The sequence below is a fragment of the Xanthomonas sp. 3793 genome (assembly GCF_024806835.1).
GTDB classification, from domain to species: Bacteria; Pseudomonadota; Gammaproteobacteria; order Xanthomonadales; family Xanthomonadaceae; genus Xanthomonas; species Xanthomonas arboricola_F.
This window is the reverse complement of record NZ_JANTYU010000004.1, coordinates 573435-686732: the sequence shown is the minus strand read 5'-3', so window position 1 is coordinate 686732 and position 113298 is coordinate 573435. Positions and strand designations below refer to the sequence as shown.

Annotated in this window: 103 protein-coding genes, 1 tRNA gene, 1 other RNA gene and 1 pseudogene (2 of these 106 running past the window's edge); 64 read left to right on the top strand and 42 right to left on the bottom strand. The window is 65.6% G+C overall.

Annotation, left to right across the window (positions count from 1 at the left end; genetic code table 11):
- Together FHY18_RS16515 and FHY18_RS16510 are read right to left on the bottom strand one after the other, a co-directional pair.
- Positions 1-900, bottom strand: the 5' portion of a protein-coding gene (locus FHY18_RS16515; protein ID WP_259156896.1) for a dipeptide epimerase. It extends 198 nt beyond the left edge of the window; only the first 900 of its 1098 coding nucleotides appear in the window; it begins with the start codon at positions 898-900; its stop codon lies beyond the left edge, outside the window.
- Positions 897-2303, bottom strand: coding sequence for an SH3 domain-containing protein (locus tag FHY18_RS16510; protein ID WP_259156895.1), 1407 nt, complete (start codon positions 2301-2303; stop codon positions 897-899). Before FHY18_RS16510 ends, FHY18_RS16515 begins: the two co-directional genes overlap by 4 nt.
- Before the next feature lie 484 nt (positions 2304-2787).
- Here FHY18_RS16510 and FHY18_RS16505 point away from each other — a divergent pair, with 484 nt between their 5' ends.
- From FHY18_RS16505 to FHY18_RS16445, 13 genes are all read left to right on the top strand, one after another.
- The gene (locus FHY18_RS16505; RefSeq protein WP_259156894.1) at positions 2788-3588 is read left to right on the top strand and encodes an N-acetylmuramoyl-L-alanine amidase; all 801 of its coding nucleotides are present in this window, start codon (positions 2788-2790) and stop codon (positions 3586-3588) included.
- A 186-nt stretch (positions 3589-3774) separates the two neighbouring features.
- Positions 3775-4692 carry a hypothetical protein gene (locus FHY18_RS16500; protein ID WP_259156893.1) on the top strand — a complete coding sequence of 306 codons (918 nt, stop codon included), beginning with the start codon at positions 3775-3777 and terminating at the stop codon, positions 4690-4692.
- Positions 4693-4800: 108 nt separating this feature from the next.
- Positions 4801-5349 (top strand): lysozyme inhibitor LprI family protein, encoded by a 549-nt coding sequence (locus FHY18_RS16495; protein ID WP_259156892.1) that lies wholly within the window; start codon positions 4801-4803, stop codon positions 5347-5349.
- Positions 5350-5405: 56 nt separating this feature from the next.
- Positions 5406-6761 (top strand): peptidoglycan-binding domain-containing protein, encoded by a 1356-nt coding sequence (locus tag FHY18_RS16490; protein ID WP_259156891.1) that lies wholly within the window; start codon positions 5406-5408, stop codon positions 6759-6761.
- A 571-nt stretch (positions 6762-7332) separates the two neighbouring features.
- Positions 7333-8022, top strand: a complete 690-nt coding sequence (locus FHY18_RS16485) for a M15 family metallopeptidase (protein WP_259157000.1) — start codon at positions 7333-7335, stop codon at positions 8020-8022.
- A 133-nt stretch (positions 8023-8155) separates the two neighbouring features.
- On the top strand, positions 8156-8350 hold the full coding sequence (locus tag FHY18_RS16480) for a CPXCG motif-containing cysteine-rich protein (RefSeq protein WP_259156890.1): 195 nt from the start codon (positions 8156-8158) through the stop codon (positions 8348-8350).
- A 190-nt stretch (positions 8351-8540) separates the two neighbouring features.
- A complete protein-coding gene (locus tag FHY18_RS16475; RefSeq protein ID WP_259156889.1) occupies positions 8541-8918 on the top strand; it encodes a hypothetical protein in 378 nt (125 codons plus the stop codon).
- Positions 8919-9142: 224 nt separating this feature from the next.
- Positions 9143-9502, top strand: coding sequence for an EF-hand domain-containing protein (locus tag FHY18_RS16470; protein WP_259156888.1), 360 nt, complete (start codon positions 9143-9145; stop codon positions 9500-9502).
- A gap of 201 nt (positions 9503-9703) precedes the next feature.
- Positions 9704-10141, top strand: a complete 438-nt coding sequence (locus tag FHY18_RS16465) for an EF-hand domain-containing protein (RefSeq protein WP_259156887.1) — start codon at positions 9704-9706, stop codon at positions 10139-10141.
- A gap of 36 nt (positions 10142-10177) precedes the next feature.
- A complete protein-coding gene (locus FHY18_RS16460) occupies positions 10178-10936 on the top strand; it encodes an HAD family hydrolase (RefSeq protein WP_259156886.1) in 759 nt (252 codons plus the stop codon).
- 253 nt (positions 10937-11189) lie between these two features.
- A complete protein-coding gene (locus FHY18_RS16455) occupies positions 11190-11765 on the top strand; it encodes a hypothetical protein (protein ID WP_259156885.1) in 576 nt (191 codons plus the stop codon).
- Between the two features lie 29 nt (positions 11766-11794).
- Positions 11795-12412, top strand: a complete 618-nt coding sequence (locus tag FHY18_RS16450; RefSeq protein WP_259156884.1) for a hypothetical protein — start codon at positions 11795-11797, stop codon at positions 12410-12412.
- A 151-nt stretch (positions 12413-12563) separates the two neighbouring features.
- On the top strand, positions 12564-13931 hold the full coding sequence (locus FHY18_RS16445; RefSeq protein ID WP_259156999.1) for a VOC family protein: 1368 nt from the start codon (positions 12564-12566) through the stop codon (positions 13929-13931).
- 667 nt (positions 13932-14598) lie between these two features.
- Here the strand turns inward: FHY18_RS16445 and FHY18_RS16440 are convergent.
- The 3 genes from FHY18_RS16440 to FHY18_RS16430 all read right to left on the bottom strand — a co-directional run bounded on the left by FHY18_RS16440 (position 14599) and on the right by FHY18_RS16430 (position 22451).
- Positions 14599-17739, bottom strand: a complete 3141-nt coding sequence (locus tag FHY18_RS16440) for an efflux RND transporter permease subunit (RefSeq protein WP_259156883.1) — start codon at positions 17737-17739, stop codon at positions 14599-14601.
- Positions 17740-17869: 130 nt separating this feature from the next.
- Positions 17870-21118, bottom strand: coding sequence for an efflux RND transporter permease subunit (locus FHY18_RS16435; protein WP_259156882.1), 3249 nt, complete (start codon positions 21116-21118; stop codon positions 17870-17872).
- A 94-nt stretch (positions 21119-21212) separates the two neighbouring features.
- On the bottom strand, positions 21213-22451 hold the full coding sequence (locus FHY18_RS16430) for an efflux RND transporter periplasmic adaptor subunit (protein WP_259156881.1): 1239 nt from the start codon (positions 22449-22451) through the stop codon (positions 21213-21215).
- A gap of 257 nt (positions 22452-22708) precedes the next feature.
- On the opposite strand from FHY18_RS16430, the gene FHY18_RS16425 reads away from it, so the two are divergent.
- The 5 genes from FHY18_RS16425 (at position 22709) to FHY18_RS16405 (ending at position 28726) form a co-directional block, all read left to right on the top strand.
- Complete coding sequence (locus FHY18_RS16425) at positions 22709-24025, top strand: M20 family metallopeptidase (protein ID WP_259156880.1); 1317 nt, start codon at positions 22709-22711, stop codon at positions 24023-24025.
- Positions 24026-24240: 215 nt separating this feature from the next.
- On the top strand, positions 24241-25056 hold the full coding sequence (queF, locus tag FHY18_RS16420; protein ID WP_259156879.1) for an NADPH-dependent 7-cyano-7-deazaguanine reductase QueF: 816 nt from the start codon (positions 24241-24243) through the stop codon (positions 25054-25056).
- Between the two features lie 103 nt (positions 25057-25159).
- Positions 25160-25453, top strand: a complete 294-nt coding sequence (locus tag FHY18_RS16415) for a LysM peptidoglycan-binding domain-containing protein (protein WP_259156878.1) — start codon at positions 25160-25162, stop codon at positions 25451-25453.
- Positions 25454-25571: 118 nt separating this feature from the next.
- A complete protein-coding gene (locus FHY18_RS16410; protein WP_259156877.1) occupies positions 25572-26126 on the top strand; it encodes a hypothetical protein in 555 nt (184 codons plus the stop codon).
- A 368-nt stretch (positions 26127-26494) separates the two neighbouring features.
- On the top strand, positions 26495-28726 hold the full coding sequence (locus FHY18_RS16405; protein WP_259156876.1) for an NADP-dependent isocitrate dehydrogenase: 2232 nt from the start codon (positions 26495-26497) through the stop codon (positions 28724-28726).
- 79 nt (positions 28727-28805) lie between these two features.
- On the opposite strand, the gene FHY18_RS16400 is transcribed toward FHY18_RS16405, so the two are convergent.
- Positions 28806-29054, bottom strand: coding sequence for a hypothetical protein (locus tag FHY18_RS16400; protein ID WP_259156875.1), 249 nt, complete (start codon positions 29052-29054; stop codon positions 28806-28808).
- Between the two features lie 102 nt (positions 29055-29156).
- On the opposite strand from FHY18_RS16400, the gene FHY18_RS16395 reads away from it, so the two are divergent.
- Genes FHY18_RS16395 through FHY18_RS16385 form a run of 3 tightly spaced genes read left to right on the top strand, consistent with a single transcriptional unit; the run spans position 29157 to position 32787 of the window.
- Positions 29157-30119 (top strand): LysR substrate-binding domain-containing protein, encoded by a 963-nt coding sequence (locus FHY18_RS16395; protein ID WP_259156874.1) that lies wholly within the window; start codon positions 29157-29159, stop codon positions 30117-30119.
- A complete protein-coding gene (aceK, locus tag FHY18_RS16390; protein WP_259156873.1) occupies positions 30116-31855 on the top strand; it encodes a bifunctional isocitrate dehydrogenase kinase/phosphatase in 1740 nt (579 codons plus the stop codon). Before FHY18_RS16395 ends, aceK begins: the two co-directional genes overlap by 4 nt.
- A gap of 59 nt (positions 31856-31914) precedes the next feature.
- On the top strand, positions 31915-32787 hold the full coding sequence (locus FHY18_RS16385) for an energy transducer TonB (RefSeq protein WP_259156872.1): 873 nt from the start codon (positions 31915-31917) through the stop codon (positions 32785-32787).
- A 241-nt stretch (positions 32788-33028) separates the two neighbouring features.
- Here the strand turns inward: FHY18_RS16385 and rho are convergent, their stop codons facing one another.
- Together rho and trxA are read right to left on the bottom strand one after the other, a co-directional pair.
- Positions 33029-34894: a transcription termination factor Rho gene (gene rho, locus FHY18_RS16380; protein ID WP_259156871.1), complete on the bottom strand. Its 1866-nt coding sequence runs from the start codon at positions 34892-34894 to the stop codon at positions 33029-33031.
- Positions 34895-35111: 217 nt separating this feature from the next.
- Positions 35112-35453 carry a thioredoxin TrxA gene (gene trxA, locus FHY18_RS16375; protein WP_046964286.1) on the bottom strand — a complete coding sequence of 114 codons (342 nt, stop codon included), beginning with the start codon at positions 35451-35453 and terminating at the stop codon, positions 35112-35114.
- 197 nt (positions 35454-35650) lie between these two features.
- Here trxA and rhlB point away from each other — a divergent pair, with 197 nt between their 5' ends.
- The 6 genes from rhlB (at position 35651) to rpoH (ending at position 41723) form a co-directional block, all read left to right on the top strand.
- On the top strand, positions 35651-37366 hold the full coding sequence (gene rhlB, locus FHY18_RS16370) for an ATP-dependent RNA helicase RhlB (RefSeq protein WP_259156870.1): 1716 nt from the start codon (positions 35651-35653) through the stop codon (positions 37364-37366).
- Between the two features lie 75 nt (positions 37367-37441).
- Positions 37442-38128 (top strand): cell division ATP-binding protein FtsE, encoded by a 687-nt coding sequence (gene ftsE / locus FHY18_RS16365; RefSeq protein WP_016903688.1) that lies wholly within the window; start codon positions 37442-37444, stop codon positions 38126-38128.
- Positions 38125-39075, top strand: a complete 951-nt coding sequence (ftsX, locus tag FHY18_RS16360; protein WP_259156869.1) for a permease-like cell division protein FtsX — start codon at positions 38125-38127, stop codon at positions 39073-39075. Before ftsE ends, ftsX begins: the two co-directional genes overlap by 4 nt.
- An 8-nt stretch (positions 39076-39083) precedes the next feature.
- Complete coding sequence (locus FHY18_RS16355; RefSeq protein WP_259156868.1) at positions 39084-39926, top strand: response regulator; 843 nt, start codon at positions 39084-39086, stop codon at positions 39924-39926.
- Complete coding sequence (gene ung, locus FHY18_RS16350) at positions 39923-40648, top strand: uracil-DNA glycosylase (RefSeq protein ID WP_259156867.1); 726 nt, start codon at positions 39923-39925, stop codon at positions 40646-40648. Before FHY18_RS16355 ends, ung begins: the two co-directional genes overlap by 4 nt.
- Positions 40649-40847: 199 nt before the next feature.
- Positions 40848-41723, top strand: a complete 876-nt coding sequence (gene rpoH, locus FHY18_RS16345; RefSeq protein WP_259156866.1) for an RNA polymerase sigma factor RpoH — start codon at positions 40848-40850, stop codon at positions 41721-41723.
- A 106-nt stretch (positions 41724-41829) separates the two neighbouring features.
- Here the strand turns inward: rpoH and FHY18_RS16340 are convergent, their stop codons facing one another.
- On the bottom strand, positions 41830-42444 hold the full coding sequence (locus FHY18_RS16340) for a trimeric intracellular cation channel family protein (protein ID WP_259156865.1): 615 nt from the start codon (positions 42442-42444) through the stop codon (positions 41830-41832).
- Positions 42445-42496: 52 nt separating this feature from the next.
- Complete coding sequence (locus tag FHY18_RS16335) at positions 42497-43789, bottom strand: NAD(P)/FAD-dependent oxidoreductase (RefSeq protein ID WP_259156864.1); 1293 nt, start codon at positions 43787-43789, stop codon at positions 42497-42499.
- A 119-nt stretch (positions 43790-43908) separates the two neighbouring features.
- Between FHY18_RS16335 and FHY18_RS16330 the strand changes: the two genes are divergently transcribed.
- The 3 genes from FHY18_RS16330 to FHY18_RS16320 are packed head-to-tail and all read left to right on the top strand — an operon-like array spanning position 43909 to position 45988.
- Complete coding sequence (locus FHY18_RS16330; RefSeq protein WP_259156863.1) at positions 43909-44505, top strand: hypothetical protein; 597 nt, start codon at positions 43909-43911, stop codon at positions 44503-44505.
- On the top strand, positions 44502-45335 hold the full coding sequence (locus tag FHY18_RS16325; protein WP_259156862.1) for an NYN domain-containing protein: 834 nt from the start codon (positions 44502-44504) through the stop codon (positions 45333-45335). Before FHY18_RS16330 ends, FHY18_RS16325 begins: the two co-directional genes overlap by 4 nt.
- Before the next feature lie 2 nt (positions 45336-45337).
- A complete protein-coding gene (locus FHY18_RS16320) occupies positions 45338-45988 on the top strand; it encodes a glutathione S-transferase (protein WP_259156861.1) in 651 nt (216 codons plus the stop codon).
- A 456-nt stretch (positions 45989-46444) separates the two neighbouring features.
- Here FHY18_RS16320 and FHY18_RS16315 read toward each other — a convergent pair whose 3' ends face one another.
- Positions 46445-48667: a primosomal protein N' gene (locus FHY18_RS16315; protein WP_259156860.1), complete on the bottom strand. Its 2223-nt coding sequence runs from the start codon at positions 48665-48667 to the stop codon at positions 46445-46447.
- Positions 48668-49126: 459 nt separating this feature from the next.
- Here FHY18_RS16315 and FHY18_RS16310 point away from each other — a divergent pair, with 459 nt between their 5' ends.
- Together FHY18_RS16310 and FHY18_RS16305 are read left to right on the top strand one after the other, a co-directional pair.
- On the top strand, positions 49127-50158 hold the full coding sequence (locus FHY18_RS16310) for a hypothetical protein (RefSeq protein ID WP_259156859.1): 1032 nt from the start codon (positions 49127-49129) through the stop codon (positions 50156-50158).
- Positions 50145-50735: a DUF3106 domain-containing protein gene (locus tag FHY18_RS16305; RefSeq protein ID WP_259156858.1), complete on the top strand. Its 591-nt coding sequence runs from the start codon at positions 50145-50147 to the stop codon at positions 50733-50735. Before FHY18_RS16310 ends, FHY18_RS16305 begins: the two co-directional genes overlap by 14 nt.
- A 124-nt stretch (positions 50736-50859) precedes the next feature.
- Here FHY18_RS16305 and FHY18_RS16300 read toward each other — a convergent pair whose 3' ends face one another.
- A complete protein-coding gene (locus tag FHY18_RS16300; protein ID WP_259156857.1) occupies positions 50860-52023 on the bottom strand; it encodes a DUF3667 domain-containing protein in 1164 nt (387 codons plus the stop codon).
- A 272-nt stretch (positions 52024-52295) separates the two neighbouring features.
- On the opposite strand from FHY18_RS16300, the gene FHY18_RS16295 reads away from it, so the two are divergent.
- Complete coding sequence (locus FHY18_RS16295) at positions 52296-53672, top strand: MATE family efflux transporter (protein ID WP_259156856.1); 1377 nt, start codon at positions 52296-52298, stop codon at positions 53670-53672.
- Positions 53673-53766: 94 nt separating this feature from the next.
- Positions 53767-55668: a signal peptide peptidase SppA gene (sppA, locus tag FHY18_RS16290; RefSeq protein ID WP_259156855.1), complete on the top strand. Its 1902-nt coding sequence runs from the start codon at positions 53767-53769 to the stop codon at positions 55666-55668.
- 277 nt (positions 55669-55945) lie between these two features.
- Here the strand turns inward: sppA and FHY18_RS16285 are convergent, their stop codons facing one another.
- A complete protein-coding gene (locus FHY18_RS16285; RefSeq protein ID WP_259156854.1) occupies positions 55946-56161 on the bottom strand; it encodes a hypothetical protein in 216 nt (71 codons plus the stop codon).
- A gap of 107 nt (positions 56162-56268) precedes the next feature.
- On the opposite strand from FHY18_RS16285, the gene FHY18_RS16280 reads away from it, so the two are divergent.
- On the top strand, positions 56269-57045 hold the full coding sequence (locus FHY18_RS16280; protein WP_259156853.1) for an SDR family oxidoreductase: 777 nt from the start codon (positions 56269-56271) through the stop codon (positions 57043-57045).
- A 213-nt stretch (positions 57046-57258) separates the two neighbouring features.
- On the opposite strand, the gene FHY18_RS16275 is transcribed toward FHY18_RS16280, so the two are convergent.
- The 9 genes from FHY18_RS16275 to FHY18_RS16235 form a co-directional block, all read right to left on the bottom strand.
- Complete coding sequence (locus FHY18_RS16275; RefSeq protein ID WP_259156852.1) at positions 57259-57906, bottom strand: DUF4124 domain-containing protein; 648 nt, start codon at positions 57904-57906, stop codon at positions 57259-57261.
- Complete coding sequence (locus FHY18_RS16270; protein ID WP_259156851.1) at positions 57903-58661, bottom strand: DUF4124 domain-containing protein; 759 nt, start codon at positions 58659-58661, stop codon at positions 57903-57905. Before FHY18_RS16270 ends, FHY18_RS16275 begins: the two co-directional genes overlap by 4 nt.
- 411 nt (positions 58662-59072) lie before the next feature.
- Positions 59073-59636: a Sua5/YciO/YrdC/YwlC family protein gene (locus tag FHY18_RS16265; protein WP_259156850.1), complete on the bottom strand. Its 564-nt coding sequence runs from the start codon at positions 59634-59636 to the stop codon at positions 59073-59075.
- An 8-nt stretch (positions 59637-59644) separates the two neighbouring features.
- A complete protein-coding gene (locus FHY18_RS16260; protein ID WP_259156849.1) occupies positions 59645-62158 on the bottom strand; it encodes a DNA topoisomerase I in 2514 nt (837 codons plus the stop codon).
- Between the two features lie 181 nt (positions 62159-62339).
- Positions 62340-63560, bottom strand: a complete 1221-nt coding sequence (locus FHY18_RS16255) for an RDD family protein (protein ID WP_259156848.1) — start codon at positions 63558-63560, stop codon at positions 62340-62342.
- 40 nt (positions 63561-63600) lie between these two features.
- On the bottom strand, positions 63601-64320 hold the full coding sequence (locus FHY18_RS16250; protein WP_259156847.1) for a pilin: 720 nt from the start codon (positions 64318-64320) through the stop codon (positions 63601-63603).
- A 40-nt stretch (positions 64321-64360) separates the two neighbouring features.
- A complete protein-coding gene (locus tag FHY18_RS16245) occupies positions 64361-64834 on the bottom strand; it encodes a DUF494 family protein (protein ID WP_003484452.1) in 474 nt (157 codons plus the stop codon).
- 43 nt (positions 64835-64877) lie between these two features.
- Positions 64878-66014, bottom strand: coding sequence for a DNA-processing protein DprA (gene dprA, locus FHY18_RS16240; protein ID WP_259156846.1), 1137 nt, complete (start codon positions 66012-66014; stop codon positions 64878-64880).
- A gap of 71 nt (positions 66015-66085) precedes the next feature.
- Positions 66086-67222 (bottom strand): LysM peptidoglycan-binding domain-containing protein, encoded by a 1137-nt coding sequence (locus FHY18_RS16235; RefSeq protein WP_259156845.1) that lies wholly within the window; start codon positions 67220-67222, stop codon positions 66086-66088.
- A gap of 131 nt (positions 67223-67353) precedes the next feature.
- On the opposite strand from FHY18_RS16235, the gene def reads away from it, so the two are divergent.
- From def to FHY18_RS16210, 5 genes are all read left to right on the top strand, one after another.
- Entirely contained in the window at positions 67354-67866 is a 513-nt protein-coding gene (gene def / locus FHY18_RS16230; protein ID WP_259156844.1) for a peptide deformylase, read from the top strand.
- Between the two features lie 395 nt (positions 67867-68261).
- Complete coding sequence (gene fmt, locus FHY18_RS16225; RefSeq protein WP_259156843.1) at positions 68262-69185, top strand: methionyl-tRNA formyltransferase; 924 nt, start codon at positions 68262-68264, stop codon at positions 69183-69185.
- Positions 69185-70495, top strand: a complete 1311-nt coding sequence (rsmB, locus tag FHY18_RS16220; RefSeq protein WP_259156842.1) for a 16S rRNA (cytosine(967)-C(5))-methyltransferase RsmB — start codon at positions 69185-69187, stop codon at positions 70493-70495. Before fmt ends, rsmB begins: the two co-directional genes overlap by 1 nt.
- Before the next feature lie 47 nt (positions 70496-70542).
- Positions 70543-72264, top strand: a complete 1722-nt coding sequence (locus tag FHY18_RS16215) for a glycosyltransferase family 39 protein (RefSeq protein ID WP_259156841.1) — start codon at positions 70543-70545, stop codon at positions 72262-72264.
- 152 nt (positions 72265-72416) lie between these two features.
- Positions 72417-73697, top strand: a complete 1281-nt coding sequence (locus FHY18_RS16210) for an O-antigen ligase (RefSeq protein ID WP_259156840.1) — start codon at positions 72417-72419, stop codon at positions 73695-73697.
- A 172-nt stretch (positions 73698-73869) separates the two neighbouring features.
- Here FHY18_RS16210 and FHY18_RS16205 read toward each other — a convergent pair whose 3' ends face one another.
- Positions 73870-74700 (bottom strand): glycosyltransferase family 2 protein, encoded by an 831-nt coding sequence (locus tag FHY18_RS16205; protein WP_259156839.1) that lies wholly within the window; start codon positions 74698-74700, stop codon positions 73870-73872.
- Here FHY18_RS16205 and FHY18_RS16200 point away from each other — a divergent pair, their 5' ends adjacent.
- Positions 74701-75759 carry a CDP-glycerol glycerophosphotransferase family protein gene (locus FHY18_RS16200; RefSeq protein ID WP_259156838.1) on the top strand — a complete coding sequence of 353 codons (1059 nt, stop codon included), beginning with the start codon at positions 74701-74703 and terminating at the stop codon, positions 75757-75759.
- A 68-nt stretch (positions 75760-75827) separates the two neighbouring features.
- Here FHY18_RS16200 and FHY18_RS16195 read toward each other — a convergent pair whose 3' ends face one another.
- From FHY18_RS16195 to ribA, 3 genes are all read right to left on the bottom strand, one after another.
- Complete coding sequence (locus FHY18_RS16195) at positions 75828-77330, bottom strand: PH domain-containing protein (protein WP_259156837.1); 1503 nt, start codon at positions 77328-77330, stop codon at positions 75828-75830.
- The gene (locus tag FHY18_RS16190; RefSeq protein ID WP_259156836.1) at positions 77327-77926 is read right to left on the bottom strand and encodes a PH domain-containing protein; all 600 of its coding nucleotides are present in this window, start codon (positions 77924-77926) and stop codon (positions 77327-77329) included. The genes FHY18_RS16195 and FHY18_RS16190 overlap by 4 nt, the downstream gene beginning before the upstream one ends.
- Positions 77927-78226: 300 nt before the next feature.
- Entirely contained in the window at positions 78227-79360 is a 1134-nt protein-coding gene (gene ribA / locus FHY18_RS16185) for a GTP cyclohydrolase II RibA (protein WP_259156835.1), read from the bottom strand.
- A 241-nt stretch (positions 79361-79601) separates the two neighbouring features.
- Here ribA and FHY18_RS16180 point away from each other — a divergent pair, with 241 nt between their 5' ends.
- Positions 79602-80123 (top strand): GNAT family N-acetyltransferase, encoded by a 522-nt coding sequence (locus FHY18_RS16180; RefSeq protein ID WP_259156834.1) that lies wholly within the window; start codon positions 79602-79604, stop codon positions 80121-80123.
- Between the two features lie 48 nt (positions 80124-80171).
- On the opposite strand, the gene FHY18_RS16175 is transcribed toward FHY18_RS16180, so the two are convergent.
- Entirely contained in the window at positions 80172-81086 is a 915-nt protein-coding gene (locus FHY18_RS16175; RefSeq protein ID WP_326521215.1) for a lauroyl acyltransferase, read from the bottom strand.
- Between the two features lie 100 nt (positions 81087-81186).
- Between FHY18_RS16175 and dtd the strand changes: the two genes are divergently transcribed.
- The 5 genes from dtd to FHY18_RS16150 all read left to right on the top strand — a co-directional run bounded on the left by dtd (position 81187) and on the right by FHY18_RS16150 (position 84682).
- Positions 81187-81627 carry a D-aminoacyl-tRNA deacylase gene (dtd, locus tag FHY18_RS16170; protein ID WP_259156832.1) on the top strand — a complete coding sequence of 147 codons (441 nt, stop codon included), beginning with the start codon at positions 81187-81189 and terminating at the stop codon, positions 81625-81627.
- A 108-nt stretch (positions 81628-81735) separates the two neighbouring features.
- Positions 81736-83610, top strand: coding sequence for an RNA polymerase sigma factor RpoD (gene rpoD, locus FHY18_RS16165; RefSeq protein ID WP_016902493.1), 1875 nt, complete (start codon positions 81736-81738; stop codon positions 83608-83610).
- A gap of 175 nt (positions 83611-83785) precedes the next feature.
- Positions 83786-84109 carry a DUF6566 family protein gene (locus tag FHY18_RS16160; RefSeq protein ID WP_259156830.1) on the top strand — a complete coding sequence of 108 codons (324 nt, stop codon included), beginning with the start codon at positions 83786-83788 and terminating at the stop codon, positions 84107-84109.
- A gap of 114 nt (positions 84110-84223) precedes the next feature.
- Positions 84224-84299: transfer RNA gene (locus tag FHY18_RS16155), tRNA-Ile, on the top strand.
- Between the two features lie 95 nt (positions 84300-84394).
- Complete coding sequence (locus tag FHY18_RS16150; protein ID WP_259156829.1) at positions 84395-84682, top strand: site-specific DNA-methyltransferase; 288 nt, start codon at positions 84395-84397, stop codon at positions 84680-84682.
- A gap of 26 nt (positions 84683-84708) precedes the next feature.
- Here FHY18_RS16150 and FHY18_RS16145 read toward each other — a convergent pair whose 3' ends face one another.
- From FHY18_RS16145 to FHY18_RS16125, 5 genes are all read right to left on the bottom strand, one after another.
- Positions 84709-85335 (bottom strand): hypothetical protein, encoded by a 627-nt coding sequence (locus FHY18_RS16145; protein WP_259156828.1) that lies wholly within the window; start codon positions 85333-85335, stop codon positions 84709-84711.
- Positions 85336-85406: 71 nt separating this feature from the next.
- On the bottom strand, positions 85407-86129 hold the full coding sequence (locus FHY18_RS16140; protein WP_259156998.1) for a hypothetical protein: 723 nt from the start codon (positions 86127-86129) through the stop codon (positions 85407-85409).
- A complete protein-coding gene (locus tag FHY18_RS16135; protein ID WP_326521214.1) occupies positions 86083-90051 on the bottom strand; it encodes an AHH domain-containing protein in 3969 nt (1322 codons plus the stop codon). Before FHY18_RS16135 ends, FHY18_RS16140 begins: the two co-directional genes overlap by 47 nt.
- Positions 90052-90084: 33 nt before the next feature.
- On the bottom strand, positions 90085-90741 hold the full coding sequence (locus FHY18_RS16130) for a DUF1629 domain-containing protein (RefSeq protein WP_259156827.1): 657 nt from the start codon (positions 90739-90741) through the stop codon (positions 90085-90087).
- Between the two features lie 912 nt (positions 90742-91653).
- On the bottom strand, positions 91654-91812 hold the full coding sequence (locus FHY18_RS16125) for a DUF4113 domain-containing protein (RefSeq protein WP_259156826.1): 159 nt from the start codon (positions 91810-91812) through the stop codon (positions 91654-91656).
- A 13-nt stretch (positions 91813-91825) separates the two neighbouring features.
- On the opposite strand from FHY18_RS16125, the pseudogene FHY18_RS16120 reads away from it, so the two are divergent.
- A pseudogene (locus FHY18_RS16120) lies at positions 91826-92137 on the top strand (integrase core domain-containing protein); the annotation flags it as partial.
- Positions 92138-92501: 364 nt separating this feature from the next.
- On the opposite strand, the gene FHY18_RS16115 reads toward FHY18_RS16120, so the two are convergent.
- The gene (locus FHY18_RS16115; RefSeq protein WP_259156825.1) at positions 92502-96278 is read right to left on the bottom strand and encodes a hypothetical protein; all 3777 of its coding nucleotides are present in this window, start codon (positions 96276-96278) and stop codon (positions 92502-92504) included.
- Positions 96279-96569: 291 nt separating this feature from the next.
- Here FHY18_RS16115 and FHY18_RS16110 point away from each other — a divergent pair, with 291 nt between their 5' ends.
- On the top strand, positions 96570-96824 hold the full coding sequence (locus FHY18_RS16110; RefSeq protein ID WP_259156824.1) for a hypothetical protein: 255 nt from the start codon (positions 96570-96572) through the stop codon (positions 96822-96824).
- Between the two features lie 27 nt (positions 96825-96851).
- On the opposite strand, the gene FHY18_RS16105 is transcribed toward FHY18_RS16110, so the two are convergent.
- From FHY18_RS16105 to FHY18_RS16090, 4 genes are all read right to left on the bottom strand, one after another.
- The gene (locus FHY18_RS16105) at positions 96852-97697 is read right to left on the bottom strand and encodes a DUF3883 domain-containing protein (protein ID WP_259156823.1); all 846 of its coding nucleotides are present in this window, start codon (positions 97695-97697) and stop codon (positions 96852-96854) included.
- Positions 97698-97984: 287 nt separating this feature from the next.
- Entirely contained in the window at positions 97985-98263 is a 279-nt protein-coding gene (locus tag FHY18_RS16100; RefSeq protein WP_259156822.1) for a hypothetical protein, read from the bottom strand.
- Complete coding sequence (locus FHY18_RS16095; RefSeq protein WP_259156821.1) at positions 98260-98478, bottom strand: hypothetical protein; 219 nt, start codon at positions 98476-98478, stop codon at positions 98260-98262. Before FHY18_RS16095 ends, FHY18_RS16100 begins: the two co-directional genes overlap by 4 nt.
- 366 nt (positions 98479-98844) lie before the next feature.
- Positions 98845-99738 (bottom strand): NAD(P)/FAD-dependent oxidoreductase, encoded by an 894-nt coding sequence (locus FHY18_RS16090; protein ID WP_259156820.1) that lies wholly within the window; start codon positions 99736-99738, stop codon positions 98845-98847.
- A gap of 144 nt (positions 99739-99882) precedes the next feature.
- Here FHY18_RS16090 and FHY18_RS16085 point away from each other — a divergent pair, with 144 nt between their 5' ends.
- Together FHY18_RS16085 and FHY18_RS16080 are read left to right on the top strand one after the other, a co-directional pair.
- Positions 99883-100530: a TetR/AcrR family transcriptional regulator gene (locus FHY18_RS16085; protein ID WP_259156819.1), complete on the top strand. Its 648-nt coding sequence runs from the start codon at positions 99883-99885 to the stop codon at positions 100528-100530.
- A 205-nt stretch (positions 100531-100735) separates the two neighbouring features.
- Entirely contained in the window at positions 100736-101071 is a 336-nt protein-coding gene (locus FHY18_RS16080; RefSeq protein WP_259156818.1) for a LysR substrate-binding domain-containing protein, read from the top strand.
- Here FHY18_RS16080 and FHY18_RS16075 read toward each other — a convergent pair.
- Positions 101034-101921, bottom strand: coding sequence for an NmrA family NAD(P)-binding protein (locus FHY18_RS16075; RefSeq protein ID WP_259156817.1), 888 nt, complete (start codon positions 101919-101921; stop codon positions 101034-101036). The genes FHY18_RS16080 and FHY18_RS16075 overlap by 38 nt on opposite strands.
- 119 nt (positions 101922-102040) lie before the next feature.
- Here FHY18_RS16075 and FHY18_RS16070 point away from each other — a divergent pair, with 119 nt between their 5' ends.
- The 6 genes from FHY18_RS16070 to FHY18_RS16045 all read left to right on the top strand — a co-directional run bounded on the left by FHY18_RS16070 (position 102041) and on the right by FHY18_RS16045 (position 105931).
- A complete protein-coding gene (locus tag FHY18_RS16070; protein WP_259156816.1) occupies positions 102041-103033 on the top strand; it encodes a GlxA family transcriptional regulator in 993 nt (330 codons plus the stop codon).
- A gap of 149 nt (positions 103034-103182) precedes the next feature.
- Positions 103183-103728: a cysteine hydrolase family protein gene (locus FHY18_RS16065; RefSeq protein ID WP_259156815.1), complete on the top strand. Its 546-nt coding sequence runs from the start codon at positions 103183-103185 to the stop codon at positions 103726-103728.
- Positions 103729-103773: 45 nt separating this feature from the next.
- Positions 103774-104361 carry a DUF2946 family protein gene (locus FHY18_RS16060; RefSeq protein WP_259156814.1) on the top strand — a complete coding sequence of 196 codons (588 nt, stop codon included), beginning with the start codon at positions 103774-103776 and terminating at the stop codon, positions 104359-104361.
- Between the two features lie 62 nt (positions 104362-104423).
- Positions 104424-104639 (top strand): hypothetical protein, encoded by a 216-nt coding sequence (locus FHY18_RS16055; RefSeq protein WP_259156813.1) that lies wholly within the window; start codon positions 104424-104426, stop codon positions 104637-104639.
- 44 nt (positions 104640-104683) lie between these two features.
- Positions 104684-105286: an SCO family protein gene (locus FHY18_RS16050; RefSeq protein WP_259156812.1), complete on the top strand. Its 603-nt coding sequence runs from the start codon at positions 104684-104686 to the stop codon at positions 105284-105286.
- A 99-nt stretch (positions 105287-105385) separates the two neighbouring features.
- The gene (locus tag FHY18_RS16045; protein ID WP_259156811.1) at positions 105386-105931 is read left to right on the top strand and encodes a copper chaperone PCu(A)C; all 546 of its coding nucleotides are present in this window, start codon (positions 105386-105388) and stop codon (positions 105929-105931) included.
- Between the two features lie 4 nt (positions 105932-105935).
- Here the strand turns inward: FHY18_RS16045 and FHY18_RS16040 are convergent.
- Positions 105936-106011, bottom strand: a non-coding RNA gene (locus tag FHY18_RS16040) — sX9 sRNA.
- A gap of 147 nt (positions 106012-106158) precedes the next feature.
- On the opposite strand from FHY18_RS16040, the gene FHY18_RS16035 reads away from it, so the two are divergent.
- From FHY18_RS16035 to map, 3 genes are all read left to right on the top strand, one after another.
- The gene (locus FHY18_RS16035) at positions 106159-106557 is read left to right on the top strand and encodes a helix-turn-helix domain-containing protein (protein ID WP_259156810.1); all 399 of its coding nucleotides are present in this window, start codon (positions 106159-106161) and stop codon (positions 106555-106557) included.
- Between the two features lie 254 nt (positions 106558-106811).
- On the top strand, positions 106812-107039 hold the full coding sequence (locus tag FHY18_RS16030) for a ParD-like family protein (protein ID WP_259156809.1): 228 nt from the start codon (positions 106812-106814) through the stop codon (positions 107037-107039).
- Positions 107036-107812 carry a type I methionyl aminopeptidase gene (gene map / locus FHY18_RS16025; RefSeq protein ID WP_259156807.1) on the top strand — a complete coding sequence of 259 codons (777 nt, stop codon included), beginning with the start codon at positions 107036-107038 and terminating at the stop codon, positions 107810-107812. The genes FHY18_RS16030 and map overlap by 4 nt, the downstream gene beginning before the upstream one ends.
- 30 nt (positions 107813-107842) lie before the next feature.
- Here map and FHY18_RS16020 read toward each other — a convergent pair whose 3' ends face one another.
- Positions 107843-108391 carry a hypothetical protein gene (locus FHY18_RS16020; protein ID WP_259156806.1) on the bottom strand — a complete coding sequence of 183 codons (549 nt, stop codon included), beginning with the start codon at positions 108389-108391 and terminating at the stop codon, positions 107843-107845.
- 239 nt (positions 108392-108630) lie between these two features.
- Between FHY18_RS16020 and FHY18_RS16015 the strand changes: the two genes are divergently transcribed.
- The gene (locus FHY18_RS16015; RefSeq protein WP_259156805.1) at positions 108631-110430 is read left to right on the top strand and encodes a chloride channel protein; all 1800 of its coding nucleotides are present in this window, start codon (positions 108631-108633) and stop codon (positions 110428-110430) included.
- Positions 110431-111053: 623 nt separating this feature from the next.
- Here the strand turns inward: FHY18_RS16015 and FHY18_RS16010 are convergent.
- Positions 111054-111278, bottom strand: coding sequence for a hypothetical protein (locus tag FHY18_RS16010; protein WP_259156804.1), 225 nt, complete (start codon positions 111276-111278; stop codon positions 111054-111056).
- Positions 111279-111586: 308 nt separating this feature from the next.
- Between FHY18_RS16010 and FHY18_RS16005 the strand changes: the two genes are divergently transcribed.
- The 3 genes from FHY18_RS16005 (at position 111587) to FHY18_RS15995 (ending at position 112655) form a co-directional block, all read left to right on the top strand.
- On the top strand, positions 111587-111751 hold the full coding sequence (locus FHY18_RS16005; protein WP_259156803.1) for a hypothetical protein: 165 nt from the start codon (positions 111587-111589) through the stop codon (positions 111749-111751).
- 290 nt (positions 111752-112041) lie between these two features.
- Positions 112042-112272, top strand: a complete 231-nt coding sequence (locus FHY18_RS16000) for a DUF1653 domain-containing protein (protein ID WP_259156801.1) — start codon at positions 112042-112044, stop codon at positions 112270-112272.
- A 47-nt stretch (positions 112273-112319) separates the two neighbouring features.
- On the top strand, positions 112320-112655 hold the full coding sequence (locus FHY18_RS15995; protein WP_259156799.1) for a hypothetical protein: 336 nt from the start codon (positions 112320-112322) through the stop codon (positions 112653-112655).
- A 210-nt stretch (positions 112656-112865) separates the two neighbouring features.
- Here FHY18_RS15995 and FHY18_RS15990 read toward each other — a convergent pair whose 3' ends face one another.
- On the bottom strand, positions 112866-113298 hold the 3' portion of the coding sequence (locus FHY18_RS15990; RefSeq protein ID WP_259156798.1) for a DNA/RNA non-specific endonuclease. 305 nt of this gene lie beyond the right edge of the window; only the last 433 of its 738 coding nucleotides appear in the window; the start codon falls outside the window, past its right edge; the stop codon is at positions 112866-112868.

Sequence of the window (113298 nt, the reverse complement as noted above, 5' to 3'; positions counted from 1 at the left end):
GCTGGATTCGATCATGCACCCGATCATGCACGGTACGCCGTACAGCGCTGCGATATCGGCGATGCGGATGGCATTGGACAGGCCGCCGGTCTTCATCAGCTTGATGTTGACGATGTCGGCCGCGCGGCGCTGAATGATGTCGATCACCTGTATTGGCGAGAACACGCTTTCGTCGGCCATCACCGGGGTGTCGATGCGCGCGGTGACGAAGGCCAGGCCATCGATATCGGCGGCCTTGACCGGCTGTTCGAGCAATTCCAGCACGATGCCGGCGTCTTCCAGCATGCGCATGCTGCGCACGGCCTGTTTGGGTGTCCAGCCCTGGTTGGCATCCAGGCGCAGCGATGCACGCCCATCGACGGCTGCGTGGATCGCCTTGACGCGTTCGACATCCGACGCGCTGTCCTTACCCACTTTGATCTTCAGCGACCGATAGCCGCGCCCCAATGCCGACTGCGCCTGCGCCACCATGATGTCGATGGTATCGGCACTGATGGTGAGGTCAGTGGTGATGCGCGGGGTGCCGCCCCCAAGCAGCTGATAGAGCGGCGCGCCGAAGGTCTGCGCCCACAGATCGTAGAGTGCGATCTCCACTGCGGCCTTGGCGCTGGTATTGCGTTCCAGCGCATGTTGCACCAGCCCGCACAGTCGATTGAGGTCAGCCACGTCCTGGCCGATCAACCGCGGTGCGATGCAGTGACCGATCGCGGCGATGATGCTGCCGTGCGTATCGCCGGTGATCGGCGCGGTGGCCGGCGCGGCGCCATAACCGATATGGCCGCTATCGGTTTGCAGCAGCACCACCACGTCCTCGATCGCCTGCACGGTGCGTACCGCGGTCTTGAACGGAGTTTTCAACGGCACGCGCAGCATGCCAAGGCGGAAGCCGGTGATCTTCATGGGGAGCCAATTGGCGCGATGCGCTGGATGCGGGTGATGCGATCGACGAAGGGCGTGCCATCGGTGGTCAGCAACGGCAACAGCGGCGTCACCGAGACGCCGTTCAGGCGCGCACGCTGCACGCTGCCATCGGCAGCGCGATAGTTGGCGCCGGCGACATCGTGGATCACCCAGGGCGCGCCACGCTCATGCCCGATCACCAGCATCACGTGGCCAGGGATATAGATCAGGTCGCCGATACGCAGCTGCGCCAGCTGCTGCAGACGTTGCGGCTGCGGTGCGCGTGCATCGAACGCAACCGTGCGCAAAGCCGGGCTGCGTGCCTGATCGCCGGTATTGCGTGGCAGCGCAATCCCCAGGCTGCGGTAGATATCCAGCACAAAACCGCTGCAATCGCGTGCATCGTAATCGTTGCCCCAGCCATAGCGTTCGCCGAGGAACTTGAAGGCCTGCCGCAGCAACGCGGCATCGGTTGCCGGCAAGGGACCGGCGTGCACATCCGCGCCGCGCGGGACCAGGGCCGGCACCAGCTGCAAGCGACCATCGACATCGCGTAGCGGCAGTTGCACCACGTGGGCAGCCAGTGGAAGTTGTCCGTTGACCGGCTGCTGCGATGGCCAGTCGACATCCAGGGGCAGGCTGGTGCCCATGTCCAGCGACAGTGCCGAGACGGCGGGTAGCTCCGGGGTGTATGCAGTCTGCACGCGGGCACCGGTCACCAGCATGCGTGGACCGCGTTGTGCGTACCGCAACACCTGCTCGCGGCTGCCTTCAGCGATCCGGTCGGCAGCGATCCACGCTGCATAATTGGCTGCAAGCACGAACCGCCAAGCACCATCGGCACTGGTGTGCAGCACCGCGACCGGCGTGCCTGGGTACAGGGCCGACTCCTGAAAGCGGTCGATATCGAGATCGTCGGGACTGGTGAATACGCGCTGGGTGGTGGGGAAGGTGCGCAATGCCGCACGCTGGACCACCAGCGCAAACTGCACTGCCACCGTTGCGGGGAGCGCATCCAATGCCAGCGTGCGGCGCAACTCCGACAGGCGCACTGGGTCGATGACATGTCCATCGGCGCCGTAGAGCGCACGCGTCGGCGGCGCCGACAGTGCTTGAATTCGCGCACGTACCGCGTCGCCGGGCATGACCTCGGGCAGCTGCGACAGATCGTGCATGGACGCATCGTCGCGCAACAGGCGGGCATTGAAGGCGGCGATCTGTGCCGCGTTCAAACGCGGCAACCGTGCATTGCCGCTGCGCTGGATCCAGTAGTCCGCTGTCAGTTGCGCCTGGCTGACCGCAAAGGGGGCCACAGGTGAAGCTGAAGTGCTGCCGGGCGCTGCGCTACCGGGCAGCGCAAGTGCCATCAACAGCAACGTCAGCAGGCGGCGCGACAAGGGCATGAACATCTCGGAGTGAGTGCATGTGGGTCTGCAATGCAGCGTGGAGGGAAGCACGGCGCGCCGACCTTCACCTCCTTGCCGCTGCAAGCGTGATGATGAGTGTACGCGGGACGCCTCGGGGTGCGCAGACCGCAAGCGGTGATCGCTCCTCCGCAGGCATGCGATTTGCGGTGGTCTGATGACGTGCTGCCGCCATGGGGTGCTTCGATCGATGGGGCGTTGCTGCGGAGATCGCGTTGGGGCCAAGGTGGGAGCGTCGCTTTGCCATCCGCATGGTCTGCAGCCAGGCAGACTCGCCGGAGCCCGTTCACGCGGCGAACCACCTGCGACCGGTCACAAGCCACCGCAGTTACCGTCAGCGGCCGTGGCCGTGACCCGGTGTCGGCGTCTGCTCTCGTACACTGCAGCCGTCAGCATCCGCATCGCGCTGGCGTCGATTCGCCAGATGGAGTCAGCCGCTCTGAGTGCCTTCAAAAGAAATCCGATGCCGCCTACTCCCCATCCGTGTTCATTGGCCTGGCTGCGGGCCATGGTCTGCATGGCCGCGCTGTCGCTGGGTGCCTGCGCGCACGCGCCGCAACGCAACCCGCTTGCGCAGTGGGTGCCGTCGCCCAATTACGACGCGCGGCGGCCGATCCTGATCGTGCTGCACTTCACCGACCAGAACTCGGTGCAGCAGAGCCTGAGCACGTTGCGTGGGCGCAACAGCGGCGGCCGCGTCAGTGCGCATTACCTGATCGGCGAGGATGGGCAGCGCTACCAGTTGGTCAGCGATGCGCAGCGCGCCTGGCATGGCGGTGCCGGCCGCTGGGGCACCATCACCGATATCAATTCAGCCTCGATCGGCATTGAGCTGGACAACGACGGCAGCGAACCGTTCGCACCAGCGCAGATCGACAGCCTGCTGGTATTGCTGGAAGACCTGTGCACGCGCTTGCGCATCCCGCGCACCCAGATCGTCGGTCATGAAGACGTCGCTCCTGCACGCAAGAACGACCCGGGGCCGCTATTCCCGTGGAAACGCCTGGCCGATGCTGGCTTCGGCCGCTGGCCCGTACCCGATACGCCACCCGCACCGGCGGATTTCGATCCCTGGCAGGCGCTGGCCCTGCTGGGCTACAGCCTCGACGACCCCGCCGCCACGCTGCAGGCCTTCCATCACCACTATCGCGGCAACAGCGCCACTACGCTGGATGCCGAGGATCTGCGGATATTGCATGCGTTGACACGACCACCGAATTCGCCGGCTGTGCCGCTTACTCCGGGCGCGCTCCGAGCCAAGTGACACGGTGCATCGCGTTGAGCGGGTTCAATCGGCGGCAGTGCGGGCCGCGTTCTGTGTGGGAGGGGGGGGCGCTGCCTTCCTGGACTGAGGTGCTTTCGGTCAATCCACTGGACCTGCATCGCATTCTTGATAGGATTTTCTCCTGACAAGAATGGAAGGCTGTCAAGAATGGAAGGCTGTCGCGTGATGAATCTCGGGAAGACAGCGCTGTGGGCGGCAGCGATGCTAGTCCTTGCTGGTTGCTCGGATAAGGCCATCGACACCGGGCAGGCCGGCGCGCCGCCGGCGCCCACCGAGACGACACCCGCAACGCCGGCGGCACCGCCCGCGGCGCAGCCCCGGCAGATCGTCGCCGACGTACCGGCCCCGGGGCAGGTGCTGAATGACATTTATGGAATGAAGGGCGATGGGTCAGCGTCCTATACCGTCGATAACGGTGCGCTGGCCGCCTTCTGGTATGGCTATCGCTTCGACTTGGGCGGCAAGCACTATTACACCGGCTTCGCCAATGCCGGGCCGGGAACGTATGGCAAGGCAGAGGAACGCGACGGCCCAGACCCCGGCGTTGGCGTCGCCATCAGCCAGGCGACGTATGTGCTCGACGACGTTGCTGGCAAGTCGGCATGGACACTGTTTCACGCGCAGCAGTGGGCTGGCGATTTCGGCGCAAGTGAAAACGCCGATCCGCTCGATGAAAAGCGCGAGCCGCAAAGTACGGAAACCAAGGACGGTCACCTGCTTCTGGCGGTGCCCACCAAACGGTTTGCACCCGGCGTCAGCAGCCTGGGCTTTGCCATCTTCAGCTTCGATCCGAACAAAAACGACCTGGGCGATTACAAGGGCTGGGTTTACCTGGGTACCGTTGTGACCGGTGGCGACAACAGCGCAGCGTGCGACGACAGCGGGACGATGAAATGCGCCTCCAGCGCTGGAACGCTGAGCTTTGAGCCGGGCAAGACCGGTTCGATGCCGACACTGCGGGTTGTCATGAAAGGCACCGCCGTCTCCGGTCCAGGCAAGGTCCGTGTCCTGGACGCCTCCGATACGGTGACCTACACCTTCGATGCTTCCAGGCAGCAGTACACCCCGCCGCTGGATCAGTGAGCACTATTCGAGCACCTTCGTGCTTTTTTACTCATTTCCCGTTGCGTGGCGCTAGGCGTTCAAGTGCTTTGCGTCAGTCTCCATCCCTCTCAAGGAACAGTCTCAACGATGCCAGCTCTCAAAACTCTGCCCCTTTTGTCTGTGATGACGCTGTGCGTGCTGACCGCTGCCTGTGGCGGGCAATCGCAGTCGGCCGATCAATCCCTCGACTCCGCTGCCGCGACCACTGATGCGTCGGAGACCTCAGCGGACGGCATGGAGTCCAGGGCTACCTCAGAACAACCAACATCCAGCTCGTCCGCTGGCCAAGCTCAGAAGTCCACACCCTCACCATCAACAGGAGATTCCCCCGTGCTACGCCCTTCTTATGATGACTGTATTACTGCTGCTGCAGGTGCGACTCCCGCAATGCAGGACTGTATTGCGGCCGAACATGCGTACCAGGATGAAAAACTCAACAAGGTCTATAAGGCCTTGATCGAGCGGCTTGGTGATGAGGACAAGAGCAAGCTGCGCGACCAGCAGCGTCAGTGGATCGCAGATCGCGACGAGAAATGTTTATACGATCCCGATAGCGGACAGGCGGGCATCGTGGATGCAGCGCAGTGCCGCCTTGAAATGACAGCGGAACGGGCTGCGCAGCTGGAGTCGCGCTGAGCCGTGAAGTTGCCGGTCAATTCTATTGGTAATTTCCATGTCAGGGAGATAAGGCGATGAGCGGCAAGGATTGGGAATTAGGGCAAACTTCGAAGCACTATGAAACAGGCGGCCGGGGCGCGAGTACCGTGTCGTCAGGTATCGACGATCCTGGTGGCGTCTCCTATGGTTCGTATCAGATGACCTCTCAGGTCAAGACCAAGGAAGGGGCGGTGATCGTTGGCGGAACCGTTGCGGCCTTTGTGAAAAGCAGTAAGTATGCAGACGATTTCGCCGGGCTGACCCCCGGCTCTGCCGACTTCAGTGCCAAGTGGAAAGAATTGGCAAAGACCGACACATCTTTCGCACAAGAGCAGCACGACTACATCAAGCGCACCCATTACGACAAGCTTGTGGATCGACTGGAAGGCAAGGGGCTGGATTTGACGAGTCGCGGTCCGGCTGTACAGGACGCGCTCTGGAGCACTGCCGTCCAGTATGGTCCCGGCAGCGATAAGCGGCCGGGCGGATCTGGCGTCTTCCTTAAAGGACTCGAAGAAAAATTCGGTAAGGGCTACGACGTTTCCAAGCTTTCGGACAAGGAGATTGTCAGTGCCGTCCAGGACTACAAGGCGGCGCACGTCAAGGAACTCTTCCCGCGGGTGGAAAAGCAGAAGACGCTGGATTCATTGAAAAACCGCGCAGAAAACGAAAAGGCGGATTTGGTCAAGTTGGCTGACCTGGACAAGACGGTGACGCAGTCAGAGGCTACACCGTCCAGTCGGGATAAAGCGCCAGCCGATAAGGCTCCGTCCGATTTGCATGCCCAAGATGGCGGGATATTGAAGCGGCATGAGCACGGTCCAGCGGTGAAAGAACTTCAAGACAAGCTTGCGTCGCTTGGCTATATGGAAGCCAAGGACGCCATTGGTACCTATGGGCCCAAGACAGAGGCCGCAGTCGAGAAGTACCAGAGGGATAGCGGATTGAAAAGTGTCGATGGCAAAGCCGGTTCAGAGACGCTTGCATCGATCAATGGAGCAGTGCAACGTCAACAAGGCGTCGATCAGCTTCGCCGTGCCGATCCGTTGTTTGACCAGGCGGTGACCCAGCTGGAGAAGCACGGCCCCAACGGTGGCTTCAAGAATCGCGATGAGATGCAGCGGGCGGCCGGCCAGGTGGCGTTCGAAGCCAAGGTCAGCGGCATGTCGCGAATCGATGACCTGGTGGCAAGCACCGACGGCAAGGGTCTGATTGCGGTACAGCGCAATCCGAACAATCCCCTGGACGTCAATCGTGCATACGTGGACAGGCATCAGGCCGCAACCGTGCCGCTGCAGCAAAGCCAGCAGCAACTGGCGTCCGAGACGCAGCGGCAAAGTCAGGATGAGCAGCGGACCCAGGCGGCAACGCAAGCTGCCCCGTCGCGGTAAACGCCGGGATACCGGCCGTGCTTCACCGGGCGCGGCCGGTATCTGTGAGCCGTTGCAGATTGCACTGCTGCACGCGCGATCGCGTCAGGCTATGGCTGTCGTGCAAATGCGGCGGTGCCCCTTGCAGTTGCAGTGTGCGAAGCGTTGTTTGATGCATGCGTCTCTGCGACATGGCCATTGTCAGAAATGCTAGTGACGCATTCGAGCAATGCGAGATATCCGACTCGAGCTCAGCATCGGGAATTCCCAATTCCAATTCCCAATTCCCAATTCCCAATTCCCAATTCCCAATCCCCAATCCCCAATCCCCAATCCCCAATCCCCAATCCCCAATCCCCAATCCCCAATCCCGGCGCAGCAAGGCCCAGCTCGGACCATCCAGGCGAAGATGCCACATCCCAGACATGAGTCCCGTGGTCCAGCTGGCAATTACCTGCATAGAGCGCCTCGGCAAAGGATTGATCTGGCGTTTCTTGCTGCGCCGATCGCCTATGCTTTGCAGATGACGGATCCACGCCCAGCCCACATTCCCGCAGTGCCTTCGGGCCGCCAGAAGCCTACGCTGCCCTGGCTGTTACTTGCAGCGGCGTTTGCAAGCACATGCTTTGTTGCCACCGCAGCGCCGGTCATTTCGCCGGCGACCACTGCTGCCGACGTGGGTCTGATCGACGTGGGCACGCTCGCGCCGGAGATCGCCGTCGACATGCGCTATGCAGGCAGCAATAACTTCACCGGGCGCGTGGTGCCCGGGTATCTCGCATCACGGTGTTATCTGTTGCGGCCGGCAGCCGAGGCATTGACACGGGTGGCGCGTACGCTCAACGCAGCAGGCTATCGCCTGCAGGTGTTCGATTGTTACCGGCCGGTGCGGGCGGTGCATGCATTTGTGGCGTGGGCGGCGGACCTGCAGGATCAGGTGACCAAGCCGCAGTACTACCCGCGTGTGGACAAGCAGGCATTGTTGGGCGACTACATCGCCGAGACCTCGGGACATAGCCGCGGCGCCACCCTGGACCTGGGATTGCTGGATTGCCGTCACGGTGCATGCCGCGCGGTTGATATGGGTACCGACTTCGATTTCTTCGATCCGCGTGCGCATACCGATGCAGCCGATCTCAGCGGTGCGCAGCGTGCGAATCGTCAGCACCTGTTGCGCGCCATGGCGGCCGAAGGCTTTGCCAACTACCCGATGGAGTGGTGGCATTTCACCTTCCGCCCCGAGCCCACGCCACAGACCGCTTACGATGTGCCGGTGGAGTGAGCGCGGCCATGTGCAAGCTGCGCTGGTTTTAGGCGTGCAGTGGCTGGAACGCTCGTACACTGCACCCCTTGGCGTCGCGCTTGCCGCTTCGCCGGCTATTGGCCACGCTGCGGCCGCTGCCTGAGGAATCGTCATGTCCGACCCGGAACGTTTTTTGGATATCGCCTGCCCGTACTGCGGGGAGTGGATCACGCTGACGCTGGATCTCACCGGTGGCGATCAGCAGTACATCGAAGATTGCCAGGTGTGCTGCAAGCCGATCTCGGTCAGCGTGCAATGGGACGAGGATGGCGAGGCGCAGGTGACCGCGCGCGGTCAGGACGATTGAGGCGGACTTGCGGACACGGTCTTTGCGCAGCGCTGCAGCAGGCCGCGCAACATGCCGGACCCAGTCAGGCGCGCGCCTGACTCGCCATCGCCGCTGCCGTGTTCGCGTGCTCGTCCACCGATTCGGCGACGCCTGCGGATCCCTTGCCCTTAGCCGCTAGACTGGCACGCCTGCTGCCTGGATTGTCACGATGAATCTGCCCCTGCACTTCGGCCTGCTCGGTTCGCTGGAGGCAGGCCTGATTGCGCTGGTGCTAGGGGTGCTGTTGTTTGCCGCTGTCGAGTACATCGGCCGACGTCTGCAGTTCACCCACGGCCACACCCTGGGAATCGCCTGCCTGCTCGCGGTGGCCATCGGTGCCGGCTACGACATCTGGAACCTCGTCTACACCAGCATCGTGCGGCTGGAGTCGCCGCTGTATGCGCGGCTGGCCCTGGCAAAGATTCACGACCCCAACGAATTAGGTTCGCGCGTCATCCTGCAAGTGGCCGGTGCACTTGCGGGCGTCGTCCTAGGTTGGAAACTGTTCAGCTCCGGAAGCTGGGATGACGAGGCCCCGGGCCCGTAAACGACGGTGGAAAAACGCGGTCTGGTTCTCAAAAACCGCGCTGTTGAATGCGCTGCTTCTGTTTGGCTCACCAGCCGCTAACAGGCGGCTAAACACAACGTTCCGCGCGATGGTTAAGAGGACGTTTTGCGCGAAATTACGCCGGGTTGGGCGTTCATTTGCGATGGGTAGGGTGGTGCCATGTGCGGCGACACCGCGCATTCCCAAGCCAAGGAGACCACCCAATGAAGAATCGCAACCGCACCTCGCTGCTTGCCGCCACCGCCGCTCTTGCCGCCGCTCTTGCGCTGCCGGCCATGGCGCAAAGCACCTCCCAGGATGCTGCAGCGCAGTCGGGAAGTTCGGCCACCGGTGCCCAGAGCGGTAGCTCCAGTTCCAGTGGCGGCGGGCAGACCTGGGCCAGTGTCGATACCGATAGCGACGGCGCAATCAGCAAGCCCGAAGCCCAGGTCAACGCCGGGCTGGCGCAGATCTTCGACCAGGCCGACGGCGATCACGACGGCAAGCTGACCCCGGATGAGTACAAAGCCTTTGTCGCCACCCAGCAGAGCGGCGGCGGTGCCAGCGGCTCGCAGGGGAACTGACCGGTATCGTGCCGCGATCACCAGCCCGTACGGCTACAGACAGCCTTCAATGATCGAAGAGGAGCTTTTGTAGGTAGGCAAGCCGACCACGCCTTGCGCGTTGGGTCGGGATGGATACACGGGGGCGGCCTGCCAAGGCCGCTCCCGTTTTCTTTACGTCGGGCACGTTACGGTGAAGTGCTACAACTCCGGCCTTCTTCCATGGTGCAGCTGCGCATTATCATACTGGCGGGTCTATCTGGCCCGCTGCTGGCGTTTGCCGCGCCCCCGGAGCTGCCACCGGCGTCTACGCAGCAACCGCTTGCGCCGCCTGGCTCCAGTGCCCCGGCCATGTCGCCTCTGCCGATCGAGCCGCCACCACCTGCAACGACGCCACTGCTTCCCACCGATCCCGCCGGCCCGGTCCGCCCCAGGAGCGGCGCCGACTCCTCGGTGGCCGCGCCGGCCGGGACGCTGGTACCGCGCAGCTTCCGCAGTCTGGATAGCGATGCAGACGGCTCGCTGACGCGGGAAGAAGCCGGGGCCGATCCGATCCTGCGCGAGAACTTCGCCGACTTCGACAGCAACGGCGATGGGCGCCTGTCGCGCGACGAATTCGCCAGCTACCAGCCCGGCCCGGGCGACGCTGCGGGCGACTGACGCAGCAGCGCATCCACGCGCTGCTAGACTTGCGCGATGACAGCTCTGACACAGCGCGACGGCCAGGCGATCCAACTGGTTGGCTTCGATGGCGACGATACCCTCTGGAAAAGCGAGGACTATTACCGCAGCGCCGAAGCGGATTTCGAAGCGATCCTGGCCGGTTATCTGGACCTGGGCGACAGCCGCATGCAGCGGCATCTGCTGGCGGTGGAACGGCGCAACCTCAAGGTGTTCGGCTACGGCGCCAAGGGCATGACCTTGTCGATGATCGAGACGGCCATCGAACTGACCGACGCCCGCATCGACGCCCGCGACATCCAGCGCATCGTCGAGATTGGGCGGGCCACGCTGCAACATCCGGTGGAAGTGATTGCCGGAGTGCGTGAGGCCGTCAGCGCTATCGCCGCCGACTATGCGGTGGTGTTGATCACCAAGGGCGATCTGTTCCATCAGGAGCAGAAGATCGCCCAGTCCGGCCTGACCGACCTGTTCCCGCGGGTCGAGGTGGTGTCCGAGAAAGATCCCGATACCTACGCGCGCGTCCTCGGCGAATTCGACCTGCCGGCGCAGCGCTTCGTCATGATCGGCAACTCGTTGCGCTCGGACGTGGAGCCGGTGCTGGCGATCGGCGGCTGGGGCATCCATACCCCCTACGCGGTGACCTGGGCGCACGAACAGGACCACGGTGTCGCCGCCGACGAACCGCGCATGCGCGAAGTGCCCGATGCCGCAGGCTGGCCGGCCGCCGTGCATGCGCTGGATGCACTGGCCAGGCAGCACGCGCTAAGCTGAGCGCCGTGGCACGCGTCCGCCGGCCGGCAGGGGAGCGGCTGCGGCCGCTTGGGATGTTCGTTCCGTGCCGACGCGCCTTCAATGGTTGCACCGCCGTGGTCATGGCGGGATCTTCCATCGCGGGAGCCAGGGCGGTCGCTACCTGGCGCCGCTTCGCGGATGCAACGAAAATCAACATGCGGGCGCATCGCAGCGCCCGCCAACAGGACGTTCCGGCCCGCACGCGTGCATGCCGACCTTGGAGGGATTACCCATGAACATGTTGTCCATCACCCATCGTGCAGCGCTGGTCATCGCACTTGGGCTGCTCGTCGGCACCACACCGCTTGCGGCTGCCGAGTTGGAAGAGGAAATCATCAACCCCAGCGAGGTGATCTTTCGCGACGGGCAGCCGTACTACGACGATGCGGGCGACTACGTGCGTCTGCGCACGCGCAAGGTGGGTGGGGAGATCGTGTATTTCCGCACCGTCCGCTTCGACCGTGAGCAAGGCTATGTGGATGCGCACGGCGAGAGCATCGCAAAATTGCAGTCCCGCCCGACTGCAAGCGATCGCGGTTCTGCGTTTTCGCCCGATCGATATTCCGACGTTCGCTACGGCGGTGCCTATGGCGGCTATGGCTACGGCCGCGAACTGCGGTTGGGTGCATCGCGCAATCGTCCGTATGGGCAGATCTACTACGGCAACGGCCTGTATGGGCCGGACCCGTACAGCAGCCCGCACAACCGCGATGCGCGCCAGCGTTACATCGGTCCCGGCTACGTGGGCTCCTGCGATCTGAGCGGCTGCCGCGAAGTGCATTCGATCGGCTTTTACGATCTGCGTTGACACGCGTGTGGCCTGACACCGGCGCGGGCATGCGGCATCATCGGGGCATGCCCGTCTTACGCTCACCTCGGTTGCGATCGCTGCCATTGCTGGTTGCCGTGCTGGTTCCGGTACTGGCGGTGGCGCAGGGCGTGCCTGCGCCGGCTGCCGGCACCCGGACGCAGGAAGCCGCACCGGCGGTGACGCCCGGCACTGGCGATGCGTGGGTGGACCAGCATCTGGCCGACATGGGCAGCTATGCGCAGCGCTACCCCGACAGTTTCATCGATGAGGTTGCCCGTTATACCGAAACCCCGCGCGGCTACGTGCAGGCGCTGCTGCAGGTGCATGGCTGGCATGCCGGCGACATCTACTTCGCCTGCGCGTGGGCGCACACGGTGCAGCTGTCGTGCCGCGACAGCGTGCGCGCCTACACGCGCGATCATCGCGATGGATGGGAGGGCGTGATCACGCGGCTGCCGGTGGCGCCGGACAACGCGCATCTGCGCGCGCTGCGGCACGCCATCGTCGCCAGCTACGACCGCTGGGAACGGCCGATCACCCTCGATGCGCTGCTGCGCCGCCAGCTTGGCGATCACGCGCAGCGGCTGGAGGCCGCGCGCGAGGCCAGCGAAGCGGCCGACGCTGCAGCCCAGGCGGGGTTGTAACGCGCAAGGCATGTCGCAGGTCCGCAGCCGCAGCCGGCTGTCTGCGCGCCAACGCGCGGGCGCGATGCTGCCGTGCAGCTGGTCGCTAAGGGGCGTGGTCGGCGAGAATGCGGTAACGCTGGCATCGGCCGGCCTCTGCCAAGACCACGCCATGCGCGATACCGTGTTTGTTTCTTCCGACCACATCCGCAGCCTGTTTGCGCAGGCGATGTCGGACATGTATCGCGCCGAGGTGCCGTTGTACGGCGACCTGATGACGCTGGTGGCGCAGGTCAATGCGCAGACGCTGGAAGCCGATCCGGCATTGGCAGCGCGGCTGCAGCGCAACGACGAGCGCGCACGACTGGATCTGGAGCGGCACGGCGCAATCCGGGTCGGCACGGCGGCGGAACTGGCCACCTTGGGGCGCCTGTTTGCGGTGATGGGCATGCACCCGGTGGGTTATTACGATCTCTCGGTGGCGGGGGTGCCGGTGCATTCCACCGCGTTCCGCCCGATCGACGAGGCAGCGCTGTCGGCCAATCCGTTCCGCGTGTTCACCTCGTTGCTGCGGCTGGAACTGATCGAGGATGCCGCGCTACGTGCGCAGGCTGCGCAGATCCTGGAGCAGCGGCAGATCTTCACCGATGCTGTCGTGGAGTTGATCGAACACTACGAGCGTGTCGGCGGGCTCGATGCCGGGCAGGCGCAGCGCTTCGTGGCCGAAGCGCTGGAAACCTTCCGCTGGCATGGCGATGCAACGGTGTCGCTGCCCACTTACCGCGCGCTGAGCGATGCGCACAAGTTGATCGCCGATGTGGTGAGCTTCCACGGCCCGCATATCAACCATCTGACCCCGCGCACGCTGGATATCGACGCGGCGCAGGCGCAGATGCAGCGCGCCGGCATCGATGCGAAGGCGGTGATCGAAGGGCCGCCGCGTCGGCGCGTGCCGATCCTGCTGCGCCAGACCAGTTTCAAGGCGCTGGAAGAGCCGGTGCGCTTTGTCGGCGACGGCGGGCAGCCCGAACACGGCACGCATACCGCGCGCTTCGGCGAGATCGAACAGCGCGGGCTCGCACTGACGCCCAAGGGCCGCGCGCTGTACGACGCACTGCTGGCGCAGGCGCGCGACGCCGATGGCGCCGGCAGCACCGGCACCGATTACGCCACGCGGCTGCAGACCGCGTTCGTGGCCTTTCCAGACGACGAGGCGCTGCTGCGTCAGGAAGGGCTGGGCTACTTCCGCTATGCGTTGACCGATGCCGGCCGCGCCGATCCGGCGCAGGTGGCCGCACTGCCGGCAGAAACGGCGATCGCGCTTGGCCTGCTCAGTGCCGATCCGATCATCTACGAAGACTTCCTGCCGGTCAGCGCGGCCGGCATCTTCCAGTCCAACCTCGGCGGCGCCGAGCAACGCGCCTACGCCGCACATTCGAGCAAGCGCAGTTTCGAGCAGGCGTTGGGCGCGCAGGTGCACGACGAGTTCGCATTGTATGCGCAGCTGGAGCGGGAGTCGCTGCAGGCGTTGCTGGTGTAGCAGTCACAGCGCGGCGTGCGCGTTTGCAGGCCTGCTGTCTGCCGGCTTTGTCGCGCATGGCGTGTCGTGATCGCGCAGTGCACATTGCCAGAATGTGCGCCGCTGCGGAGTTGGATGGCGCGTACCTTGAAGCATCGGAACAAAGAAGCAATCGAGGTTTTGGCTAGTCTCGGCATCTGGACGCGGTCGGGCGCTTTGGCTTAGGTCAAAAGCCCAGTGGGTCGAGCGCGCGGTGCCCTCACCGCTTGCGGGACACGCCGTTAACCCGTCCCTGGGGGCTCGGTGGGGGCATCCATGCCGCCACACGGTCCCGCAACCGGTGAGGGCACCGCACCAGACAGTGTGCTGGTTGCTTTGTCGAAAAAGCATGCGCACCGACCATCTCGACCGGGCCCTGAAGCCCTGCAGCCCTGCAGCCAGGCCGCAGGTCCGTCGCTCCGCACATGATCTACCCGGCACCGTCCAAGCGCGCCAAGGCAACCGAGATTCCGGCTTGGCAGACCCATGTATCTGCAGCCTGGCCAGCGTGCCGGGTTTATGCGTTGCCAGCAGAGATGCCCCGGCGTCACGTCGGCAATCGACAGGTGACTGCCGAGCGGCGCTGACCAACCAACATGCCGGCCGGCATGCGTCGGTCTAAGCAGGCCGGCGCGTGTGCGGCGTCGCCTCAGTGCGCCGACGCCGCCGGGCGCCGTGCCGCCGCGCGCTCTGCCCGGCGTGCACGCACACGTGCGCGCCGCGCCTTCCAGCGCTCGCTCAGGCAGGAGAAGATCACATACAGCGCGGGGGTGCTGAGCAGGGTCAGGCTCTGCGAGAACACCAGCCCGCCGATCATCGCGATACCCAGCGGGCGGCGCAGCTCAGAGCCTTCGCCCAGGCCGACGGCCAGCGGCACCGCCGCCAGGATCGCCACCATCGTGGTCATCATGATCGGGCGGAAGCGCACGATCGAGGCCTCGCGCGCGGCCGCACGTGCATCCATGCCGTGCACGCGCTGCGCCACCAGCGCGAAGTCGATCATCATGATCGCGTTCTTCTTGACGATGCCGATCAGCAGCACCAACGCGATCATCGAGATCACCGACAGCTCGGTGTTGGTCAGGAACAATGCCAGCAGCGCGCCGACACCGGCGGCCGGCAGCGTGGACAGGATGGTCACCGGGTGGATCAGGCTCTCGTAGAGCATGCCCAGCACGATGTAGACGGTGAGTACCGCGGCCAGCAGCAACACGCCCATCGAGTTGGGGCTGAGCTGCACGTTGAAGCTGTCGTCGCCGCTGAGACGGATGCCGTCGGGCATGCGCAAGCCCTCCACGGTGGACTTGATGATCAGGTCCGCCTCGCCGGTGCTGACGCCCGGTGCGAGGTTGTAGCTCAGATCCATCGTGGTGTACTGGTTTTCATGGATGATCTGCGGCGGCGCCAGGCCGGGGGTCTGGGTGGCGACCGCGGTGATCGGCACCATCTGCCCGGCGCGGTTGGGCACGAAGATCTGGTCCAGCGCCTTGGGCGTGGCGGTCTGCGAGGGCAGCGCATTGACCACCACGCTGTATTGGTTGAGATCCGAATAGATGGTGGAGATGGAGCGCTGGCCGAAGGCGCCATACAGCGCGCCATCGATGGCACCGACCGTGATCCCCAGGCGCGCGGCCTTGGCGCGGTCGATCACGATGTTCTGGCGCAGGCCGGCGGTATCCACGTCGGTGCCGACATCGCGCAGGCGTGGGTTCTTCTTCAGCGCGGCCTGCAGCTTGGGCAGCCATTCCTGCAGCTGCGCCAGGTCGTTGCCCTGCAGCGACACGCGATACTGCGCGCCCTGGCTGGTGCCGCCGCCGCCGTCGCTGGGCAGGTCCTGGATCGCGCGCAGGCGCAGGTCAAGATCCGGGTAGCGGTCGGCCTTGGCGCTCAGGCGTGCGACCACTTGCGCGGTGGTATCGCGGCGGCCTTCGTCGCGCTTTTTCAATTCGATATTGAACGAGGCGCTGGAGCCCTGGCGGCCGGAGCCCAGCCGTGCGCCGACGGTCTTCACCGCCGGGTCGGCCATCAGCATGTCGGTGATGCGGCGCTGGCGGCTGACCATGTCGGCGAACGACACCGTGGCGCTGGAATTGGCGCGGCCCCAGATCAGGCCGGTGTCCTGCGCGGGGAACGAGCCCTTCTTGACTGCACCGCCGAGGAAAATGGTGGCGGCGATCAATAGCAAGGGCGTCAGCGACAGCAGCAATGCGTGGCGCAACGAAAAGTCCAGCGCCACGGTGTAAACGGCGAGCATGCGCTCGTGCATGCGGTCCAGCCAGGCGCCGAAACGACCGGGCTTTTCCGGCTCGCTATGCGCCGACAGGAAGCGGCTGCACAGCGCCGGCGTCAAGGTCAGCGACACCAGCATCGAGACCACGATCGCCGCCACCAGGGTCACGGTGAACTCGCGGAAGAACGCGCCGACCATGCCGCTGGCGAACAGCATCGGAATGAACACCGCCACCAGCGAAGCGGTGATCGACACGATGGTGAAGCCGATCTCGCGCGCACCGGTCAGGGCGGCTTCCAGCCGCGGCATGCCTTCGTCCAGATGCCGCATGACGTTCTCGATCACCACGATCGCATCGTCGACCACAAAACCAATCGCGATCACCAGCGCCAGCAGGCTCAGGTTGTTCAAGGTGAAGCCCAGCACGTACATCACCAGCGCCGAGCCGGCCAGCGACAGCGGCACGGTGACCGCGGCGATCAGCGTGGGTGCCAGGCGACGCAGGAACAGCGCCATGGTCAGCACCACCATCGCCAGGCTGATCATCAGCGTGGCCTGCACCTCGTGCAGCGAGGCGCGAATGGTGGGGGTGCGGTCGAAGTAGGGCGTGAGCGTGGTGCCGGGTTGCAGGTAGGCGCGCAGCTCGGGAATCTGCGCCTTCACCTGGTCCACGGTTTCGACGATGTTGGCGCCGGCGCGGGTGAAGGCATACATCACCACTGCGGGTTTGCCATTGAACCAGGCCGCTTGATACGCATCCTGCTGGCCGTCGTAGACGGTGGCCACATCGCCCAGCCGCACGATGCGTCCGTTGGATTGGGTGGAGATCGCCAGCTGCGCAAAATCCGCCGCCTTGGCCACCGAATCGTTGGCGATGATGGCCATGGTGGTGTTGCCGTCGGACAGGAAGCCGGTCGGCGAGGTCACGTTGGCCGCGCGCACCGCGTTGCGCAGATCGTCCGGGGTCAGGCCCAATGCATTGAGCGCGCGCAGGTCCACGTCCACGCGTACCGCCGGCGTGGAAGCGCCGGCGATGTCCACCGAGCTGATACCGGTGATCTGGCGCAGGCGCTGCGCCAGCAGCGAATCGGCGACGTTGTAGAGCTCATCGGCCGACTGGGTGTCCGAGGTCAAGGCGATGGCGATGACCGGGTCGTCGTTCGGATTGGCCTTGGAGTAGATCGGCGTGCCGAGCCCGGAGGGCAGGTCCGATTGCGAGGCATTGATCGCGGTCTGGATGTCCTGCGCGGCCGAATCGATGTTGCGATTGCTCTGGAACACCAGCACCACCAGGCTGCTGCTCTCCGAGCTGGACGAGCGCATGCGGTCGATGCCGGGCAGCTGGCCCAGATGCCGTTCCAGCGGCGCGGTGACGGTGGAGGCCATGGTGCTGGCATCGGCGCCGGACTGTGTTGCGTGCACGAAGATCACCGGGATCTGGATGTTCGGCAACGCCGCCACGCCCAGCCGCAGATAGCACATCAATCCGATCACGAACAAACCGATCGCCAGCAGCGAAGTGCCGATCGGGCGCTTGATGAAGGGCGCGGAGATGTTCATGGCTGTGGTGCCGGGATTTGGGAATCGGGATTGGGGATTCGGCAAGCAGGGCCAGCGCCACGCCTGAGCGCGCCTGCGGGCAGGCGATGCCGCACGCCGGTAATCGGATCAGCGATTGCCGCAACAGTCCTCACGCCGGGCGCTCCGAGGTGGAGGCCGGGGGTACGCCGTCGCGGCGGGCGGCACGCCGCGCGCGCCAGTCGCGTAGCCGCTCGCCGGCACGTTCCATGTACAGGTAGATCACCGGGGTGGTGTACAGCGTCACCAGCTGCGACAGCAACAGGCCACCCACAATCGCGATGCCGAGCGGGCGACGCAGTTCCGAACCGATGCCGGTGCCCAGCGCCAGCGGCAGCGCGCCCAGCATCGCCGCGGCGGTGGTCATCATGATCGGGCGGAAGCGCAGCAGGCAGGCGCGCCGGATCGCTTCATGCGCGTTGGCGCCTTCGCGGCGGGCGTCGATGGCGAAGTCGATCATCATGATCGCGTTCTTCTTGACGATGCCGATCAGCAGCACGATGCCGACGATGCCGTCCACCGACAGGCTCAGCCCGCACATCATCAGCGCCAGCAGCGCGCCAACGCCGGCCGGCGGCAGCGTGGAGATGATCGTCAGCGGGTGGATGTAGCTTTCGTACAGCACGCCCAGCACGATGTAGATCACCACGATCGAGGCCAGCAGCAGCCACACGATATCGGTCTGGCTGCCGGTGAATTCGGCGGCCTTGCCGACGAACTGCGCATGCACCTGGGTCGGAATCTTCAGGTCTTCGCGCGCCTTCTCGATCGCCGCCACCGCCTGCGACAACGAGTGCCCCGGCGCCAGATTGAACGAGATGGTCACCGCCGGCAGCTGCTGCTGGTGGCTGACCACCAACGGCGTATTGGTGACCTTGGCTTCGGCCAGCGAGGCCAGCGGAATGATGCTGCCGGCGCCGACCACGATGCCGGTGTTCTGGTTGCCCACGCCGGTGGCGGTGGACGAGTTGGACGAGGTCACCTGGCCGAAGCTAGTGGCATTGGTGCCGGTCAGCGCGCCGCTGCCGTTGCTGGCCACCGCCAGCTGATTCATCAGCGCGGTGCTGCTGCGGAATTCCGGGGCCACTTCCAGCACCACGCGGTACTGATTGAGCTCGGTGAAGATGGTGGAGATCTGGCGTTGGCCGAAGGCGTCGTACAGCGTGTCGTCGATGGTCTGCATCGGCACGCCCAGCATGCTGGCCTTGTCGCGGTCGATGCTCAGCTCCAGCGCACGTCCCTGGTTGGCCAGGTTGTTGTCCACATCGGCCAGCTCGGGCAGCTTGCGCATCGCCTCGGTCATGCGCCCGGCCCAGGTGGCCAGCTCGGTGCTGTCCACATCCGAGATCGAATACTGGTATTCGGTGGCCGCCACGCGGGTGTCCAGGGTGACGTCCTGCACCGGCTTGAGGAACAGCGCCACGCCCGGAATGCCGGCCACGGCTTTCTGCAGGCGCGGCAGCACCTCGTCCAGGCCATCGCGGTCGCCACGCGTCTTCAGCACGATTGCGAGCTGACCCTGGTTGAGCGTCGGGTTCATGGTGCCGGCGCCGATGAAGGCGGCCACGCCGGTCACCGCCGGGTCCTTCTTCAGCGCTGCTGCCACCGCCTGGGTGCGCTCTTCCATCTGCGGGAAGGCCACGTTCTGGTCGGCCTGTACCACCCCGGTGATCAGGCCGGTGTCCTGTTCGGGCAGCAGGCCCTTGGGGATCGCCACATACAGCACCACCGTCAGTGCCACCGCGCCGATCGCCACCGCCAGGGTCAGCGGCTGATGGGCAAGCACCCAGTCCAGGCTGCGCTCGTACGCGCCCACCGTGCGTGTCCACAGATTGGTCTTGCCGGCCGCTGCTGCGCGTTCGTGCGCGTCCTCGCCTTCGGGCAGCGCGTCGGGCTTGAGCAGGTAGGCGCACATCATCGGCGTCAGCGTCAGCGACACCAGCATCGAGATCACCACCGCGATCGACAGCACCCACGCAAACTCATGGAACAGCCGCCCGGTCACGCCCGGCATCAGCAGCAGTGGCAGGAACACCGCCACCAGCGACACGGTCAGCGACAACACGGTGAAGCCGATCTGCTTGGCGCCGATTTCCGCCGCCTCCGGCCCGCTCTTGCCCTGTTCGATGTAGCGCACGATGTTTTCGATCATCACGATCGCATCGTCGACCACGAACCCGGTCGCCACCACCAGCGCCATCAGCGACAGGTTGTCCAGCGACATGCCGGCGAACGCCATCACCCCGAAGGTGCCAGCCAGCGACAACGGCACCGCCACCGAGGGAATGATGGTGGCCCACAGCCGGCGCAGGAACACGAAGATCACCGCCACCACCAGCGCGATGGTCAGCACCAGGGTGAACTTCACCTCGTGCACCGAGGCGCGGATGGTTTCGGTGCGGTCGGAGAACACCTCCAGGTGCACGTCGGCCGGCAGCACCGACTGCAGTTGCGGCAGGATGCTGCGGATCTGCTCCACCGTCTGCACGATGTTGGCGCCGGGCTGGCGGCGGATCTCCAGCAGCACCGCCGGCTTGCCATCGGCCCAGGCGGCGAGCTGGTCGTTTTCCACCCCGTCGACCACGTTGGCCACATCGGCCAGGCGCACCGGGCGGCCGTTGGCGAAGCTGATGATGGTCTCGCGGTATTGCGCCGCGTCGGTGAGCTGGTCGTTGGTGCCGATGCTGTAGGACTGGGTCTTGCCGTTGAGCGAACCCTTGGGCGCGCTGACATTGGTCTGGGTCAGGGCGCTGCGCAGCGACTCCATGGTCAGGCCCATGTTCGACAGCTGCGCCGGGTTGACCTGGATGCGCACGGCCGGGCGCACGTTGCCGGCGATCGACACCAGGCCCACGCCCGGCACCTGCGACAGGCGCTGGGCCAGGATCGCATCGGCGTAGCGGTTGACCTCGCGCAGCGGTAGCGAGTCGGAGGTGAGCTTGAGCGTGAGGATCGCCGCATCGGCCGGATTGACCCGGTTGTAGACCGGCTGGTACGGCAGCGACGAGGGCAGGGTGGCCTGGCGGATCGCCGCCTGCACGTCCTGCGAAGCGATGTCGATGTCGCGGTCCATCGAGAACTGCAGAATGATGGTGGACAGGCCCGCCGACGAGTCGGAGGTCATCATCTGCAACCCGGAGATCTGCCCGAACTGGCGCTCCAGCGGCGTGGTCACCAGCGAGGCCATGGTGGTCGCGTTGGCGCCGGGGTATTGGGTGGTCACGACCAGGCTGGGCGCGTCGATTTCCGGCAGCGCCGACACCGGCAATTGCCGGTAGCCCAGGATGCCCAGCAGCAGGACGCCCGCCATCAACAACGAGGTGGCGATGGGGCGGCGGATGAAGATGGTCGAAAAGCCCACGGGGGGAATCCTTGCTGAAGACGTCAATCGGTGCCGGCGCACAGGGCGCCGACGCGCACTGGCGGCGGGGTGTCCCGTCGCCAGTGGTCAGGCATTAGCGCGGGCCGCCGCCGCGACGGCCACCGCCGCCGCCCTTCTGCTTGTCCTGCGCTGCCTTGAGTTCGGCCTCGGTCGGCTCGGGCGGGGTTTCGCCCGGCTTGAGTGCGCTGACCTTGCTGCCCGGCTTGAGCCGGAACTGGCCTTCGGTGACCACGCGCTCGCCGGGCTTGAGGCCCTTGGTGACCTGCACATGGCTGTCGTCCACTTCCACGCCCTGCACCACGGTGCGCATCTGTGCGGTGTTGTCGTTGCCCACCACATAGACGTAATCGCCGTCCGGCCCGCGCTGCACGGCCTGGGTGGGCACCACGGTGCCGCCGGAGATGGTGCGCAGCTGCAGCCGCACGTTGACGAACTGCCCCGGCCACAAGGCGTTGTCGGTGTTGGCGAAGATCGCACGCGCACCGAAGGTGCCGCTGTCGGCGGCGATGCGGTTGTCGATCACCTCCAGCTTGCCGTCGCCGCTGATCACGTGCGCATCGCCGCGATCCAGCGCCGCCACGCCCAGTGGCGACGCCGCCTGGCCGCTGCGCACGGCCTGCAGCTCGCGTTCGGGCAGGTTGAAGGACACATAGATCGGGCGGATCTGGGTCAGGGTGACGATGGTGGAGCTGGCGCTGACGATATTGCCCACGTCCACCCCGCGGATGCCGGCGATGCCGTCAATCGGCGCGGTGACGCGGGTGAACTGCAATTGCACCTGCGCCGAGCGCATCTGCGCATCGTTGGCCGACACCGCCGCCTCGTACTGCGCCACCTGGTTACGCTGGGTATCCAGGTCTGTGCGCGAGACGTACTGCTTGTAGGCCGGGTCGTTGGAGCGCTGGTAGTTCACCCGTGAGGTCGCCAGCAGCGCCTGGTTCTGGCGCTTGGCCGCCAGCGCCTGGTCGTAGCTGGCCTGCAGGGTACGCGGGTCGATCTGCGCCAGCAGCTCGCCCTTCTTCACTTCCTGGCCTTCCTTGAAATTCAGGCTCATCAGCTGGCCGCCGACCTGCGGGCTGACCGTGACCGTATTGAGCGCGGTGACCGTGCCCAGCGCGCTGGCATAGACCGGCACGTCCTGGGTGGTGGCAGCCACCACCGTGACCGGCACCGGGCCGCTGTTTTCGGTGCCATTGCCGTCCGGTGCGTCCGCCCGCTTGCCGTGATCGCCCCCGCCCATCATCCGCATTGCGACAAACACCACGACGAGCACCGCTACGACCAGCAGTGTGATCTTCCAAAAACGCGACATGCGACAACTCCTGAGGGCGGGCCGGGCGCCTGGGGCGACCGTGGGGCGGCTATGCGAAGCATATCGCCGCGCCTGACGGATTGAACGTTACTGAAGTAACGGGCCATCGGGCGCGACATCTGCGCCATTCATGGGCGCAGTGCAGCGGCAACGTACCACTGCGACTGCGGTTGACCGCTGGACTGAATCGGGCCCCACCGCAACCCGCCAGCCGCGCGGGTGCACTACATTAAGCAATCATCTTTAGAGGATTGCCAATGCGCCACTCCCGCCTGCTGACCAGCGCGCTACTGCTCGCCCTGCCCACGCTCGCCGCCGCCCAGGCCACGCCCCGGCCCGAAGTGCAGGCCGCTGCCGCGCCGTTGCAGACCAAGCTGGTGCAGTGGCGCCGCGACTTCCATCAGCACCCGGAACTGTCCAACCGCGAGGAGCGCACCGCCGCCACGGTGGCCGCGCAGCTGCGCAAGCTCGGCCTCAAGCCACGTACCGGTATCGCCCATCACGGCGTGGTGGCCATCATCAAGGGCGGCAAGCCGGGTCCGAAGATCGCCTTGCGCGCTGACATGGATGCCTTGCCGGTCAAGGAGCAGACCGGCCTGCCATACGCCTCCAAGGTCACCGCCGAGTACCGCGGCGAGCAGGTCGGGGTGATGCACGCCTGCGGCCACGACGCCCACACCGCGATCCTGCTCGGGGTGGCCGAAGCGCTGGTGGGCATGCGCGAGCAGCTGCCCGGCGAGGTGATGCTGATCTTCCAGCCCTCCGAGGAAGGCGCACCGGGCAACGAAGAGGGCGGCGCGTCGCTGATGCTGAAGGAAGGCTTGTTCGCCGACTTCAAGCCGCAGGCGGTGTTCGGCCTGCATGTGTTCTCCAGCGTGCAGGCCGGCAAGATCGCGGTGCGCAGCGGCCCGCTGATGGCGGCTTCGGACCGGTTCGCGATCAAGATGATCGGCCGCCAGACCCATGGCTCGGCGCCGTGGAACGGCATCGACCCGATCGTGGCCAGCGCCGACATGATCGGTGCCGCGCAGACCGTGATCAGCCGCCGCGCCAACCTGTCCAAGCAGCCGGCGGTGTTGAGCTTCGGCGCGATCAAGGGCGGCATCCGCTACAACATCATCCCCGACGACGTGGAAATGGTCGGCACCATCCGCACCTTCGACGAAGCCATGCGCCAGCAGATCTTCGCCGACCTCAAGACGGTGGCCGAGCACACCGCTGCCGCCCACGGGGCCAAGGTCGAGGCGCAGGTACCGGACCAGCCCGGCAACCCGGCCACCGTCAACGACCCTGCATTGACCGCAAAGATGCTGCCCAGCCTGCAGGCCGTGGTGGGCGCCGACAATGTCTACGAGCCGCCGTTGCAGATGGGCGCCGAAGACTTTTCGTTCTACGCCCAGCAGGTGCCGTCGATGTTCTTCTTCGTCGGCTCCACCGCCAAGGGCATCGACCCGGCGACCGCGCCCAGCAACCATTCGCCGCAGTTCCTGCTCGACGAATCGTCGCTGGATGTGGGCTTGCGCGCGTTGTTGCAGGTGTCGCTGGATTACCTGCACCAGGGCGAGGCTGGCTGAATCGGGAATCGGGAATCGGGAATGGGGAATGGGGAATGGGGAATGGGGAATGGGGAATGGGGAATGGGGAATCGTGCGCAGTTGCGCGGTTTCCGCTGAGCGTTGCTGATCGCGTGGGGTGGCGGGCCGCTTGACGGCCCGCTGCTTCTGTCGCCAGCTCGCTCCAGCATCCGCCATATAGCTCACGGCCAGCCCGCTCGGCCTAAAATGGCGCGATGAATACCCCAGAAGATTCCACCCTCGGTCGTGAGGTCGCCTATCCCAGCGGCTACGATCCGTCGCTGCTGTTTCCGATTCCGCGCGCGGCCGGGCGCGAGGCGATCGGCCTGGCCGGCGCCTTGCCCTTCATCGGGCGCGATCGCTGGCATGCCTATGAACTCAGCTGGCTCGATGCACAGGGCAAGCCATGCGTGGCCACGGCCACCTTGCACGTCCCCTGCGAGTCGCCGTCGTTGATCGAATCCAAGTCGCTCAAGCTGTATCTCAATTCGCTCAATGCCACCCGCTTCAACAGTGCCGAAGCGGTGCGCACGCGCATCGCCACTGACCTGTCCACGCGCGCCGGCGCCGACGTAGTGGTGGACTTCGGTCTGCCGCCGATCGATGCGGTGGGCGAGGGCGAATCGATCGACGCGCTGGACGTCAGCATCGACGACTACGGCCCGCCCAATGCCGCGTATCTGTCGGCGCACGCACAACCGCTCACCGAAGAAGTGCTGACCTCGGCCCTGCTCAAATCCAATTGCCCGGTCACCGGCCAACCGGATTGGGCCAGCGTCACGCTGCGCTACCGCGGCGCGCCGATCGACCGCGAAGGCCTGCTGCGCTATCTGGTGAGTTTCCGCGACCACGCCGAGTTTCATGAGCAATGCGTGGAGCGCATTTTCAATGACGTACTGACCCGCTGCGCGCCTGAGTGGCTGGTGGTCGAAGCGCGGTATACCCGGCGTGGCGGGCTGGATATCAATCCGCTGCGCAGCTCGCCCAGCGTGCCCACCCCGCTGTCGATCTTTCGCGACCTGCGCCAATGAGTTGCTGTACAGAAGGATCGCGCGAGCTTCACGGCGGCGCGATCCATGCTTAACAGCGCTACACGCACCCTGCAAGCTTCGTGATGCACGAAGGAATGCAGCAATGAGTGCCGATAAGAAGCCAGATTTTTCCAATGTGACGTCGACGGTCGATAGCACAGCCGAAGTGACGCCCGCTCCGGATTTTTCCAACGTGCGCACCAGCGTGCAGAGCACCGCAGAGCTGGTCGAGGAATCGGTCACTGTGCAGGCAGGCGACAGTCTGTCCAGCATCGCCAAACGTCACCTCGGCGACGGCGCATTGTGGCCGCGTATTTTCGAAGCCAACCGCGAAACGCTCAAGGACCCGGACAAGATCTTTCCGGGGCAGGTGCTGCGTTTGCCGCACAAAGCGTAGTGGCCGGCGAGTCACCGTATTGCATGGTTCGTGGCGCGCTGCCGGGAATCGCGCAAGACACATCAGAAACCAAGACACTCCAGAAACCCTATTCTTTTCGATATTCGGAGATTGATCCATGCGTACTAAATCCGTTTCAAGCACGCTCGTGATCGCGCTTGCCGGCGTGCTTGCACTGTCCGGCTGCAAGAAGAACGACGACGCCAGCGTTTCGAAGGATCCCACTTCCGGCGCTGCCACTGATGCGATGCCAGGCCCGGCCGCCACGCCGCCGGCCAGCGATCAGGCTGGCCAGAGCACGGCGACCGGCGCGGCCAGCACCGACACCGCAGCGGCGACGGGTTCCGTCGTCAGCGTGTCCAGCGTTGCAGTCGGGACCACTGCCGCCGCCGACAAGACAGTGACCCCGTCTGCCACCATCGGCACCAAGGACACCATCATCGTGTCGGTCAAGACCGATGGCAGCGCGAGCAATGTGCCCGTATCGGCCAAGCTCACCTATCAGGATGGCCAGGTTGCCGGCGAGCAGAACGCCACGCTGACCACCACTGGCGCAGAAACCACCAACCTCAGCTTCAGCAAGCCCGATGGCTGGCCGGCCGGGACCTACACCGCGCAGGCCATGGTCGACGGCAAGCCTGCGGGCAATCCACAGACCGTTACGGTGAAGTAGCTGACGTAGGCGGTCGGTGGCGACGGCGTCGAGTCCCGGCATCGTCCCATCTGCAGCCGGTGACGTCTGCTTGCATCACGTTGCAGCAAAAAGGCGCGATCGCGTGATTGCGCCTTTTTGCTGTGCGTCGATTCGGCATTGGATTCGTTACAGCTGCATCCATGTCGATTAGCCGTGTGGCGGGATGAAGCGTCCGCCTGTGGTCGCTTTACCCGGGCGCGGCTCAGACGCGACAATGCCGTGCTGATCCAATGCCGCGTCCATCGCGCTGGCCGATCGGCGTGCCGCCAGCGACCCCCGTCGCGCACGCCAACGTCAACGTCGCTGGGCATCGGCGCTCCTCCCGACCACAAGAGCCATCGCACCTCATGTCGAAGACACCGAAGATCCTCTACACGCTCACCGACGAAGCTCCCTTCCTGGCCACGCAGTCGCTGCTGCCGATCATCGATGCCTACACCGATACCGCAGGGATCGTGGTCGAAACGCGCGATATCTCGCTCGCCGGACGCATCCTGGCGCTGTTTCCCGAAAGCCTGAGCGCGGAGCAGAAAATCGCCGACGACCTCGCCGAACTGGGCGAGCTGGCCACCACGCCGGAAGCCAACATCATCAAGCTGCCCAACATCAGCGCCTCGGTGCCGCAGCTCAAGGCTGCCATCAAGGAACTGCAGGGCCAGGGCTACGCGCTGCCGGCTTATCCGGACGAGCCCAAGGATGCCGCCGAAAAAGACATCAAGGCGCGCTACGACAAGGTCAAGGGCAGTGCGGTGAATCCGGTGCTGCGCGAAGGCAATTCCGATCGCCGCGCACCGCTGTCGGTCAAGAACTACGCACGCAAGCATCCGCACCGCATGGGCAAGTGGAGCAGCGATTCCAAGTCGCACGTGGCGCACATGGACGCCGGCGATTTCTTCGGTAGCGAGCAGTCCACCACGCTGGCCGACGCCGGTACGCTGACGATCGAATTCATCGGTACCGATGGCAGCAGCAACGTGCTCAAGGACAAGGTCGCGGTGAAGGCCGGCGAGATCGTCGACGCCGCCGTGCTGAGCAAGCGTGCGTTGGCCAGCTTCATCGACGCGCAGATCGCCGATGCCAAGGCCACCGGCGTGCTGTTTTCGGTGCACCTGAAAGCCACCATGATGAAGGTCTCCGACCCGGTGTTGTTCGGTGTGGTGGTCGGGGAGTTCTACAAGGACACGCTGAGCAAGCATGCCGAGGCATTGAAGTCGGTGGGCTTTGACCCGAACAACGGCATCGGCGACCTGTACGCCCGCATCGGCACCTTGCCGGAAGCGCAGCAGGCGCAGATCAAGGCCGATATCCAGGCCGAATACGCGCAGCGTCCGGGCCTGGCCATGGTCAATTCGGACAAGGGCATCACCAGCCTGCATGTGCCCAGCGACGTGATCGTCGATGCGTCGATGCCGGCGATGATCCGCGACTCCGGTCAGATGTGGAATGCCGACGGCAAGCTGCAGGACACCAAGGCGGTGATTCCGGACCGTTGCTATGCCGGCGTGTATCAGGCGGTGATCGATGACTGCCGCACGCATGGTGCGTTCGACCCGGCCACCATGGGCTCGGTGCCCAATGTCGGCCTGATGGCGCAGAAGGCCGAAGAATACGGCTCGCACGACAAGACCTTCCAGCTGTCGGCGGCCGGTACCGTCAAGGTCACCGATGCCAATGGCAAGACGGTGTTCGAACACGCGGTGGAAGCCGGCGATCTGTGGCGCATGTGCCAGGTCAAGGACGCGCCGATCCAGGACTGGGTGAAGCTGGCGGTCGAGCGCGCACGTCTGAGCGATACCCCGGCCGTGTTCTGGCTGGACAAGGCGCGCGCGCATGACGCGCAGGTGATCGCCAAGGTCGAGAAATACCTGAAGGATCACGACACCAGCGGTCTGGATATCCGCATCCTGCCGCCGGTGGAGGCCACCACCTTCTCGCTGGAGCGCATCCGCAAGGGCCAGGACACCATCTCGGTCACCGGCAACGTGCTGCGCGACTACCTCACCGACCTGTTCCCGATCATGGAGCTGGGCACCAGCGCCAAGATGCTCTCCATCGTGCCGCTGATGGCCGGCGGCGGCCTGTTCGAAACCGGTGCCGGCGGCTCGGCGCCCAAGCACGTGCAGCAGTTCGTCGAAGAGAACTGCCTGCGCTGGGATTCGCTTGGCGAATTCCTGGCGCTGGCCGCATCACTGGAGCATCTGGGCAACCGCTACAACAATCCGTCGGCCACGGTGCTGGCCAAGGCGCTGGACGTGGCCAACGGCCAGTTCCTGGACAACAACAAGTCGCCGGCGCGCAAGGTCGGTGAACTCGACAACCGCGGCAGCCACTTCTATCTGGCCATGTACTGGGCACAGGCGCTGGCTGCGCAGACCGAGGACACTGCCCTGCAGGCCAAGTTCGCACCGCTGGCCAAGGCGCTGACCGAGAACGAAGCCGCCATCGTGGCCGAGCTCAACGGGGCGCAGGGCAAGCCGGTCGAGATCGGTGGCTACTACCACCCGGACCTGGCCAAGGTCAGCGAGGCGATGCGCCCGAGCAAGACCTTCAATGACGTGCTGGCCACGTTGAAGGCCTGAGCCCGCGCACCGCGTGCCGGTGCGTCCAGTCCAGTACCATCGTCAGGGCCCGCCTCGCCACCAGGCGGGCCTTGTCGTTTCAGCGAAAGGGCGACAGTGCGGTCATCGCCCGCACCAGCTGGCGCGCACGTCGCGCCATCCTTTTTTCGGCGTTCCCGCGAGGCGCAGGCTCGGCCGCGACCGGTGCGCTCTGCGCGGTCTGTGCTGCCGGTTCGGCGCTGGCGTCCGTTGCCACGTCCATCGCGATCTCCGCCTCCGCCAACTGCCTTGCAAGCGCCACGTCGGCAATGTGCCCGTGCTGGAACAGCAACTCGGTAAAGATGCGCATGATCCTGCTCCCACTTGAGTGGAAGCCACAGTAGGTGCAGGCTTGGCCATGCAGAAGCGAGGCTTTTGCAAGTCAGCGTTGAATTCCATTCAAGGGTGAGCCATGTCGCGTCCGCCGCTTCACGCATTGCAGGGCTTCGTCAGTGCGGTGCGTCTGGGCAATCTCTCGCGCGCTGCCGCGTCGATGCATCTGACCGTCAGTGCGCTCAGTCACCAGGTGCGTGCACTCGAACAACGCCTGGGCTATCGGTTGCTGCAGCGGCACGCGCGCGGCGTCAGCGCCACGCCGCAGGGGCAGCAATTGCTCGATCGCATCGCTCCGCATCTGGATGCGATCGCAGACGCATTCCAGCCGTTCGCTGCACGCCGCGAGGACACGCTTACCCTGAGCATTACGCCGTCGATGGCCTCGGCGTGGCTGGTGCCGCGCCTGAGCAATTTTCTGGCCGCCCATCCCACCATCGAGATCAATCTGTTTTCCAGCGAGCGATTGGTGGATTTCGAACGCCAGCCGCAGGTGGATGCGGCCATGCGCATCGGTGCCGGACAGTGGCCGGGCGTGATCGCCGAACCGTTGTTCGACGAATGGCTGGTGCCGATGGCGAGCCCGGCGCTGATCGCACGCATGGGCGGCATCGATGCGCAGCCGCTGCAACGATGGCCGCTGCTGGGCGACCCGGATGGCGACTGGCCGCGCTGGTTTGCGACCTTCGGGGGCGAGCCGCCGCGACGGTATGCCGCGGTGCTCGACGAATCCGAGTCCCATCACCGTGCCGCGCTGGATGGCGTCGGGGTTGCGATGGGGCGGGTGACCCGCGCACGCCTGTTGCTGGCATCCGGCCAGCTGGTGGCGCTGTCAGCGCAACGGCTCAAGACCACCTGGTCGCATTACCTGGTATACCCGCAGCGTTCGGCCACGCACACCGGTTTTCTGGCATTTCGCCAGTGGCTCAAGGCACAGGCGCGCGAACATGCCGAGCACGCGCAGCAGGCAATGGCCGCACCGTCTGCCGTGCTGCTGCCCACCACGCATCGCCGCAAGCGCGCAAGGACACTGCCGCCATGAACCAGCTGCCGTTACCGCCCCAATCCGAACGCCGCGCGCTGGCGATCGCCCACGCGGTGTACGAAGCGTTCGAGGATTACCACGCGCGGTTTTCCGAGATCACCGCACGCGCCAAGCAGCGCTTCGAAATGCGCGACTGGAGCGGCGCGCGCGACGATGCCGTCGCTCGTATCGCGCTCTACGATCAGTACATCAGCGAATGCATGCTGCGCCTGCGTGCCGTGCTGCTGGGGCAGGCGCACGACCGCGCGTTGTGGATGCGCGCACGCAGTCATTACGCCGCGTTGCTGGCCGGGTTGATCGACCAGGAGTTGTACAAGACCTTCTACAACACGCTGACGCGGCGTTACTTCGGCACCCACGGCGTGGATGCCGATATCGAATTCATCGCGCTGGATATCGAACCCACCGACGCCATCACCGTGCCGGTGGCGCGGCATACCTACGCCGTGTCGCCAGGTCGGCTGACCGACATGCTGGTGCGCGTGCTGGGCGATTACGCATTCGCGGTGCCGTATGCGCACCGCACCCGCTGTGCGGCGGCCATTGCGGTACGTCTGCTCGACGACCTGGCGCATTGGGGCGAGCACCCGGTGCGCAGCGTCGAACTGCTCGAGACGGTGTTCTATCGCGAGCGTCGCGCGTATCTGGTCGGGCGTGTATTCGGCGAGCATCGGTTTTCGCCATGCGTCATCGCATTGGTCAACGACGATGCCGGCTTGCGCGCCGAAGCGGTGTTGACCAGGCGCAGCGATGTCGCCCAACTGTTCAGCAATTCGCGCAGTTATTTTCAAGCCGACCTGTCCACGGTTGGCGATGCGGTGGTCTTCCTGCGCAGCCTGCTTACCCACAAGCCGGTCGACGAGCTGTACACCATGCTCGGCCGCGCCAAGCAGGGCAAGACCGAGCGCTATCGCACGTTCTTCAGCCATTTCCAGGCCCAGCCGTCCGAGCAGCTGGTGCATGCCGATGGCACGCCCGGCATGGTCATGGTGGTGTTTACGCTGCCCAGCTATCCGCTGGTGTTCAAGCTCATTCGCGACCGTTTTGCCTACCCCAAGACCATGAGCCGCGCGCAGGTGGAAGGCAAATACGAACTGGTGTTCCAGCTCGATCGCATCGGCCGCCTGCTCGACGCGCAGCCGTATCGTTTCCTGCGCTTTCCCAGATCGCGCTTCTCGCCCGCGCTGCTGGAAGAGCTGCAGACCAGCTGCGCGATGAGCCTGAGCGAAGACGGCGACGATGTACTGATTGCGCTGTGCTACGTGCAACGGCGCTTGCGCCCGCTCAATCTGTACCTGCGCGAACAACTGCCCGAGGCTGCGCATGCCGCCGCGCTGGACTATGGCCAGGCGATCAAGGACATGGCGCGCAACAACATTTTTCCCGGCGACATGCTGCTGAAGAACTTCGGTATCACCCGACATCAGCGTGCGGTGTTCTACGACTACGACGAGCTGTGCCTGATCACCGAGTGCACCTTTCGCGACTGGCCCACGCCCACCACCTACGAAGAACAGATGGCCGCCGAACCCTGGTTCCATGTCGGCCCACGCGACGTCTTCCCCGAGCGCTTCGCGCTGTTCATGGGCTTGCCATCCTCGCAACTGGAAGCGGTCAAGCACATCCACCCGGAACTGTTCGACCCGCAGTGGTGGCGCGACCTGCAGGCAAGGCTGCGCGAGGACGATTATCCGGACACACCGCCCTACGCAGAATCGCGCCGGCTTGCCTAGGCCGTTCCGTTTGCAGCGGCAGGCTGGTAAAACGTGCCTTCAACCAATGGAGTACGGCAATGCAGTGGAAGCAACGTGTAGGTCTGGGCATCCTCTTTTCGCTGGCAGCGATGGGCGTTGCGCACGCCAAGCCGGACACTGCGCGTCTGCAGATCGAGGCGAGCATGAATGTCACCGGCGAGTTGACGCTGACGCCGGACGGCACCGTGACGGCAGTAACGCTCGCCGACGAGGAGCGTTTGCCTGTCGCGGTTCGCGAGCGGATCAAGCATTCGGTGGCGGCGTGGCGGTTCGATCCGGTCAAGGACGACGGCAATGCCTTGCCGGCGCGGCTGCCGATGAGCTTGCTGCTGGTCGCCAAGCCTGCCGAAGACAATCAGTACCAGGTGTCGATCCGTAGCGCGCATTTCGGCGGTCAGGCCGAGCAAGGGGATGGCGCACAGGCCAAGGACATGGCGCCGCCGCCCTATCCGGTCAATGCCTTCAGGGGCGGGGCGACCGGCGTGGTCTATCTGCTGCTCAAGATCGGACGCGATGGCAAGGTCGAGGATGTGGCTGCCGAACAGGTCAACCTCACCGCATTGGTTCCCGAGTCCAAGCGTGCGCGCTGGCGCAAGGAATTTGCCGATGCCTCGATGGCCAAGGCGCGCAGCTGGACGTTTACCCCGCCCACGGCCGGGCCCGAGCGCAATGCGCCGTTCTGGGAGATGCGCGTGCCGGTGACATTCGACATCGCCGCGTCGGAGAAGGACCTGGATGCCAAGCAGAAAAAATGGCAGTCGTATCTGCCGGGTCCGCGCCAGAGCGCGTCCTGGCGAGCGCAGAGCGAGACGACCGCAGCGACCGACAGCCCGGACGCACTGCCAGGCTCGGGATTGTTTTCCGTACGCGGCGAAGGCGTGCGCCTGATCACGCCGCTGCAGGACGGCTGAGGGTCCGCCCGGAGTTCTCCTGACGAGTCGGATCGCTGTGGCCGGTGTCGCGGATCCGTTTTTCCGGGAGTCAACCATCCGACGGCCACCTGCATGGCGCGCAACCAGAGCGCAGTCGCTCGGCATCGACCGCACAATCGCGATCGAATGCGGAAAACCAAGCGCATGGGCTGGCGCAAATACCGCCCACAAAAAAGCCCCGCAATGCGGGGCTTTTTTGTGGCGCTGACGCAAACCGACCTCAGCGCTTCATCGAACTGAAGAACTCATCGTTGGACTTGGTGGTCTTCATCTTGTCCAGCAGGAATTCCATCGCTGCGATTTCGTCCATCGGGTGCAGCAGCTTGCGCAGGATCCAGATCTTCTGCAGCAGCTCCGGCTCGATCAACAGATCTTCGCGACGCGTGCCCGAGCGATTGATGTCGATCGCCGGGTAAACGCGCTTTTCGGTGATGCGACGGTTCAAATGCACTTCGCTGTTGCCGGTGCCCTTGAACTCTTCGTAGATCACCTCGTCCATCTTGCTGCCGGTCTCGACCAGCGCGGTGGCGATGATGGTCAGCGAGCCGCCTTCTTCCACGTTACGCGCCGCACCGAAGAAGCGCTTCGGACGGTGCAGCGCGTTGGCGTCCACACCACCGGTGAGCACCTTGCCGGAGCTGGGCACCACGTTGTTGTAGGCACGTGCCAGGCGGGTGATCGAGTCGAGCAGGATCACCACGTCCTTCTTGTGCTCGACCAGGCGCTTGGCCCGTTCGATCACCATCTCGGCGACCTGCACGTGGCGCGCGGCCGGCTCGTCGAACGTGGAGGAGATGACCTCGCCGCGCACGGTGCGCTGCATTTCGGTCACTTCTTCCGGGCGCTCGTCGATCAGCAGCACGATCATGTGCACTTCGGGATGATTGGTGGTGATGGCGGTGGCCACCTGCTGCATCATCATCGTCTTACCGGCCTTGGGCGGGGAGACGATCAGCGCGCGCTGACCCTTGCCCTGCGGCGCCATCAGATCCAGGATGCGTCCGGTGATGTCCTCGGTGGACCCATCGCCACGTTCCAGACGGAACCGGCGACGCGGGAACAGCGGGGTCAGGTTCTCGAACAGCACCTTGTTCTTGCTGGCTTCCAGCGGCTCACCGTTGATGGTGTCCACGATCGACAGCGCGAAATAGCGTTCGCCGTCCTTGGGGAAGCGGATGCGGCCGGACAGGTGGTCGCCGGTGCGCAGGTTGAAGCGGCGGATCTGGCTGGGCGAGATGTAGGTATCGTCCGGGCCGGCCAGGTAGCTGGCTTCGGCGGCACGCAGGAAGCCGAAGCCGTCGGGCAGGATTTCCAGCACGCCGTCGGCGGCAACGCCTTCGCCGTGACGGGTCAGCACCTTGAGCAGGGCGAAGATCACGTCCTGCTTGCGCGCGCGTGCCACGCCTTCCTGGATGTTGAGCTGATCGGCGATGTCCAGCAGCTTTTGCGCCGGCATCCGCTTGAGATCGCTCAGCGAATAGACCGGGAAGCCCTCCGGAACGGCCGGATGCGGACGCGCGATGAACGGCTCGTTGCTGCCGTCGGAGGACGGCATGCCGCCGCCTTCGTTACCGAACCGATCGCGCGGACCGCGGTCGCGGCGGTTGCGGAACCGGTCGCGGCGATTGCCCTGCTGGTTCTGCCCCTGGCCTTGCTGGTTCTGACCAGCGTTCTGGCCTTGGCCCTGCTGCTGGCCCTGGCCCTGGTTTTGTCCCTGGCCCTGAGCTTGGCTTTGCGCCTGATTCTGGTTCTGCTGTTGCTGCGCCTGATTGAAGCGCTGCTGCTGCGACTGGCCGCCTTCGCGGGGCTCGCCGTGATTGTCGCCGCCCTGGCTGGAGCCAGAGGCGTTGCCTGCGCCTGCGCCATCGCCGGACGTCTGCGCCGGTGCCGAGTCGGCAGCGTGCGACGGTGCCTGCGGGGCGCGTGGAGCGTCGGGTACGGGGCTGGCGGGCAAGGGCAGGTTGGGCTGCTGTGCGCCGGCATCGTCATGGGCGATGGCGGTCTTGCTCACGCGCGGCTTGCGCGCGCGCTTCTCGACGGGAGCGTCGACGCTGCTCCCGGTATCGGAGGAAGGATGATCGGACAAGTGCGTGATTCCTCGCTAAGGTGCGAGCGCCCGGCTGGGGGGCGAACTATTGGTAGATGGGAGTCTAGAAGAGGTTTCTAGAGGGGTACGGCGGCGCACGAACGTGTGCCGGACCAACTGACACTATCACCGCAGCGCGCAACCGCGCAAGCGTCGGCCATGGCAGGGTTTAACTGCCGGCGAACCGCGGGGCGCCCATCGCTGGACGCCCATTCACTCAGGCAGCCGCGCCGCCCAGGGTCTTGTCGATCATCTGGGTCAGCTGGCCCTTGCCGACCGCCCCGATCTGGCTCGCCTGCACCTGCCCGTCCTTGAACAGCAGCAGCATCGGAATCGAGCGCACGTGGTACTTGATGGCCAGGGCGCGGTTCTGGTCCACATTGACCTTGGCAACCTTGAGCCTGCCCTGGTATGTATCGGCCAGATCGTCCAGCACCGGTGCGATCATCTTGCACGGGCCACACCACTCGGCCCAGAAATCCACCAGAACCGGTTCGCCGGATTGCAGTACTGCGGTATCGAAGTCGGCATCGCCGACATGTTGAACCTTGTCGCTCACGTTGGGTCTCCTGGAAACCAAACGGCCCACCCGATCGGGCAGGCCGCCACATTGCGTTAAACTGGGGCATTGCGCGACTGAATCAAGTGTCAGTCCTGAAGCCGCGCTGTCCGCCACAAGAGCCGCAGTTTGCGACGCTGTCGGCATCGATGCAAGCCGCGCCCGGGCTGCCCAGGGCGCCTCACGAAGACGGAATAATGAGCGACAAACCGCTGACCGATTTGACTTTTTCCTCGTTCGACCTGCATCCGGCGTTGGTTGCCGGGCTGGAGAGCGCCGGGTTTACCCGCTGTACCCCGATCCAGGCGCTGACCCTGCCGGTCGCGCTGCCCGGCGGCGATGTCGCCGGCCAGGCCCAGACCGGCACCGGCAAGACGCTGGCGTTCCTGGTGGCGGTGATGAACCGCCTGCTGATCCGCCCGGCGCTGGCCGACCGCAAGCCGGAGGATCCGCGTGCGCTGATCCTGGCGCCCACCCGCGAGCTGGCGATCCAGATCCACAAGGACGCGGTCAAGTTCGGCGCAGACCTGGGCCTGCGCTTTGCGCTGGTCTATGGCGGGGTGGACTACGACAAGCAGCGCGAGCTGCTGCAGCAGGGCGTGGACGTGATCATTGCCACCCCCGGGCGGCTGATCGACTACGTCAAGCAGCACAAGGTGGTCTCGCTGCATGCCTGCGAGATCTGCGTGCTGGACGAAGCCGATCGCATGTTCGACCTGGGCTTCATCAAGGACATCCGCTTCCTGCTGCGGCGCATGCCCGAGCGCGGCACCCGGCAGACGCTGCTGTTCTCGGCCACGCTCAGCCACCGCGTGCTGGAGCTGGCCTACGAGCACATGAACGAGCCGGAAAAGCTCGTGGTGGAGACCGAGACCATCACCGCCGCACGCGTGCGCCAACGCATCTACTTCCCGTCCGACGAAGAGAAGCAGACGCTGCTGCTGGGCCTGCTGTCGCGCAGCGAAGGCGCGCGCACCATGGTGTTCGTCAATACCAAGGCGTTCGTGGAGCGGGTGGCGCGCACCCTGGAGCGCCACGGTTACCGGGTCGGTGTGCTGTCCGGCGACGTGCCGCAGAAAAAGCGCGAGTCGCTGCTCAACCGCTTCCAGAAGGGCCAGCTCGAAATCCTGGTCGCCACCGACGTGGCCGCGCGCGGTCTGCATATCGACGGGGTCAAGTACGTCTACAACTACGACCTGCCGTTCGACGCCGAAGATTACGTGCACCGCATCGGCCGCACTGCGCGCCTGGGCGAAGAGGGCGATGCGATCAGCTTCGCCTGCGAGCGCTACGCGATGAGCCTGCCGGACATCGAGGCCTACATCGAGCAGAAGATCCCGGTCGAGCCGGTGACCACCGAACTGCTGACCCCGTTGCCGCGCACGCCGCGTACGCCGGTGGAAGGTGAAGAGGCCGACGACGACGCTGGCGACAGCGTGGGCACGATCTTCCGCGAAGCGCGCGAGCAGCGTGCGGCCGAAGAGCAGCGCCGCGGTGGTGGTCGCAGCGGTCCGGGCGGTGCATCGCGCAGCGGCAGTGGCGGCGGTCGTCGCGACGGTGGCAGTGCCGATGGCAAGCCCCGTCCGCGTCGCAAGCCGCGTGTGGAAGGCGAGACGGCCGCGACGCCGGCCGCCGCTGCCGTGCCCGCAGTGACGGCGGCGGCGGAACAGGCGCCATCGACGGTGGTGGCCGATGGCGAGCGCGCACCGCGCAAGCGCCGCCGCCGTCGCAACGGCCGTCCGGTCGACGGTGCCGAGCCGGTCGCGTCCACGCCGGTGCCTGCACCCGCCGCGCCGCGCAAGCCGACCCAGGTGGTCGCCAAGCCGGTGCGTGCCGCCGCCAAGCCGGGCGGCAGCCCGTCGCTGCTGAGCAGGATCGGTCGCCGCCTGCGTTCGCTGGTCTCGGGCAACTGACCGCTGGCGGCATCAATCGCATCGCCGGTCTTCGGCGATGCGACGCAAGCGCTGGCGCTCCGGCATAATCGCTGGATGACCGTTCTGCGTTTCGACAACGTCAGCAAGCACTACGCCGGGGGCCACCAGGCGCTGACCGATGTCAGCTTCGAAGTGGCCGATGGCGAGATGCTGTTCGTGACCGGCCATTCCGGCGCCGGCAAAAGTACGTTGCTCAAGTTGATCCATCTCAGCGAGCGCCCCAGCCAGGGCGCCGTGTTGCTGGGCGAGCGCAATCTGCTCAAGGTGCGTGGCCGGCAGATTCCGCTGCATCGTCGCCAGGTGGGTGCGGTCTATCAGGACCATCGCTTGCTCAACGACCGCAGCATCGCCGAGAACGTGGCGTTGCCGTTGATCCTGCGCGGCACCCGTCGCGCCGAGATCGGCAAGCGCGTGCGCTCTGCACTGGAACGCATCGGCCTGGCCCATCGCGAAAGAGCCTTGCCGTCGCAGCTGTCGGCAGGCGAGCAGCAACGCGTCGGCATTGCGCGCGCCATTGTCGGTGAGCCGCGTCTGCTGGTGGCCGACGAACCCACCGGCAATCTCGACCCGGCACTGGCCGCCGAAATCATGCAGCTGTTTGCCGAACTGCCCGCGCGCGGCACCAGCGTGCTGGTGGTCAGCCACGACCTGGCGCTGCTCAAGCAGATGCGCAAGCGCGTGCTGATCCTGGATCACGGCCGCCTGGTGGACGACATCTCGCCGCAGGATCTGGCCGAATGAGCAAGCTCGCCAATACCGAAGCCGTGGCGCCGTCGCGCGTTGGCGTGTGGGTCGACCACCACCTGCACAGCATCGCCTTCAGCCTGGGCCGCGCCATGCGCAAGCCATGGGCAACGCTGCTGACCATCGTGGTGATGGCACTGGCGCTGGCGCTGCCACTGGGGCTGTCGATTGCGCTGGACAACGTCAAGCTGCTGGCCGGCAGCGTGCAGCAGTCGCGCGAAATCAATCTGTTCCTCAAGGTCGACGTCGCCGCCGACGCCGCACAGGCGCTTGCCGGCCAGTTGCGTGCGCGCCCCGACGTGGCACAGGTGACCCTGCGCACGCCCGAGCAGGGGCTGGCTGCGCTGCGCGAAAGCGCAAAACTCGATGAAGCCGCCGATGCCCTGGGCGAGAACCCGCTGCCGACCCTGTTGATCGTCACCCCCACCGATGCGGCCGACGATGCGCAACTGGCCGGCGCATTGCAGGCCCTGCCGCAGAGCGACCAGGTGCAGCACGACGCGTTATGGCGCAAGCGCCTGGATGGCTGGCTGCAGTTCGGCGAACGCCTGGTGCAGGTGCTCTCGGCGCTGCTCGGCATCGGTGCGGTGCTGGTGGTCGGCAACACCGTGCGGCTGGATATCCAGTCGCGGCGGGAAGAGATCGGCGTGCTGCAATTGCTCGGCGCCAGCGACGGCTTCATCCGTCGCCCGTTCCTGTATCTGGGCGCGTGGTACGGGCTGGGCGCCGGCGCCGTGGCGCTCGCCCTGATCGCCGCCTCGGGCTTGGCATTGCGCGCGCCATTGGCCACATTGGCCGATAGCTACGGCAGTTCCTTTACCCTGCACGGGCTGGATCTGCTGCATTCTGCAATGGTGCTGGTCGGCACCCTGGTGCTGGGTTGGCTGGGCGCCTGGCTGGTGACCGGCCATTTCCTCCGTCAGACCCGTCCCACCGAGACCTGAGGCCTGCCATGCATCCACCAGATCTCAAACACCTGATCAGCGACGCACCGCGCGTGATGGTCGTCGATGGTTCGAAGCTGGTACGCAAGCTCATTGCCGACGTGCTCAAGCGCGACCTGCCCAATGTGCAGGTGATCGGCTGCGCCAGCATCGCCGAAGCGCGCGATGCGCTGGAGGCCGGCGCGGTGGATCTTGTGACCACCTCGCTGTCCCTGCCCGATGGCGATGGCCTGACCCTGGCGCGCAGCGTGCGCGAAGCGGCCGGGCAGGCGTATGTGCCGGTGATCGTGGTGTCCGGCGATGCGCAGCAGCATCTGGTCGAGCGCCGTTTCACCGAGTACGTCACCGATTACTTCGACAAGGCGCTGGGCCATGAAGCGCTGGCGACCTTCATCCGCGGCTATGTGCAGCCCGAGCCGGTGGTGGGCGCGACCGTGCTCTACATCGAAGACAGCCGCGTGGTGGCCGAGGCGACCAAGCGCATGCTCGAGCGCCAGAGCCTGAAGGTGGTGCATGTGCTCACCGCCGAAGACGCCTTTGCGCTGCTCACCGCCGAATCGCTGGGCCGCACCGAGCGTCGCATCGACGTGGTGCTGACCGACGTGACCCTCAAGGGCGAGCTCAACGGCCGCGACGTGGTCGAGCGCATCCGTATCGACTTTGCCTACGGCAAGCGCCGCCTGCCGGTGCTGGTGATGACCGGCGACACCAATCCGCGCAACCAGTCCGAACTGCTGCGCGCCGGTGCAAACGACCTGGTGCAAAAACCGATCGAAGAGCGCCTGCTGGTGACCAAGGTGCTGTTCCAGTTGCGGCTGGCACGCCTGGAAGACCAGGCCATCACCCTATGACCGAAGTGGAAGGGCGTATCCAGCTGGAACCGTCGTGGAAGGCAAAGGTGGGCGACTGGTTGCTGCGCCCGGAGATGCAGGAACTGTCTGCCTTCCTGCGCCAGCGCAAAGCGGCCGGCGCTCGGGTATTCCCGCCCGGTCCGCAGATCTTCGCCGCGTTCGACGCCACGCCGTTCGAGCAGGTCAAGGTGGTGATCCTGGGCCAGGACCCGTACCACGGCGAGGGTCAGGCGCACGGGCTGTGCTTTTCGGTCCTGCCGGGCGTGCCGGTGCCGCCATCGCTGCTCAACATCTACAAAGAGATCCAGGACGATCTGGGCATCCCGCGCCCCGACCATGGCTATCTGATGCCGTGGGCGCGCCAGGGCGTGCTGCTGCTCAATGCGGTGCTGACGGTGGAGCAGGGGCGTGCCGGCGCGCACCAGAACAAGGGCTGGGAAGGTTTTACCGACCATGTGGTCGAGATGCTCAACCGCGAGCGCGAAGGCCTGGTGTTCCTGCTCTGGGGCAGCTACGCGCAGTCCAAGGGCAAGGTGATCGACCAGGCCCGCCATCGCGTGTTCAAGGCCCCGCATCCTTCACCGTTGTCGGCGCATCGCGGCTTTCTGGGCTGCAAGCACTTCTCCAGGACCAACGAGCATCTGCAACGCCGCGGTCTCCAGCCGATCGATTGGTCGTTGCCGTCGCGCAACGCATTGGACACAACGTCGGCCGCCGGCTGAACAAGCGCGGGGACAGGCGCGATTCGCCGCAGGTTTGTCACGGTCTGAGCGAGGGCGTGGTGCTAACGTAGCGGCTGAATTCGGGGAGCTGTACGGTAGAACGCCGGCAAGGCTGGAAGCCCGAACGTCCTATAAATGGAACGCTGGGAACTCTTTCTGTACCCGGCAGTCCAATAGTTCGACTGCTAAGATGGTGCCTATGAACCAGACTACCTCGACTGCCCTTGTGGCAAACAATCTCCCGATTCCCAGTGCGCTCGGTTCGCTGGACGCCTACATCGGTGCCGTGCACCAGATTCCGGTGCTGTCGGTCGATGAGGAACAGGATCTGGCCCGCCGCTTCCGCGACGAGCTGGACCTGGACGCAGCGCGCGAATTGGTCCATTCCCACCTGCGCTTCGTGGTGCATGTGGCCCGCGGCTACAACGGCTACGGTCTGCCGCTGGGCGACCTGATCCAGGAAGGCAATATCGGCCTGATGAAGGCGGTCAAGCGCTTCGACCCGGAAATGGGCGTGCGCCTGGTCAGCTTCGCAGTGCATTGGATCCGTGCCGAAATGCACGAGTTCATCTTGAAGAACTGGCGCATCGTCAAGGTCGCCACGACCAAGGCGCAGCGCAAGCTGTTCTTCAACCTGCGCAAGTCCAAGACCCGTCTGGGCTGGCTCAATGCGTCCGAGGTGACTGCGGTCGCCAAGGATCTGAACGTCTCCGAGCGTGAAGTGATGGAGATGGAGTCGCGTCTGTCCGGTCGCGATATCGGCTTCGACGCGTCGTCCGACGAAGACGACGATCACGGCCCGCCGTCGCCGGTCAGCTACCTGGTCGCCAACGAGGAAGATCCGTCGCAGGCCTACGAGCGGCACGACAGCGAAGACAATCAGCTGCAGTTGCTGCGCGAAGGCATGGCCGGTCTGGATACGCGCTCGCGCGACATCGTCAAGCGACGTTGGCTGGATTCGGAGTCCAAGGTGACGCTGCAGGAGCTGGCCGACGAATACGGCGTGTCGGCCGAGCGCATCCGCCAGATCGAGGCGAACGCGCTGAAGAAGATGAAGGCACTGTTCGTCGCCTGATCATTTCGATCACGCGGCAGGTGTTGCACAAACGGCCCGGTGATCCGGGCCGTTTGCATTTGTAGCGCTGTGCGCTACGTGCGCTACAGGCGTGTCGGCAGCATCGCTACTCCGGCAAGCGCGCGACCGGTAGATGCCAGCCGTAGCGGATCGCCATGAAGCGCAGCCCGAAACAGACGAGCGCGCCGGTCGTCAGCGACCAGGCCTGCGGCACTGCGAGCATGTGCCCGATCGCCACCAGGCCGCCACCGGCAAGCGCGGCCACCGCATACAGTTCGGCCTGCAACACCACCGGCGTGCGTGCGACCAGCAGGTCGCGCGCGATGCCGCCGCCGATGCCGCTGAGCATGCCCAGCAAGGTGGCGCTCAGCGGGCTGAGGTTGTAGTCCAGCGCCTTGCTGGTGCCATAGACCGCAAACAGCGCCAACCCCGCCGCGTCGAAGATCTGCACCGGGTTGCGCAGCCGTTCCACTGCGGTGTGCCAATAAAAACCGGCAACGCCGGCCAGGCAGGCGACCAGCAGGTACTGCGGGTGGACCAGCGCGGCCGGCGGGGTGGCGCCGATCAACACATCGCGCACGATGCCGCCGGAGACCGCGGCTGCGCACGACAGCACCAGCACGCCGAACAGGTCCAGGCGATTGCGCACCGCCACGGTCGCGCCGCTCAGGGCGAACACGAAGGTACCGAGCAGATCCAGCAGGAACAGGACAGTCGTCACGATCAGCGCATCGAATCAGGCCGCACAGCATTACGCACGGCCTGCGGCGCTGTCATCCGTCCTTGCTGCTGGGCGGCGGGTCGTCGGTGGCGCCGCCGAAGATGATGCGCGCGGCGCGCTGGTAGCTCCAGTACGCCATCGCCCAGTTCACCAGCACCACGAAGCGGTTGCGGAAGCCGATCAGGAAGTAGACGTGCGCGGCCAGCCAGAACCACCACGCCACGATGCCGGACAGCTTGAGCTTGCCCACGTGCACGATGGCGGCCATGCGGCCGATGGTCGCCAGGTTGCCGAAGTCCTGATAGCGGAACGCGGTCGCAGCCTGACCGCGCTGACGTGCGCGGATCGCCTTGGCGATGTGCTTGCCCATCTGCTTGGCCGCCGGCGCCACGCCCGGCACCGGGCGACCGTCCTGCTGCACCGACGCCAGATCGCCGCCGACGAAGATCTCCGGGTGGCCGGGCACGCTCAGGTCCGGCTCCACCAGTACGCGGCCGGCACGATCCAGCGGCACGCCCAGCGTGCGCGCCAGCGGTGAGGCCGCCACGCCGGCGGCCCATACCACGGTGCGCGCCGGCACGAAGGTGTCGCCAAGCTGGTAGCCCAGCGCATCGATATGCGTCACCGGCGTGCCGGTGTGCACTTCCACGCCCAGGCGCTCGAGCTGCTTGCGCGCCTTGTCGGTGAGATCGTTCGGGAACGACGGCAGCACGCGCGGGCCGGCTTCGACCAGGCGCACGCGCGCCTGTTGAGGGTCGATATGGCGGAATTCGTTCTTGAGCGTGTGGCGGGCGATTTCGGCCAGGGTGCCGGCGAGCTCGACACCGGTGGGGCCACCGCCGACCACCGCAAAGCTCAGCCAGGCCGCGCGGGCGGCCGGATCGGATTCGGCCTCGGCGCGCTCGAAGGCCAGCAGCAGCTTGCGGCGCAGGACCAGCGCGTCGTAGAGGGTTTTCAGGCCGGGCGCATGTTCGGCCCACTGGTCGTTGCCGAAGTAGGCATGGGTGGCGCCGGTGGCCAGCAGCAGCATGTCGTAGTCGAGCGTCTTGCCATCGGCGAGCAGTACTTGACGACCGGTTGGGACGATTTCGGCCACATCGCCAAGCAGGACTTCGACATTGCGCTGCTCGCGCAGGATGTGGCGCAGCGGTGCGGCGATATCCGGTGCCGACAGCCCGGCGGTGGCCACCTGGTACAGCAACGGCTGGAACAGGTGATGGTTCTGGCGGTCGATCAGGGTGATGCGGATGCCGGGATCGTCGAGCGCGCGGGTCGCCCACAAACCGGCGAAGCCGCCGCCCACCACGACCAGATGCAGTGGAGCAGGGGAGGGGGAAGAGGTCATCGTAGAAGTCCGATGGAACGCGACGCGGGCTCGACAGCATGCCAAATTGCCAATGAACATGATGCGTGGGCGCAGCGCGCCTGCGGCATCATGTCGCATCCATCTTTGACGGCCTCCACATGTCTTCGTTCCCCCCGCCCCTGCCCCCGCTGCCGAACGCGCCAGCGCCCACTGCAGCACCGGTCGCCTCTGTGGCGCCTGCGGCCAGGAAGCCGCTCAGCGGCGTGGCCATCGGCCTGATCGGCATCCTGGCCTGCGCGAGTCTGTTCGGGGTGGTGGTGCTGGCCGCGGCCATGTGGCTGGTCAATACGGGCTGGACGGTGTTTACCGACCAGGCGCGCAGCGCGCTGCAGGACGATGCGGTGGTGCAGGAACATATCGGCCAGATCCGCAGCATGCGGGTGGATCTGGTGCGCACGGGAATGGCGCCGGGCGGCGAAGAGTTCGTGTTCGCTGTGGAAGGCGACCGCGGCGCCGGGCGCGTCAAGGCGACCTGGATCAGCGCCGGCGCCGATCAGGAGATCCTGAGCGATGGCGTGCTCACCCTGCGCGATGGCACCGAGTACACCTTGCCGGCTGCAGAGACGGCAGAAGAGGCCACGCTCGATGCCGATGCCGATGCCGATGCCGATGCCGATGCCGAGACAGAATCAGATCCGGAAATGGACACCGGGGCCGCAACCGAAACCGTCACCGACGCTGCACTGGAGCATTGAGCATGACCGACAATCCCGACAAGCGGATCGCCTTGCTGATCGACGCAGACAACGCGCCGGCCGGCAAGATCGATGTAGTGCTGGCGGAAGTGGCACGCTACGGCGTAGCCAACGTGCGCCGCGCCTACGGCAACTGGAAGAGCCCGCACCTGAAAGGCTGGGAAGCGGCGCTGCACGATTATGCGATTCGGCCGATCCAGCAGTTTGCCTACAGCTCCGGCAAGAACGCCTCGGACATGGCGATGGTGATCGATGCGATGGACCTGTTGTATGCGCGCAATCTGGATGGGTTTGCGATCGTCTCCAGCGATGCGGATTTCACCCCGCTGGTGATGCGTCTGCTGACCGATGGCATGAAGGTCTATGGTTTTGGCGAGAAAAAGACGCCGGCACCGTTCGTCAATGCATGCTCCAAATTCACCTACGTGGAAGCGCTGGGCGAGCAGGCCGCCGCGGCCAGCGACACCGCTGCCGGGCGCAAGGATGCGACCGCGCTGCGCAGCGATACGCGGCTGGTGCAGATGCTGCGCAACGCCATCGTCAGCGCGTGCGAGGACGACGGCTGGGCGTTGCTGAGCGCGGTAGGCAAGCAGGTGGCCAACCAGGCCTCGTTCGATCCGCGCAATTACGGCTATCGCAAACTCAGCGATCTGGTGCGTGCGATCGGCCTGTTCGAGCTCAAGCTCGACGAGCAGGCCTTATGGGTGCGCGACACGCCCAAGGGCAGCGGCAACCGTGCGAAAACCGCGGCGCCTGCGGTTGCACCGGGCCCGCAAGCCAGCCCCAAGCGCGCGGCGCGCGCAACAGCCAAACCTGTCGCAGCAAAATGACCATGACCCAGGATGCAATGGCACCCGCTCAGTCGACGATCACACTCTGGGGGCGCCGCAATTCCAGCAATGTGCGCAAGGTACTGTGGTGCGCCGAAGAAGCCGGTGTGGCGTATACGTCGATCGAAGTGGGCGGCGCCTTCGGCGGCAACGACACGCCCGCTTATCGAGCGCTGAACCCCAACGCGGTGGTGCCGACGTTGCAGGATGGTGCATTGGTGGTGTGGGAGTCCAATGCGATCGTGCGCTATCTCGCCGCGCAATACGCGCCGGCGCTGTATCCGTCATCGCCAGCCGAGCGCGCAGTGGGCGACCGCTGGATGGACTGGACCACCTCGACCTTTGCCAGCGTGTTTCGCGATCTGTTCTGGGGCGTGCTGCGCACACCTGAGGCCGAACGCGATCCTGCACGCATCGCCGCGGCACTGGCGCAATCGGGCGAGCTGCTGGCACGCGCCGATATGGCGTTGGCGCAGCAGCCGTTTCTGTCCGGCGAGCGCTTGGCGATGGGGGATATTCCGCTGGGCAGCTTCATCTACGCCTGGTTCGAAATGCCGATCGCGCGGCCCGAGCTGCCGCATCTGCAGGCGTGGTATCAACGTCTGCGCGCGCGTCCTGCATACCAGCGTGGCGTGATGACCGCGCTGACCTGAGTTTCGGGTCTGCGCTGAAGCCAGCGCGGTCCATGGCAGACAGCACGTGCCGCCGACCTCACACGCTGTCGGCCTCGTGCACCGCGCGTCCCGGCAGCTCGCGTTGTCTGTAGGAGCGCACTTGTGCGAGGGCCTTCCCGACAACGCCACATCGCGCGCAAGCGCGCTCCTACAACGCACAAGCCCACCGTGCGGTTGGATGGCCTCGCGGTGTGTGTGTAGGAGCGCACTTGTGCGCGAGGGCGTTCCCGATAACGCCACATCGCGCGCAAGCGCGCTCCTACAACGCACGATCCCACCGTGCGGCTGGATGGCCTCGCGGTGTGTGTAGGAGCGCACTTGTGCGCGAGGGCATTGCCGGTAACGCCTTGTCGCGCCCGGGTGCGCTCCTACGGAACGTGGGCGCACTGGCCACAATGTGAGTCTGGCGGCAGCGCGGTGTGCGATACGCCGGCATTAATACAGATCGATCGGGTCCACATCCAGCGACCAGCGCACGCGCCGCGCCTGCGGTAGCGCATAGATGGCCGGCAGCTGCGCATCGAGCAGCCGATGCAAGGCCGAGCGCTGCTGCGCAGACAGCAACAACTGGGTGCGCTGGAAACCGGCGCGGCGCGGCATCGGCGCGGGCATCGGGCCGTAGCACTCCACGTCCGCAAATGCGGGCGATTGCGCGCTGGTATCTGCGGTGGCCAGGCCGCGTACCGCCATCAGGAACTGGTTGGCCGCCGCGACATCCTTGGCTTCGGCGCGGAACAGCGCTAGATGCGCAAATGGGGGAAATCCTGCCGCTTCGCGCTGCTGCAGTTCGGCATCGGCGAAGGCGTGGTAGCCGCCGTTGACCAGGGTCTGCAACAGGGGGTGTTCGGGATGGTGGGTCTGCAACCAGACCTCGCCGGGGCGGTCGGCGCGCCCGGCGCGTCCTGCCACCTGGATCAGTTGCTGGGAGAGTTTTTCGGCAGCGCGGAAGTCGGCCGAGAACAGGCCTTCATCGATGCCGACCACCACCACCATGGTCAGCCGCGGCAGGTCGTGGCCCTTGGCCAGGATCTGGGTGCCGACCAGGATGCCCGCCTCGGTTCCCAGCCGGGCCAGCTGGGTTTCCAGGGCGTCGCGGCGTTGGGTGGTGCTGCGGTCGATGCGCACCACCGGGAAGTCGGAAAACGCCTCGGTCAGCCGTTCTTCCAGCCGCTCGGTGCCGATGCCCTGCGGCTGCAGGGCCAGGCTGGCGCAGGCCGGGCAGGCCAGCGGCGCCTGCTGGCGCGCGCCGCAGTGGTGGCACTGCAGGCGACGGCCGCCTGCGTGCACGGTCATCGGGGTCTGGTGCAGCGGGGTGCTGCAACGCTGGCAGGCGGCGGTCCAGCCGCAGTCGTGGCACAGCAGCACCGGCGCATAACCGCGGCGGTTCTTGAACACCAGCACCTGCTCGCCGCGCGCCAGGGTGGCGCCGATGCCGGCCAGCACCTCCGGCGACAAGCCGTCCTTGAGCGGGCGCTTGCGCACGTCCAGCACGCGCACCCGCGGCGGGCGGGCGTCGCCAGCGCGCTGCGACAGCCGCAGGTGCTGATAGCGGCCGGAGTAGGCGTTGTGCAGGCTTTCCAGCGATGGGGTCGCGCTGCCCAGGATCACCGGCACATCCAGCGCCTTGCCGCGCACCAGGGCGAAGTCGCGGGCGTGGTAGCGGATGCCATCCTGTTGCTTGTAGCTGCCGTCGTGTTCCTCGTCGATCACGATCAGCCCGGCGTTGGGTAGCGGGGTGAACACCGCCGAGCGCGTGCCCACGATCAGCTTGGCCTCGCCGCGCCAGGCCGCCGCCCAGACCCGGGCGCGCTCGCCATCGGACAGGCCCGAATGCAGCGCATGCACCGGCACCCCCAGGCGCGCGCGGAAGCGACCGAGCGTCTGTGGAGTGAGGCCGATTTCCGGTACCAGCACCAGCGCCTGCTTGCCGGCGGCCAGGCAGTCGGCGATCGCCTGCAGGTAGACCTCGGTCTTGCCGCTGCCGGTGACGCCGTCCAGCAGATAGGTGGCAAAGCCGGTGTGCGCGCGGATCGCGGCGGCAGCAGCAAGTTGTTCTTCGTTGAGTGCCGGGCCGGTGCCGGGGCGTGGCGCGATGGCATCGGCCGGTACCGCCACGCGCTCGGCATGGCCGCGCTTGGCCAGGCTGCGTGCGGCGTCGCGCCACTGCGGCAGCAGCGGGTCCAGCTGCTCCTCGCCCACCGCACCGGTCAACAGCAGGGCGGCCAGCAAGGCGGGCCGGCTGCCTGCGCGCAGGCCAGCAGCGCCTGTGCGCCCGGACTCGGTCAGTTGCCAGGCCCAGGCGTGGGTGTCGGCCAGCGGCTCGCCGCGGCGCAGCGGTCCGGGCAGCGCGCTGGCCTGAGCCTCGCCCAGAGGGGCATGGGTATAACGGGCCAGCCAGTGCAGCGAGCGCGCCAGTTCATCCACCAGCAGCGGCGTCTGGTCGCACCAGGCCAGTGCCGGGCGCAGTCCATCGGCCGACGGCTGCTGGCCGATCTCCACCACCACCCCGACCAGCTCGCGCGACCCGAACGGCACCCGCACGCGGCAGCCGACCTGCGCCGGCTCGGTCAGCGGCGCGTCGGCCGGAGGCAGATAGTCGAACAGTTGGGGGAGCGGCACCGGCAAGGCGACGCGCAAGGTGGAGACGGTGGGAGGCATGCACCCAGTTTACCGACACTGTCCAGTGGCCCCGACTTGCGCAGTTTTGGTCGTGAGGGCGGTGTGATCAGTTGCGGGGCCTTTCTGTGACCCAGGTGATAAATACGACGTAAACCTATGTGAGGCCTGAGGAAACGGGTTTATCCACATCGCCTGTGGATAAGCCTGTGAATTAGTCGCGTGCTCCACGCGGTGAAGGCGGATTCACTTGCCTTGGCAACCTCTTGGACATTTTTTCGCCATCCATCGAAAATCAATATAGATCAATAACTTAGGCGTGAAACACGATTGCAACAAAGAAAAAACAACAGTTGACAGACGCCGGCGTATCGGTATGTCTGCCGCTGTGCACAACGTCTGTGGGCAGCGCTCGCGACAGGAGCGAGGGTCGCGCGATCTGTCAAGCGGTCGGCGGGGCGGACTTGCGTCGGTATCATGCCGGCCGATGCTGGAGTTCACATGACCGTAGTCCCCGACGCCCCCGTCACCCCCGCCGCCTTGTCAGCCTTCCTGCGGGGTGTGGAACGCCGGGGCCTGGTGTTGGCGCAGTTGCAATGCGGCGATGTGACGGCCGCCGAGCGGGCCTTGGCCGCCGCGCTGCGTGCCTTCAGCAGCCAGGCTGCGGGACGGCCGATGGCTGGCTGGCCGATGCGCTTCTGGAGCCTGTTGGCTACCGCGCCGCCACTGCGCCGCGAGCCGATGCCCGGCACCTGGCTGCCGCCGTTCACCGTGCTGGGGCGGATGCAGACCCCCGACCGGCTGGCGCTGCTGCTGCGGATCGTGGCCGGGCTGGAAGAAGAGGCTGCCGGCGAAGTGCAGGGCATCGCGGTGGCGGACTATCGGCAGTCGCTTGCGCGTGCCTGTCCGCGCGATGCCGCCGGCAATCCCGATGCACAGGCCTGGCGGGCATTGGCCGAAGCGGCGCAAATGGAGCTGCGCGATCTGACCTCGTCCCAGCTGACACGGCTTGGCCAATTGCGTGACGCGTCGCTGGCCGGCGTTGCATTGCAGCCTGCCATCCCGGCACACGCGCCGCCCGCGCCACGCCGTGCCGCCCCGGCACGCGTCCGCCCCAGGCGGCAGTGGCACTGGCCACAGCTGGATCGCCGCCACGCCGGCATTGCCCTGGGGGTGCTCGCGCTGGCCTTGCTGTTGACGGTCCTAGCCTGGTGGTGGACGCACCGACGGCCCAACCTGCCGCCCGAGCCGATCTCGCAGGCGCCGGCCGGCGTGTTGCACGTCACCGATGCGGCGCCAGTGCTGGTGGAAGAACTGCCGGCATCGGACCTGCAGAAGGCTCCGGCAGCCCCGGCCATGGATCCGCGCGACCAGACGATGCTGGCCGACCCGGATCTGGAGCTGGCGCGCGCAGCGGACTTTTACGCCTGGTACGCCGCCGGCCACCCGGTCCCGGCGGACGAGTCCGGCGCGCATGCCACCTCGGCCGAGCAGCCCTCCGCCCCCCTGGAGACGGTCGATGACGACAATTAAGTGGTCTGGCCTGCTGGTGCTCGCCGTTACCGGTATCGCCGGCGCGCAGGCCTTGCCGACGGCGCTGGACGAAAGCGGTCATAACGGACCCGTCAGCGCTCCTGCCGCGTCGGCAGCGCCAAGCGCCGCACAGCAACGCGCGCGCTGGGCTGCACTGACGCCGGTACAGCAGGCCGACCTGCGCGCGCGCTATGCCGCGTGGAAAGACCTGACCGCCACCGACCGCGTGGTGTTGCGGCAGGCGCGCGAACGGCTGCACAGCCTGCCCGACGACCAGCAACGCGCCTTGCGCACCCAGTTCACCGCAATGGATCGCCTGCACCGCGATGGCTGGCGCCTGGGGTCGCAAGTGGGCGCGTTCTACCCGCAGCTGCAGCCGCTGATCGGCTACGTGCCGGTCGACCAGCGCGAGCGCCTGCTGGCCGTGTTGCGCAGCCTGGATGCGGGCCAGCTGGAGCAGCTGGCGGTGCTCGCTCAACGCACCCCGCCGCAGGACCGCGATGGATTGCGCGATGCCCTGCTGGCCGAAACCCCGGCCACCCGCAGCGCCTGGCTGAAGCGGCAACTGGCACGTTGATTGCCGCCGCATGTCGGCCTGGCAGGTGGCCGGCGACTTGCATCGTGCGATCGACGCCGCTATCCGTCGCTCACCGCGCGCTGCCACACGCGCGCCTGCAGCGCTGCAGGCGCAGGGTGCAGCGTCAAAGGCGCGCCAGACTTGCCACCATCAGGAAGGCGGCAGCAAACGTGACCACCACGAAATACACGCTGCCCAGGCCGAGGTATTTCAGTACCGTGACCGACCATGACTGGCGGTAGACATGGCGCTGCATCCCCAGCAAATACAGCGGCATCCAGAGTGCCAGCCCGAACTGCAGCAGGCCCAGGCTCCAGGCGATCGGGGGAGCCAGCTGCAGCACCCATTCCCTGAGCAACGACAGCAGCAGCATCGCCAGCAGGTTCAGGCAGAGAAATGCATGGCTGTAGAGCGCCACCACCAGATGCTCCAGATACACCCACCCGCTGCGCAGGTAGAACACGCGCAACAGCAGCGCAAACAACGGCACCAGCACCAGCAAGGTGGACGGCACCGCCGCGAAGAACGCGTTGTAGAGCAGCTGCGGATTGCTGCGCAGGCGCGGCAGGTTGCTGCGGATATGCGCGAGCTGCAGGTTGAGCCAGCGGTTGGCCCATTGCGGTAACGGTGCGACCGTCAGTGGGTTGCTCACCGGGTCCCAGGGGTTGCCTCCCAGCGAGAAGAACGTGCCGTTGTCGGGGGCATCGACCACCGGTGCGGCGCTTTCCAGCCGCGCGCCCTGGTGCAGTTGCGCCAGCCGCTTGCGCGCCTCGCTCTCGGTGCGGGCGATGCCGGCATCCACACCATCGCCCGCGATGCCCGCAGGCACCACCTTGCGGCTCTGGGTGAGCGTGCCGACGATTTGCGCACGTACCGCTTCCACCTGTGCCGGCGTGCGCGCCTGCGCAAAATCCTTCGGCACCGCACTCTGCGGTGCGCCAGGCGCGGCGACATCGGAGTCTTCGTCGGAGGCATGCACCGCGATGCGTGCGATGAAGAAGGTCAACAGGCTCACCACCAGGAGCAGCCGCATCGGCGCGACATAGCGCACGCGCTGCCCGCCCAGAAATCGCAGCGCCACGCGGCCCGGCACCAGCAGGTCGCGCAAGGTGCGGAAGATCCGCCCGTCCAGGTGCCAGAACGATTCGAAGACTTCTTCCACCGCATGCGTGACGCTGCGCACCGGGCTATGCGCGCTTTGCCCGCAGGCGTGGCAAAACGCGCCTTGCAACGCAGTGGAGCAGTTCTCACAGTCCGATGGATGCAATGCGGTCGGGTGCAGGGACATGAGCCAGGTCCGGTTGGCGGCGATGGAGGGCCGCGTGCCCGATGCGATCACCCGAGGGCGCGTGCCTGGCACACGGTACAGCGTCATCATGCGGCTACCTGCAAAGATCGGCAGCCGTTTTTCGTTGCCGCACACGCAGCAGCGAGCGCGGCGGGAGCTGCCCAAGCGCGCGTCAGGCCGCAGTCGGAAAGTACGCGTAAGATAGCGGCCCCACGCGACCCGGTGCCAGCGCCTCCCGGCACGGCCGTAGTCCGCGCAGCAATCGGTGTGTCATGTCTGTTTCTCCTGCCTCGGCGTCTGCGACGCCAGGCTTCGCATCGGAAGTGCGTACCACCGGCCTGTTGGCCTTGCCGCTGGTGCTCGGTCACGTCTCCACCGGCTTGATCGGGTTTGTCGACAACGTCATCGCCGGCCATCACGGCACTGCGACGCTGGCGGCGGTGACCATCGGCACCTCGCTGCTGTGGCTGCCGATGCTGGTGCCGATCGGTACGTTGATTTCCTTGACCGCCTCGGTGTCGCAACTGCGCGGCGCCGGGCGCGAGCGCGAGATCGGCCCATTGTTTCGCCAGGCGTTGTGGCTGTCGCTGGGGCTGAGCGCGTTGATGTTCGCGTTCCTGAGCCTGGTGCCGCCGCTGCTGCCCACCTTCGGGATTGCGCCGGACATCGTGCCCGGTGCCACCGACTTCCTGCATGCGGTGCGCTGGGGCGTGCCGGCGCTGACGTTCTACTTCTGCATGCGCTACCTCAGCGAAGGCATGCACTGGACGCTGCCGACCATGCTGCTGGGGTTTGGCGGCTTGCTGGTGCTGGCACCGCTGGGCTATGCGCTGACCTACGGCAAGTTCGGGTTTGCCGAGCATGGCGCCGAAGGCCTGGGCATGGCCTCGGCCATCACCATGTGGGTGCAGGCCAGCGTGTTCGCGCTGTACCTCTGGCGCGCACGGCGTTTTGCGCATCTGGAGTTGTTCACCCATCTGGAAGGACCGCGCTGGCACGCCATCGGCGATCTGCTGCGCACGGGGCTGCCGATCGGCATCACCGTGCTGATGGAAGGCGGCCTGTTCATCGTCACTGCGCTGCTGATCGGCCGGCTGGGCTCGACCGAAGCCGCCGCGCACCAGATCGCCATCAACGTGGGGCAGCTGTGTTTCATGGTGCCGATGGGCGTGGCCGAGGCCACCACCGTGCGCGTCGGCCATGCGGCGGGGCGGGGCGATCCGCTGGCCGTGCGGCGTGCGGCCTGGGCGGGCTACGCCATCGTGCTGGGCACGCAGGCGCTGTCGGCCAGCACGTTGCTGCTTGGCCACGACGCCATTGTCGGTGTGTATACCAACGATGCGGCAGTGGCCGCGCTGGCGTCGGGATTGCTGTTGTTTGCCGCCACCTTCCAGTTTCCCGATGGCATCCAGGTGCTCTCTGCCGGTGCGCTGCGCGGGCTCAAGGACACCCGCGTGCCGATGTTCCTGGCGATGTTTTCGTACTGGGGCGTAGGCATGCCGATCGGCGCCGGGCTCGGCCTGGGGCTGGGCTGGGGGCCGCGCGGCATGTGGATCGGCCTGATTCTGGGTCTGACCACCGCCGCGATCCTGATGGGCCTGCGCTTCCGGCACACCAGCCGGCGGCTGACTGCCAACGCGACCCCCTGACTTTCAGCGCATGCCGCGCGCCCGGCGCAGCCGGTATGCTGGACACCATTGATTCGTACGTTTCGTACGCAGCGTCTTTTCGACGGAGTTTTCCATGAACCACCCCGTGCGTCGCAGTCCCATCGCCAGTTTCTTCGTCGGCCTGTGGGACGTGATGAATTTCACCCGGCGCCTGATCTTCAACCTGGTGTTCTTCGGTTTCCTGTTGCTGTTGCTGCTGCTGATCGTGGTGGCGATGGCGCGCGGCGACGGGACCAAGCCGCTGGCCGAGCGCACCACGCTGGTCATCAACCCCGAAGGCACGCTGGTCGAGCAGTTCAGCGCCGACCCGGTGAGCCGGTCGCTGGCCAAGGCGGTGGGCGACAAGAGCGCCGAAGAGGTGCAGTTGCGCGACCTGGTGCGGGTGATCGAGGCGGCCGGCAAGGACCGCAAGATCGAACGGGTGCTGTTGAATCTGGACAAGCTGCAGCCGGCCGGCTTCGCCTCGCAACGCGAGGTGGCTGCCGCGCTGCAAAAGCTGCGCGCTTCCGGCAAGCAGATCGTGGCCTTCAGCGAGAGCATGAGCCAGGGCCAGTACCTGCTCGCCGCGCAGGCCAACGAGGTGTATCTGGACCCGATGGGCAGCGTGCTGCTGGAAGGCCTTGGCCGTTATCGCCAGTACTTCCGCGAAGGCCTGCAGGACAAACTCGGCGTGGACGTGCACCTGTTCCGCGTGGGCGAATACAAGTCCGCGGCCGAGCCCTACATCCTGGACGCGGCCTCGGCCGATGCCAAGGAAGCGGATCTGTTCTGGATGAACGACGTGTGGCAGCGCTACCTGGCCGACGTCGGCACCGCGCGCAAGCTCACCCCGGCGCAGCTGACCGCCGGCATCGACACCTTGCCCGAAGGCGTGGTGGCGGCAGGCGGCGATCTGGCCAAGTTCGCGCTGCAGCAGAAACTGGTCGACGGGCTCAAGACCCGCGAAGACGTCGATGCGCTGCTGACCAAGCGCGGCGTGGCCGACAGCGATGCCGACAGCGGTTTCCGCAATATTGGCTTCAACGATTACCTGAGCCAGTTGCAGGCGCAGCGCTCGCCGATGGACAGCCGTCCGCAGGTGGCGGTGGTGGTGGCGGCCGGCGAGATCAGTGGTGGCGAACAGCCGGCAGGCCGTGTCGGTGGCGAGTCGACTGCCGCGTTGCTGCGTCAGGCGCGCGACGACGACAAGGTCAAGGCGGTGGTGCTGCGCGTGGATTCGCCCGGCGGCGAGGTGTTCGCCTCCGAGCAGATCCGCCGCGAAGTGGTCGCGCTCAAGCAGGCCGGCAAGCCGGTGGTGGTGTCGATGGGCGACCTGGCCGCCTCCGGCGGCTACTGGATCAGCATGAACGCCGATCGCATCTATGCCGACCCGTCGACCATCAGCGGCTCGATCGGCATCTTCGGCATGGTGCCCAACCTGACCCGCGCGCTGGACAAGATCGGCGTGCACACCGACGGCGTGGGCACCACGCGCTTCGCCGGTGCGTTCGACATCACCCGTCCGCTGGACCCGTCCGCCGGCCAGGTCATCCAGGCGGTGATCAACAAGGGCTATGCCGACTTCACCGGCAAGGTAGCGCAGGCGCGTCACCAGTCGGTGGAGGCCATCGACAAGGTCGCCCGCGGCCGCGTGTGGAGCGGTGCGCAGGCCAGGCAGCATGGCCTGGTGGATGCATTCGGCGGCATGTCCGAAGCGGTGGCCGACGCGGCCAATCGCGCCAAGTTGAACAAGGGCAAGTTCCGCGTGCGCTACGTGGAAAAGCCGGCCACCCCGTTCTCGCAGTTCATGAGCGGATTTGCCGGCAGCCGCATGGGGGCGTGGATGTTGAGCGACTCGGGCATGGCGCGCGCCATGCTGGCGCGCTCGCTGCCGGAAGTGGACACGCAGCTGCGCTTTGTCGAAAGCGCGGTGCACGACAGCAAGGCCGGCGGCACGCCGGTCAAGGCCTTGGCTTACTGCTTCTGCGGGTTCTGAGGCGGCAAACCAGGCCCTCGACTACAGCGACGACGCCGGCCTTGTGCCGGCGTTGTCGTCTGTACCGCATGACGCTGCGGGCTTGCCGCATGCGGACGGCCCGGCGATGACGCTGCGGTGTTGAACTGTTGAACGCGCTTCTCCCGGCTCGCACTTAGAGCCGCTGACAAGACGACTGTGCTCACCGCCGTGCTGTGCTAGGTGTGGCAGGTACCACTCTTACGCCCTGGTTCCTCCGTGCCGTCCACATGACGGCTCGCGCAGTGTGCTGGCCGCTCTATTGCGTGGCGGCATCGATCGCCTTGCGCTGATCCTCAGCAGCCTGGTCGGTGGCGGTCTGTACCGCGTGCGCCTTGTTCAACGGCTGCTGGATGTGATCGCGCAGGGCGGTGGCCTGCGGGTCGGGCTTCTGGTCGGTGGGCGCCGGTTGCGGGCGTTGACACGCAGCCAGCGGCAACATCGCAACGGCGGCAAGCATCCAGTGAAGTTTCATCGTCGTGACCTCGCGAGCGGTGGCGGTATCCTAACGCCGGCACTGCTGCCGCGCGTCAACTGCGCTGCGGCGGCCGTTTTCTCGCGTTTTGAAAGAGGATCACCCACGTGACAACGCACCGTTGGCGGCTGGATGGACAGACCGCCCTCATCACCGGCGCCAGTGCCGGCATCGGCCTGGCCATCGCACGCGAACTGCTCGGCTTCGGAGCGGATCTGCTGATGGTGGCGCGCGATGCCGATGCGTTGGCGCAGGCACGCGACGAACTGGCCGAAGAATTTCCCGAGCGCGAACTGCATGGGCTGGCGGCCGATGTGTCCGACGATGAAGAGCGCCGCGCGATCCTGGACTGGGTGGAGGACCACGCCGACGGCCTGCATCTGCTGATCAACAACGCCGGCGGCAACATCAGCCGGGCAGCCATCGACTACACCGAAGACGAGTGGCGCGGCATCTTCGAAACCAATGTGTTTTCCGCGTTCGAATTGTCGCGGTATGCGCATCCACTGCTGACCCGGCATGCCGCCTCGGCCATTGTCAATGTCGGCAGCGTCTCGGGCATCACCCATGTGCGCAGCGGCGCGCCGTACGGTATGACCAAGGCCGCACTGCAGCAGATGACGCGCAACCTGGCGGTGGAATGGGCCGAAGACGGCATCCGCGTCAATGCGGTGGCGCCGTGGTACATCCGTACGCGTCGTACCTCCGGCCCGTTGTCGGACCCGGATTACTACGAACAGGTGATCGACCGCACCCCGATGCGCCGCATCGGCGAACCGGAAGAAGTCGCCGCTGCGGTGGGTTTTCTGTGTCTGCCGGCCGCCAGTTACATCACCGGCGAGTGCATCGCGGTGGATGGCGGATTCTTGCGCTACGGCTTCTGACGCGACTGCGCGCAACGCAAGCGGATAGCGGCCTGTGCATGGCATCGGAAGATGCGCATGCATGCGCAAAACCGCCGTTGCGCCTGTTTTGTCGGCGGCGCCTGTGCGCGAGGCAGGTGACTGCACAGCGGGCAGGCGCGCGTGCGGCTCGTGCAACGCGCAGGCGCCGCGCTGGCACACCGGCGGCACGGCGCTGCAACGCCGGTTGCAGCATTACGGCGTGATGGACGGATTGGCGCAGCGGCTTTCGTCCAGCACCCGGCGCATCTGGTCGTAGCGCTGCTTGCGTTCGGCCGATTGCGCCTCGTCGGAGAAGCGCCAGGTCGCCTCGGCCTGCTCGGCGCGCTTGCGCCAGGCCTCGCACAGGCTCTGGTCCGGCACCGGTGCGCAGCGGTCGGTGACCACCTCGCAGGCGCTGCCGCCGCCGGTCGCCGGCCCACCGGCCAGGTTGGTGGTCTGCATCGGCAGGCAGCGCGTGGCCGGCTCGCGGTCTTCGGTGAAGTAGCGGCCATTGTCGTGCGCGGTGCATTCGAACAACGGCGGCGGAGGCAGGGTGGAGGTTATCGGCGCTGGCGTCGATGCAGCTGTCGGCGCTGGCGGCGCGGCCGCGGGTGCGGCGGGCGCTTGCTGCGCAGGATGTGCAGGACGCATTGGCGCAGGGGCAGGCGTGCCGCCTGGTGCGAATGGCACCGCCGCCGGTGCGGTCATCATTTTCTTCTGTTGCTGCATGCCCTTCGGGCACGGCATGTTCTGCACGGTGAGCGCGCCGGTGGGATCGGTGCAGCGGTAGATGGCCACGTCCTGGGCATTGGCGCCCGGCACCCAGCACAGCAGCAGCGCCAGCAGCAAGGTGCGGCTCATGCGCCGCCGCAGTCGCGTTGCTGGCGCGCTTCGATGCCGCGTTGTTCGCGGCTGAGCTCCTGGCGTTCGCTCTGCAGCGCGCTGTTGTAGCGGCGGATCAGCTCCCAGCGGCGGTCTGCCAGCCGCGCGCAGACTTCCTGCTCGGGCAGGGCATGGCATTGGTCGCGGATCTGCACGTTGCCGTAGGGCACGATCACCGTGCCGCCGTAGCCGCCGTGGTAACCGTCCTGATAGCCGCCTGCGCCGAAGCTGGCACTGCCGCGGATGCTGCCCCGCCCGGCGCCACCCTGCACGGCAATCGCCGGACGCGGGCTGACCGAGATCGGCGGACGCTGGATGCCGCCGCCGCTGATCGGCGGGCCAACCGCATTGCCCACATAGGCCGGCCCCCAGGTCGGCACCCAGCGCGGATTGCCTTCCGGGCTGTCGCTGGTATAGCGCTCGCCGTCCTCGGTGGTGCACTCGTACATCGGCTGCGGCGGTTGCACGGTGACGATGCGAACCTCGCGCGATGGTGCGGCCGGGGGCGGGGCGGGTGCCTGCAGACGTTGCGGTCGCGGCGGCGGGTCCTGCGGGCGCTGCATGTCCAGCACCTGCTGGCGGCCGCTGCTGCATGGCGCATCCTGCAGGGCCACGGTCCCGGTGCTGCTGACGCAGCGGTAGACCCGCACGTTCGGGTCCGGTTTGGCGGCGGTGCTTGCCGCCAGGGCGGGCAGCGCGCAGGCCAGCAACAACAAGGTTGGAAGAGTGCGCATGTGGCGAGTGTGCGCGTTTGGCGGCCGCGCCGCCAAGGGGATGGTCGCTGCGCGCGCAGACGCGGTGGCAGCGGCATGGCCGGATCGGCCGGGAGCGCCGGCCTGCGCCGAACGACGCTGGTGGGGGATGGGGCGTGGTCAGGCCGCTTTAGGGCTGGCCACCGCGCAGCTTGACGCTGCCAAGCCGCCGCGACGCATGACGCGCAGTCCCCGCTCGCGGCCGCTGTCGGCTGCCTGGGCCGCCAGCCGTGGCGCCGTGGCCGTGGCTGGAGCGGAGGATGCCGGCGGGTCGAGGTCGTGTGTCGCGCCGATGCGCCAGGCCGCTCTGGATAGGCGGGCCGCGGGGCTAGCGGTTGATCGTCTTGCGGACGCCGCGCCTTGTCTGTGGCGCTGGCTGGATCCAGCTCGGCGTCAGTCGCGCAGGACCTGGCCGGTGCGCGCGTCGCGGATCGGGGTGGGCTGCGCCAGCCCACCGACATCGCCCGCCACCACGCCGTCGATGGTCGCCAGCAGTGCCGGGTCCAGGGCCTCGCGGCTGCGCGCCGGTGGCTCGCCGGCTAGGTTGGCGCTGGTGGATACCAGCGGCGCCCCCCAGGCCGCGCACAGCGCTACCACGACCGGGTGCGCGCTGATGCGCACGGCCAGCCCATCGTGCGTGCCGGTGACCCAGCGCGGCGCGCGGGAGGTGACCGGCAGGATCCAGGTATGCGGGCCGGGCCAGCTGGCCAGTACCTCATCCCGGCGTGCCGGTTCCAGCGCGTCGATGTCGACCCAGTCGCACAGCACCTCGATGCCGGACGCCACCACGATCACTCCCTTGTCGACAGGGCGCCGCTTGATCTGCAGCAGGCGCAGCACGGCTGCCTGCTGCGCCGGGTCGCAGCCCAGTCCCCAGACCGCTTCGGTCGGGTAAGCGATCACGCCGCCCGTTTGCAGGGTGGCGATGGCGCTGTCCAGGCTCAGCGGGTGGTCCATGCGCTGCCTCAGCCTGCCGCCTTGCTCACGGTTTTCTTGACCACGCGCTTGGCGGCCTTCTTGGCGGCAGTCTTCTTGGCCGGCGCCTTCTTCGCGGCGGTCTTGGTTGCCGCTTTCTTCACCGCGGTCTTCTTGGCTGCCGCATCCTTCGCCGCGGCGTCCTTGGCCTCCTTGGCCGAATCCTTCACCGCATTCTTCTTGAGCGTGGCCTTTTTGGCGCCGAAGCCCTTGCGCACCGGCTTGCCGGTGTCGGCCAGCAGCTGCTGCACTTCTTCGAAGGTCAACGACGCCGGCTCGCGATCCTTGGGGATCTTGCCGTTGAGTTTGCCGTCGCTGATGTACGGACCAAAGCGGCCGTTGAGTACCTGGATGTCGCTGCCGTCGAATTCCTTGATCACCCGGTTGCGCGCGATCTCTTCCTTCTCTTCGATCAGGAACACCGCGCGTGCCAGGTCGATGGTGTACGGGTCGTCTTCCTTCTTCAGCGACGCATACACGCTGCCACGGCGTGCAAACGGCCCGAAGCGGCCGATGCCGACGCTGACGTCCTGCTCCTTGTCCTGGCCCAGCGCGCGCGGCATCTTGAACAGTTCCAGTGCATCCTCGATCGAGATCGAATAGATGCTCTGGCCCGGACGCAGCGAGGCGAAGGTGGGCTTTTCTTCGTCTTCCACGGTGCCGATCTGCACCATCGGGCCGAAACGGCCGATGCGCGCGCTGACTTCCTTGCCGCTGACCGGGTCGGCGCCGAGCACGCGCACGCTACCGGCGTCGGTCTTGTCCAGCGAATCCTTCTTGTCCTCGACCAATTCCTTGAACGGGCCCCAGAACTTCTCCATCAACGGAATCCACTCGGCTTCGCCGCGCGAGACCGCATCCAGATCGTCTTCAAGATTGGCGGTGAAGTCGTAATCCACGTAACGGGTGAAATGCCCGGACAGGAACTTGGACACCGCACGGCCCACGTCGGTGGGGCGGAAGCTGCGGCCTTCCATTTCCACGTACTTGCGGAACTGCAGGGTCTGGATGATCGAGGCATAGGTGGACGGACGCCCGATGCCGTATTCCTCCAGCGCTTTGACCAGCGCCGCTTCGGTGAAGCGCGGCGGTGGCTGGGTGAAATGCTGGTCGGTGACGATGCGGTCCAGCGGGATGTTGTCGCCGGCCTTCATCAGCGGCAGCTTGCGGCCTTCGTCCTCGTCCTCGCTGCTCTTGGTGTCCTTGCCTTCTTCGTAGACCGCCAGGAAGCCCGGCACCACCACGGTGGTGCCGCTGGCGCGGAACACGTGCTCGCTGCCGGCCGACAGATCGACGCTGACGGTGTTGAGCGTGGCCGGAATCATCTGGCAGGCCACGGCGCGGCGCCAGATCAATTCGTACAGGCGGCGCTCGTCGTCGGACAAAAAGCGCGCCACCTGCGCAGGCGTGCGCAACGCGGAGGTCGGGCGCACCGCTTCATGCGCTTCCTGCGCGTTCTTGGATTTGGTGGTGTAGGCGTTGGGCTGGTCCGGCAACGAGGCGGTGCCGAAATCGCGCGCGATCACATCGCGGATTTCCGACAGCGCATCCTGCGACAGGTTCACCGAGTCGGTACGCATATAGCTGATCAGACCGACCGAGCCTTCGTCGCCGAGTGCCACGCCTTCGTACAACTTCTGTGCCACCTGCATGGTCTTGCGGGTGGTGAAGCCAAGCTTGCGCGAGGCTTCCTGCTGCAGCGTGGAGGTGGTGAACGGCGGGGCAGGGCGGCGCTTGCGCTCCTTGCTGGCCACGTCGGTAACGTGCAGCACGCCTTGCGCGGCCTGCTGGATGCGCAGCCGCGCCGCTTCGGCGGTGTCGCCATCGGTCACGGTGAACTGCTCGAACTTCTGCCCGTCCAGCTTGATCAGGCGCGCATTGAACGGCTGCGACGGATGCCGGCAATGCGCATCGATGGACCAGTACTCGCGCGCGATGAAGGCTTCGATCTCTTCTTCGCGCTCGACGATCATGCGCAGCGCCGGCGACTGCACGCGTCCGGCCGACAGGCCGCGCTGCACCTTGCGCCACAGCACCGGCGACAGGTTGAAGCCCACCAGGTAGTCCAGTGCGCGACGGGCCTGCTGCGCATCCACCAGGTCGGCGGCAATCGCGCGCGGCTTGAGCATGGCTTCCTTGATCGCACGCGGCGTGATCTCGGTGAACACCACGCGCTGCATGGTCTTGTCCTTCAACAAGCCGCGCTCTTTCAGGATCTCGGCGATGTGCCAGCTGATCGCTTCCCCCTCGCGGTCCGGGTCGGTCGCCAGATAGATGTCGTCAGCGCTCTTGGCCGCGCGCGCGATGGCTTCGACATGCTTCTCGTTTTTCTCGATCAGGTCGTAGCGCATCGCAAAGCCGTTGTCCGGGTCGACCGCGCCCTCCTTGGGGACGAGATCGCGCACGTGCCCATACGAGGCCAGGACGGTGAAGTCCTTGCCGAGGTATTTATTGATCGTCTTGGCCTTGGCGGGCGATTCGACGATGAGCAGGTGCTTGGGCATGGTGGCAAATTCTTGGGGCAGAGCCCGGGGGGCGGGTAGCGTGGCCTAATTGGCCGGTCGAGGGAAGCAGATCGGCCGTTTCCCACACGTTAACGCCCGGGAATGCTCCCGGGCGTTCAGTTGTATTATTAGAAAGATCACGGCGGACGCCGCCGTGTCAAGCGGCCGGCGCCGCGAACTGCTAGCTCTGGCTCATTCCGATCGTCGCCAGCATGATCACCACGACCACGATCGACAGCACCAGCATCAACCCGTAGATGGCCAGCACCACGATCGACACCGTGTCCAGGCCGCGCGACTGCAGCTCCGGACGGTCGGTGAAGGCCCAGCGGTCCACGACCAGGGTGTCGCAGATCTTGTCGTGCGGCGTCTGCTTGCGTTGCGACATGCCGGCCATGAACGCCGCCACCACTGCGCCGATGCCCAGCGTGAGTACGCTGATCAGCATATAGGCCAGATAGCGCAGCACATTGCGCCAGAACCCGACCCGCGCCCCGTTGCTGTCCGCTCGCACCACCTTGATGCCGCAGGCGAGCTTGCCCAGGCTGGCCTGAAGCCGGCTGGACTGCATCCAGGCGAAATACAGCGTGGGGATGGCCAGACCGATGCCGTAGGACATCACCACGATGGCGATGCCCAGCGCGCTGCCGTCGTCCAGCGTCGAGGCCGAATCGCCGAGGCTGCTGCCGAACGCCACCACGAACACCAGCGGGATGACGATCAGGTAGACCGCGAAGGTGGTCACCAGGCTGTCCAGGATGCTGGCCGCCACACGCCTCCATAGCCCTGCGTACACCACCGGCGCGTCATGGGCGATGGCAGCAGCAGCCGGCGATGCGGCTACCGGGGTCTCCCAGGCGCTCGGCAACGGCGCTGCAGCAGCTGGCGGCACCGTCTCGGTCGGCGCTGGAGCCGGCGTTGTCGGGGCGGGCTGCGCGGAAACGTCCGCGGCGTCGGCTGGCGAACCGGACCAGGACGTGGTTTCCGTGGGTGCAGCCGGCGCGCCGGAGGAATCCGGGTCATAGTCGACCGTTGTGTGGTGGTCCCGTAGCGCGGGGTCGGCCGGTTCAGCTGAGGCCGGCGTCACGGTTGTCCCAAACGGCGTGTCGGTTGCCGGCGTCGCTGCCTGGGGCGACGGGTCGGCAGCAGCAGCGGCCCATTGCGCAGAGTCGGCGGGTGCGGCCACCGGCGAATACACGGGCGGCTCCGTGGTGGCAGGGCCTGTCGCGTCGGCACCCAGTTCGGACGCGACCTCGCTCAGGGTGACCCACTGCGGCAGGCCTTCGCGCCAGACCAGGCTGGTGCGGTCGATGATGCCCTGCGACAGGCGTGCGGCCAGGGTTTCCGTGTCGACCGGGCCCTGGCGTTGCCGCTGTGCGTCGGCGTAATACCACTGCGTCATGATGTCCCCTTGGGTGATGCGTTGTGCGTGCGGCGACCGGTCAGCCGCGGCAATTTTGCGGAAGTTGGTTGTCGTCGATCTCGGAACTGCACTGCCATGTGCCGGCATCCGCATCCAGATCCAGCCACAGTGCCTTGCCATCGATCCTGGGCGAGCCCGGCGCATGCAGCAGCGCCTCGATGCCACAGGCGCTTGTATCGAAACGACCGATCTGCACGCTGGCCAGGATGCCGGTTGCGTAGTGCTCAGGTGTCTGGAAGCCGGTATCGCCGTTCTCCGGGCAGCGGCCTTCGCTCGCGAGAAACTCGGCGATCTGCGGCTTCAGCGGCGCCAATGCGGCAACCGCCTCGGCCACCTTGGCGCGGTTCTGATAATCCTTGTAGGCCGGTAGTGCGATCGCCGCGAGGATGCCGATCATCGCTACGACGACGAACAGGCCGGCCACCGCGCCCAGCACCAACAGCAGCGGCCACGCCGGCCCCTTGGCCGGCTGGTACAGGTGCGATGCAGGTGGTGTGGCGAGTGGGGTCCCTGCTGCCACCGGCAATGGCGGCGGGGCCGCCACCGCGTGCAGATCGGTGGAAATTGGCGGGCCCAGCGTGTCGGCGCAGGCCGACAACGGCAGCCACTGGTCCAGGCCTTCGCGCCAGACCAGCGTGTCCAGGGCGATCTGCCGATCGCGATACAGGCCCAGCAGGACCGCATCGGTCACCGGGCCACGCCGCTGGCGGTTGCCCTCGGCGTAATACCAACTGCTCATCCCCGTCCCCTCGCACGCACGTCCGTGGCGGCTTCAGCCCTCAGTGTACGGGTTCAGGCTCGTCCAGGAACATCTGGGTTTCCATCCAGGCATAGGCCGCTTCTGCGCCCGGCTGGTTGAACAACACCATCAGCACCACCCATTTGAGGTCGTCCAGATCCAGTTCGTCCTGGTCCAACGCCATGGCGCGGTCCAGTACCAACTCGCGCTGGTCGGCATCGAGAATGCGGTGTTGCTCGAGGAACAGCAGAAATCCACGGCAATCGACATCGAGCTTGTCCAGCTCCGGGCCATGATAGATGCGCACGGGGCCATCGACATGCGGGCGCGCGACACTGGGACGCTGCTCGGAGAGCGCATCCAGCCAGTCGAACGCCTTGCTGATTTCTGCGGGACTGAAGCCGGCCTGGATCAGGCCATTCTGAAGCGAGTCACGGTCACGGACCAGGTCCGCGTCTTCGCTGAAATAATGTTCAAACAGGTACAGCAGTACATCGAGAATGCTCTCTTTCATTGCCCCTCGGCCTGCGTCGCGCGACGCTGTGGAGGTGAAGAAACTAGGGATTGCGGGTATAGCGACCGTGCTCGGTGACCACGTCTCCCTCCAGTTCCATGATGAGCAGCATGGAGGACAGCGCGGCGGCCGTCAATCCGGTGCGTTCGACCAGGGAATCCATAGGGGTTGGGTCGTGGCCCAGCGCCTGCCACAAGCGCTGGTAGTCGGGGTCCGGGCGCGTGGAAGTGGTGGTGCGCGTCGTCCTGGGCACCTGAGTGGGGGCGGCCAGGCGCTCGCGCAAGGCAGTGGCCAATTCGCCCGACAGCAGTTGCAGTCCTTCGGTGACCTGGGCCGGCTCCTGCGCCAGCGTCGCGCCCTGGCGGATCAGGTGGTGGCAGCCGCGCGAGAGCGGGTTGTGCAGCGAGCCGGGCAGGGCGAATACCTCGCGCCCGGCCTCGGCCGCCAGGCGCGCGGTGATCAGCGCGCCCGAACGCATCGCTGCCTCGACCACCAGGGTACCCAGCGCCAGCCCGGCAATGATCCGGTTGCGGGCCGGGAAATGCGCAGCGACCGGCCCGGTGCCGGGCAGATATTCGCTGATTACCGCGCCGCGTGCGGCGATGCGATCGCGTAATGCCCGGTGATGCGCGGGGTAGGCCACGTCGGCCCCGGTGCCCACCACCGCCACCGTGATGCCGCCAGGCTGGGCAAGTGCGGCTTCATGCGCGATCGCGTCCACGCCGGCGGCCATGCCGCTGACGATGCCCAGCCCTGCAGCTGCCAGGCTCGATGCGAAGGCGCGGGTGTGATCGCGTCCGCCGGCGGTGGCGGAGCGGCTGCCGACCACCGCCACGCCGGGATGCCACAGCGCGTTGGGGTCGCCGTCCACGAACAGCGCCAGCGGCGGGTTGACGATGTGGCGTAGCAGCGCCGGATAGTCCGGGTCTTGCCAGCCGATCAGATGGTGGTTGGGCTGTTCGCACCAGCGCAGCGCGGCATCCAGCGTTTGCGGGTCGGGCGACTGCAGCCGTTCCGATTGCAGCTCGTCGCAGCCGGCTGCGCGCCAGGCGCCGGGCCCGGCAGTCAGGATGTCGGACGCGGTGGCGCAGGCGCTCATCAGTGCGCGACGCGGCGGACTGCGGCCGCCCGCCAGCAGCAATACGAGCAATGCGCGCAGATCGGGAGAAGTGGGGGCCATGCGCACAGCCTGGGCCGCAAACGACGACGGCGCCCTCAGGCGCCGTCGCGTTGGACCATCGGAGTTTCCGATTACTGCGCGTCAGGATGCTTGACGAAGTAGCCCAGGCCGGTCGGCTTGACGCTTTCCATCACCAGCGCATAGCTGACCTTGTCGAAGGTGCGGAACACCATCGCATGCGAGGCATATTCGTCGGGCAGGCCGACAGTGGAGCCGGACGGGCCACTGAAATCGTCATCGGTGCGCGAGAAGCGCGAATGCTTGACGCGGTCGCTGACGGTGCGGCCCTTGCGCCAGATCGAGAACACCGTGCCGTTGTTGATGCCTTCACGCGCGCCGCCTGAGATGGCAATCACGTCGCGGGTACCGCCAACGATGAAGGCGTCGGAAATGGCCAGCACCCGCAGCTCGGTCTGCAACGCCTGTTCGGATGGCGGATGCGGGATGAACTGCAGATCGTACGGCTGCGCTTCCACGGCCACGATCCGGTCGCCGGCGCGCACTTCGCGGCCGCTGTCCTGCAGCAGCAGGGTCGCCGCCTTGGAGTTGCCGCCTGCCGCGCTGCGGGTGATGGTGCCGACGTTGACCTGCGCCAGCTCGTAGCCCAGGAACTCACGGCGCTTGCTCGGCGCGATGTAGTTCTTCCAGATGTTGCCGGAGCCGGCGGTGATGTTGCCCGCCATATCCAGGTCTTCGTTGTGCTTGGGCAGGCTGAACTTCACGGTCGGGCGCACCACTGCAAAGCGCTGGCCCGGCTGCGCATCCTCCAGGCCGACCACATAGGCGACCTGCCCGGTGGTGGCGCGAGAGCGACCGCCTTCCAGGCCAACCACGTAGGGCAGCTGATCGAAGTCGTCGACCACGCGCAGGTTCTTCAGGAACGGCTCGACATCGGCCAGCGGAATCGCATTGATCGGCGCTTCCTGACGCGGGCCGGGCTGGATCGTGCCTTTGCCGACGCGGTCCAGGTAGGCCAGGCTGATCACGTCACCCGGATAGATCAGGTGCGGATTCTGGATCTGTGGATTGGCCTGCCAGATTTCCGGCCACAGCCATGGTTTTTGCAGGAAACGCCCAGCAATGTCCCAAAGGGTGTCCCCCTTGCGGACCACATAGGTGTCTGGATGCTCGCCCACCGCTTGCGCGGCAGCGTAGGTCGCGACGGTCAGCATCGCCGCAGCGACGACCGTACGAAGTCGGTTCAACATGAGTGCCTTCTTGCCTGATTCCCCAACAGGTCTGCGCACTATAGTCCAGAAACCGGGGCGCCACGCAAGCATTGCGCTAGAATGACACCGTCTTGCCGGCGCCGCGCCGGTGTTCCCAGTCGGGTAACCCCATGGCTTTGCTCCCTATTCTCGAATTTCCCGATCCGCGGCTGCGCACCAAGGCCGTGCCGGTCGATGCGGCCGACGTCGCCAGCCCGGCGTTCCAGACGCTGCTGGACGACATGTTTCAGACCATGTACGAGGCGCCCGGCATTGGCCTGGCCGCCAGTCAGGTGGACGTGCACAAGCGCTTCATGGTGATCGACGTCAGCGAGGAAAAAAACGCCCCGCAGGTGTTCATCAACCCGGAAATCGTCACCAGGCAGGGCGAGCAGGTGTATCAGGAAGGCTGCCTGTCGGTGCCTGGCATCTTTGCCGATGTCAGCCGCGCCGATGCGATCACCGTGCGCTACCTGGACCGCCAGGGAAAGCCGCAGGAACTGAGTACCGAGGGCCTGCTGGCGGTGTGCATCCAGCACGAGATGGACCACCTGGACGGCAAGCTGTTCGTGGATTACCTGTCCCCGCTCAAGCGCGAAATGGTGCGCAAGAAGCTGGCCAAGATGCGCAAGCATGTGGCTTGAGGGCGGGGATTGGGGATTTGTGATTCGGGATTGGCGAAAGCGGGTTCTTGCTGGTCTTTGAGTCTGCCGTTTCAAATCTTCGGGCGCGGATCCTGGTGTGATCTTTTTCTTGGCGTGAGTCGTCTAATCGCCATCGCCCCAGTCCGCGTGCGCAGAGCCTTGAGACCCGGGATTTTGGATTGGATAAGCCGCTGCCCGTCGCGGTTATCCAATTGCTGTTTGCAACTCCCGCTTCTCACCGCGCCTATCGATGCCGGGCAATGCCGCTTTCGGCGCCAGTGGCCAAAGCTGCCCACGCAACTGTCCACCCCATCTATCGGTTCCACGCCGTTACCGTCCCGGCCAGCACATCCGCCGTTGCGAATCCCCAATCCCTACTCCCAAATCCCAGCCCTATGAGAATTGTCTTCGCCGGTACGCCCGACTTCGCTGTCGCCTCGTTGCGCGCTGCTGCGCAGCGGCATGAAGTGGTGGCGGTCTACACCCAGCCGGACCGGCCAGCCGGCCGCGGTCGCGGGCTGACGCCCTCGCCGGTGAAGCTGGAGGCGATCGCGCGCGGCATTCCCGTGTACCAGCCGCAGACGCTGCGCTCGCCCGAGGCCCTGGCCACGCTGCGCGGGCTCAATGCCGATCTGATGGTGGTGGTGGCCTACGGGTTGATCCTGCCCAAGGCGGTGCTGGCCGCGCCGACCCACGGCTGCTGGAACGTGCATGCCTCGTTGCTGCCGCGCTGGCGTGGCGCCGCCCCGATCCAGCGCGCGATCGAGGCCGGCGATGCCGAGACCGGCGTGTGCCTGATGCAGATGGAAGCCGGGCTGGACACCGGCCCGGTATTGCTGTCCCAGCGCATCGAGATCGGCGAGCAGGAAACCGGCGGCCAACTGCATGACCGCCTGGCCGCGCTGGGTGCGCAGGTGCTGTCCGATGGCCTGGGGCTGCTGCGCGCCGGCATCCGCCCGGTGGCGCAGCCGCAGCCGGCCGAGGGCGTGACCTACGCGCACAAGCTGGACAAGGCACAGGCGCGGCTGGACTGGGCGCAGCCGGCGCAGGAGCTGGCGCGTCGCGTGCGTGCGTTCAATCCGTGGCCGGTGGCCGAAGCCACGCTGGCCGGCGAGCGGGTGCGTCTGCATGGCGCCGTTGCGCTCGACCTTGCCCATCAACAGCCGCCGGGTACCTTGCTGGCCGCCAGCAAGCAGGGCATCGACATCGCCTGCGGGCAGGGCGCGCTGCGCGTGCGCGTGTTGCAGCGTGAGGGCGGCAAGGCGATCACCGCCGCCGATTACCTCAACGCGCGCCGCGACCTGCCGGCGTTGCGCTGATGGCCGCCGACACGACGGCGGCCGGCGTCGCCTCGCGGCTAGTGGCAGCAAACGTACTCACGGCGGTGTTCGACCAGGGGCGTTCGTTGAAGGCCGAGCTGGCCGCGGCGCTGCCCGGCGTTGCCGATCCACGCGACCGCGCGCTGGTGGAGGCGATCTGCTTTGCGGTGCTGCGCCGCCGTCCGGCCTATGAGGTGGCATTGCGGCAATGGCTGGAACGCCCGTTGCCGCCGCGCGATGCCGAACTGAAAGCGCTGCTGATGGCCGGCTTCGCCCAGCTCGACGTGCTGCAACTGCCCGCGCATGCGGCGTTGTCGGCCACCGTGGAGGCATGCCGTGCGTTGGGCCGGCCGCGTCAGGCCGGCATGGTCAACGCGATCCTGCGGCGTGCGCAGCGCGAGGGCTTTCCGGCGGTGTCCGACGATGCGGGTTGGCCGTCGTGGTTGCGCAAGCAGCTGCGTGCCGATTGGGGCGCGCAGGCCGAAGCGATCTTCGTCGCAAGCGCGCAGATGGCCCCGATGTGGCTGCGCGTGCATCGCGGGCGTACCGATCCCGCCGCCTACGTGGCGCGGCTGGCAGAGGCGGGCATTGGTGCACAGACCGACACGGTGCTGCCCGACGCCGTTCGGTTGCAGGGGGCGGTGCCGGTCAGCCAGTTGCCCGGCTTTGCCGACGGCGATGTCTCGGTGCAGGATGGCTCCGCGCAGCAGGTCGCCGATGCGCTGACGCTGGCGCCCTCGGCACGCGTGCTCGATGCCTGCGCTGCACCCGGCGGCAAGGCGGCGCATCTGCTCGAGCGCCATCACCGCTTGCAGCTCACCGCGCTGGATGTGGATGCACGCCGCCTGGAGCGCGTGCAGCAGACCTTGCAGCGCACCGTGCCGGAGGCGCAGGTCGCGTTGCATGCGGCCGATGCCGCCGACACCGCGGCATGGTGGGACGACCAGCCGTTCGATGCAGTGCTGCTGGATGCGCCATGTTCGGCGACCGGCGTGGTGCGGCGTCAGCCGGATGTGCTGTTGCATCGCCGCGCCGACGATATCGATGCCTTGTGTGCGCTGCAGGCGCGGCTGCTGGATGCGAGCTGGCGCACGTTGCGTCCGGGCGGCCAGCTGCTCTACACCACCTGCTCGCTGCTGGCGCGCGAGAACCAGGCGCAGGTCCAGGCCTTCCTGCAGCGCACGCCCGGTGCGCAGGCGCAGCCCCTGGGTGCGCACTTCGGCCATGCGGCGGGCCCGGGACGGCAGCGTTTTCCCGGCGAGCAGCACTGCGACGGTTTCTTCTACGCGCTTTTGCTAAAAGCCTCCTGACCGCGCCGCGTCCAGCGCGCCCCTCTCGCGTCCCATTGCCACCCGCCATGCTCAAGACCCGTGCCTCGAAGGATGTTTGGTTGCTGGCCATCACTGCGGTGCTGGTGATCGGCGCCGGGCTGGGCCTGCGCGACCCCTGGCCATCGGACGAGCCGCGCTTTGCGCTGGTCGCCAAGCAGATGGTGCTGAGCGGGGACTGGTTGTTCCCGCATCGCGGCAACGAGCTGTATTCGGACAAGCCGCCGATGCTGATGTGGCTGCAGGCGCTGTTCTATACGCTGCTGGGCAACTGGCGTGTTGCGTTCCTGCTGCCGTCGCTGCTGGCGGCGCTGGGCACGCTGGCCTGCGTCTATGACCTGGGCCGGCGGCTGTGGACGCCGCGGGTGGGGGCGTATGCCGCGTGGATGCTGCTGTTCACCCTGCACTTCACCTTCCAGGCCAAGAAGGCGCAGATCGATCCGCTGGTGGTGTTCTGGATCACCCTGGCCAATTACGGGCTGCTGCGGCATCTGTTGATGGGCCCGGCCTGGCGCTGGTGGACGTTGGGATGGTTTGCCGCAGGGCTGGGCGTGATCACCAAGGGCGTGGGCATCATCGCGCTATTGATGCTGATCCCGGCCGGCATTGCCGCCGCACGCGGCTGGCCGGGCGTGCGCATGCATGTGCGCGACCGCCGCTTCTGGCTCGGGCCGCTGTTCTTCTTCGTCGCGATCGCGTTGTGGTTCGTGCCGATGATGATCACCGCGCTCACCGCCGGCCAGCCCGAATACCGCGTGTATCTCAACGACATCCTGCTGCGCCAGACCGCCAAGCGCTACGCCAGTTCCTGGGACCACGCGCAGCCGGTCTGGTACCACCTGCAAAGCATGGCCACGATGTGGATGCCCACCATCCTGCTGTTGCCGTGGGCGATTCCGGCGTGGCGGCGGAGGTTGCGCCGGCGCGATGCGCGCTATCTGCTGCCGTTGGCGTGGTGGCTGCTGGTACTGGTGTTCTTCACCATCCCCAACGGCAAGCGCGATGTCTACATCCTGCCGGCGCTGCCGATGTTCTGCCTGGCGCTGGCGCCGCTGGCTGCGGGCCTGCTGCGCCGGGCCGGGGTGCAGCGGGTGCTGTTTGGTTTTGCGCTGCTGTTGACCGTTGCATTTGTCGCAGGCGGGGCGGCGATGCTGATCGGCCACCCGGGATTCGAGCAGAAGATCATGGACAGCCGCGGCGTCGGCAGCGAAGCCACCGACCCGCTGGGCTGGCTGCTGCTGGCGGTAGGCACCTGGGGCGTGGCCAGCCTGCTGCTGTTGCGCGTGCACCGCTCCGCGCTGGCGGTGGTGTCTCTGCTGGGCGCGTGGTGGGTGGCGTTCGGGCTGGTCTGCTACCCGATCTTCAACGAGTCCAGTTCGGCCGGCGCGGTGATGCGCGAGGCCGGGCGCCGTATCGGCCCGGAGGCCCAGCTCGGCCTGGTGGCCTGGAAGGAGCAGAACCTGCTGATGGCAGACCGCCCGGCGCAGACCTTCGGCTTCAAGGTGCCATGGGAAGAACAGTTGCGACGTGGCGTGGCCTGGCAGTCAGCGCAACCTGGCCAGCGTTGGCTGCTGGCGCAGGAGACGGCGCTGCTGGGCTGCGTGGACCGCAGCCGCAGCCAGCTGGTCGGTGTGGCCAACCGGCGGCGCTGGTGGCTGGTGCCGGCCGATGCCGTTCAGGGCGACTGCGTGGCCAGCTCCACGGAGAAGGCGGTCGAGGAAAAGGAGCAGGGCAACCTGGACGTCGAATGAGCCCTTCACGCGCGCAGTTCAGGTCCTGCCCGCATCACCCCAAAGCAGTGGCCGGCTGTTGTCTAGCAGGCATTCATGCGGGACATCGTTAGCTTGGCCCGCGTCGCTGACGCGCCGTGCCTGTCCTGTCTCCTTTCGCCACCGATCTTTCGATGAATTCATTGCGCACCCAGCCCGCATCGCTTCCGCAATCCGTGCCCGTCGCATCGCGCGCGGGCGTGGGCATTGCCGAGCTGGGCGTGTTTACGCTGACCGCGCTGGTGGTGAGCATGCCCAGCGGGTTGCTGCCGTTCGGCGTGTGCCTGTTGCTTGGCTCGCTGGTCGGCTGGCGTAGCCTGCGTGCCGGTATCGCGGCTCGCAGCGGCGCGTTGCGCGCGGTGGGCTGGCTGACGGTGGCGGTGATTGCGATGTCGCTGCTGTCGATCGTCTTGTTCGAGCACGGCCTGCGCGATGTGGGCAACCGCTCGCGGTTTCTGGTGCTGCCCTGGGCGGCGCTATGGGCCTATGCGTTGCAGCCGCGCCAGGTTTGGCTGTGGCGAGGTGCATTGACCGGTGTGTTTGCGGCCATGCTGATCGCACTGCTGCAAGTGATGAAGGGTGCCGACCGTGCGGAAGGCTTTACCAACGCGATTGTCTTCGCCGATATCGCAATGATGTTGCTGGTGGTGGTGGCGTTCTGCCGGCCAACCGGCGGCGTGCGCTGGCTGGTGGGCGCGGCGCTCGCCACGCTGCTGGTGATCGTGCTGAGCGGCAGTCGTGGGGTGTGGCTGGCGTTGCTGGCCACCGTGGGCGTGCTGGCCTGGGGCGCGCCCTGGCATAGCGCGCGCATGCGGCTGCTGACGTTCGTCGGCGGTGCGGTGCTGGCGGTAGGCGTGGTCGCCAGCGTGCCTGCGTTGACCGATCAAATGCGCCTGGGCGAGTTGCAGAGCGATCTGCAGCGCTATGAAGTCGGCGACAGCGATTCGTCCGCAGGTGCCCGTATCGAGCGTCTGCATGTGGCCTGGCATACCGTGCTTGCGCATCCTTTGACCGGCGTCGGCGTGGGCCGTTTCGACGATGCGATGCATGAGCTGCCGGTGTGTGCTGCGGATAACGCGCTGCTCCGCTGCCATCTGGGTCATGCGCACAACGATCTGGCCGAATGGGCCGCAACCCAGGGTGTGCCGGGCCTGTTGCTGCTGATTGCGGTGTATGGGGTGCCGCTGTGGGTATTCGTGCGCTTGCATCGGCGTAGCGGGCACGTGCAGTTCCGCGGGCCGGCGGCGGCCGGGGTGATGATCGTGATCAGTTATGCCCTGTGCGGGTTGACCCAGTCGATGTTCGCGCACCAGGTATCGGCGAGCTTCTATTCGGCGCTGGTAGGTGTCCTGGTGGGTCTGGCAGCGCGCCAGGCGCAGCCGGCGATGCCGAAGGCGGTCGTCAACCCGTCATGAGCGGTCGGTTGGACGCTTAGCGGATTGCGAGCCTGGTTGCCTGGTAGCGGCCCATACCCCTGGCAAGCGGTCGAGCGGCTGGCCGCCATGCGAAGTGCCGCACGTGTAGTACGGGCATGCCAATTGGCACCACCGGTCGCCCCACCTGACAGTGACGCAGTTGTAGTGCCGGCTAAGCCCGGTCGCTGCGTCCATCCACGGCGCGTGGCGGGTCCTGCACCGGCTGGTTGCGCTGCAGCAGCCACAGCATGATGGTCTTCTGGCGCACGTAATTGGCGCGCACATAGGCGTAGATCAGCCCGTGCCAGCCATCGCGAAACCCGCCGCGCAGCAGATAGCCGCGCCAGAAGCGCCAGGCCGGCGCCAACACCAGCTTGCTCCAGGTCGCACGCTTGCCGCGGGCGTAGTCGTGCTCGGCCATCATCTGCGCGTAGCGCTGGGTCTTGGCCAGCTGCTGCATCAGCGATCGGTAGGGGTAGTGGATCAGGTCGCCGCGCAAGGTGGCCACAGCACCATCGACACTGGCCGCCTCGTGGATCTCGCGCTTGCCGCGCCAGCCGCCGCGGCGTCGGTCGAACAGGCGCAGCACACGGTCCGGGTACGCATTGCCGTGGCGCAGGAAGCGGCCGAAATACTCGGAGAGCCGCGCAAAACGGTAGCCGGCCGCGTCGGCAAAGCCGGCATCGCGCGCGGCGAGGATCGCTGCACGCAGGCCGTCGCTGATGCGCTCGTCCGCATCCAGGCACAGCACCCAGTCGTGGCTGGCCTGCGCCACGCAATACGCCTTCTGGCTGCGGTAGCCGTCGAAGGCGCGTTGCAGCACGCGCGCGCCGTGCGCGCCGGCGATGTCTGCAGTGGCGTCGGTGGAACCGGAGTCCACCACCACGATCTCATCGCAGAACGCCAGCGAAGTCAGGCAGTCGCGTAGGCGATCGGCCTCGTTGAACGCGATAATGCAGGCGCTGATGCGAGGCCGTTCGTCGGGTGCGGTCGAAGAGGACATGTGATGGCCGATTACCTGCTGTTCGCAACGGAGCGTTACGCGTTGCCTATTCTGGCGCCATTGGCGCAGGCATTACAGGCCCGCGGCGACACCGTTGCCGCCTGGTACGAGGGCGGCGCGCGCGGGCTGGTGCTGCCGGACGTGCGCGAAGTGGGGTTGCGCGAGGCGCTGGCGCTGCGTCCGCGCGCGGTATTCAGTGCGGCCAACTGGGTGCCGCCGTTTGTCTCCGGCGCCAAGGTGCAGCTCTTCCACGGCTTCAACGTGCAAAAGCGCGAGGACAATCGTGGCCACTTCCGCGTGCGCGGCTTGTTCGATCTGTACTGCACGCAAGGCCCGGCCACCACTGCGCCATTTCGTGCGCTGGCGACGCGCGATGGCCATTTTGCGGTGGTGGAAACAGGCTGGCCCAAGCTCGACCCGGTGTTCCGCGATGACGGCGGGCACAGCGCCGCACTGCGTACGCCCGCCAACGGGCGGCCGGTGATCCTGTTCGGTTCCACCTTTACCGAGCGGCTCAGCGCGGCACCTGAGTTGTACGAGGAAATCGCTGCCGATATCGGCCGCGGTGCGCACTACTGGCTGCTCACCCTGCATCCCAAATGCGCGCCGGAGCTGTTCGACCGCTATCGCGCGCTGGCCGGTGCCAATGCGCGGTTTGTCGAGCCCGAAGAGGTCGTGGCGGCGCAGCGTGCGGCCGATGTGCTGGTCTCCGATACCTCATCGATCGTCTCCGAGTTCGTGGTGCAGCACAAACCGGTGGTGACCTTCCGCAACCGCGTGCCGCAGCCGCATATGCTCGACTTTCAGCAGCCGGCGCAGTTGCCGCAGCAGCTGGCGCGCGCGCTGGCGCCGGATGCCGCGTTGCGCAACGCACTGGCCGCCTATGCCGATGCGATCCACCCGTATCGCGACGGGCATTCGTCCGAACGGGTGATCGCCGCCACCGACGCGTTCATTGCCGGCAAGCTCGGCACGCTGCGACGCAAGCCGCTGGGCGCATTGTGGCGAGGCCTTCAGATCCGCCGCGAGCTTGGATACTGGGGCCCGGCGCAGCATTGATCGCTGCTGGTCGATCGCTGACGAGATAGCGCTGCCAACAGCAACGTCCACCCAATCCCGATTCCCGATCACCAGCGCAGCTTGCGCCGTGCCAGTGCGGCGCCCAGTTGCGTCTGCAGCGCCTGCGCTTGCGCCAATGGCACAAAGCGCAGGCGCAGCGCCGGGCCGGTGGTGCTGGCACCGGCGGTGTCCAGCCACAGCGTGGCGGTGCCGGTCAGGCGATCCAGCGGCGAGCGTTGCAGCTGCAGCGCCTGCAGCTTGTCCAGTTCGGCCAGTCGCCACCAGCGCTTCCACCAGCCGCCGCGCACCGCCACGTAGCGCGCATCCACTGCATAGCCCATGCGCTGCACCTGGCGATGCGCCTTGAAGGCGCTCCACGGCAGCCACAGCAGCAACCACGCCGCCTGGCTGCCGAACTGCCACGCCAGCCCGGCAACCAGCGGCAGCAACATCAGCAGCGTCGGCAGGCTCAGCCGCCACCAGCAATGCGTTGCGATCGCCTGCCACTGCGCCGGCGGCCAGGCAATGCCGGGCAGCAGATGCTGCAGCAAGGCATCGCAGCGCTGCGGCTCGGCGATCGGTGCCAGCTCCTTCAACGCGCTGTCGCGGTTGTCGCCGGCGCTGGCCACGGCGGTGTCCACGCGCAGCTGGCGGCGGCCGAACAGGCGATGCAGGCGGCTTTCGTACACCGTCCACGACTGGATCCGCCGCAGCGCCACGCTGCTGCGGATCCGCGTCAGCAGACCGCGCTCCACGGTGAGGCGTCGCTCCGATTCGCTGAGATGAAAGCCGTGGTATTGCGCCACCGCCAGGGCCACCGACAGCGCACGCATGGCCAGCAGCACCGCCATGGCAGCGATCGCCACCAGGATCGTGGTCACCGCCGCGCCCGGATGGACCTGGCTGACATAGCGGTAGGCGAGCTCGCCATTGGTCTCGATAAAGCTGGATGCCACGCGGCGCGGAATCATCTGGTAGATCACGCCGAAACTGGCAGCCACCACCACCATGCCGCGGTTGGAGATCAGGCCCAGCCGGATCACTTCGCCCAGCGGCAGGCGCAGCAAGGTGGTGCGGTCGTCGTCCTGCACCACCGCCGCATCGACGTGGTGGGCGCGGCGCCGTATCAGATCTTCCAGCGCCAGGGCCTGGTCCAGCCGCAGCACGCGCATTTCCGCCTCGGGCTTGTGCCCGCCGGCCGACTCCAGCCGCACTTCCGCCACGCCGGCCAGCCGGTGCAGCAGCGATTGATGCACCACCACGTTGTGGATACGCGCGAACGGAATATCGCGCCGGCTGCGCTCCAGCAGGCCGCTGCGGATCGCCACGCTGTCTTGCCCGATCCGATAGCGGTAGGTGAAGTAACGCAGCACCGAAATCGCGACCAGCACTGCGATCACCGCTGCGGTGGCGATGTGGTCGGTGAAATCGCGGCTGCCGTCGCGGCTGCCGAACACGGCCAGGGCGACCAGCGGGATCAGGAACTGGCGGATCTGCTGCAGCAGCACGAACACCCACGACAGCGGGTGCAGGCGCTGCTCGTCGTGGCCGGGGTGTTCGATGGCGCTCACAGCGCGTCGTCGTGGTGATCGAGCTGGCGGGCCAGGCGGTCGCGCAGATGCTCGGCATCGGCCTGGTCCAGCCCGGACAGCGCTACCGCGTTGAGACGGCTACCGGCGGTGTGCACCACCAGCGTGGTCAGGTGCGTGGCGCGTTCGATCGGGCCGCGGCGCAGATCCACGTGCTGCACACGCGAGATCGGCACGCGGGTGTCGCTCTGCCACAGGTGCCCGCGTTGCAGCGCCAGGCCGTGCTGGTCGAGTTTCCACAGCGTGAGCCGGTGCCGTTTGACTGCCAGCCATGCGCACAGCACCGCCATCGCCACTGTCACCCCCAGCACCGCCGGCCAGTAGTGCCAGGCGTGCAGCACGGTGACAGTGACGCCGGCCGCGATCAGGCCGGCACAGCCACCGCCAAGTGCGCCGTTGACCGCCGCCACGTAGGCGCCCCGGCGAGGCAATTGCTGCCAGTGCGCGTGGTCCACGGGCAGTGGCTGGGCAGACGCGGCGCGGACCAGGATGTCGGGGTGCGGCGGTGGAGCGTCGTGCACGAGGCGGGCCTGCAGAAGCGGTGCGCAAGCATAGCCGGGCACCCGGTCAGGACGCATCCGGCATGGCCGTGGGTCGCGAGGAGCCGGATTGGACGGCTGACAGCTGTCGCCGCAGTGCCTGGGCGGACACGTTGTGTGGTCGAAGGCGGTCTTCATCACCGCGCGCGGTTGCGCCACGCATTGGAATACCCGGACCGACGGCCACGCCGATGGCGCGCAGCGATGGCCGTCGACACCAAACCTTGGCCGGGAAGCCCCCCGCAGTGGTCAGCTCCAGGCATCGTTAGCGGATGCGCCGACGCCACACAGCGCGCCTGCGTGCCGCCGCCGTCGATCAGGCAGCCCCGCTGCCCGCGCTTACTGCGCAGCCAGAATCAGCGCATCCACATCCAGCGCATGCCCGGCGCGCGCGGCCTTGGTGCGCAGATACTGCTCGTTTTCGGGGGTGATATCGCCGGTGACCGGGATGCGGTCTTCCACCGCGATCCCGGCGGCGCGCAAGCGTTCGGCCTTGGCCGGGTTGTTGGTCAGCAGCCGGATGCGACCGATCCCCAAGCCGCGCAACATCGCCACCGCGCTGCCGTAGCGGCGCTCGTCCGGGCCGAAGCCCAGCTGCGCATCGGCATCGATGGTATCCAGCCCCGCATGTTGATACCCGTAGGCGCGCATCTTGGCGGCGATGCCGGTGCCGCGGCCTTCCTGATCCAGATACAGCAGCACGCCGCCGCCCAGGTCCTTCAACTTGGCCAGGCCGTGCCGCAGCTGGTCGCCGCAGTCGCACTTGAGCGAGCCGAACAGGTCGCCGGTCAGGCAGGACGAGTGCACGCGCACCGGCACCGCGGCCGACAGGTCGGGCTGTCCCACCACGATCGCCACCTGGTCGCGCTGCGCGACGCCGCCACGGAACACCACGAATTCGCTCATGCCCAGGCCGCGCAGCGGCACCGGCGTGCGGGTAACCAGCTCGTAGCCGGCTGCGGCCGACTTGGCGCAACCGCTGCCCAGGTCGTCCAGCGCCAGCGATTGGCAGCCCGCGAAGGCGGCATGGTCGTGCACGTCGCGCAGGTCCACCGCCAGCAGCGCCGGCAGCAGCAGCCCCAGCCGGGCAATCTCCACGCCGCCGGCATCCAGCGCATCGCCAGCGGCCCAGTGCGCCGGCACCGGGGTGTCGCGCAGATAGGCCAGGGCGGCGAGCTGGTCGTAGCTGTAGTCGGCCAGCGCGACGCGTGCGCCCTGCGGCGCGGTCAGCCCCAGCACCTGCGCGCGCGTGGGCGTGACGAACAGATAGTGGCGGCCCTGCGCCGCGCGCGCGAACGCGGCATACGACTGCGCCGTGCTGCTATCGAGCGCCAGCACGGCGCGCGACTGCCCGCCCGCGGCGGTGAGCAGCACCGGCCGGCCAGCACGCAACTCGGAGGCGGCGCGCTCACAGCGGATGGCTGCCGGATCGCCGAAGGCCTGTGCGCTGGGGGAGGGGACGGGGCTGCTCATGCACGACTCCAGATGGGGATTGCCACGGCCGCTTCAAGGCGGCCGCCACCGCGCCAGTGCCGGCCGCATGCCGCCATTGTCGCGTGCTTGGCAACGGCCGGTTGCCTGCAGCGGGTGGAACGCTGCATCCAGTGGCTGCGTTTGAGTGACAGCACAGGCGCCGATTGGTTGTGCGCCGCCCGCGTTGTTCAGCGCCCGGCAATGCTTTCTAATCAGGCGATCTTTCCGTTCAGCAGACCCCATGCGCCTTATCGACTGCAATGAGTCGCGTCACGCCAGCGCGATCCTGGACATCTTCAACGAGGCCATCGCCAACTCGACCGCGTTGTACGACTACCGGCCGCGTCAGCCGGAGAGCATGGTCGGCTGGTTTGCCACCAAGCGCGCGGGCGGATTTCCGGTGATCGGCGTCGAAGATGCCGATGGCACCCTGATGGGCTTTGCCAGTTACGGCACCTTTCGCGCCTGGCCGGCGTTCAAGTACAGCGTCGAGCATTCGATCTATGTGCATCAGGACCACCGCGGCAAAGGCCTGGGGCGGGTATTGCTGCAGGCGCTGATCGCTGCGGCAGAGCAGCGTGGCGTGCACGTGCTGGTCGGTGGCATCGACGCCAGCAACCAGGCCAGCATCGCGCTGCACGAACAGTTCGGCTTCACCCATGCCGGCACCGTGCGCGAGGCCGGCTTCAAGTTCGGTCGCTGGCTGGATCTGGCGTTCTATCAACGCATTCTGGCGACGCCTGCAGACCCGCACGACGATTGATGCCCCGACCTGGCTGCCGCGCGCGATCAGGCCTGCGCGGTGTGGCGATCAGTGCGGATGCCGCTCGGTGGCGTACGGGTTGGCCTCGCCGCTGCCCGGCGGGCGCAGCGTGTAGCGCTTGTAGGTCCACTGGTACTGCGCCGGGTCGCGCCGGGCGATCTGTTCGATGCCGGCGTTGAGTGCGCTGGCCGCGCGCACCGGGTCGGGGTCGGCCACCGCTGGGTCGGCCGGCTGCACGTGCAAGGCAAACTGCAGGTCGCCACCGGCGCGCTCGCACCAGCCGTACAGCACGATCGCGCCGGTGCGCTCGGCAAGTCGGTTGACCAGGGTCATGGTCAACGCCGGGATGCCGAAGAACGGCGCAAACACGCCATCGCCCATCTTTGGTTGCTGGTCGGGCAGGATGCCGACCGCGCCACCGTCCTTGAGCACCTTGAACAACTGCCGCACCGCCGGGCCTTCGGCACGCACCTGGCGCACGTTGTCGCCGCCGCGCGCCAGTTGCAGAAACCCGTCTACCGCTTCGGACTCGGGCGGCCGGTACACGATGGCGATCGGGCCACGTTCGGACAGCCACTGGTTGAGCAATTCCCAGTTGCCGAAGTGCGGCGCCGCCACGATCACGCCACGCCCGGAGGCCAGCGCCGCGTCGTAGAGGTCCTGGCCATTGCGCTGCAGGCGGGCCAGATTTTCGGCCGGCGGGCGGGTCCAGGTTCGCAGCACTTCCAGCGTCTGCCGCGCGGTCGAGCGCAGGATCTGTGCGTGCAACTGCGCGCGCTGCTCTGCCGGCAATTCCGGGTAGGCCAGTTCCAGGTTGCGGCGTGCCACGCGGGCTTCGCGCGCGTTGAGCTTGCGCCAGCTCCAGGCCAGCGCATCGGCCATGCGTTTGAGCAGCGGCCACGGCAGGCGGCCCACGGTGGCGGCGGTGGCATAGAGCAGGCGAGCGCGAAGATCAGGTGTCATTCGCGCAATTCTAAACAGCGTGGCCGGCGAAGACCCGCAGGTGACAGTGCGGGCAGCGCTGGGCATGCTGCACGGCACACTTTGCTACCCAGGACTCTGCATGCTCGCCCTGATCCAGCGCGTCACCCGGGCCTCGGTCACCGTCGATGAGCGGATCGTCGGGCAGATCGGTCCCGGGCTGCTGGCGCTGGTCGGCGTGGAGCCCGGCGACAGCGATGCGCAGATCCGGCGCCTGGCCGAGCGCCTGCTCAGCTACCGGGTATTCGGCGACGACGCCGGCAAGATGAATCGCTCACTCACCGATACCGGCGGCGGTCTGCTGCTGGTCAGCCAGTTCACGCTCGCGGCCGACACCAGCTCCGGCAACCGGCCGGGCTTCAGTACCGCCGCGCCGCCGCAGGAGGCTGAACGGGCGTTCAATCAATTGGTGGCGATCTGCCGCGAAAAACATCGCGGCGGGGTGGAAACCGGGCGCTTCGGTGCCCATATGGTTGTCGACCTGGTCAACGATGGCCCGGTGACCTTCCTTCTCAGACCCTAGCCAGCGCAGTTCCACCAGCGGTCCCGTCTTGATTCCGGCAGACCGGGCTTCACGCTGGTATAATGCTAGGTTCTCTTTCCAATCTCAAAGCCGGTGGCGCGAGCACTCATGGCCAACGAACGTCCTGCCCAGCAATCCGACATCAAGCTACTGATCAGCAAGGGCCTGGAACAGGGCTATCTGACCTACGCCGAAGTCAATGACCATCTGCCCGACGACCTGGTCGACCCGGAGCAGATCGAAGACATCATCAGCATGATCAACGGCATGGGCATCGATGTCCATGAAGTTGCGCCCGATGCTGAAACCCTGTTGCTCAACGATGGCAACACCGGCAACCGCGAGGTTGACGACACCGCAGCCGAAGAAGCTGCCGCCGCGCTGACCGCGCTCGACACCGAAGGTGGTCGTACCACCGACCCGGTGCGCATGTACATGCGCGAAATGGGCACGGTCGAGCTGCTGACCCGCGAAGGCGAAATCGCCATCGCCAAGCGTATCGAAGAAGGCCTGAGCCAGGTCCAGGCAGCACTGGGTGTGTTCCCGCTGTCGACCGAAATGCTGCTGGCCGATTACGAAGCGCACAAGGAAGGCAAGAAGCGTCTGGCCGAGATCGTGGTCGGCTTCAACGACCTGATCGAAGAAGCCGACGCTGCCGCCGCTGCATTGGCCGCTGCCGGCCCGGTGGCCGTGGACGAAGACGCCGTCGATGAAGACGACGACGAAGACGGCGACGACGACGCTGCCGAGGAAGAGGCCGGCCCGACCGGTCCGGACCCGGTGGAAGTGGCCACGCGCATGGAGAACCTGGCGAACGAATACGCCAAGTTCAAGAAGATCTATGCCAAGAACGGCGCCGAGCACAAACTGGTGGTCAAGGCGCGCGAAGACATGGCTGCCATCTTCACCACGCTCAAGCTGCCGCTGCCGCTGACCGATGCGCTGGTCACCCAGCTGCGTGGCGTGGTCAACGGCATCAAGGATCACGAGCGCAAGGTGCTGCACCTGGCCACCACCGTGGCACGCATGCCGCGCAAGGATTTCATCCGCTCCTGGGAAGGCAACCAGACCAACCTGGAATGGGTGGAAGACGCACTCAAGCGCAAGCAGAAGTGGTCGTCGGCGCTGCGCGACGTCAAGGACCAGATCGTCTCCGAGCAGCAGGGCTCGATCGAGATGGAGAAGGCCAACTACCTGACCCTGGGCGAGATCAAGGAGATCAGCCGCGCGATGGCCTATGGCGAAGCCAAGGCACGCAAGGCCAAGAAGGAAATGGTCGAGGCCAACCTGCGCCTGGTCATCTCCATCGCCAAGAAGTACACCAACCGCGGCCTACAGTTCCTCGACCTGATCCAGGAAGGCAACATCGGCCTGATGAAGGCCGTGGACAAGTTCGAATACCGTCGCGGTTACAAGTTCTCGACCTATGCAACGTGGTGGATCCGCCAGGCCATCACCCGTTCGATCGCCGATCAGGCGCGCACCATCCGTATTCCGGTGCACATGATCGAAACGATCAACAAGTTGAACCGCATTTCCCGCCAGATGCTCCAGCAGTTCGGCCGCGAGGCCACGCCGGAGGAGCTGGCCAAGGAAATGGACATGCCCGAGGACAAGATCCGCAAGGTGATGAAGATCGCCAAGGAGCCGATCTCGATGGAAACCCCGATCGGCGACGACGAGGATTCGCATCTGGGCGACTTCATCGAGGACACCAACGTGGAGTCCCCGATCGACAACACCACCAACATCAACCTCTCCGAGACGGTGCGCGATGTGTTGGCCGGCCTGACCCCGCGCGAGGCCAAAGTGCTGCGGATGCGCTTCGGTATCGACATGAATACCGATCACACGCTGGAAGAAGTGGGCAAGCAGTTCGACGTCACCCGCGAGCGGATTCGTCAGATAGAGGCCAAGGCGTTGCGCAAGCTGCGTCACCCGAGTCGTTCGGAACAGCTGCGTTCGTTCCTGGACATCGACTGATTTGTCGGTCGCCGTGCTCACCTGATCACGCAACAGCCCCGCACATGCGGGGCTGTTGCGTTGTGGGGCCCGGTAGGGCGACGCTTGCCGCATGCGCTGCCGGGAATGGCGCAGGCCAGGCTACGCAGCTTCACGTTGCGGCGACGAAACCGGACCGCACCGCACTATTAAGTGGATGTTTCCTCCAATCTCACCTGATGTTCCAACCGGCACTTCTACGTTGGTGCCCGAATGGAAACGAGACCGTCCAATGAGTAGGCAAAGCCGCTTCGAGACCACCACCTACCGCGATCACGAGATCCGCGTACGCGCCGAGCAGGCGTCACCGACGGCCAGGTGGACGCTATGGGTCGATGTCTATGCCAACAACGGCAGCACGCGGCTGCCGCGCATCAGCGACCAGCACCAGACCTGGGAGACCTATCAGGACGCCATCGCGCAGGGCTTCCGTGCGGGCCGCCTGCTGATCGACAGGCAACGACAGACGGCCGATGCGTGAGGCGTGGTTGGTGTGCCTGACATGCAGCAGACAAGCTCGCTGACAGACAGGTAAACTTGCCCCACTCCTATGGGCCCGATGCATGCATGCGGCACTAGCGAGCGCTGTGCAGCAGGGCCTATAGCTCAACGGTTAGAGCAGAGGACTCATAATCCTTTGGTTCCAGGTTCGAATCCTGGTGGGCCCACCACGCGCATCCACGATGGATGTTGTGCACGTTTGAGGATTAGTAGTTTCAGAAGTGAACCTGACCCCTTCGGGCTACGGAACCAGGCCGAATACATCGTGTGGGGCAGCAAGGGCAACATGCCGCTGGATCGCCGTGCACCATTGCTGCCGGGTGTCATCCGTGAGTCGGTGCGCAAGGCTGACAAGCATCACCTGACCGGTAAGCCGACCGAGTTGATGAGACAGCTGGTGCGGATCTGTGAGTCAGGTGGGCGCGTGCTTGATCCGTTCGCCGGTAGTGGCACCACGTTGGTAGCAGCGGAGTTAGAAGGCTATTGCTGGACCGGGGTAGAGAAGACTGAGCACTATGCAGAGGTCACCAAGAGCCGGATTGGTCAGTTGTAATCGGTGCAAAAAAGGAATTAATGCTGTTAGCCGTCCTCTGGGGCGGCTTCATCCTGTTGGAAGATCGGAGTCCACTGCTGTTGCTCGATTTCTTGTTGTCTCTTGACCAGCTTGGGTAAGTGTTGTTCGATCATTCCCGAGTAATCGAGCCGGCCTTCCGGACTGGTTGGCAGTAATGCATGCTTTCGCAGTGCATTGACTACGTTTAAAGTCTTCTCCGCTAGCTTTCCGTACTCGATCTGTCGCACAAGAATTGGGTAGTCGCTGAATTCAGCCTCCCAGGCTAGTCGATCTTGGGCCAATAGTTGAGCATTTGGGATCGCAAAGATGCGATCTAGCAAAGTGACCGGGATAGAGCGCCAGTTCACGTTTAGCGCAGAGAGTTCCAACCTGGGTGAGGAAACCCTTGGTACTGTTTCGCCATCGGCGTCCGGCATGCCATCGTCATACATGACATCAATACAGCCGCTGATGTAACGATCGAGGATGGCTCCAACTGTCACAGCTAGATAGCCAATGTCAGATTCTCGCTGTTGGTAATGAATCCACCAGGAAAGTGTGGTGGGAATGCTTGCCCCAACAAGTGAGCCCAACAACGCCGCAATCGCAGCAATCACGCCAAGTATCAAAGGCTCGCTCAGAGGTTCGCTCATAGAATTGCTATGTCCATTGAAGGGGATTGCAGTTTGGCGTCAGGATAATTGCATGGTAAGCCTAGCCATGATCAGCGAGTCGTGTCATTGCGCAAGTTTATGAGGCGATACTGCCCGCGATCACCGTAGCGCGCTGCTTTCTTGTCAATCTCGGCACATAGCCTGTCCTTACCACAGGCAACGAGATTGGCACGAGCAACACGATCCAAGAAGGTAATTTCTGCCCTGAGTTGGGCGGCTTCCGCGACAGCCGCTCTTGTGCTGTAGAGCGCATAGCCAGCGACGACGACGCTGATGACACCCGCCACCAGCAGGGCAATCGATGCGATCCACATGCGCCGCGTTGTCGTGTTTTCCAGGGCGTGCTGTGCGTGCGCGTAACGCTGGGTTGCCTGCTGGACCGTCTGCTCCGCAGTTGCCATTCTCTTGTTGAATCGCTCGGCCGCCGGTTCCAACGTTTGCGTCAGCGCCTGATTGCTCAATTGCGTTAGCCGGGGAAGTGCGCTTTCCACCACGCGATTGACGCGCTGATCGGCACTGTTGACGGCGCTCTGCAGAAGCTGCAGCTGCTCCCGGAGCAGATCGTCCAAGGCGTGCTCGCGCCGCTGCAGCGTCCCGATCATCGCCGCCAGGGCCTGGATCGATTCTTTTAGGGTGCGTTCCGACCCGTTGGCATCGGGTAGTGCGGAGGTGTTCTGCATGTCCATAGTGTTCTCTCGATGATTCAACTTGCTACACGTGTTCCGGCTATCCACCACCACCACCGCCGCCTCCACCGCCGCCATCTCCGCCACCACCACCGTCACCCTGCGGACCTTGCATCGCCGGTCCGTTGGCGAACTGCGGCAGTGTCATCACCATCACCGGGCCACGGCTGGTCTGCATCTCTGTCGAGACGTCCATGTTCAGTGCCTGGCGCGTACTCGCCTGTTCCTGCGCTTCCTGCATCGCCTGGGCATCCAGAAATTCATGCCCTTGTTTGGCAAGGGCCTGGCTGTAGGGACTGTTGGCGACCCGTTTCAAGGCCTGTTCGATCGCCAGTTCGTTCTTGCAGTCGATGGCGTACAGCAACTCGTCCACATCCGGATCGCCGGTGATGTTTTTACGCTGGGGCTGCGGCCGATCTTCCTGCTCGCCAGCGGCAAGAGGTTGTGGCGCGGTGTCTGCCGGCGGGGCGCGTGGTGGTCTCAGTCCAGAGGGGCCATCCGGATCGTACCCATCACGCAATTCCAACTCTGTAAACGGCCGATCGCCACGGTCCACGCGCGCCTGCCGCGCCTCTGCGACGCGGTTTTCTGTTTCGAGATCCTGTTCGAGCTGGATGCGCAGCTCACGCATGGAGCGCTCTATTTCCTCCCAGGAGTTCGGATCGACGGGCACAGCGGCAGGACGGTTGTGCTCATCTGCCAAGGAGGCGGAAAGCGGCTCGCGCGCATCGGCCGCGCCCTCGGGTGCACCGGCGGAGCGGCCAGCGGTCGGTAGGTCCAGTGATGGCCCTGTCGCTTGCGCGAGGTGGGCGGACCCTGGCAACGCTGCAGGGGGATCTGCTGCTTCCGGTGTTTGAGCCTTTGGCGTGCGCGCCTGTTGATCGTCGCGCTGTTCTGCGGCCACCGGGGTGGCGAGCGATGGCGCAGAAGGCGCGGTCGCTGCCTGGGCCAGGTACGCTTCCGCCGGCTGCTCGGGCTGCTGCGTCGGTGCATCTTGGTGCGCATCCGAGCCTTGCGCCCTAATCGACCGTTGGCCGCTGTGCAGGTCCGAAACCTGCTGCTGATCTGCCGGTGCTGTCTGCGCGATCGCCGCGCTCTGCGCTGTCTGCTGCTGGGCTTCCTGCGGGCGCTCTCCTTGCGCTTGTTGGCTTTGCGGCCGCTGCTGCGCTACGTCGGATGCCTGTGCTTGCTCAGGCTCTACCAACTGCTCCTGGGGCCGTTGGGCGACGTCATCCGGGTTTGACCGCTGCTCGGGCTGGCGCGGCGATGTGTCTTGCGCATGGAGCGACGACGGCTCGCGCGAGACTGCTTCCTGTGCCGGCTCCTGCTCGCGTTGTGGAGCCGCTTGGGCGTGCAGCGGCTGTTGCTCGGGATGTTGCACCTTCTGCGCCTGCAGGCGTTCCTGCTGGCTCTGCTGGGCATCCTGGGCTTGGCGTGTTTCCTGCTCGCGCTGGCGCGTCTGCTGGGCCTGCTGCTGGACTTGTTCGCGCTGTTGGGTGTCGTGCTCCTGCTGCTGGGCTTGTTGGCGTTGCTGAGCGTCCTGTACCTGGCGTTCTTGTTGCTCCAGCTGTTGCGATTCTTGCTGGCGAAGCTCCTGCAATGCATGCGCCTGCAGTGCCTGAGCGTCCTGTGCTCGGTCTTCGTGCGAGGTTTGCTCCTGCAGCGTGTGCGCGCGTGCCTGCGCCAGCTGCTGGTCTTGCGCTTGCCGGTCCTCCTGCTGCCGCTCCTCACGCTCCTGCCCGGCGCTGGCTGCCTGGCCCCGCGCCTGCACGTCGAGCGCATGCTGGTTGGAGGGGGCGGAAGACGACGTGTCCGCATCTGCGGATCCGTCCGATGAGCGATGCGCAGAGGCCAGCTGCTGTATCGGCAAGGCTTGGTTCTGCCGCGCCTGTATCTCCTTCAGTGCCTGGCGGATGTCCTCGGTGCTGGTGACTACTGCAATACGCTCTACGCCATCGGGGCCGCGTTGCAGATGCGCAATCGGGCTATCGGCGCCGAAGGTGCCACCGGCGCCGCGTTGCAACTGCATCGCGCCGTCGCCCGCAAGTCCCTCTGCCTCGCGGGTGCGCTGGGTCGCCAGCTCGATTGCTTCGCGCCATTGCGGCTGCAACTCGGTGCCGACAATGCGATAGCGGTAGAGTGTCTGCTCGCCCTGTATGTCCTGCGGCGATTGCTGGATGGTGGCAATCGCCTGTGCCTGCTCGGCAAGCGCTGGTTGCAACATCGCGCGCATGGTGTCCAGTTCCAGCACGCGATTGCCATCGGGCGGTGCAACGTTGCTGGTCCACTGGCCTTCGATGTCGCGGTAGTAGCGCTGGCCGTTTGAGGCGGTCAAGGCATCTGGGTCGGGCAGCGCCTGCTGCACCGCTGGCGACATCGGCAGGCCATCGGCCGCCCAGCCGCTGCGGTGGTGCGCCAGTTCGTAGCGCGCAGCGATCGCGGCGGGACTGTTGGCGATGTTGCGGGCAATGGTGTCCTGCGCCTGCGCGTCCAGTTCGGCTTTGCGGTGCGGCAGGGCGGTTTCCTGCACGTAGCTGCCGCGATCATTGGCGCCAGAGATCTCGGCCTTGACCAGCCGATGCCACTGACCGTCCGCTGCATCGCGTCGCCAGTCGGCGCTGCTCAGGCTGGGGCGGTCAGTGGCATTGGCCGGCTGGCGATACGGATCCTGCGGAGCGGGCGCATCCTTGAGGGCGAGCGCTGCAGCGGCGTTGGTGGCCTGGTAATTGAGCTCGCGTGCCTTCTCGTAGCTGGCGACGATGGGGGTGGAGGTGGGGTTGTCTACCCCGTCGTTGGTGGTGTCGGCCTTGCCCTCGCGTGCCCAGGCGGTGCCGTTGAACGACCACTGCGTGCCCTCGCGATCGGTCTGGGTGTAGATGGCGCGGTTGTCGAGCAACGCGGCGGCCTTCTCGCCAGCGGTACTCAAGAAATACGCATCGGCTGCGATCAGCACCATCGGCCCGGCGCCCGAGCTACCCAGCGCGTAGGCAGCTGCGGTACCGCCGGCCCAGCCGCCGACGTTGCGGCCGGCAAAGTGCGCAAGCTCCGACTGCGCAGCGAGCGGGTTGTCCTGGCCGAGGAACTGCGTGGCGCGTTGGCCTGTCATCACCGTGTCGGCGGCGGTGGCTAGCAGGCCGGCGGTGCGTAGCGCCTGTCCGGCAGATAGATCGCCGGCCAGTAGCTCTGCGGTGGCGAAGCCGCGTTGCGAGACTGGTGTATACGGCGCATGCGACGTGGCGGCTGCGCCTTGGCGAATGCTGCGCGCAGCACCGCCGATGGTTGTCGGCGTGTCATCCAACACCTGATGTGCCAAGGCCGCGTTGGACTCGGATAGCCTTATTCGGCCAGCATCTTCGGCGTGCGCAATCGCCATGCGCAATTCTTCTCGGCCGGCGATCTCGCGGATAACGGCATCGCGTTCATCCGGGACCGCGACCAGATTTTTGCCGGTCGTGCGTGCGGCGTCGATCACCTGTGTGATCCGATGTTCGGAGTGCGTGATCGCGGCCCATTCGGATTCGACATTGCTCATGGAGCGCAGCGTCTTCAGCTGGTCGGCGTGGGCGGTGCGGTATTGCTCGTATTCGGAAATAGTGCTGTGGTTTTGCGCGTTGGTCTCGGCCTTGGTCAAGTGATCCGGGGTGGTTGCGAACATGTCGCCATTGATCAGTGCGACTTTGAGAGTGTCTTGCAGGTCGTGGACTTGGGCAGCGACGCGCTTCAATGCGGCAGCGTCGTTGGACATGGCGGCATGACCATCGGAGGAGTCACCGAGATCGTTAAGATAATCCATAACTGCATCCGTATAAGAGCTTCGGGTGCGTCCTCGGTGGGGAGAGGTTTCGATTTCGTCAGCCAGCTTGCCTTCTACAGGAAGATAGAGACGATTGGTCGATACATCCTTGTCGATCAAACCATGATCGGCCAACTTTTTGAGCAAGTCATGCTTACGAAAGATGGTGTTTTCAATGACATGATGACTTTCAAGGATGACGTTGCTGGCCGGCATCTGTCTTTACTCCAAATCCATGCGGAGAAATTTTTATCCGTAATTTGCTGCGTCGATTAGTCGAACGCCACGCTTCTTGGGTGATTTGCCGAATCCCTGGGAAATCAGGGTGTCGCGCAAGAAGCGATCGCAAAAGGTATCTGCCGTATGCGGTGTTCTGAAGACATGCGCAGCCCCAACCACGTCTTTCCTAAATGCCAACTCGGCGCCCCCTGTAAGACTGTAATACTTTCCATTTGGATACCCGGTCAGCACCTTAACAGTGGATGCTTCCTCGTCGATGGCGTCGATAATTCGTACTACCTCACAAAGATAGTGCGGTGCTCCGGGCGTACCATCTTCCAATCGGAAGTCGCATAGCGCAAAAGCAAAGCCCTCTGGGTCCGCAGCTTCTAAGATCTGCTTCAGTGGCTCTGAGACCAGCCAGTAGCGCTTGAATCCACTATCAAGGTCATCAGGCATATCGCCAATGCGGCTGTCGTAGCGCAGGCGCGGGGTCTCCTTCAATGCAGCTAGCCCCCCGTCCTCGCCTGGCGGGCTGTAGGCAATGGGGAATGGCACTGCATCTTCGTTCTCGAACTCCACGCCATGCCCGCGACCGCCCCCCCCCATATCGGATCTGAGGATGTAGAAAGCACCTTTCTGAGGTGCGTTGTGGAGTGTTGCGCGGGCTTCTTTTGCTTCGTTCATAGGTGCTTTCTCTCAACAATCCATCATGCGTCGAACAGGTGCCCACAAGTGGGTCGCTTCGCTGCTCCCGGTCAGATGCCCACCTCGTGCTTGACCGCCAGTAATGGAGGCGGAGAAGTTGGGCATGCTGCAGGCCCTGTTGGAACGGGAATTCAGCCTCTTATGTTGCCCGTCTTCGGCGACCGACGCAGTAGGAAAACCCCCAACGCCTACGGACAGCGTTGGCCCTGGTGCGCGCAATCGTCGCCCCGCCACGCCTCCGGTCTTCATGTATGGTTTTCGCTGCACCCCTGCAGGGTGGCAGTAGGCCGCGCTGCTGCTGCCGATCCGCGCGGTTCAAGGGGGGCTCTCTTCCCTGCGGATCCCTGCGCGCCCTGGGGGCTTTGCGGGGGAGCGCGGCCGCGTTCCGTGGCTAGACCTCCCGGCGCATTTCGGTAAAAGGCCATCGGAACCGGGTAATCGGTAATCAGTGACCTCAAACAGGGTCTAATTGATTGATGCAACTGGGAAATTCAAGATTGCCTTTTGGGGTGATTTAGGGTGATCAGCCTCCCGAAGAAAAGTTATGTGATTGAAATTTAGGAGTATTTCTTAGGATCTTGATTACCTCCCCAAAAGGTAATCCCATTGCCTCCCAATTACCCTTTAATTACTTTTAATATTGTTAAATAAGCTGTTGATAAATATGAAGGTTGTGGTGTTTCTTGGCGCGGATTACCTAAATTACCTTGTTCCGGTGATCATCCCAAAAATTTCCCATTAGGGGCCTGTAAGGGGCTTCAGCTACCGCCTTGCGCCTACGCTTAAGCACGCGCTCACTTATCGCCCATCTCGCGTGATTGGCAATGCCTGCAGGTGCCGCATAAGTTTGGAACCAGGCCGAGCTGCTGAGTCAGGCCTGCTGGCGCGCCGTCAGCACGTGGCGCGCGGAAGATCTGCCAGGGAGGTAGTGAAGCGTCCCGACAAGAGCTCTTGCCGCGAAGCCCACGCTGGAGAGTTCTGCCACCCGCTTGCACCCAGGCCGGCCTTAATCCGGCCGAAGCGTCGGTTGATAGCGTCCAAGGCGTCCATCAGCTTCTCGGCGATCAAGGTGGATAACGGCAGCGAGTTTTCCGGCAAGGTGATGGACCGCTGGGCGTATGAAAACGGCGTGGAGCTGGACTTCTACCGCAGAGGGACACCGACCGACAACGCGCTGGTGGAAAGCTTCAACGGGCGCCTGCGGCAGGAGTGCCTGAATGAGCACTGGTTCTTGTCACTGGCCGATGCGCGGAGCAAAATCGAAGCGTGGCAGCGCTTCTATAACGAGGAGCGACCCCACAGTGCACTGGCATGGAAAACCCCTGAAGAATTCGCCCGAAATTGCGGGTCCCAAGCGAATTGCCAGGTGCCGTAGAAGGTCGAATTCTCTACTTTCGAATGGTACGGTAATCGGGGGTGGGATTACCGCTCGACGGCAATGCGGCGCTCTTCGAGATTCGGCGATGGGGCGCTGACTTTCTTCAGAATTTTCGCAACTTGCCTAGCGACTTCATCCCTAATCCCATCTTGGTGGCACGCAAGCTGTATCGGATAGCGCACTAATACCTCGCAGGCGGCTTCCGACCCTAAGCAGCCGTTCGGCAGCGGTGTGCCAAAACCAGCCATTCGCCCAGCGCGAAGCCGTCGGGCAGAAATGCAAAGGGTGGCGGGTCCGGCCTAAGACTCCGCGAGAGCCGCGATCGGCGTCAGAGCCCCGCTGAGGATGCACGGATCAGCAGCTATTCGAAACTCTGCTCGCCTTCCCGATCGCGCTTGCTCTCATGTTCGATCCAGCGTTCCAGTTCGGGCAGCATGTCGGTGACCCATTGCCGAACCTCGCCTCCGACATTGTCACCCAGTGTTGTGATAGCTGCGCGACGCCGAACCAGGATATCGGCGAGCGAGCCACTCCAGCCGCGCGGATGCAGCCGCGACCAGATATCACCGAGAAACGCCCGCTTGTCTCGCGCGTGGCCCAATATTTCCAGGAAAAGCGTGGAGACACCATTCTCCTCTTCGCCCTGCCGCCGCTTGAACATAGAGATGCTTTTGCCAAGCAGCGGATAGCGCCGATCCGGATCGATATTCGCCCACTGAGCAAGGGTCTCGGCGCCGACATCTTCCACCGGCGTGCCAGACCCGAAGTCCCCCTCAAACAGTCCCCGATTCCTGGGCCGGAGCTCAGGAAGCAGGAATTCGTCGAGAGCGATGAGGGGATGCGTTTCGAAGAGCGCCTTCAAGACATAACCAAGATCGTAGGACGAGAGATAGACGGTCTCAAGCCCGACCCGGACCCGCGCGCAGATCTCGCGCAGCGTCGCCGCACCATCAGGTCCGGCGCAGCAGACCCGAATGACGGTATGCAGCCCGAAACCGCGAAGCGACTGCTTCTTCCCGAAGTCGGCGCGCAGCAGCAGCTCACGGCCGACGGCAATCAAGGATGGAGCGCGTTGTCGGCCCTCCTCCCGATCGCGGTAGAAGTGCATGTGAAGGATATCGAGCGCGATCTCCACGCCGTCGGCGAGACTGGCGATGTCGGTGAGTAGCGGCCCAAGCGCGTCGGGTGGAGACTCGCCGACACTGCCATTGGCGATGCTGTGAAAAGTCCGCGCCGACAGGACGCCACGTTCAATCGCACGCCGAAGCCGCGCAATGCCCTGGGTATCGATAGCAACACGCGCCTGAAGATAGGGCAAGCTCGCGGCGAGATCGGGATTCTCGATCACATCCTCCAGCGCGGCATCGGCGAAGGCCGAATCCCTGGCGTTTGCGCCATGGATGAACCCGCCCAGCACCGTCGCATTCCGGCTGTCCACATCGGCGGCAGAGAAGAGGCCCAGCAGTTCCCGCCACATCGCATCAAGATCGGCGGCGCCATCCGACAGGCCGATGCCGCACTCGTAAGCGCGCTGCGGATGTTGTTCGACGAGCAGTTCGGCAATGAAGGTAGCGCGCGTCTCCGGGTCGTGCGCGAGCGCGGTTCCGATCTCTTTCGCGAGCTGGGAGGCGCGCTCATAAGGCTTCATGACATCGCCGTCGTCGGCATCACCGTCAGCGACATCCCAACCGAAACTGCTACGCCCCAGCACCACCGCACGGGCCTGATGGAGAAGATCGGTGGGTTTCAGGCGGTCGATGAGCGCGGTGAGGCGCGCGCGCACCTCATCAGGCATAGCGTGGCCCTCGAAACGCAGCGCTGTGCGGAAGCCGATCCACCCCTCGATCCAGGGCCGCTCGGAAGAGAAGTGGTTCGCTGCCCGTTCGAGCGCATCGTGACAGGCGCCGGAATGCCACAGCTCCCTTACGCTATGGGCAAGGTGGTCCCGGGCGTTTTCGATGATTGGCGAAAGCTCGACCGCCAAGTCGACCGCGCCGTTGTACCAGGCCCAGATGTCGCCATAGGTCGGCGGGTGCCAGCCATAGTCGCGTGACCGGGCGCCGAAGTCGAAGTCGCTGGATGAACTGAAATGGTGCGCCTTCAGCAGCGCATCGAGGGCGACGCCGGCGCAGCGCATCAAAGCCGGATCACCAGATTGCGCGAACCGGCGCACAAGCGATCGCCGCTGGTCCGGCAAAGCCTTGGTGCCGGACAGGTGCAGGTGAAACAGCTCGGCGAACATGTCGGATGCCGAGTTGTTGTTGTGATTGGGCGGTTCGGCGGAAAGGAACCGGGCAAGCAATGTCGCCGCGCGGTCGAATAGCGGTGGATCGTAAGCGAGGAGCTTGATCAACCGTATCCACTGCCATCGGTCGCTCGACTGCGGATCGAGTATCTCGGCGCCGCGCGGCCCGGCCACGTCTCGCTCGATCTTTGCGAGCACGGCATCGGGCGCGACCGGAGCGATATTCGTGATGATCTGGAGGCCGTCTTCGCCCAACGCCCTGAGATCGCCAAGAAGACCGTCGGCACCGAGCCAGCGCTCGACCGCGGCCCGTGCCTCGGCGCTGTCGTGCAGATAGCCGAGGCGGCGCGAAAGGGACTTCTGCATCCGCGCCGTGAGCGACGCGCAGAAGCGATCAAAATCGGCCGGGGGCATGCGTTCGAGGGCGAACCCGGCGAGCGGGTTGGCGATCGCGTGCGGCAGGATCGCGCGCCACCGTCCGCGCAGCTGCGCGATCCCGCGCTGACGAAGCGTGTTCAGCGCCGCATATATCGTCGCCACGGAAGCGCCGCGAATAGCAGCAACCCGCGCAAGTTCGCCGCTTTCCGACGTGTCTTCGCCATCGATCGAATAGAGCAGCGCAAGGTCTTCGGCGGCGGAAAGGAGATCCCGGTCGGGCTCGTTGCGCTGGTGAAAAATCCGCTCGAAGAGGTCACGGCTCTTGAGCTTTCCCAGGGTCTCGCCTTTCCCGAGGGTTTCTGCGAGGGCGCGCGCCACGCGGAAATTGCCGTCGCTGAACTCCGATATCGTGCGCCTGTCCACCTGCGTCACATTGGGGAAGGTCTTTTCCAGCCACAGTTCCACCATTTCGGGCGATGCTGATTGCAGGCGAAAGACCTCGGTACGCTCGGGCTCATCGTCGCGAACATCATATTCGACCGTGAGGAGGCTGACCTGGCTCCCCGCTTCCGAACAGATGCGGGCAAGTTCGCTGTGCGTCGCCGGATTGCAGTTATCGACGATCAGGATCGCACGTTGCCGTGTGATGACTAGCTGGCGCGCCATGTCCCGGGCGATCGGGTCAGTCTCGACCGAATAGTCGGTATAAACGGCAAGCCCCGGGTCCAGCGGCGCCTCGCCGACACCATCCTCGAACAGTGCCTGCACGAGACGAGTCTTTCCGAGACCGGACAAGCCGATCAACCGGATACATTGGCGAGCTTTGGTCAGAGAGACGCGAAGCCGGGCGATACCCTCGCCGATGGTGAGTTGCTCGCGGTCGCTCGTTCGCTCATCAGTTAGGCAAGCCTTGTCATTGAAGAGATAGGGCGTCTCCTCGCTCACGCCGACGCCGCACCAATCGCCGATGCTGCTCCAGCCCGACATACCGATGCCGAGCCGCATGCGGACCCAGGCGGCAATCCCGGGATAGTGATTGACCCATGTAGCCAGCCGGTCGCGATCGTAGAAGTCGCTATGCAACTGCCCGGCCTCAGGCAGATCGTCTAGCTGCGCCCGGATCGCATCGCGACGATCGCTCAGCGGCCTGTCTGCGACCGACCCTTGCGCGCTGACGATGATGTAGGCGCCCGAGCGAGCGGCGAGTTCGGCGATGACCGGCCGTAGTACGCCGCCAGGACGCATCTCATTGCGAATTGCGCTCGCCGGCATGTCGGGCTTCTTTACCTGAAACCCTGTGTGCTGGCTCGGCACGAAATCCGGCATCAGCAGGGTGGACGGGCACTCGACCCGGACATCAAGCCCGCCATCGGCCGCATCCTGATTGCCGCCAGCGGTCACCGACGAACTGGGGCAACCCTGGGCCCGCAATTCTGCCAAAGCGAGACGAGCGACGAGTGTCCGCAGATCGGCGTCATTGAGGTCGGCGACTTGTGCGGCAGTAATTTCGAACATCGTTCTTCCCCCCTCTCATCAAGTATAGGAGAGCATGCGGGAGAACAAGGAGCGGTCAAGCGATAGTTGGTCCGCCACGGCCGCGACGAACTGCCAGTTGTTCCATCGCCAAGCATGATGCCTGCGACTGGCTTGCTGAGCTGGCGCTCCAGCGCCGGTGGCCACGGCACGAGCGCGAACTCGCGCGATCCGGCGGAGAGGCTGTTGGGTCGCCATCTGCGCGATTTCTTCTAGGTGCGGAGCACCTGAATCGTCTCGAGATGCTTTAGCGCCGCGTTATCCAGTCCGTTCTTGAAGAAAAAGCGTTTGCCTTTCCACGTCGCCGAAGAACTTCTTGAGCCAATTTACGGTGACGTCGGCATCGGCGCCGCCGGTGGTGCTGCCTATGCTATGTCCTCGAGAATGATCGGCCTTGAAAGGGCCAGCCTAAACGAATGTCCATTCAGCACGATTTGCGGCTCAGAAGCAGCCAGTGTGGTTCCAGCCCAGTTTTTGCCTTTTCCCGTAGGTCGCCTTGGTGATAGCCGAATGTCAGCTGTTGGCTGAGAGCAGTCACTCATGGCTGACTCGCTCCTAGATGTGTGCTAGATACGTAACCGCATCGAGACGACAATGGGATGCGATAGCGCCGGGCAGTTCGAAAAGACGGGGCCGTGCGCGGAAGTCGAAGAGACGATAGAGGTGGTACTGGCTGGCATCAGCTTCAGAGCGCGCCAGTTCGTTGCGGCTGACGTGGAATGGAGTCAGAATGCCGAACGCGGTGGTCTTGACCTCGATGAGTCGCTCACGGCCATCGGTCTCGTAGGAGAGCACGTCGTAGCCCAGGCCGTCGCCCTGAGAAGCGGCCACGTGTTCAACTCGATTGGCCAGCCGCTTCTGGCCGGTTGCATGAAGGCGCCGGTTTTCCAGTTCCATCACAAACAACTCGCCAGCGCGACCGAGCGAGCGGTTCCGCGCTTCTTGCGCGAGGTAGTCGCATTGGGCCGGTGAAAACAGAGGCAGGTAGCTGGGTGGTATCTCTCGTACCCGCGCCGTTGCCGGTGCCGGAACCCACACGGCATCAGTATCGTCTGGGGCGATCATGACGGCCGGCCGCAGCACGGCGGATTGGGCGGCAGCCTGCAGGGCATCGTCCGACTGAGCCTGACCTCCCACCACGTCGAACAACAGGGCCTGGTAGTTGCCACGCGGCTTGTAGCCATCAATGTACGGGTAGCCGAGCGCGAGCAGGACGGCGCTGATGTTGCAGTGCTTGAACTCGATGGCGGGTCGGTTGCGCCCGTCAAGCCGCTCGGCCAACGCGCGTGCGTGGGCGGTCTTGCTGTAGCGCTGGCCGTTCAGTTCGAGAGTCAGCATGTGCAAGTAGTCGGCGACGCAGGCCTCCACTTCTTCATGAAACCAGTCTGTGCCCCGTGCCATATCGCCCCTCTTGCCTGTCACAAGGTTAACGGGCATGGAGTGTAGGGCAAGTATTGGCAGCGAAAGGGGCATTGGCATTAAGGCCATCTCCGGGCTTTGCTAAAGCCTTTTTAATTCAATAATTTACTCAGTCAGTGCGATTGCTAGTGGGCCACCCATGGAACGCAGGCACTTGGACGCGCGCCCAAGTGCCCTTTTTATTGATTCGGCAAACTATCGGGAAACGTCTTCTCCTTCGCTGATCGCGCAGTCCACGTTTTCTGAATAAGCGATTGCATGCGCCGTGATCATCGTTGCGCTCCGTTACGGTGCGCTTGCTTGCTCAGCCAAGTGAGGACATCAACGGCCGGATCCTCATGCATGCAGACATGCAGCCGGCCCAGCACGATGCTCTGCGTACCGCCGCCCGGCAATACGCCATCAAAGTCAGTGGCTTCGCATGCGATCAGGATCGGCGGAAGGTTGGGCTGTGCATCGGAATGCAGCATGGCCAGCACATAGCCCTGCATGATCTCGAAGCCGAGGGTGACGCCTGTGCAGACGCGGAACTGTTTGCGCGTGCTCATCGCCGCACCTGCGCATGCAAGGCGTCGACTGCAGCGAGCGCTGCTTCGCAGTCTGCAAACGTGAGGGCGTGGATGGCCTTGTCTGCACTTGCGAGGCGCGCCGTCAGGCTCAGCCATGCGGCATGGCTGCATTCGAAGGTGTTGGTGATCAGGCCGACATGCCGGGCAATCTGACTCGGAACAGACGCGGGTGTTTCTTGGGTGTCGTATGACATATGGATTTCCTCAGGTTTTGGAAATCCGTCACCCCGACGCCAATCCGGGTGACGGACGGTACGCGGTTGGCGTGCCGGCCTGAGGACCGGTGGGCCTTGCGACCCCCGCGCACCGCCCGCCATAAAGCTGGCCGGCATGCGCCCGCGACGATGCGGGCGATAAAAAAAGCGCCATGCATCGATCGATGGGCGCTTGTGCGCCTCAGGTTCCGGGACGCCAATCCCGGTCGCCGAATATGCGGCGACGCACGCATACTCGCTCCGGCTCTTGGCGCCTGTCAACGGGAAGCGCGGGAGTCGGCTGCGCTAATTTCGAGAATCTCCGGCACTGCGTGTCGTGATGTGCTCGAAGTTAGTCGACGTGGCTTAAACGAGCATCGATTGCTGGGCGGAGATAGCCGCCGTCGCGCCTTGCCATGATGCGGTGGTGACCGAGGCTATTCCGGGGTTGGCGAGGTCGCCTGCGGCGTAGATGCCGGGCATGCTGGTTTCGCGGCGCTCGTCGACCTTGAGGGCGATGCCGGTTGGCGTGTTGACCGTGGCCAGGCCCAGCGATTCATGCAGGCTTGCCGATGGCGTGGTGCGCGGATGCGCAAACAGGATGTCGACCGCAACGTCGGAGCCGTCATCGAGGCTGATGGTGGCACCGTGGTCCCCGTGACGGGCAATCCCGGTCATCCGGCCATCGGCTACGGGCACGTTGCGGCTTGCCAGATCGGCGCGTAGATCGGGTGCAATGGCATGGCCATCGGCAAAGACCGTCAGCCTGTCAGTCCAATCGCGGAACAACCGGACCTGGTTCATCGACTGCGGGCCGGACCAGACCAGGCCCCAGTGCTGCGAGGCGACTTCGAAGCCATCGCAATAAGGGCAGGGCACGATGGATGTCCCCCAGTTTTCTGCATAGCCCGGCACCGCCGGCATCTGGTCGACAACGCCATAGCTCAGGATCAGGCGACGTGCCTTCAGGCGTTCGTGATCGTCAGTGACAACGCAGAAGTCGTCGATTGCACCTGACACACGCTCGGCCCGCGCATTGATCAGCCTGATGGTCGGATAGCGCGTCAGTTGCTGCCGCGCCTCGGCCAGGATGTCCAGCGGTGGCTTGTGATCGTGGCCGAGCACGCCATGCGAATGTCCGGCAAAGCGGTTACGCGGCCGGCCGGTGTCCAGGACAGTAACCTTGCGGCGAGCACGGCCAAGCTGCAGGGCGGCGGCAAGACCTGCAAAGCTGCCGCCGATGATGATGACGTCATCCATAGGATAGGTACCGAGTTGAAGGAGAGAGGCACGTGCGTGGCGAGGCGCCGCGGCAAGGACCTGTTGAGTCCGCGGCTTGCGCTTTTGGGTACTGGTTAGTATCCTAAATACAGAATTAGGATACTGTCAAGGACTCAAATTACAGTGGCCCAAAACAGCCGAAGCCGGCGCGGCCGGCCAACCAATGCGGCGCTTGGTCAAACGATCGTCGACGCGGCCTATGCGCTTTTTGTGGAACTGGGCTTCCAGGCGACCACATTGGACAAGGTCGCCCAGCGGGCGAAGATCTCCAAGCTCAGCATCTACCGGCACTTCGAGAGCAAGGAGGCGCTGTTCAGCGCGGCCATCGCGGACCGCTGCCATCAATTTGCCCCGCAGATGTTCTCTGAAAGCCTCGACGGCTCCGTTGAAGATCAGCTGATGGCCGTTGGATCATCGCTGCTGCGCACCCTGTTGAGCCCGGATGTCCGCAGCGTCGAAGCCATGGTCATGGCCGACAAGACAAACCAGACATCCTTGAGCAGGCTTCACTACGAAGGCGGCCCCGCCTATGTCATTGCCCAAATCGAGGCGTTGTTACGTCAGCTGCATGAGCGGGCAATGCTGGACGTGCCCGATCCTCACGGGTCCGCGCGCTTGTTTGCGGCGCTTTTCAAAGGAGCTGACCTGCTGATCATCGCGCGCTTCGATGCGCCGAGAGCGGAGGACAGCAAGGAAATCGAGTCCTATTGCAGGTCGGCTGTCGCGTTGTTCATCGCTGCGCATGGTGGCAAGAACCACGCGCCTGGATAGCGTGATGCTCTACAACCGGCTCAGCGATCTGTAGGTCTTCGACTTGAGGTTGCCGGGAAACCGCCGGGAGGTTGGCTGCGTGTTGGCGATGTTGCCGCCGTCAGTGCATGGCCATGGCGGTCGTCGTTGCCAGGGTCATGAGCCACCCAGCGTTTTCGCCCATTGCCCACTAGTTGTGCACGCGTTAGTGCAGGGCGATAACGACATGCCGTCATCGTTCGGCCGCCAGGTCATGTTGCCGATCCTGCTTGGTATCGGCGCAGCGCATCCCGACCTCCACCACACGCTCTCCTTCAACGACCATCTGATCGACCCGGCCCAGGAAGGCACCGACCTGACGATCCGGTTTGGCGGACTCGAACGTTCGGGTGGCCTGGTGGCGCGCAAACTGGGACGCCAGCGTCGACGGGCCTCCTTGGGCCTGAGTGTGCCGAAGGTTCTGGTTCTGGCGGATCCACGTCATAGGGATGAGGTCAGTTACGTTGCGACCGATGAGCGGGAGATCACCCAAGGACTGGCGCCGCAGCGCCGGATCCACTGATGGCCAGATCCTTCAGCCACTGCTCAACGCTGCGCGGTGTGCTGCCCAGTAATTGCTGGGCGCTGGTGGCGAAGTTGATGGTATTGGCAGGGGTTTGCCAAAGGGCCTGGTAGAACCCGGCGACGGCCATGGCGGCGGGGCCGAGCAAGGGTTGCAGTTGCTTGCCGAAGGCTTCGGGTTGCACGCGCTGAAACTGGACATCGCGCTTGAAGTGGTTGGTCATTGCAGCGGCGAGGTCTGCGCCCAGCAGGGCCGGTAACTGGCCGACGCCGACCACGCCGGTGATGGCCGGTCGATCGAACAGCTGCGCAGCGACGTCGGCGATGTCCAGGTGCGAGCTCCAGGACACCGGGAAATCTTCCCGGACCGGGTAACCGAGGACGCCATCGCCGTGCACGCCGCCGATGACCATGGGCAACAGCAGGTTTTCCAGATACAGGCGTGGGGCGATGACGGCGCTGGAAACGCCACTGCGCTGCACGCCATCGATCAGCAAGGCGATGGCCGAATCGGGCGCTGCCTGCAGCGGGTTGCCCGGGTCGTCGACGATGCTGCCGCTGGTGGAAATCAGCACGCGCGCTGGCCTTGCGGCGTCGATGGCCTGGACGATGTTGGTGGCGTAGGCCACGCGCAGGTCTTCGGGCGCCTGAGGCAGGTGCACGAAGACGCCATGCGCGCCGCGATAGGCGTCGATCAACGACTGGACCGAGCCATTATCGATCTGCACCGAGGGGCCGGTGGCTCCATCGGCGTTGCGGACTGCGGCCACGGCGTGCTTGCCGGCCTGCAACAGCACGTTGAGCAGCGGGGCGCCTTGTGCGCCGGTGGCACCATGGATGATGTAAGTCATTGGCATACTCCTGTGGAGGTAAGGGGGAAGCTGAGGCGCAGGAGCATGGGCGGCGTGCTTCGGTTACTTCAACTGCACTAATGGCATGGCGCTGAATGCAGATCGGCGTGGAGAACGAGATGACGGCCAGGCAGGGGATCGAGGTGGGCGTGGTGCTGTATGCCGATGCGCAGCAGGCGGCCGTGCTTGGCCTGACCGATCTGTTTGCGGTGGCCAACAGGCTCGCGGACGCCAGCGGTGCAGCGGAGGGCGCGGCGATCCGGGTCACGCATTGGCGGCAGGCAACGCCCACCGCCGTGCCGTCGCGTGTGTTCGAGAGCGATACGCATGCCGGTGCGCGCCTGTGTGCGTTGATCCTGCCGCCCAGCCTGGGCGATGCGCCGGCCCACGAGCGCAACGCCAGCCTGATCGATTGGCTACGCGTGCAGCATGCGCAGGGCGCGATGCTGTGCTCGGTATGCGCGGGGGCGTTTCTGCTGGCCGGCACCGGCATCATGGACGGACGTCGCATGACCACCCACTGGCTGCATGCAGCGGCGCTGCAGCAGCGCTTTCCGGCGATCCAGGTGGACTCGGACCAGATGCTGATCGACGAGGGCGATGTCATGTCCGCCGGTGGCGTGATGTCGTGGACCGATCTGGGCCTGCGGCTGGTGGACCGCCTGCTGGGGCCGGCGATCATGCTGGAAACCGCGCGGGTGCTGCTGGTCGACCCGCCGGGCCGGCAGCAGCGCTACTACAGCGTGTTTTCGCCGCGATTGACGCATGGCGATGCGGCCATCCTGCGGGTACAGCACTGGCTGCAGGAGACCGGTGCGCAGGAGGTGGCGCTGAGCAGTCTGGCGGCACTGGCGGGGTTGGAAACGCGCACCTTTTTGCGTCGCTTCCAGAAGGCCACCGGCATGACCAGCACCGAGTACGGCCAGCGGCTTCGTGTCGGCCGGGCGCGTGCGTTGCTGGAAGCCGATGCCATGACCATCGACGCGATTGCCTGGGAGGTCGGCTACCAGGAGGCGGCGGCATTTCGCAAAGTATTCAAGCGCATTCTTGGGCTGTCGCCCAGCGACTATCGGCAGCGCTTTGCGGGTGCAAGCCGTGCCGTGGGGAGCTGAACTTGCCGGTCATCTTCTTCTCCGGGGCGCGGCCAACACGCCTAGCGGTGGTGAAATGTCGCTGCAGGACCGGTGATGTCGGCGGCGCCACTCGTCGTGACGACAGTGCCGGCGCATGCTGATGCATGGCATTCAACACGAGAAGCACCATGCGCAAGGCGGTCATCGTCATCGATCTGCAGAACGACTATTTCCCCGGCGGCAAGCTGCCGCTGAGCGGCATCGAGGCCGCCGCAGCGAATGCATTGGCGGTGATCGCCAATGCGCGCGACACGGGCGTTGCGGTACTGCATGTGCGTCACGAGGCGGCTGCGGATGCCCCGTTCCTGGTGGCCGGTTCGCAAGGCGCGCAGCTCCATGATGCGGTTGCGCCACAGGACGGCGAAGCGGTCATCGTCAAGCGGCACGTCAACGCCTTTCGCGAGACGCCGCTTGCGCAGCAGCTGCAGCAGCACGGCGTGACGGACGTGGTGATTGTCGGTGCGATGAGCCACATGTGCGTGGATGCCTGCGTGCGCGCTGCCGCCGACCTGGGCTATACGGTGACGGTGCTGCACGATGCCTGCGCCACGATGGATCTGCACTTCGATGGCACCAAGGTGCCGGCGGCCCACGTGCACGCGGCAATGATGGCCGCGTTTGAGTTTGGCTATGCGGCGGTGCGATCCACGCGGGAGTACCTGCAGGGTCAGTGAGCCAGCGGCGCGCATCTGGCGACAGGTACCGATGGTGCAGGCCGATTGCTGCGCGGGTTGCGCCGGGCCCGGATGCGGTGCGCACCACATCCAGCGCATCACCGCGCGAACCCGGGTGTCCGGCTGCGACGAAGCGTCGCAGGTGGCGTGGCGTTTTTTCATTACACTTTGCCGGTGCGCTTACCTTCCTCGCCCTTGTTCAGCATGATGCAGCGCCTCGCTTGCCTGGCGCTGCTGCTGTTGCTGATCGCGCCGTTGGTAAGCCGTACGCTCGAGAACGCCGCCAGCGTTCTGGACGGGCCGCTCTGTCATAGCCAGACCTTGCAAGCTGGCGAGGCGCTCGATGCCGTGGGTGGCAAGGCACACGCGGCGCAGCGCTCGGCAGACGTGCAGGCCGCGACAGCCGAGCGATGGCTGGGCGACAGGCAGGACCTGCGCCATGCCGACGGTGGCCATGGGTTCGCCTGCGATTACTGCCTGCTCGCCGCGCGGCTGCTGCCCTGGCTGCTGATGGTCTGCCTGCTCTGGGCGCTGAGTCGGAGCCGGCTTGCGGTCGAGCGCCTTGCCGTTGCGTCTCCCATCGCGGCACGCTGGTGGGCACACGCGCCACGCGGTCCACCGCGATTGGCCTGAAACATCGTGTGTGGAGCCGCATCCGTCAGCGGGTGTGACGTTAGATGTTCTGGAGCGTGTAGATGACGTACTTAGCCTTGCCGCCCCGCGCGGCGGCGACGCCTTGCCTTGCCCTTGTGACGCTGGTGCCGACACTGGCGCTGATGACCCCCGCGCAGATGCGCAGGCTTGCGGCGGGCGAACCGCAATACCGGTGTCGAGCCGTTTCGAGCGAAGATGCATCGAACCTGGACAGCTGCGATCAGGCAGTTGGCGTACAACTGCAGGATCAGCGGTGAACGGCATGCGCAATGCCACTCCGCGCGGAAGGATGGGAGTCCGCATGCAAACGCTGCGATCGGTGTGGAAGCGAGGACTGTCGCAGGTGATGCTGGGGTGCCTGGTCTGCGTGCTGGCGGGCTGTGGGCAACGGGGCAGCGGGTTCGCTCCCGATGGCGCAGACCTCAGCCCGATGGCGCGCGGAATGGATTTTTACCTCTACGACACCGAAGGCGCGCCGCGGCCGTTACGCAGTTTCCGTGGCAAGGCCCTGGTGCTGTTCTTCGGTTTCACCCATTGCCCGGATGTGTGCCCGACGACGCTGGCGCGTGCGGCGCAGGTCAAGCGCAAGCTGGGTGCGGATGCCGCCAAGGTGCAGTTCGCGTTCGCCACGCTGGACCCGCAACGCGATACACCCAACGTGCTCAGGACCTACGTGAAGGCGTTCGATCCGGACTTTATCGGCTTGACCGGTAGCGAAGGCGAAATCCGGGTGGCGGCGGGCAATTTGAAAGTGAGCTATGCGAAAGTGCCGATGGGGCCGACGTACACCATCGATCACTCCACGCGCAGTTTTCTCTTCGATCGCGATGGACAGCTGCGCGTGGGCCTGGCCCACGAGCAGACGGTGGACTCGGTTGTGCACGATATCCGGCAGGTGCTCTGACTGACCTCAGAGCGCGCTGCCGGCTTCCCGATGATCAACGTCGATGACCGCTATGCACGGCGCCGTGGCGCCCGCACGGCTCGACCCAAGGAGAACGAAATGAAATTGCATCTGCTGCTGGTGAGTGCGTTGTCTGCCTTGTCGATGGTGGCTTGTGAGCGCACGGCTGCGCCCGAGGCCAACCCGGCGCCGACGGCCGCGGCCTCTGTTTCGACCGTGGCGCCGGCGGCTGCTCCTGTGGTGGTGGCGAGCGGGGCGTGGTCGCGCGCAACGCCGCCGGGCGCGCCGGTGGCGGGCGGCTACCTCACCTTGCGCAACCAGGCGGCAACGCCGGATCGTCTGGTGGCGGTGGAATCGCCGGCCAGCGCACAGGTCGAAATCCATGAGATGACGATGGATGCTGGCGTCATGAAGATGCGCCATCTCGAGCAGGGGCTGGTCCTGCCGCCGGGCAAGGACGTGGTGCTGGGGACAGGCGGGACGCATTTGATGTTCATCGCGCCGGCTGCGCCATTCGAACAAGGCAAGCCGGTGGTGGCCACGCTGGTGTTCGAGCATGCGCCGCGCGTCGAGGTGCATTTCGACGTTCGTCCGATGGGCGCATCGGCGCCCGATGCGCAATCGCATGACCGGCATATGCACTGAGAGCGGCTAACAAAGCGTCGCGCGCAGTCGTCCGGTGGCTGTGGACGGCGTGGCGGAACTGGCGTGTACGCGTGGTACATGCCGCACCGGGCACCGGCCGCGCCCACCTGGCGGTGAGCACAGTCGTGTTGTCGGTTTCTCCAAATCGCCTCAGTGGAAAATCAATGCGCCAGCACCACCACCTTCGATGCGGCCACCGGCCGTTCACTGCCAGGATCAGCTAGCCAATGGAAACGTCAAACGCTCCGTGTTGTGGTGTCGCGCGTTTTTTCCAGCTGCTGGAGGGCCCATGGGCGTCGCTGATCGTGCGCGAGCTGCTTGCGGGGCCGCGCCGGTTCAGCGAACTTCGGCAGGCATTGCAGGGCATCAGCGCCCATACGTTGACCAGCCGCCTGCGGCAGTTTGAGGCCTCCGGTCTGGTGGTGCGCACCGCGTATGCGCAGACGCCGCCGCGCGTGGTCTATGAACTCACGCCACTGGGTGAAGGGCTGCGCGGCGTCTTCGATGCCTTGCGCGAATGGGGCGAGTCGGTGCCAGTGGAAACCGTCGCGGTGACGCAACCCAAGGATGGCGTTGCAATGAGCATGCGGGAGATTGCGGCTGGCTGCCCGCTCGCCAAGTCCTGAGTCGACGTTGTGCGTCGCGCCAGGGCGCCGTGCGCAGGTGCGGGCGATGGCTGGCGCGGTTGCAACGATTGAGGCACCGACGGCTGCAAGCCTGAAACAGCCAGCAGTGCGCACATCGACCAATCTGACAGCGGGCAGTGGGTGGCCGGAGCGGCGCCAGCAAGCTGCACCGCCTGCGTGTGCTACCGGCTGCTTGTCGTCGAATATACGGTTCGTATACGATGTGTATATTCCACAACACACCAGGAGCCACCATGGGCATCGTCAATATCGATGACGACCTGCACGATCAACTGCGGCGCGCCTGTACCGTCACCAGCCGGTCGATCAATGCGCAGGCCAACTTCTGGATCAAGGTGGGCATGTTGTGCGAGATGCATCCGGACTGCTCATTCCAGGACATCGTGGCGCAGGAGCTGCGAGCGGCGGGGGTGAGGCCACAAGCCTTGAAACCGCACACCGCAAAACCAGGGCGCGCATGATCAAGCACCCGGATGAGATCGCATTGATGGCGGTCTCCGGGCAGCTTCTTGCGCAGGTGTTCCATGCGCTGGATCGGCTGCCGCTGGAAGGGCGCGGCACGCTGGAGCTCAATGCCTTTGTCGAACGCATGATTGTCGATGAGCTCGCCGCACGGCCTGCAAGCAAGGGGCAATACGGGTTCGAATTCGTGCTCAATGCCTCGATCGACGATGTGGTCTGCCACGGTGTGCCGTCGGCGGACGATGTGTTGCGCAGCGGGCAGATCGTCAATCTGGATATCACGCTGGAAAAGAATGGCTTTATCGCCGACTCCAGCACGACGTATCTGGTGGGCGAGGTGACCTACCCGGCGCGACGGCTGGTGCAGACCGCGTATCAGGCAATGTGGAAAGGCATTGCCGCAGTACGGCCGGGTGCGCGGCTGGGCGATATCGGGCATGCGATTGCGCGGCATGCGCGCGACCACGGCTACAGTGTGGTCAAGGAGTACTGCGGCCACGGGATCGGCCGTGAGATGCATGAAGATCCGCAGATCCTGCACTACGGCCATGCCGGCACCGGCCTGGCGCTGCAGGAAGGCATGGTGTTCACCATCGAACCGATGATCAATCAGGGCCGTGCGGCGATCCGTTCGCAGCCTGATCAGTGGCCGGTATACACCCGCGATGGCAAGTTGTCGGCGCAGTTCGAGCACACGGTGGCGGTGACCCGCAGCGGCGTGCGTGTGCTCACGCTACGGCCCGACGAAACGCCGCTGTGCCCGGTGGAGTGATGCACGGCAAGACGCTGCGCGCGGCAGCTGTCATTGCCGCGATGCGCGCCTGGATGCGTCGGGTGCGCGTGGGATGAGCGCAGTGGTGGTGTTCTGCAGCAGCGTCCGTACGGCGGTTTCGACATCGATGAAACGTCTGCGTTGGAGCAGATACGCCACCCCGAGCAGGGCCGCGAACATCAGTGTCACGCCCGGCATGACGATGGCTGCGGGAACCAGGATTCCAACCGTCGCATACACCACGGTCCAGCTGCAGTCGCCGGTGATCGTGATTTCGCGCTGTCTGCGGTCGACCGCGATGCGCCCGCGCATGATCGGTGGGTACACCGGGCCGACGATCACCAGAAACGTCTCGCGAAACGCGTAGACGTGCCCGGATAACGGATGGAATCTCAGCTCCGGCCAGCGCGACTGCTCGAGCGCATGTTCCACCTGCGCCAGTGAAAAACAGTCCAGTGCCTGACGGCTTGCCGGAATCCGGCGCCGGAACACCGGCAGTCCCCATCCGAAGTACAGGCGGTTCCAGCTGATCGACAGAACGCCTTCGATCACCATCACGACCAGCAGCAGCTTGAACATCGAGGCCCCTTGTTGTCTGGCGAACACTGCTGCAGGGCGTCGGCATGGATCGTCGCCACGCGCTGCCAGCGCCGACTCTAGCAACCCAGCGTGCGGCGCAGGGCCGTCACGCATCCAGGGCGCCGCAGACGGCGGCGCTGTCGCTGGCGGATTGGATCAGGTCAGCAGAGCTGATGCACACTAGCTTCCACAGCCGACGTCGCCACTTCCGGCGTGCTGATCCAGTCCCGCTTAGCGCCATGCAGCCACCGTCTCACCATGTCCTTGCTGCGCAGCCGTCCACTGCCGCGCAGCTGCGTCGCCCCGTCGACTGGTTGCGTCGGCAGTTGCGTGCCAACGACCTGTGGTTTATCGGTCTGGCTGCGCTGGTCGGGTTGGTCGCCGCCGCATTGATGGTGTTGCAGGCCGGCATCGCGCACGGGTTGCAGGCCTGGCTGTACCGGTTGGGGCCGGATGCGCGGCTCAGCACGGCAACCTCGATCACTCCCACGCAATTGCTGGTGCTGCCGCTGGGTGGGCTGCTGGTGGGTCTGGTGGCGTTGATGGCGCGACGGCGCAAGCGGCCCCTGGTGGACGCGGTGGAAGCCAATGCGTTGCACGGCGGGCGCATGTCGATGCGCGACAACCTGATCGTTGCGGTGCAGACCTTGCTGTCCAACGGCTTCGGCGCATCGGTCGGGTTGGAGGCGACGTATACGCAGATGGGGTCCGGTGCCGGCTCGCAGCTCGGTCGCATCCTGCGGGTGCGCCGTGCGGACATGCGCACGCTGGTCGGCGCCGGTGCGGCGGGCGCCATCGCCGGCGCCTTCGGTGCACCGCTGGCGGGTGCGTTCTACGCGTTCGAGATCGTGATCGGCGCCTACACGCCGTCGGCGTTGGCGCCGGTGGCGGCTGCGGCCTTGGCCGGCGCGTTCATGGCCAGCGCGCTTGGCGCAGCGCCGTACTCGTTGCCGGCGGCGGTGGCCTACCAGTTGCAGCCACGCGACTACGCGATCTACGTCGCGCTGGGGCTGGTGTGTGCGTTGATCGGCATCGCCGTGATGCGCCTGGTGGCCGGCATCGAACGCGGCGTGGGGCGCATCAATCTACCGCTATGGGGCCGCCCGGTCATCGGCGGGTTGCTGCTGATTCCGTTGGCGATGTATTCGCCGCAGGTGCTGTCGTCCGGCCATGGTGCCCTGCACCTGGATATGACCAGCAGCACCACCGTGCAGGTGCTGGCCACCCTGTTGGTGCTCAAGTGCATTGCCTCGGGCATTTCGCTGGGTTTCGGCTTCCGGGGCGGGCTGTTCTTCGCGTCCCTGTTCATGGGCTCGTTGGTCGGCAGCCTGTTCGCCGTATGCGTGAACCTTTTGCTGGGTGCGGCGGTGGTGGATGCCACCAGTGCATCGCTGGTGGGTATGGCCGCACTGGCGGCCGCGATCGTGGGCGCACCGATGACCATGGCGATGCTGATCCTGGAGGGCACGCACGACTTTGTACTGGCCAGCGCGGTGATGGTGGCAGTGTTGGTGGCCAATACCGTGGTGCGGCAGGTGTTCGGCTATTCGTTCTCGACCTGGCGGCTGCATCTGCGTGGCGAAAACATCCGCAGCGCACGCGATGTGGGCTGGGTGCGCAATCTGTCGGCCGGCAAGATGATGCGCAAGGATGCCAACCACACCGCGCAGGACATCAGCGTGGGCGAGTTCCGGCGCCGTTTCCCGCTAGGGTCGACCCAGCGCGTGGTGCTGGAGGATGCGGCCGGTTACTATGCCGGTGTGGTGCCGCTGGCAGTGCTGTATGCCGACAACGTGCAGCCGGATGCGCCGGTGAGCGACTACGCCAGACATCGCGACGCGGCATTGCTGGCAGACACCGACATCGTGGCGATCATGAAGGTGTTCGATGCGACGCAGGCCGACGAGCTGGCGGTGATCGATACCGGCCGCCGGGTACTGGGCGTGTTGTCCGAAGGGTTCGTGCGCAAGCGCTACGCCGAAGAGCTGGAAAAGCGCGAGCGCGAACTGATGGGCGAGCGGGCCAGCGGCGACGACTGAGGCCGTCTATCCGGACGCGGTGTGTCGCAGGTTGCCGGCGTGCGCGCAACCGTGGAGCGATACACGGTTGCGCCGGCCATGCGGCATGCGCGGAGCAGCGATTTCGCCGCTACACAAGTGCGACGACGCGTGTGCGACGAGGAGCGTCTGACAAACTCCTTCATGCCGATCTACTGCGGGGCGGCTGGTCTGGGGCTTGGTTGCAGGGCTATAGGGCTACAGGGCTGCTGGGTGCTTGATCTGCGGCTTGGCTGCAGGGTCCTTGCCCGCCCACCGTCGCGGGACACGCTGCAAGTACGTCCTTGTAAGCTCTTACGCGGCATCCATGCCGCGTAAGGTCCCGCGACGGTGGGCGGGCAAGGACCAGTCGAGATGGTCGGTGTGCATGCTTCGAAAAACAGTCCGCAAACTGTCCGTTGTGTTGTCCTCGCCGCTTGCAGGAGCGATGGCGGCATGGGTGCGCCAATCGCTCCCGGGGGTGGGTTCACGGCGTGTCCCGCGAGCGGTGAGGGCACCGCGCCCTCGACCCACTCAGCGTTTGACCTGGACGGCTGACCGCATCCACCAAGATGCGGCTGACACAAAAACGACGCTCATCGCAGGCGACCGTTCGCTATGTTCTGCTAGCCGCTCTCAACGGCAGCGCCCGAGCCGGCGTTCTCGTTGCGGGTCGCGGCGGTGCTTGATGCGCTTGGTGCAGGCGCATGCGCGCCCACCAGGGCGGTGAGCCGCCGGTGGCAATCGCGCACGGCAAGCGCGGACGCCGGCATGTTGCAGGCGTCGAAGGTGTGCGCTTCCGCCTTCCAGGCGACGAGCAGGTCTTCCAGATCGCAGAGCAGGCTCGGCATAGGCGTTTCTCGATGGGCTTGGCGTACTTACGGCGGCAGACAGCGTTCGGATGCAAGGCCGCTATGCAGCAGGCTGACTCAGTTACCTGACGACCCAGCCTGGCAAGTCGCCGCCAAATACGCGGGTCGCCATCGCCACCCGGCGGGGTTCCTTTGGCCGTGTCTCCCGCCAGACATCCGCAACCAACCGCAGCTTCAGCGTGTCCGTGCGGTGATGACGCTGCACGCCGCCATGCGCCAAGCCACACATTCATATCACGGCACCGGGAGGAGGGTGACAAGGCGGCCTTCTGCCGCAGGAGACGAGCATGCGCACCCAGGAAAACGGCAACGAGCGGATCGACGACTCCCGCCCGCCCAACGGGGTCAAGGCCCCCGGCAAGAACGAGGACCTGCTGCAGGATGGCCCGGCGCAGGACAGCGAGATCGATGACGACGACAGCATCGAAGGCGACATCGACGAAGACGAGTAGCCCGGGCGGGCCAGCCGCACGGCATCGTGAGCACGCGCAGCGCGATGCGTGAGCAAGCGCAATGCCGCGCCGCGCTGGGGGCATGCTGCCGTGGCGGGATATCGCGCCGATCATCCAGCCGCGGCGATTGGTCGGCATGCCCGTCTGTCTTGCGTCTGCCGTCTCCCGTGTGGCACGGCGTTGTTCTACAAGGTGCGGGAGCGCAGATACGGCACATCCATGCGTGCGCCCGGCTCGTCCGCAGGCAGCGCCCATCCTAAACTGCACAGCCACCAATACCGTTGAATGCCATGGATACGCTGCCACCATTACCGACCATTGCGCTGGGCGAGTATTGCCACTTCAAGGGCGGCCGTTACGAGGTGCTGGGCGTCGTGCGCAACAGCGAAACCCTGGAGCCGCTGGTGCTGTATCGGCCGCTGGACAGCGAGATCGGCCTGTGGGTGCGGCCTTTGGCGATGTTCATGGAACAGGTGGACGTGGATGGCGTGATGCGGCCGCGCTTCGCGCCTGTGGCGTGATCGGCGCGTGCCGTCGCATCCGCTTTCAGTTGTCCGGTAAGACGGCCGTGAGCACCGCCAACGCGCCGCTTACCACGCCCGATGGGCGCTACCTCATCGTACGTGGCCGGCTGTGGCGCACGTCCAATCCGCATCTGAGTGCAGAGGTCCGCCTGGCCCTGGTCGGCGAGCTGATGGATGCACGCCGTGCGGTCAAGGCGGCCAAGCGCCTCGACGATGCGCGGCAGCTGGCGAGCGCACGCGCCAAGGTCGATGCAGCAAAGATCGCGTTGGGAGAACGCGGCCCGGTGTGGTGGACCGACGGTGCCGACGATCTCAATCGGCATCTGGTCAAGAACACGCCATATGCCGACTGGTTTGCTGGTCTGGACGCTGCGCATTAGCGTGCGTGCAGCAGCATGCTGCAGAGAACGATCAACACCAGATGCGGCGAAACCGCCGCGATGCGGCGCCGCAGGGTAGTGCGCACATCCCGCGTGGCGGGCTTCTCAAGAGCCCATGGGCATGCAAGCGCCCGGACGGATGACCGCAACCAGTTGCATCGGCCCAGCGCGACGCTGCCGGGCTGGGCCGTTGCTGTCTGCCTAGGCGACTCAGCCCAGGTCGCAGTTGCTCGGCTGCGGCCAGGTGGTGGCGGGCAGCATCGCCTTGACGGCGGCCGGTGCGGTGATGCCGATGGTGCTGGCGCCGTACAGGTCTTCAAGCTCGTCGATGCTGACGATGTAGCTGTCCAGCGAACCCAGGTTGGCGCTGTTGGGAATCAGCCAGCTGATGGCGCGGGTGCCGCCGCCCGGGTTGGCGGTGATGATGGTCTTCCAGAAGAAGTCGGGCGTGCGAATGCCGTGGCTGCTCAGGAAATAGTCGTTGCTGGTGTCGCTGTAGATCACGCCGCCATACACCTGCACGCTGGCGATATCGCGATAGCACTCGGCCACGTTTTCTGCGCGCACCCAGATGCCCTGGTTGAAGCTGGAGACCTGCGGCACGATGTTGGACATCAGGTTGGCGCGACGGATATAGGTCGCG

What these genes read in the sequence shown, in the direction of transcription:
- FHY18_RS16510 (WP_259156895.1), bottom strand. Translation starts at nt 2,303, where the DNA reads ATGCCCTTGTCGCGCCGCCTGCTGACGTTGCTGTTGATGGCACTTGCG.
- FHY18_RS16505 (WP_259156894.1), top strand. Translation starts at nt 2,788, where the DNA reads ATGCCGCCTACTCCCCATCCGTGTTCATTGGCCTGGCTGCGGGCCATG.
- FHY18_RS16500 (WP_259156893.1), top strand. Translation starts at nt 3,775, where the DNA reads ATGAATCTCGGGAAGACAGCGCTGTGGGCGGCAGCGATGCTAGTCCTT.
- FHY18_RS16495 (WP_259156892.1), top strand. Translation starts at nt 4,801, where the DNA reads ATGCCAGCTCTCAAAACTCTGCCCCTTTTGTCTGTGATGACGCTGTGC.
- FHY18_RS16490 (WP_259156891.1), top strand. Translation starts at nt 5,406, where the DNA reads ATGAGCGGCAAGGATTGGGAATTAGGGCAAACTTCGAAGCACTATGAA.
- FHY18_RS16480 (WP_259156890.1), top strand. Translation starts at nt 8,156, where the DNA reads ATGTCCGACCCGGAACGTTTTTTGGATATCGCCTGCCCGTACTGCGGG.
- FHY18_RS16475 (WP_259156889.1), top strand. Translation starts at nt 8,541, where the DNA reads ATGAATCTGCCCCTGCACTTCGGCCTGCTCGGTTCGCTGGAGGCAGGC.
- FHY18_RS16470 (WP_259156888.1), top strand. Translation starts at nt 9,143, where the DNA reads ATGAAGAATCGCAACCGCACCTCGCTGCTTGCCGCCACCGCCGCTCTT.
- FHY18_RS16465 (WP_259156887.1), top strand. Translation starts at nt 9,704, where the DNA reads ATGGTGCAGCTGCGCATTATCATACTGGCGGGTCTATCTGGCCCGCTG.
- FHY18_RS16460 (WP_259156886.1), top strand. Translation starts at nt 10,178, where the DNA reads ATGACAGCTCTGACACAGCGCGACGGCCAGGCGATCCAACTGGTTGGC.
- FHY18_RS16455 (WP_259156885.1), top strand. Translation starts at nt 11,190, where the DNA reads ATGAACATGTTGTCCATCACCCATCGTGCAGCGCTGGTCATCGCACTT.
- FHY18_RS16450 (WP_259156884.1), top strand. Translation starts at nt 11,795, where the DNA reads ATGCGGCATCATCGGGGCATGCCCGTCTTACGCTCACCTCGGTTGCGA.
- FHY18_RS16445 (WP_259156999.1), top strand. Translation starts at nt 12,564, where the DNA reads ATGCGCGATACCGTGTTTGTTTCTTCCGACCACATCCGCAGCCTGTTT.
- FHY18_RS16440 (WP_259156883.1), bottom strand. Translation starts at nt 17,739, where the DNA reads ATGAACATCTCCGCGCCCTTCATCAAGCGCCCGATCGGCACTTCGCTG.
- FHY18_RS16430 (WP_259156881.1), bottom strand. Translation starts at nt 22,451, where the DNA reads ATGTCGCGTTTTTGGAAGATCACACTGCTGGTCGTAGCGGTGCTCGTC.
- FHY18_RS16425 (WP_259156880.1), top strand. Translation starts at nt 22,709, where the DNA reads ATGCGCCACTCCCGCCTGCTGACCAGCGCGCTACTGCTCGCCCTGCCC.
- queF (WP_259156879.1), top strand. Translation starts at nt 24,241, where the DNA reads ATGAATACCCCAGAAGATTCCACCCTCGGTCGTGAGGTCGCCTATCCC.
- FHY18_RS16415 (WP_259156878.1), top strand. Translation starts at nt 25,160, where the DNA reads ATGAGTGCCGATAAGAAGCCAGATTTTTCCAATGTGACGTCGACGGTC.
- FHY18_RS16410 (WP_259156877.1), top strand. Translation starts at nt 25,572, where the DNA reads ATGCGTACTAAATCCGTTTCAAGCACGCTCGTGATCGCGCTTGCCGGC.
- FHY18_RS16405 (WP_259156876.1), top strand. Translation starts at nt 26,495, where the DNA reads ATGTCGAAGACACCGAAGATCCTCTACACGCTCACCGACGAAGCTCCC.
- FHY18_RS16400 (WP_259156875.1), bottom strand. Translation starts at nt 29,054, where the DNA reads ATGCGCATCTTTACCGAGTTGCTGTTCCAGCACGGGCACATTGCCGAC.
- FHY18_RS16395 (WP_259156874.1), top strand. Translation starts at nt 29,157, where the DNA reads ATGTCGCGTCCGCCGCTTCACGCATTGCAGGGCTTCGTCAGTGCGGTG.
- aceK (WP_259156873.1), top strand. Translation starts at nt 30,116, where the DNA reads ATGAACCAGCTGCCGTTACCGCCCCAATCCGAACGCCGCGCGCTGGCG.
- FHY18_RS16385 (WP_259156872.1), top strand. Translation starts at nt 31,915, where the DNA reads ATGCAGTGGAAGCAACGTGTAGGTCTGGGCATCCTCTTTTCGCTGGCA.
- rhlB (WP_259156870.1), top strand. Translation starts at nt 35,651, where the DNA reads ATGAGCGACAAACCGCTGACCGATTTGACTTTTTCCTCGTTCGACCTG.
- ftsE (WP_016903688.1), top strand. Translation starts at nt 37,442, where the DNA reads ATGACCGTTCTGCGTTTCGACAACGTCAGCAAGCACTACGCCGGGGGC.
- ftsX (WP_259156869.1), top strand. Translation starts at nt 38,125, where the DNA reads ATGAGCAAGCTCGCCAATACCGAAGCCGTGGCGCCGTCGCGCGTTGGC.
- FHY18_RS16355 (WP_259156868.1), top strand. Translation starts at nt 39,084, where the DNA reads ATGCATCCACCAGATCTCAAACACCTGATCAGCGACGCACCGCGCGTG.
- ung (WP_259156867.1), top strand. Translation starts at nt 39,923, where the DNA reads ATGACCGAAGTGGAAGGGCGTATCCAGCTGGAACCGTCGTGGAAGGCA.
- rpoH (WP_259156866.1), top strand. Translation starts at nt 40,848, where the DNA reads ATGAACCAGACTACCTCGACTGCCCTTGTGGCAAACAATCTCCCGATT.
- FHY18_RS16335 (WP_259156864.1), bottom strand. Translation starts at nt 43,789, where the DNA reads ATGACCTCTTCCCCCTCCCCTGCTCCACTGCATCTGGTCGTGGTGGGC.
- FHY18_RS16330 (WP_259156863.1), top strand. Translation starts at nt 43,909, where the DNA reads ATGTCTTCGTTCCCCCCGCCCCTGCCCCCGCTGCCGAACGCGCCAGCG.
- FHY18_RS16320 (WP_259156861.1), top strand. Translation starts at nt 45,338, where the DNA reads ATGACCCAGGATGCAATGGCACCCGCTCAGTCGACGATCACACTCTGG.
- FHY18_RS16315 (WP_259156860.1), bottom strand. Translation starts at nt 48,667, where the DNA reads ATGCCTCCCACCGTCTCCACCTTGCGCGTCGCCTTGCCGGTGCCGCTC.
- FHY18_RS16310 (WP_259156859.1), top strand. Translation starts at nt 49,127, where the DNA reads ATGACCGTAGTCCCCGACGCCCCCGTCACCCCCGCCGCCTTGTCAGCC.
- FHY18_RS16305 (WP_259156858.1), top strand. Translation starts at nt 50,145, where the DNA reads ATGACGACAATTAAGTGGTCTGGCCTGCTGGTGCTCGCCGTTACCGGT.
- FHY18_RS16300 (WP_259156857.1), bottom strand. Translation starts at nt 52,023, where the DNA reads ATGTCCCTGCACCCGACCGCATTGCATCCATCGGACTGTGAGAACTGC.
- FHY18_RS16295 (WP_259156856.1), top strand. Translation starts at nt 52,296, where the DNA reads ATGTCTGTTTCTCCTGCCTCGGCGTCTGCGACGCCAGGCTTCGCATCG.
- sppA (WP_259156855.1), top strand. Translation starts at nt 53,767, where the DNA reads ATGAACCACCCCGTGCGTCGCAGTCCCATCGCCAGTTTCTTCGTCGGC.
- FHY18_RS16285 (WP_259156854.1), bottom strand. Translation starts at nt 56,161, where the DNA reads ATGAAACTTCACTGGATGCTTGCCGCCGTTGCGATGTTGCCGCTGGCT.
- FHY18_RS16275 (WP_259156852.1), bottom strand. Translation starts at nt 57,906, where the DNA reads ATGAGCCGCACCTTGCTGCTGGCGCTGCTGCTGTGCTGGGTGCCGGGC.
- FHY18_RS16270 (WP_259156851.1), bottom strand. Translation starts at nt 58,661, where the DNA reads ATGCGCACTCTTCCAACCTTGTTGTTGCTGGCCTGCGCGCTGCCCGCC.
- FHY18_RS16265 (WP_259156850.1), bottom strand. Translation starts at nt 59,636, where the DNA reads ATGGACCACCCGCTGAGCCTGGACAGCGCCATCGCCACCCTGCAAACG.
- FHY18_RS16260 (WP_259156849.1), bottom strand. Translation starts at nt 62,158, where the DNA reads ATGCCCAAGCACCTGCTCATCGTCGAATCGCCCGCCAAGGCCAAGACG.
- FHY18_RS16255 (WP_259156848.1), bottom strand. Translation starts at nt 63,560, where the DNA reads ATGACGCAGTGGTATTACGCCGACGCACAGCGGCAACGCCAGGGCCCG.
- FHY18_RS16250 (WP_259156847.1), bottom strand. Translation starts at nt 64,320, where the DNA reads ATGAGCAGTTGGTATTACGCCGAGGGCAACCGCCAGCGGCGTGGCCCG.
- FHY18_RS16245 (WP_003484452.1), bottom strand. Translation starts at nt 64,834, where the DNA reads ATGAAAGAGAGCATTCTCGATGTACTGCTGTACCTGTTTGAACATTAT.
- dprA (WP_259156846.1), bottom strand. Translation starts at nt 66,014, where the DNA reads ATGGCCCCCACTTCTCCCGATCTGCGCGCATTGCTCGTATTGCTGCTG.
- FHY18_RS16235 (WP_259156845.1), bottom strand. Translation starts at nt 67,222, where the DNA reads ATGTTGAACCGACTTCGTACGGTCGTCGCTGCGGCGATGCTGACCGTC.
- def (WP_259156844.1), top strand. Translation starts at nt 67,354, where the DNA reads ATGGCTTTGCTCCCTATTCTCGAATTTCCCGATCCGCGGCTGCGCACC.
- fmt (WP_259156843.1), top strand. Translation starts at nt 68,262, where the DNA reads ATGAGAATTGTCTTCGCCGGTACGCCCGACTTCGCTGTCGCCTCGTTG.
- rsmB (WP_259156842.1), top strand. Translation starts at nt 69,185, where the DNA reads ATGGCCGCCGACACGACGGCGGCCGGCGTCGCCTCGCGGCTAGTGGCA.
- FHY18_RS16215 (WP_259156841.1), top strand. Translation starts at nt 70,543, where the DNA reads ATGCTCAAGACCCGTGCCTCGAAGGATGTTTGGTTGCTGGCCATCACT.
- FHY18_RS16210 (WP_259156840.1), top strand. Translation starts at nt 72,417, where the DNA reads ATGAATTCATTGCGCACCCAGCCCGCATCGCTTCCGCAATCCGTGCCC.
- FHY18_RS16205 (WP_259156839.1), bottom strand. Translation starts at nt 74,700, where the DNA reads ATGTCCTCTTCGACCGCACCCGACGAACGGCCTCGCATCAGCGCCTGC.
- FHY18_RS16190 (WP_259156836.1), bottom strand. Translation starts at nt 77,926, where the DNA reads ATGCGTCCTGACCGGGTGCCCGGCTATGCTTGCGCACCGCTTCTGCAG.
- ribA (WP_259156835.1), bottom strand. Translation starts at nt 79,360, where the DNA reads ATGAGCAGCCCCGTCCCCTCCCCCAGCGCACAGGCCTTCGGCGATCCG.
- FHY18_RS16180 (WP_259156834.1), top strand. Translation starts at nt 79,602, where the DNA reads ATGCGCCTTATCGACTGCAATGAGTCGCGTCACGCCAGCGCGATCCTG.
- FHY18_RS16175 (WP_326521215.1), bottom strand. Translation starts at nt 81,086, where the DNA reads ATGACACCTGATCTTCGCGCTCGCCTGCTCTATGCCACCGCCGCCACC.
- dtd (WP_259156832.1), top strand. Translation starts at nt 81,187, where the DNA reads ATGCTCGCCCTGATCCAGCGCGTCACCCGGGCCTCGGTCACCGTCGAT.
- rpoD (WP_016902493.1), top strand. Translation starts at nt 81,736, where the DNA reads ATGGCCAACGAACGTCCTGCCCAGCAATCCGACATCAAGCTACTGATC.
- FHY18_RS16160 (WP_259156830.1), top strand. Translation starts at nt 83,786, where the DNA reads ATGTTTCCTCCAATCTCACCTGATGTTCCAACCGGCACTTCTACGTTG.
- FHY18_RS16145 (WP_259156828.1), bottom strand. Translation starts at nt 85,335, where the DNA reads ATGAGCGAACCTCTGAGCGAGCCTTTGATACTTGGCGTGATTGCTGCG.
- FHY18_RS16135 (WP_326521214.1), bottom strand. Translation starts at nt 90,051, where the DNA reads ATGCCGGCCAGCAACGTCATCCTTGAAAGTCATCATGTCATTGAAAAC.
- FHY18_RS16130 (WP_259156827.1), bottom strand. Translation starts at nt 90,741, where the DNA reads ATGAACGAAGCAAAAGAAGCCCGCGCAACACTCCACAACGCACCTCAG.
- FHY18_RS16125 (WP_259156826.1), bottom strand. Translation starts at nt 91,812, where the DNA reads ATGGACGCCTTGGACGCTATCAACCGACGCTTCGGCCGGATTAAGGCC.
- FHY18_RS16115 (WP_259156825.1), bottom strand. Translation starts at nt 96,278, where the DNA reads ATGTTCGAAATTACTGCCGCACAAGTCGCCGACCTCAATGACGCCGAT.
- FHY18_RS16105 (WP_259156823.1), bottom strand. Translation starts at nt 97,697, where the DNA reads ATGGCACGGGGCACAGACTGGTTTCATGAAGAAGTGGAGGCCTGCGTC.
- FHY18_RS16100 (WP_259156822.1), bottom strand. Translation starts at nt 98,263, where the DNA reads ATGAGCACGCGCAAACAGTTCCGCGTCTGCACAGGCGTCACCCTCGGC.
- FHY18_RS16095 (WP_259156821.1), bottom strand. Translation starts at nt 98,478, where the DNA reads ATGTCATACGACACCCAAGAAACACCCGCGTCTGTTCCGAGTCAGATT.
- FHY18_RS16090 (WP_259156820.1), bottom strand. Translation starts at nt 99,738, where the DNA reads ATGGATGACGTCATCATCATCGGCGGCAGCTTTGCAGGTCTTGCCGCC.
- FHY18_RS16080 (WP_259156818.1), top strand. Translation starts at nt 100,736, where the DNA reads ATGCCGTCATCGTTCGGCCGCCAGGTCATGTTGCCGATCCTGCTTGGT.
- FHY18_RS16075 (WP_259156817.1), bottom strand. Translation starts at nt 101,921, where the DNA reads ATGACTTACATCATCCATGGTGCCACCGGCGCACAAGGCGCCCCGCTG.
- FHY18_RS16070 (WP_259156816.1), top strand. Translation starts at nt 102,041, where the DNA reads ATGACGGCCAGGCAGGGGATCGAGGTGGGCGTGGTGCTGTATGCCGAT.
- FHY18_RS16065 (WP_259156815.1), top strand. Translation starts at nt 103,183, where the DNA reads ATGCGCAAGGCGGTCATCGTCATCGATCTGCAGAACGACTATTTCCCC.
- FHY18_RS16055 (WP_259156813.1), top strand. Translation starts at nt 104,424, where the DNA reads ATGACGTACTTAGCCTTGCCGCCCCGCGCGGCGGCGACGCCTTGCCTT.
- FHY18_RS16050 (WP_259156812.1), top strand. Translation starts at nt 104,684, where the DNA reads ATGCAAACGCTGCGATCGGTGTGGAAGCGAGGACTGTCGCAGGTGATG.
- FHY18_RS16045 (WP_259156811.1), top strand. Translation starts at nt 105,386, where the DNA reads ATGAAATTGCATCTGCTGCTGGTGAGTGCGTTGTCTGCCTTGTCGATG.
- FHY18_RS16035 (WP_259156810.1), top strand. Translation starts at nt 106,159, where the DNA reads ATGGAAACGTCAAACGCTCCGTGTTGTGGTGTCGCGCGTTTTTTCCAG.
- FHY18_RS16030 (WP_259156809.1), top strand. Translation starts at nt 106,812, where the DNA reads ATGGGCATCGTCAATATCGATGACGACCTGCACGATCAACTGCGGCGC.
- map (WP_259156807.1), top strand. Translation starts at nt 107,036, where the DNA reads ATGATCAAGCACCCGGATGAGATCGCATTGATGGCGGTCTCCGGGCAG.
- FHY18_RS16020 (WP_259156806.1), bottom strand. Translation starts at nt 108,391, where the DNA reads ATGTTCAAGCTGCTGCTGGTCGTGATGGTGATCGAAGGCGTTCTGTCG.
- FHY18_RS16015 (WP_259156805.1), top strand. Translation starts at nt 108,631, where the DNA reads ATGCAGCCACCGTCTCACCATGTCCTTGCTGCGCAGCCGTCCACTGCC.
- FHY18_RS16010 (WP_259156804.1), bottom strand. Translation starts at nt 111,278, where the DNA reads ATGCCGAGCCTGCTCTGCGATCTGGAAGACCTGCTCGTCGCCTGGAAG.
- FHY18_RS16005 (WP_259156803.1), top strand. Translation starts at nt 111,587, where the DNA reads ATGCGCACCCAGGAAAACGGCAACGAGCGGATCGACGACTCCCGCCCG.
- FHY18_RS16000 (WP_259156801.1), top strand. Translation starts at nt 112,042, where the DNA reads ATGGATACGCTGCCACCATTACCGACCATTGCGCTGGGCGAGTATTGC.